Source organism: Vibrio tapetis subsp. quintayensis, assembly GCF_030409945.1.
In the GTDB taxonomy this organism is placed as follows: Bacteria; Pseudomonadota; Gammaproteobacteria; order Enterobacterales; family Vibrionaceae; genus Vibrio; species Vibrio quintayensis.
This window is the reverse complement of sequence record NZ_JAUFQV010000039.1, coordinates 1-115,343: the sequence shown is the minus strand read 5'-3', so window position 1 is coordinate 115,343 and position 115,343 is coordinate 1. Positions and strand designations below refer to the sequence as shown.

General features: G+C 44.7%; 114 protein-coding genes and 1 tRNA gene (1 of these 115 running past the window's edge). 88 read left to right on the top strand and 27 right to left on the bottom strand.

The genetic code is table 11. The annotated features are described in order from the left end of the window. From QWZ04_RS20605 to QWZ04_RS20525, 17 genes are all read left to right on the top strand, one after another. Positions 1-263, top strand: partial view of a phosphatidate cytidylyltransferase gene (locus QWZ04_RS20605; protein WP_290330132.1) — the 3' portion only. Its footprint begins 580 nt before the window's first position; only the last 263 of its 843 coding nucleotides appear in the window; its start codon lies off the left edge, out of view; the stop codon is at positions 261-263. Positions 264-320: 57 nt separating this feature from the next. Further along, complete coding sequence (ispC, locus tag QWZ04_RS20600; RefSeq protein ID WP_290330131.1) at positions 321-1,526, top strand: 1-deoxy-D-xylulose-5-phosphate reductoisomerase; 1,206 nt, start codon at positions 321-323, stop codon at positions 1,524-1,526. Beyond that, the gene (gene rseP, locus QWZ04_RS20595; protein ID WP_290330129.1) at positions 1,523-2,881 is read left to right on the top strand and encodes a sigma E protease regulator RseP; all 1,359 of its coding nucleotides are present in this window, start codon (positions 1,523-1,525) and stop codon (positions 2,879-2,881) included. The genes ispC and rseP overlap by 4 nt, the downstream gene beginning before the upstream one ends. 63 nt (positions 2,882-2,944) lie before the next feature. Further along, positions 2,945-5,371, top strand: coding sequence for an outer membrane protein assembly factor BamA (gene bamA / locus QWZ04_RS20590; protein ID WP_290330128.1), 2,427 nt, complete (start codon positions 2,945-2,947; stop codon positions 5,369-5,371). Between the two features lie 14 nt (positions 5,372-5,385). Further along, positions 5,386-5,895, top strand: coding sequence for an OmpH/Skp family outer membrane protein (locus QWZ04_RS20585; protein ID WP_290330127.1), 510 nt, complete (start codon positions 5,386-5,388; stop codon positions 5,893-5,895). A gap of 4 nt (positions 5,896-5,899) precedes the next feature. After that, complete coding sequence (gene lpxD, locus QWZ04_RS20580; protein ID WP_290330126.1) at positions 5,900-6,916, top strand: UDP-3-O-(3-hydroxymyristoyl)glucosamine N-acyltransferase; 1,017 nt, start codon at positions 5,900-5,902, stop codon at positions 6,914-6,916. Positions 6,917-7,027: 111 nt separating this feature from the next. Further along, entirely contained in the window at positions 7,028-7,459 is a 432-nt protein-coding gene (gene fabZ / locus QWZ04_RS20575) for a 3-hydroxyacyl-ACP dehydratase FabZ (protein ID WP_290330145.1), read from the top strand. A 1-nt stretch (position 7,460) separates the two neighbouring features. Beyond that, positions 7,461-8,249 carry an acyl-ACP--UDP-N-acetylglucosamine O-acyltransferase gene (gene lpxA, locus QWZ04_RS20570; protein ID WP_290330125.1) on the top strand — a complete coding sequence of 263 codons (789 nt, stop codon included), beginning with the start codon at positions 7,461-7,463 and terminating at the stop codon, positions 8,247-8,249. Positions 8,250-8,328: 79 nt separating this feature from the next. Continuing rightward, positions 8,329-9,474: a lipid-A-disaccharide synthase gene (gene lpxB, locus QWZ04_RS20565; RefSeq protein ID WP_290330124.1), complete on the top strand. Its 1,146-nt coding sequence runs from the start codon at positions 8,329-8,331 to the stop codon at positions 9,472-9,474. 1 nt (position 9,475) lies between these two features. Beyond that, entirely contained in the window at positions 9,476-10,114 is a 639-nt protein-coding gene (rnhB, locus tag QWZ04_RS20560; RefSeq protein WP_290330123.1) for a ribonuclease HII, read from the top strand. 164 nt (positions 10,115-10,278) lie between these two features. Continuing rightward, on the top strand, positions 10,279-13,758 hold the full coding sequence (gene dnaE / locus QWZ04_RS20555; RefSeq protein WP_290330122.1) for a DNA polymerase III subunit alpha: 3,480 nt from the start codon (positions 10,279-10,281) through the stop codon (positions 13,756-13,758). Between the two features lie 44 nt (positions 13,759-13,802). Further along, positions 13,803-14,762 carry an acetyl-CoA carboxylase carboxyl transferase subunit alpha gene (accA, locus tag QWZ04_RS20550; protein ID WP_290330121.1) on the top strand — a complete coding sequence of 320 codons (960 nt, stop codon included), beginning with the start codon at positions 13,803-13,805 and terminating at the stop codon, positions 14,760-14,762. A gap of 37 nt (positions 14,763-14,799) precedes the next feature. Then, the gene (gene tilS, locus QWZ04_RS20545; RefSeq protein ID WP_290330120.1) at positions 14,800-16,143 is read left to right on the top strand and encodes a tRNA lysidine(34) synthetase TilS; all 1,344 of its coding nucleotides are present in this window, start codon (positions 14,800-14,802) and stop codon (positions 16,141-16,143) included. 57 nt (positions 16,144-16,200) lie between these two features. Beyond that, complete coding sequence (locus tag QWZ04_RS20540; protein WP_290330119.1) at positions 16,201-16,515, top strand: c-type cytochrome; 315 nt, start codon at positions 16,201-16,203, stop codon at positions 16,513-16,515. A gap of 218 nt (positions 16,516-16,733) precedes the next feature. After that, positions 16,734-17,111, top strand: coding sequence for a hypothetical protein (locus QWZ04_RS20535; RefSeq protein ID WP_290330118.1), 378 nt, complete (start codon positions 16,734-16,736; stop codon positions 17,109-17,111). Between the two features lie 58 nt (positions 17,112-17,169). Further along, positions 17,170-17,508 (top strand): nitrogen regulatory protein P-II, encoded by a 339-nt coding sequence (glnB, locus tag QWZ04_RS20530; protein WP_006711670.1) that lies wholly within the window; start codon positions 17,170-17,172, stop codon positions 17,506-17,508. A gap of 127 nt (positions 17,509-17,635) precedes the next feature. Beyond that, on the top strand, positions 17,636-18,484 hold the full coding sequence (locus QWZ04_RS20525) for an endonuclease/exonuclease/phosphatase family protein (protein ID WP_290330117.1): 849 nt from the start codon (positions 17,636-17,638) through the stop codon (positions 18,482-18,484). On the opposite strand, the gene QWZ04_RS20520 is transcribed toward QWZ04_RS20525, so the two are convergent. The 3 genes from QWZ04_RS20520 to gloB all read right to left on the bottom strand — a co-directional run bounded on the left by QWZ04_RS20520 (position 18,465) and on the right by gloB (position 21,549). Continuing rightward, a complete protein-coding gene (locus QWZ04_RS20520) occupies positions 18,465-19,151 on the bottom strand; it encodes a YIP1 family protein (protein WP_290330116.1) in 687 nt (228 codons plus the stop codon). The two genes, QWZ04_RS20525 and QWZ04_RS20520, sit on opposite strands and share 20 nt — an antisense overlap. Continuing rightward, positions 19,148-20,719: a LysM peptidoglycan-binding domain-containing protein gene (locus QWZ04_RS20515; protein WP_290330115.1), complete on the bottom strand. Its 1,572-nt coding sequence runs from the start codon at positions 20,717-20,719 to the stop codon at positions 19,148-19,150. Before QWZ04_RS20515 ends, QWZ04_RS20520 begins: the two co-directional genes overlap by 4 nt. 71 nt (positions 20,720-20,790) lie before the next feature. Then, positions 20,791-21,549: a hydroxyacylglutathione hydrolase gene (gene gloB / locus QWZ04_RS20510; RefSeq protein ID WP_290330114.1), complete on the bottom strand. Its 759-nt coding sequence runs from the start codon at positions 21,547-21,549 to the stop codon at positions 20,791-20,793. 42 nt (positions 21,550-21,591) lie between these two features. Between gloB and QWZ04_RS20505 the strand changes: the two genes are divergently transcribed. Next, the gene (locus QWZ04_RS20505) at positions 21,592-22,335 is read left to right on the top strand and encodes a class I SAM-dependent methyltransferase (RefSeq protein ID WP_290330113.1); all 744 of its coding nucleotides are present in this window, start codon (positions 21,592-21,594) and stop codon (positions 22,333-22,335) included. A 72-nt stretch (positions 22,336-22,407) separates the two neighbouring features. Here the strand turns inward: QWZ04_RS20505 and rnhA are convergent, their stop codons facing one another. Beyond that, positions 22,408-22,875, bottom strand: coding sequence for a ribonuclease HI (rnhA, locus tag QWZ04_RS20500; RefSeq protein WP_290330144.1), 468 nt, complete (start codon positions 22,873-22,875; stop codon positions 22,408-22,410). 84 nt (positions 22,876-22,959) lie between these two features. Here rnhA and dnaQ point away from each other — a divergent pair, with 84 nt between their 5' ends. Both dnaQ and QWZ04_RS20490 read left to right on the top strand, forming a co-directional pair. After that, positions 22,960-23,691, top strand: coding sequence for a DNA polymerase III subunit epsilon (gene dnaQ, locus QWZ04_RS20495; RefSeq protein WP_290330112.1), 732 nt, complete (start codon positions 22,960-22,962; stop codon positions 23,689-23,691). A 12-nt stretch (positions 23,692-23,703) separates the two neighbouring features. After that, entirely contained in the window at positions 23,704-24,957 is a 1,254-nt protein-coding gene (locus QWZ04_RS20490) for a TIGR03503 family protein (protein ID WP_290330111.1), read from the top strand. Positions 24,958-25,123: 166 nt separating this feature from the next. On the opposite strand, the gene fadE is transcribed toward QWZ04_RS20490, so the two are convergent. Further along, positions 25,124-27,574: an acyl-CoA dehydrogenase FadE gene (fadE, locus tag QWZ04_RS20485; protein WP_290330110.1), complete on the bottom strand. Its 2,451-nt coding sequence runs from the start codon at positions 27,572-27,574 to the stop codon at positions 25,124-25,126. A gap of 301 nt (positions 27,575-27,875) precedes the next feature. Between fadE and lpcA the strand changes: the two genes are divergently transcribed. Then, entirely contained in the window at positions 27,876-28,451 is a 576-nt protein-coding gene (lpcA, locus tag QWZ04_RS20480) for a D-sedoheptulose 7-phosphate isomerase (protein WP_290330109.1), read from the top strand. 15 nt (positions 28,452-28,466) lie between these two features. After that, positions 28,467-29,312: a class II glutamine amidotransferase gene (locus QWZ04_RS20475; protein ID WP_290330108.1), complete on the top strand. Its 846-nt coding sequence runs from the start codon at positions 28,467-28,469 to the stop codon at positions 29,310-29,312. A gap of 64 nt (positions 29,313-29,376) precedes the next feature. Here the strand turns inward: QWZ04_RS20475 and purN are convergent, their stop codons facing one another. Together purN and purM are read right to left on the bottom strand one after the other, a co-directional pair. Further along, on the bottom strand, positions 29,377-30,015 hold the full coding sequence (gene purN, locus QWZ04_RS20470) for a phosphoribosylglycinamide formyltransferase (protein ID WP_290330107.1): 639 nt from the start codon (positions 30,013-30,015) through the stop codon (positions 29,377-29,379). Positions 30,016-30,018: 3 nt separating this feature from the next. Then, a complete protein-coding gene (gene purM, locus QWZ04_RS20465) occupies positions 30,019-31,059 on the bottom strand; it encodes a phosphoribosylformylglycinamidine cyclo-ligase (protein ID WP_290330106.1) in 1,041 nt (346 codons plus the stop codon). A gap of 169 nt (positions 31,060-31,228) precedes the next feature. Here purM and upp point away from each other — a divergent pair, with 169 nt between their 5' ends. After that, complete coding sequence (upp, locus tag QWZ04_RS20460) at positions 31,229-31,855, top strand: uracil phosphoribosyltransferase (RefSeq protein WP_290330105.1); 627 nt, start codon at positions 31,229-31,231, stop codon at positions 31,853-31,855. Between the two features lie 175 nt (positions 31,856-32,030). Here the strand turns inward: upp and QWZ04_RS20455 are convergent, their stop codons facing one another. Then, positions 32,031-33,287, bottom strand: coding sequence for a uracil-xanthine permease family protein (locus tag QWZ04_RS20455; protein WP_290330103.1), 1,257 nt, complete (start codon positions 33,285-33,287; stop codon positions 32,031-32,033). Positions 33,288-33,503: 216 nt separating this feature from the next. Between QWZ04_RS20455 and QWZ04_RS20450 the strand changes: the two genes are divergently transcribed. Next, a complete protein-coding gene (locus QWZ04_RS20450) occupies positions 33,504-34,763 on the top strand; it encodes a DUF2066 domain-containing protein (RefSeq protein WP_290330102.1) in 1,260 nt (419 codons plus the stop codon). A 124-nt stretch (positions 34,764-34,887) separates the two neighbouring features. Here QWZ04_RS20450 and QWZ04_RS20445 read toward each other — a convergent pair whose 3' ends face one another. The 3 genes from QWZ04_RS20445 to bepA form a co-directional block, all read right to left on the bottom strand. Beyond that, complete coding sequence (locus QWZ04_RS20445) at positions 34,888-35,316, bottom strand: DUF2069 domain-containing protein (RefSeq protein WP_290330101.1); 429 nt, start codon at positions 35,314-35,316, stop codon at positions 34,888-34,890. A gap of 74 nt (positions 35,317-35,390) precedes the next feature. After that, positions 35,391-35,741 (bottom strand): arsenate reductase (glutaredoxin), encoded by a 351-nt coding sequence (gene arsC, locus QWZ04_RS20440; RefSeq protein WP_290330100.1) that lies wholly within the window; start codon positions 35,739-35,741, stop codon positions 35,391-35,393. Positions 35,742-35,750: 9 nt separating this feature from the next. Then, on the bottom strand, positions 35,751-37,208 hold the full coding sequence (bepA, locus tag QWZ04_RS20435; RefSeq protein WP_290330099.1) for a beta-barrel assembly-enhancing protease: 1,458 nt from the start codon (positions 37,206-37,208) through the stop codon (positions 35,751-35,753). A 272-nt stretch (positions 37,209-37,480) separates the two neighbouring features. Here bepA and QWZ04_RS20430 point away from each other — a divergent pair, with 272 nt between their 5' ends. Together QWZ04_RS20430 and QWZ04_RS20425 are read left to right on the top strand one after the other, a co-directional pair. After that, a complete protein-coding gene (locus tag QWZ04_RS20430; RefSeq protein ID WP_290330098.1) occupies positions 37,481-37,720 on the top strand; it encodes a sulfurtransferase TusA family protein in 240 nt (79 codons plus the stop codon). Further along, positions 37,713-38,795, top strand: coding sequence for an AI-2E family transporter (locus QWZ04_RS20425; protein WP_290330097.1), 1,083 nt, complete (start codon positions 37,713-37,715; stop codon positions 38,793-38,795). Before QWZ04_RS20430 ends, QWZ04_RS20425 begins: the two co-directional genes overlap by 8 nt. Before the next feature lie 82 nt (positions 38,796-38,877). Here QWZ04_RS20425 and bcp read toward each other — a convergent pair whose 3' ends face one another. Together bcp and QWZ04_RS20415 are read right to left on the bottom strand one after the other, a co-directional pair. Next, the gene (bcp, locus tag QWZ04_RS20420; protein WP_290330096.1) at positions 38,878-39,345 is read right to left on the bottom strand and encodes a thioredoxin-dependent thiol peroxidase; all 468 of its coding nucleotides are present in this window, start codon (positions 39,343-39,345) and stop codon (positions 38,878-38,880) included. 24 nt (positions 39,346-39,369) lie between these two features. Then, entirely contained in the window at positions 39,370-39,912 is a 543-nt protein-coding gene (locus tag QWZ04_RS20415) for a glycine cleavage system transcriptional repressor (protein WP_290330095.1), read from the bottom strand. 234 nt (positions 39,913-40,146) lie between these two features. Between QWZ04_RS20415 and dapA the strand changes: the two genes are divergently transcribed. Beyond that, a complete protein-coding gene (gene dapA / locus QWZ04_RS20410; protein ID WP_290330143.1) occupies positions 40,147-41,025 on the top strand; it encodes a 4-hydroxy-tetrahydrodipicolinate synthase in 879 nt (292 codons plus the stop codon). A gap of 49 nt (positions 41,026-41,074) precedes the next feature. Further along, on the top strand, positions 41,075-42,109 hold the full coding sequence (bamC, locus tag QWZ04_RS20405; RefSeq protein WP_290330094.1) for an outer membrane protein assembly factor BamC: 1,035 nt from the start codon (positions 41,075-41,077) through the stop codon (positions 42,107-42,109). Positions 42,110-42,158: 49 nt separating this feature from the next. On the opposite strand, the gene QWZ04_RS20400 is transcribed toward bamC, so the two are convergent. The 4 genes from QWZ04_RS20400 to QWZ04_RS20385 are packed head-to-tail and all read right to left on the bottom strand — an operon-like array spanning position 42,159 to position 44,558. Beyond that, complete coding sequence (locus QWZ04_RS20400) at positions 42,159-42,350, bottom strand: DUF2897 family protein (RefSeq protein WP_290330093.1); 192 nt, start codon at positions 42,348-42,350, stop codon at positions 42,159-42,161. Beyond that, on the bottom strand, positions 42,338-43,027 hold the full coding sequence (locus tag QWZ04_RS20395; RefSeq protein ID WP_290330092.1) for a M15 family metallopeptidase: 690 nt from the start codon (positions 43,025-43,027) through the stop codon (positions 42,338-42,340). The genes QWZ04_RS20400 and QWZ04_RS20395 overlap by 13 nt, the downstream gene beginning before the upstream one ends. 31 nt (positions 43,028-43,058) lie before the next feature. Then, on the bottom strand, positions 43,059-44,195 hold the full coding sequence (gene dapE / locus QWZ04_RS20390; RefSeq protein WP_290330091.1) for a succinyl-diaminopimelate desuccinylase: 1,137 nt from the start codon (positions 44,193-44,195) through the stop codon (positions 43,059-43,061). Positions 44,196-44,210: 15 nt separating this feature from the next. Then, entirely contained in the window at positions 44,211-44,558 is a 348-nt protein-coding gene (locus QWZ04_RS20385) for an ArsC family reductase (RefSeq protein WP_290330090.1), read from the bottom strand. 334 nt (positions 44,559-44,892) lie between these two features. On the opposite strand from QWZ04_RS20385, the gene QWZ04_RS20380 reads away from it, so the two are divergent. After that, on the top strand, positions 44,893-45,174 hold the full coding sequence (locus QWZ04_RS20380; RefSeq protein WP_102522772.1) for a winged helix-turn-helix domain-containing protein: 282 nt from the start codon (positions 44,893-44,895) through the stop codon (positions 45,172-45,174). A gap of 99 nt (positions 45,175-45,273) precedes the next feature. Here the strand turns inward: QWZ04_RS20380 and QWZ04_RS20375 are convergent, their stop codons facing one another. Beyond that, positions 45,274-45,603 carry a DUF4156 domain-containing protein gene (locus tag QWZ04_RS20375; RefSeq protein WP_290330089.1) on the bottom strand — a complete coding sequence of 110 codons (330 nt, stop codon included), beginning with the start codon at positions 45,601-45,603 and terminating at the stop codon, positions 45,274-45,276. Beyond that, positions 45,603-45,953: a DUF2956 domain-containing protein gene (locus tag QWZ04_RS20370; protein ID WP_290330088.1), complete on the bottom strand. Its 351-nt coding sequence runs from the start codon at positions 45,951-45,953 to the stop codon at positions 45,603-45,605. The genes QWZ04_RS20375 and QWZ04_RS20370 overlap by 1 nt, the downstream gene beginning before the upstream one ends. A gap of 63 nt (positions 45,954-46,016) precedes the next feature. Here QWZ04_RS20370 and QWZ04_RS20365 point away from each other — a divergent pair, with 63 nt between their 5' ends. The 54 genes from QWZ04_RS20365 to QWZ04_RS20100 all read left to right on the top strand — a co-directional run bounded on the left by QWZ04_RS20365 (position 46,017) and on the right by QWZ04_RS20100 (position 101,816). Next, positions 46,017-46,475 (top strand): DUF2919 domain-containing protein, encoded by a 459-nt coding sequence (locus tag QWZ04_RS20365; RefSeq protein WP_290330087.1) that lies wholly within the window; start codon positions 46,017-46,019, stop codon positions 46,473-46,475. An 82-nt stretch (positions 46,476-46,557) separates the two neighbouring features. Continuing rightward, positions 46,558-47,457 (top strand): Dyp-type peroxidase, encoded by a 900-nt coding sequence (locus tag QWZ04_RS20360; RefSeq protein WP_290330086.1) that lies wholly within the window; start codon positions 46,558-46,560, stop codon positions 47,455-47,457. 140 nt (positions 47,458-47,597) lie between these two features. After that, positions 47,598-48,731, top strand: a complete 1,134-nt coding sequence (locus tag QWZ04_RS20355) for a flagellin (protein WP_290330085.1) — start codon at positions 47,598-47,600, stop codon at positions 48,729-48,731. Between the two features lie 391 nt (positions 48,732-49,122). Further along, positions 49,123-50,256, top strand: a complete 1,134-nt coding sequence (locus tag QWZ04_RS20350) for a flagellin (protein WP_290330084.1) — start codon at positions 49,123-49,125, stop codon at positions 50,254-50,256. A gap of 307 nt (positions 50,257-50,563) precedes the next feature. Further along, positions 50,564-51,697 carry a flagellin gene (locus QWZ04_RS20345; RefSeq protein ID WP_290330083.1) on the top strand — a complete coding sequence of 378 codons (1,134 nt, stop codon included), beginning with the start codon at positions 50,564-50,566 and terminating at the stop codon, positions 51,695-51,697. Between the two features lie 239 nt (positions 51,698-51,936). Continuing rightward, entirely contained in the window at positions 51,937-53,070 is a 1,134-nt protein-coding gene (locus tag QWZ04_RS20340; protein WP_102522747.1) for a flagellin, read from the top strand. A gap of 302 nt (positions 53,071-53,372) precedes the next feature. After that, on the top strand, positions 53,373-54,503 hold the full coding sequence (locus QWZ04_RS20335; protein WP_290330082.1) for a flagellin: 1,131 nt from the start codon (positions 53,373-53,375) through the stop codon (positions 54,501-54,503). Between the two features lie 935 nt (positions 54,504-55,438). Continuing rightward, complete coding sequence (locus QWZ04_RS20330) at positions 55,439-56,572, top strand: flagellin (RefSeq protein WP_290330081.1); 1,134 nt, start codon at positions 55,439-55,441, stop codon at positions 56,570-56,572. A 194-nt stretch (positions 56,573-56,766) separates the two neighbouring features. Continuing rightward, on the top strand, positions 56,767-57,897 hold the full coding sequence (locus QWZ04_RS20325; RefSeq protein ID WP_290330080.1) for a flagellin: 1,131 nt from the start codon (positions 56,767-56,769) through the stop codon (positions 57,895-57,897). Between the two features lie 407 nt (positions 57,898-58,304). Further along, complete coding sequence (locus QWZ04_RS20320; protein WP_290330079.1) at positions 58,305-59,438, top strand: flagellin; 1,134 nt, start codon at positions 58,305-58,307, stop codon at positions 59,436-59,438. Positions 59,439-59,513: 75 nt separating this feature from the next. Next, positions 59,514-59,918, top strand: coding sequence for a flagellar protein FlaG (locus tag QWZ04_RS20315; RefSeq protein WP_290330078.1), 405 nt, complete (start codon positions 59,514-59,516; stop codon positions 59,916-59,918). Between the two features lie 19 nt (positions 59,919-59,937). Continuing rightward, positions 59,938-61,818 carry a flagellar filament capping protein FliD gene (gene fliD / locus QWZ04_RS20310; RefSeq protein WP_290330077.1) on the top strand — a complete coding sequence of 627 codons (1,881 nt, stop codon included), beginning with the start codon at positions 59,938-59,940 and terminating at the stop codon, positions 61,816-61,818. A gap of 3 nt (positions 61,819-61,821) precedes the next feature. Beyond that, positions 61,822-62,127 carry a flagellar protein FliT gene (locus QWZ04_RS20305; RefSeq protein ID WP_290330076.1) on the top strand — a complete coding sequence of 102 codons (306 nt, stop codon included), beginning with the start codon at positions 61,822-61,824 and terminating at the stop codon, positions 62,125-62,127. A 13-nt stretch (positions 62,128-62,140) separates the two neighbouring features. Further along, positions 62,141-62,551 (top strand): flagellar export chaperone FliS, encoded by a 411-nt coding sequence (fliS, locus tag QWZ04_RS20300; RefSeq protein ID WP_290330075.1) that lies wholly within the window; start codon positions 62,141-62,143, stop codon positions 62,549-62,551. 243 nt (positions 62,552-62,794) lie between these two features. Further along, the gene (locus QWZ04_RS20295) at positions 62,795-64,267 is read left to right on the top strand and encodes a sigma-54 dependent transcriptional regulator (protein ID WP_290330074.1); all 1,473 of its coding nucleotides are present in this window, start codon (positions 62,795-62,797) and stop codon (positions 64,265-64,267) included. 125 nt (positions 64,268-64,392) lie between these two features. After that, positions 64,393-65,433 carry a sensor histidine kinase gene (locus QWZ04_RS20290; RefSeq protein ID WP_290330073.1) on the top strand — a complete coding sequence of 347 codons (1,041 nt, stop codon included), beginning with the start codon at positions 64,393-64,395 and terminating at the stop codon, positions 65,431-65,433. Then, complete coding sequence (locus tag QWZ04_RS20285; RefSeq protein WP_290330072.1) at positions 65,433-66,845, top strand: sigma-54-dependent transcriptional regulator; 1,413 nt, start codon at positions 65,433-65,435, stop codon at positions 66,843-66,845. The genes QWZ04_RS20290 and QWZ04_RS20285 overlap by 1 nt, the downstream gene beginning before the upstream one ends. Positions 66,846-66,945: 100 nt before the next feature. After that, positions 66,946-67,257 (top strand): flagellar hook-basal body complex protein FliE, encoded by a 312-nt coding sequence (gene fliE / locus QWZ04_RS20280; RefSeq protein WP_290330071.1) that lies wholly within the window; start codon positions 66,946-66,948, stop codon positions 67,255-67,257. 15 nt (positions 67,258-67,272) lie between these two features. Beyond that, entirely contained in the window at positions 67,273-69,015 is a 1,743-nt protein-coding gene (gene fliF, locus QWZ04_RS20275) for a flagellar basal-body MS-ring/collar protein FliF (protein ID WP_290330070.1), read from the top strand. Beyond that, positions 69,008-70,054: a flagellar motor switch protein FliG gene (gene fliG / locus QWZ04_RS20270; protein WP_290330069.1), complete on the top strand. Its 1,047-nt coding sequence runs from the start codon at positions 69,008-69,010 to the stop codon at positions 70,052-70,054. The genes fliF and fliG overlap by 8 nt, the downstream gene beginning before the upstream one ends. A gap of 71 nt (positions 70,055-70,125) precedes the next feature. Then, positions 70,126-70,926, top strand: coding sequence for a flagellar assembly protein FliH (gene fliH, locus QWZ04_RS20265; RefSeq protein ID WP_290330068.1), 801 nt, complete (start codon positions 70,126-70,128; stop codon positions 70,924-70,926). Beyond that, complete coding sequence (gene fliI / locus QWZ04_RS20260; RefSeq protein WP_290330067.1) at positions 70,926-72,248, top strand: flagellar protein export ATPase FliI; 1,323 nt, start codon at positions 70,926-70,928, stop codon at positions 72,246-72,248. Before fliH ends, fliI begins: the two co-directional genes overlap by 1 nt. A gap of 12 nt (positions 72,249-72,260) precedes the next feature. Then, positions 72,261-72,704 (top strand): flagellar export protein FliJ, encoded by a 444-nt coding sequence (gene fliJ / locus QWZ04_RS20255; protein WP_290330066.1) that lies wholly within the window; start codon positions 72,261-72,263, stop codon positions 72,702-72,704. A 134-nt stretch (positions 72,705-72,838) separates the two neighbouring features. Continuing rightward, positions 72,839-74,992, top strand: a complete 2,154-nt coding sequence (locus QWZ04_RS20250; RefSeq protein WP_290330065.1) for a flagellar hook-length control protein FliK — start codon at positions 72,839-72,841, stop codon at positions 74,990-74,992. Between the two features lie 34 nt (positions 74,993-75,026). Next, positions 75,027-75,515: a flagellar basal body-associated protein FliL gene (gene fliL, locus QWZ04_RS20245; RefSeq protein ID WP_290330064.1), complete on the top strand. Its 489-nt coding sequence runs from the start codon at positions 75,027-75,029 to the stop codon at positions 75,513-75,515. 7 nt (positions 75,516-75,522) lie between these two features. After that, complete coding sequence (gene fliM, locus QWZ04_RS20240) at positions 75,523-76,587, top strand: flagellar motor switch protein FliM (protein WP_290330063.1); 1,065 nt, start codon at positions 75,523-75,525, stop codon at positions 76,585-76,587. 11 nt (positions 76,588-76,598) lie between these two features. Then, positions 76,599-77,003, top strand: coding sequence for a flagellar motor switch protein FliN (gene fliN, locus QWZ04_RS20235; protein WP_290330062.1), 405 nt, complete (start codon positions 76,599-76,601; stop codon positions 77,001-77,003). A gap of 3 nt (positions 77,004-77,006) precedes the next feature. Further along, positions 77,007-77,453: a flagellar biosynthetic protein FliO gene (gene fliO, locus QWZ04_RS20230; RefSeq protein WP_290330061.1), complete on the top strand. Its 447-nt coding sequence runs from the start codon at positions 77,007-77,009 to the stop codon at positions 77,451-77,453. Further along, positions 77,440-78,309, top strand: coding sequence for a flagellar type III secretion system pore protein FliP (gene fliP / locus QWZ04_RS20225; RefSeq protein WP_290330060.1), 870 nt, complete (start codon positions 77,440-77,442; stop codon positions 78,307-78,309). The genes fliO and fliP overlap by 14 nt, the downstream gene beginning before the upstream one ends. 11 nt (positions 78,310-78,320) lie before the next feature. Then, on the top strand, positions 78,321-78,590 hold the full coding sequence (gene fliQ / locus QWZ04_RS20220; protein WP_102522723.1) for a flagellar biosynthesis protein FliQ: 270 nt from the start codon (positions 78,321-78,323) through the stop codon (positions 78,588-78,590). A gap of 8 nt (positions 78,591-78,598) precedes the next feature. Then, positions 78,599-79,381 (top strand): flagellar biosynthetic protein FliR, encoded by a 783-nt coding sequence (gene fliR, locus QWZ04_RS20215; RefSeq protein WP_290330058.1) that lies wholly within the window; start codon positions 78,599-78,601, stop codon positions 79,379-79,381. A 9-nt stretch (positions 79,382-79,390) separates the two neighbouring features. Continuing rightward, positions 79,391-80,521, top strand: a complete 1,131-nt coding sequence (gene flhB / locus QWZ04_RS20210; RefSeq protein ID WP_290330057.1) for a flagellar biosynthesis protein FlhB — start codon at positions 79,391-79,393, stop codon at positions 80,519-80,521. Between the two features lie 178 nt (positions 80,522-80,699). Continuing rightward, positions 80,700-82,793: a flagellar biosynthesis protein FlhA gene (flhA, locus tag QWZ04_RS20205; RefSeq protein WP_290330056.1), complete on the top strand. Its 2,094-nt coding sequence runs from the start codon at positions 80,700-80,702 to the stop codon at positions 82,791-82,793. A gap of 36 nt (positions 82,794-82,829) precedes the next feature. Further along, on the top strand, positions 82,830-84,332 hold the full coding sequence (gene flhF / locus QWZ04_RS20200; RefSeq protein ID WP_290330055.1) for a flagellar biosynthesis GTPase FlhF: 1,503 nt from the start codon (positions 82,830-82,832) through the stop codon (positions 84,330-84,332). Between the two features lie 13 nt (positions 84,333-84,345). Further along, complete coding sequence (locus tag QWZ04_RS20195) at positions 84,346-85,233, top strand: MinD/ParA family protein (protein ID WP_290330054.1); 888 nt, start codon at positions 84,346-84,348, stop codon at positions 85,231-85,233. After that, positions 85,226-85,960 carry an RNA polymerase sigma factor FliA gene (locus QWZ04_RS20190; RefSeq protein ID WP_290330053.1) on the top strand — a complete coding sequence of 245 codons (735 nt, stop codon included), beginning with the start codon at positions 85,226-85,228 and terminating at the stop codon, positions 85,958-85,960. The genes QWZ04_RS20195 and QWZ04_RS20190 overlap by 8 nt, the downstream gene beginning before the upstream one ends. A gap of 44 nt (positions 85,961-86,004) precedes the next feature. Next, positions 86,005-86,373: a chemotaxis response regulator CheY gene (cheY, locus tag QWZ04_RS20185; protein ID WP_000697871.1), complete on the top strand. Its 369-nt coding sequence runs from the start codon at positions 86,005-86,007 to the stop codon at positions 86,371-86,373. Positions 86,374-86,430: 57 nt separating this feature from the next. Continuing rightward, complete coding sequence (locus QWZ04_RS20180) at positions 86,431-87,156, top strand: protein phosphatase CheZ (protein WP_290330052.1); 726 nt, start codon at positions 86,431-86,433, stop codon at positions 87,154-87,156. A gap of 9 nt (positions 87,157-87,165) precedes the next feature. Further along, positions 87,166-89,352: a chemotaxis protein CheA gene (locus QWZ04_RS20175; protein ID WP_290330051.1), complete on the top strand. Its 2,187-nt coding sequence runs from the start codon at positions 87,166-87,168 to the stop codon at positions 89,350-89,352. A gap of 13 nt (positions 89,353-89,365) precedes the next feature. Then, complete coding sequence (locus QWZ04_RS20170) at positions 89,366-90,517, top strand: protein-glutamate methylesterase/protein-glutamine glutaminase (RefSeq protein ID WP_290330050.1); 1,152 nt, start codon at positions 89,366-89,368, stop codon at positions 90,515-90,517. Between the two features lie 9 nt (positions 90,518-90,526). After that, positions 90,527-91,303, top strand: a complete 777-nt coding sequence (locus QWZ04_RS20165; protein WP_290330049.1) for a ParA family protein — start codon at positions 90,527-90,529, stop codon at positions 91,301-91,303. Further along, entirely contained in the window at positions 91,296-92,567 is a 1,272-nt protein-coding gene (locus tag QWZ04_RS20160) for a chemotaxis protein CheW (protein WP_290330048.1), read from the top strand. Before QWZ04_RS20165 ends, QWZ04_RS20160 begins: the two co-directional genes overlap by 8 nt. 39 nt (positions 92,568-92,606) lie before the next feature. Next, positions 92,607-93,101, top strand: coding sequence for a chemotaxis protein CheW (locus tag QWZ04_RS20155; protein ID WP_102522711.1), 495 nt, complete (start codon positions 92,607-92,609; stop codon positions 93,099-93,101). Positions 93,102-93,121: 20 nt separating this feature from the next. Then, entirely contained in the window at positions 93,122-93,610 is a 489-nt protein-coding gene (locus tag QWZ04_RS20150) for a DUF2802 domain-containing protein (RefSeq protein WP_435433641.1), read from the top strand. Between the two features lie 271 nt (positions 93,611-93,881). Next, positions 93,882-94,499 (top strand): cytochrome c biogenesis heme-transporting ATPase CcmA, encoded by a 618-nt coding sequence (ccmA, locus tag QWZ04_RS20145; RefSeq protein WP_290330046.1) that lies wholly within the window; start codon positions 93,882-93,884, stop codon positions 94,497-94,499. Positions 94,500-94,503: 4 nt separating this feature from the next. Next, entirely contained in the window at positions 94,504-95,172 is a 669-nt protein-coding gene (gene ccmB / locus QWZ04_RS20140) for a heme exporter protein CcmB (RefSeq protein ID WP_102522709.1), read from the top strand. 113 nt (positions 95,173-95,285) lie between these two features. Next, positions 95,286-96,053 carry a heme ABC transporter permease gene (locus QWZ04_RS20135; RefSeq protein ID WP_290330044.1) on the top strand — a complete coding sequence of 256 codons (768 nt, stop codon included), beginning with the start codon at positions 95,286-95,288 and terminating at the stop codon, positions 96,051-96,053. A 6-nt stretch (positions 96,054-96,059) separates the two neighbouring features. Then, complete coding sequence (gene ccmD / locus QWZ04_RS20130; protein WP_290330043.1) at positions 96,060-96,266, top strand: heme exporter protein CcmD; 207 nt, start codon at positions 96,060-96,062, stop codon at positions 96,264-96,266. Next, positions 96,263-96,748 carry a cytochrome c maturation protein CcmE gene (ccmE, locus tag QWZ04_RS20125; protein WP_290330042.1) on the top strand — a complete coding sequence of 162 codons (486 nt, stop codon included), beginning with the start codon at positions 96,263-96,265 and terminating at the stop codon, positions 96,746-96,748. Before ccmD ends, ccmE begins: the two co-directional genes overlap by 4 nt. Next, positions 96,745-98,709: a heme lyase CcmF/NrfE family subunit gene (locus QWZ04_RS20120; RefSeq protein ID WP_290330041.1), complete on the top strand. Its 1,965-nt coding sequence runs from the start codon at positions 96,745-96,747 to the stop codon at positions 98,707-98,709. The genes ccmE and QWZ04_RS20120 overlap by 4 nt, the downstream gene beginning before the upstream one ends. Before the next feature lies 1 nt (position 98,710). Next, positions 98,711-99,262, top strand: a complete 552-nt coding sequence (locus tag QWZ04_RS20115) for a DsbE family thiol:disulfide interchange protein (RefSeq protein WP_290330039.1) — start codon at positions 98,711-98,713, stop codon at positions 99,260-99,262. After that, a complete protein-coding gene (locus QWZ04_RS20110; RefSeq protein ID WP_290330037.1) occupies positions 99,259-99,744 on the top strand; it encodes a cytochrome c-type biogenesis protein in 486 nt (161 codons plus the stop codon). Before QWZ04_RS20115 ends, QWZ04_RS20110 begins: the two co-directional genes overlap by 4 nt. Then, positions 99,741-100,958, top strand: a complete 1,218-nt coding sequence (gene ccmI, locus QWZ04_RS20105) for a c-type cytochrome biogenesis protein CcmI (protein WP_290330036.1) — start codon at positions 99,741-99,743, stop codon at positions 100,956-100,958. Before QWZ04_RS20110 ends, ccmI begins: the two co-directional genes overlap by 4 nt. 105 nt (positions 100,959-101,063) lie before the next feature. Continuing rightward, the gene (locus QWZ04_RS20100) at positions 101,064-101,816 is read left to right on the top strand and encodes an MlaA family lipoprotein (protein WP_290330035.1); all 753 of its coding nucleotides are present in this window, start codon (positions 101,064-101,066) and stop codon (positions 101,814-101,816) included. A gap of 258 nt (positions 101,817-102,074) precedes the next feature. Here the strand turns inward: QWZ04_RS20100 and QWZ04_RS20095 are convergent. Continuing rightward, a tRNA-Pro gene (locus QWZ04_RS20095) sits at positions 102,075-102,151 on the bottom strand. 253 nt (positions 102,152-102,404) lie between these two features. Between QWZ04_RS20095 and QWZ04_RS20090 the strand changes: the two genes are divergently transcribed. The 3 genes from QWZ04_RS20090 (at position 102,405) to rluF (ending at position 104,411) form a co-directional block, all read left to right on the top strand. After that, positions 102,405-102,545 carry a DUF3149 domain-containing protein gene (locus QWZ04_RS20090; protein WP_102522052.1) on the top strand — a complete coding sequence of 47 codons (141 nt, stop codon included), beginning with the start codon at positions 102,405-102,407 and terminating at the stop codon, positions 102,543-102,545. Between the two features lie 162 nt (positions 102,546-102,707). Continuing rightward, entirely contained in the window at positions 102,708-103,292 is a 585-nt protein-coding gene (smrA, locus tag QWZ04_RS20085) for a DNA endonuclease SmrA (RefSeq protein WP_290330034.1), read from the top strand. A 69-nt stretch (positions 103,293-103,361) separates the two neighbouring features. Continuing rightward, positions 103,362-104,411, top strand: a complete 1,050-nt coding sequence (gene rluF, locus QWZ04_RS20080) for a 23S rRNA pseudouridine(2604) synthase RluF (protein ID WP_290330033.1) — start codon at positions 103,362-103,364, stop codon at positions 104,409-104,411. 117 nt (positions 104,412-104,528) lie between these two features. Here the strand turns inward: rluF and QWZ04_RS20075 are convergent, their stop codons facing one another. Next, positions 104,529-105,398: a TraB/GumN family protein gene (locus QWZ04_RS20075; protein WP_290330032.1), complete on the bottom strand. Its 870-nt coding sequence runs from the start codon at positions 105,396-105,398 to the stop codon at positions 104,529-104,531. A 554-nt stretch (positions 105,399-105,952) separates the two neighbouring features. Here QWZ04_RS20075 and QWZ04_RS20070 point away from each other — a divergent pair. After that, positions 105,953-106,624, top strand: coding sequence for an oligogalacturonate-specific porin KdgM family protein (locus QWZ04_RS20070; RefSeq protein WP_290330030.1), 672 nt, complete (start codon positions 105,953-105,955; stop codon positions 106,622-106,624). Positions 106,625-106,740: 116 nt separating this feature from the next. On the opposite strand, the gene QWZ04_RS20065 is transcribed toward QWZ04_RS20070, so the two are convergent. Both QWZ04_RS20065 and QWZ04_RS20060 read right to left on the bottom strand, forming a co-directional pair. Next, a complete protein-coding gene (locus QWZ04_RS20065) occupies positions 106,741-107,181 on the bottom strand; it encodes a DUF411 domain-containing protein (protein ID WP_290330029.1) in 441 nt (146 codons plus the stop codon). After that, positions 107,181-109,940, bottom strand: coding sequence for a cation transporter (locus QWZ04_RS20060; RefSeq protein ID WP_290330028.1), 2,760 nt, complete (start codon positions 109,938-109,940; stop codon positions 107,181-107,183). The genes QWZ04_RS20065 and QWZ04_RS20060 overlap by 1 nt, the downstream gene beginning before the upstream one ends. A gap of 228 nt (positions 109,941-110,168) precedes the next feature. Here QWZ04_RS20060 and gltX point away from each other — a divergent pair, with 228 nt between their 5' ends. Then, positions 110,169-111,599, top strand: a complete 1,431-nt coding sequence (gene gltX / locus QWZ04_RS20055) for a glutamate--tRNA ligase (protein ID WP_290330027.1) — start codon at positions 110,169-110,171, stop codon at positions 111,597-111,599. A gap of 81 nt (positions 111,600-111,680) precedes the next feature. Here gltX and QWZ04_RS20050 read toward each other — a convergent pair whose 3' ends face one another. The 4 genes from QWZ04_RS20050 to QWZ04_RS20035 form a co-directional block, all read right to left on the bottom strand. Further along, positions 111,681-112,145 (bottom strand): transcriptional regulator, encoded by a 465-nt coding sequence (locus QWZ04_RS20050; protein WP_290330026.1) that lies wholly within the window; start codon positions 112,143-112,145, stop codon positions 111,681-111,683. Then, entirely contained in the window at positions 112,142-113,074 is a 933-nt protein-coding gene (locus QWZ04_RS20045) for an ABC transporter ATP-binding protein (RefSeq protein WP_290330025.1), read from the bottom strand. Before QWZ04_RS20045 ends, QWZ04_RS20050 begins: the two co-directional genes overlap by 4 nt. Then, complete coding sequence (locus QWZ04_RS20040) at positions 113,071-113,922, bottom strand: ABC transporter ATP-binding protein (protein WP_290330024.1); 852 nt, start codon at positions 113,920-113,922, stop codon at positions 113,071-113,073. The genes QWZ04_RS20045 and QWZ04_RS20040 overlap by 4 nt, the downstream gene beginning before the upstream one ends. A 580-nt stretch (positions 113,923-114,502) precedes the next feature. After that, positions 114,503-115,234 carry a restriction endonuclease gene (locus QWZ04_RS20035; protein WP_290330023.1) on the bottom strand — a complete coding sequence of 244 codons (732 nt, stop codon included), beginning with the start codon at positions 115,232-115,234 and terminating at the stop codon, positions 114,503-114,505. Positions 115,235-115,343: the final 109 nt, after the last annotated feature.

The window sequence follows — 115,343 nt, the reverse complement described above, 5'->3', positions numbered from 1 at the left end:
GTATCGTGGCTGCCTTGATCGTTGGCTGGGGCGCAGCCGAATGGTTTGAACTACAATTTGAAAGCTGGGTAACAATGGCATGGATTGCACTGGTTACTGTCATCATTTCAGTACTTGGTGATTTGGTTGAAAGTATGTTCAAACGAGTCTCTGGTATTAAAGACAGCAGTAATATCATTCCTGGACACGGCGGAGTGCTAGACCGGATCGACAGTTTAACCGCCGCATTTCCCGTCTTTACCTTGCTTTATTTCATTTTCTAATACAGTTAAAAAGACAAGGAAACTTGTCTTTTTACATACTGAAACGGTCATAATTGAATGAAAAATTTAACCATTCTAGGTGCAACAGGCTCTATAGGCACAAGCACCTTAAAGGTCGTAGAACAAAACCGCGATCAATTTACTGTGTTTGCTTTAGCGGCAGGTACTAATGTTGATAGCATGGCTTTGTTATGCGCAAAATGGCAACCTAGCTTTGCTGTTATGGCCAATGCTGAAGCGGCCGTTCAATTACGAAATACCATTTCGGTCCTTAGCCCTAATACTCAGGTTCTTTCTGGAGAAGACGGCATGTGCGCTGTCGCCTCTATGGATGAAGTTGATATGGTGATGGCTGCAATTGTCGGTGCAGCTGGTTTAATACCGACCATGGCGGCGGTACAGGCGGGCAAACGAGTGCTGCTAGCGAACAAAGAAGCGTTAGTGATGTCCGGTCAGCTGTTTATCGATGCGGTTGAAAAATACGGTGCGGAACTCTTACCGGTAGACAGCGAGCACAATGCTATTTTTCAGTGCTTGCCGCAGAGTATTCAAACCAAGATGGGGCACTGTGATTTAGAACAGCACGGTGTATCTTCAATTTTACTGACCGGTTCTGGTGGTCCTTTCCGCTACTCCGACGTATCAACCTTGTCGTCAGTGACTCCTGAACAAGCAATCGCACATCCTAATTGGTCTATGGGCCCCAAAATATCAGTAGACTCAGCCACAATGATGAATAAAGGGTTGGAGTTCATTGAAGCTAAATGGTTATTTAATGCTTCTCAAGAGCAGCTGAAAGTCATCATTCACCCTCAATCTGTGATCCACTCTATGGTGCAATACAAAGATGGTTCAGTACTTGCGCAGATGGGCCAACCAGATATGGCAACGCCAATCGCTCTGACTATGTCTTACCCAGAACGAGTTAATGCCGGTGTTGCACCACTAGATTTTACCAAAGTGGGTGAACTTACCTTTCTTGAACCTGATTATTCCCGTTATCCATGCTTAAAGCTGGCGATCGATGCGTGTTACGAAGGGCAACATGCTACAACGGGGCTGAACGCAGCCAATGAAATTGCCGTTGACGCATTTTTGCGAAAGCAGATTAGATTTACCGACATTGCCAGCATCAACGAGCAAGTCTTGAATAAACTGTGTGGACAACAGCCGTTAGCGTTGGATAACTTGGAAAGCTTACTAGAGCAAGATAAAATGGCACGTAGCTACGCAAACGAATACATTACAGAGCGAACACTATGACAGACATACTGTGGAATTTAGCGTCATTCATCGTTGCACTGGGTGTACTGGTAGCCGTGCATGAATTTGGTCACTTTTGGGTGGCACGAAAGTGCGGCGTGCAAGTGCTTAAGTTTTCTATCGGCTTTGGTAAATCTCTTTGGTCTAAAACTGGTAAAGATGGCACGGAATACAGCATTGCGATTATCCCATTAGGGGGTTACGTTAAAATGCTCGACGGCCGTGTTGATGACATAACAGAGCAAGAAAAATCGCAGGCGTTTAACCATAAAAAATTATGGCAACGAGCCGCTATTATTAGTGCGGGTCCTGTGTTCAACTTTGTGTTTGCACTGTTTGCTTATTGGGTCGTATTTCTTATTGGTGTGCCTGCGGTTAAGCCAGTAATTGGCCAAGTAACGCCTCATTCTATTGTCGCACAAGCCGGAATTGAAACTGGAATGGAACTAAAAGCCGTTTCAGGAATCAAAACCGCAGATTGGGAATCAGTTAACATGCAGCTGATTTCCCATATTGGTGACGATCTGATGACCTTAACGGTGACATCTGACGACGCAATAGGTGTAGAGCAAGTTAAGAAAGTAGACATTCGTGATTGGAGCTTTGACCCAGAAAAAGAATCGCCGATGTCGACACTGGGTTTTGTACCATTTAGACCGGAAGTATCGACTACTTTAGCCCACATTGGTGAAGGTGGTGCAGCGGAGAAAGCGGGTTTGCAAGTGGGTGATGTTATCCTGGCTGCAAATGGCAACAAAATTACTGATTGGCAGCAAATGGTTGAAGTCATTCGAAGCAATGCGAATACGCCAGTTTCGGTAACCGTTGATAGAGTGGGTCAAACAGTGAAACTTGAGCTTATCCCTGATTCGAAACAAGTATCAGATGGAAAGTCGATCGGTTTTGCTGGTATTGCTCCGGAAGTCGCAGAATGGCCTGAAAATTATCGCTTTGAATTGAAATATGGTGTATTTGAATCCATTGGTAAAGCGGTAGATAAAACTGGACAAATTATTTCACTAACATTCAGTATGCTAAAAAAGCTGGTTGTTGGTGATGTAGGTATAGAAAACCTAAGTGGCCCAATTTCGATTGCGAAAGGAGCGGGTGCTACGGCAGATTACGGCTTGGTTTATTTTTTAAGCTTTATGGCCTTAATCAGCGTTAACTTAGGCATTATTAATTTATTACCATTACCGGTTCTAGATGGCGGGCACCTGTTGTTCTTAGCCATTGAAGCGGTAATACGACGACCTGTACCAGAAGCGGTTCAGGAAGTGGGCTACCGTATTGGTGGGGCCATCATAATGTCCCTTATGGTAGTTGCGTTATTTAACGATTTTACGCGCCTGTGATATCAGCTGATTGATATAGCAAACTGGCATTAAAAGAAGTAGCAAGGAATAATCAGAATAGATATGGCGATCAAGCATTTACTACTTACCTCTCTACTGCTTAGCAGCACAATGGTAAATGGTGCAGAGAAATTTGTTGTTCAAGACATCAAAATCGAAGGTCTTCAGCGTGTCGCATTAGGTGCTGCATTGTTAAAAATGCCTATCCGTATTGGTGACACAGTCGAACAGCAAGATGTATCCAAAATTATTAAAGCCTTATACGAATCCGGTAACTTTGAAGATATTCAAGTACTGCGAGACGGGGATGTGCTTGTTATAGAAGTAAAGGAGCGCCCAACCATTGCGAGCGTTTCTTTTTCGGGTAACAAGGCAATAAAAGAAGAACAATTGCAAACAAGCTTAGATGCGTCAGGCATCCGTGTTGGTGAAGCGCTGGATCGCACATCGCTTAGCAACATAGAAAAAGGCTTAGAAGATTTTTACTACAGTGTGGGTAAATACAACGCTGAAGTAAAAGCTGTTGTGACGCCTTTACCTCGTAATCGTTCTGATCTTAAATTTGTATTTACGGAAGGGGTATCGGCTAAAATTCAGCAGATCAACTTCCTAGGTAATACGGTTTTTGCTGATGATGAGTTACGCTCACGCTTTAATCTCAACGTCGATGTGCCGTGGTGGAATTTCCTAGCTGATGAGAAGTATCAAAAGCAAGTTTTGGCTGGCGATATTGAAACTCTGCGCTCATTCTACTTGAACCAAGGTTACTTGAAATTCCAAGTAACGAATACTCAAGTGTCTATTTCTCCGGATAAAAAAGGCGTGTACATTGCGCTAACGATCGATGAAGGGAAACCTTATTCAATCGATACAGTTGATTTTCGTGGTGAGTTGATTGGCAAAGAAGATGAATTTAAGCAGATGCTTACCTTTAAACAAGGTGATATCTATGATGGTTCAGCCGTAACCAGCTTAGAAGAGAGCGTTAAGCGCGTTCTTGGCGAGGCAGGCTACGCATATCCACAAGTTCGTACTATCCCTGAGTTTGATGATGAAAATCAAACGGTGTCATTGGTTATCAATGTTGAAGCTGGAAAACGAATTTACGTTCGTGATATCCGATTCGTCGGTAACAATTCAACTAAAGATGAAGTTTTGCGCCGTGAAATGCGTCAAATGGAAGGCAGTTGGTTGAACTCTAAATCGATCGATACCGGTAAAAGCCGTCTTAATCGCTTAGGTTTCTTTGAGAAAGTAGACGTACAAACTGTACGTGTTGCAGGCTCTGACGATCAGGTTGATCTTGTTTATAACGTAAAAGAGGCCAACTCTGGCAGCGTAAACTTTGGTGTTGGCTACGGTACTGAGTCTGGTATTAGTTTCCAAGTGGGCTTGCAGCAAGATAACTTTGCAGGTACGGGTAACCGTGTAGGCGTTAGTGCCTCTACCAATAAATACCGTAAAAACGTCAGTCTAGAATACCGAGACCCATACTGGAACCTTGATGGTGTGAGTTTAGGTGGTAAGGTTTTCTACAACCAATTTGAAGCATCAGAAGCTGGCATTGTCGACTATACCAATGAAAGCTATGGTACAAGACTGACATGGGGTTTCCCGTTTAATGAATTGAACTTTTTCGAATTCGGTGTGGGTTATACTCACAACAAAATCTCTAATCTTGACCCATACGCTCAAATTGAGAAGTTCTTACAAGTACAAAGAGAGGCCGGCAACGTAACCGATAATAGCTTACTAGTTAACGACTTCGATTTTTCGTTGAACTGGACTCGTAACAACTTGAACAAAGGTTTCTTCCCGACAGCCGGTAATCATCAATCTGCATTCTACAAAATGACCGTACCTGGCTCTGACGTTCAGTACTTCAAAATGCAGTACGATGTTAAGCAGTATTTCCCGTTAACGGAAAAACACGAGTTTGCTTTGTTATTGCGTGGTCGCTTAGGTTACGGTAATGGTTATGGTAAATCAGGTGACAACGATAACTTGTTCCCGTTTTATGAAAACTACTACGCGGGTGGCTTTACCACTCTACGTGGTTTCCGTTCTAACTCAGCGGGCCCGAAAGCGGTGTACGATGAAAACCCGTCAGGTGGTAACAACTCGCAATATACCGCGACAGATAAGTCGGTTGGTGGTAATGCAGTAGCTTTGGCGAGTATGGAAGTGATTTTCCCTACGCCATTTGCATCGGATGAAGTGCGTAGCCAAATTCGTACCAGTTTGTTTGTGGATGTGGCCAGTGTTTGGGATACTGAGTTTAAATACCTCGATCCAGATACCGGTGTGTCTTCGGGTCAGCAATATTATTACGATTATTCCGATCCACGAAATTACCGAGCCTCTATAGGTACCGCAATTCAGTGGATGTCACCAATGGGTCCTTTGGTTTTCTCATTGGCAACCCCAATTAAACAATTCGAGGGTGATAACACAGAAGTGTTCACATTCACCATCGGTCAAACGTTCTAAGTTAGGAGAGAATTTTGAAAAACATCGTTAAAGCAGCAGGCCTAAGCCTAGTAGTATTAAGCAGCTCATTCTTTGCACAAGCAGCAGAAGCCGCTCAGAAAGTTGGTTACGTGAATACTGCACAAATATTCCAAGCTCTCCCACAGCGTGAAGCGGTACAAAAGAAGCTTCAAGCTGAATTTAAAGACAAAGGTGCTGAACTAAAAGCATTAGAAGCTAAAATCAAAACCAAAGTAGAGCAAGCGCGTCGTGACGGCGAATTACTTGGTGACGAAGGTATGCGTAATCTGCAAATCCAAATCGCTGGTTTGGAAGCAGAGTACAAAATCAAAGGTCAATCGCTTGAGAAACTAGGCGCTAGACGTGAAAATGAAGAGAAACAAAAGCTGTTTAAACTGATCCAAAAAGCGATCGGTCAAGTAGCAGAAAAAGAAGGTTACGACATCATTGTTGATGCAAGCGCACTTCAGTACGCAAAGCCTGACTTGGATCTTTCTGAAAAAGTGATTAAAGAACTAAAATAAGTTTATGACGACATTATCCCTTGCTCAAGTAGCTAACATTGCGGGTGGTCAGCTTCATGGAGATAGCGATATAGCTGTCTCCGGTTTTGCTGCATTGGAAAAAGCTGGCTCAGGTCAGTTGGCTTTTTTATCGAACCCTAAGTTCCGTAAAACGCTTCCAGACTGCAAAGCCAGTGCAGTATTGGTTAGAGAGTCTGACCTCGAATTTTGCACCGGCAACGCCATTGTGGTCGCTGACCCGTATGTTGCGTACGCGAAGATCGCTCAAGCGTTAGATTCAACCCCACAACCTGCTCATGATATTGCGCCAAGCGCGGTTGTCTCAAGTGATGCAGTGATTGGCATTGACGTCGCGATTGGTGCAAATGCTGTGATTGAGTCTGGAGCTGTTATCGCAGAAGGTGCCTGCATTGGTGCGGGCTGCTTTATAGGTAAGCAAGCAAAGATTGGTGCTCGCACTAAGTTATGGTCAAACGTTAGCGTCTACCACGACGTTGAAATTGGCGAAGACTGCTTGATACAAGCAAATGCTGTAATTGGTTCTGATGGCTTTGGTAACGCTAACGACAAAGGCGAGTGGATTAAAATCCCTCAAGTTGGTTCTGTTAAGGTGGGTAACCGAGTAGAGATCGGAGCATGTACCACCATTGACCGTGGTACACTTGACGATACCGTCATTGAAGATAATGTTGTATTAGACAACCAGATTCAAATTGCCCATAACGTGCATGTTGGCTACGGCTGCGCAATGGCCGGAGCCGTCATTGTTGCTGGCAGTACACACATCGGTAAATATTGCTTCTTTGGTGGTGGTGCTGTTGTTAATGGTCACATCACAATCGTAGACCAAGTCACCGTGACTGGCATGTCGATGGTGATGCGCGATATTACCGAAAAAGGCGTGTACTCCTCTGGTGTTCCAGTTCAGCCGAATAAAGAATGGCGTAAAATGGTGCCTAGAGTTCATAAAATTGCAGAAATTGATCGCCGCTTAAAAGCGTGTGAAAAGCGCGACAGCTAATCTGCCCCAACTCTTAATGGCCTGCAGTTTGCGGGCCTTAGTTTGTCTAGAAAGGCACACTATCTAGAATACATAAATAGGAATATGACTTTGACTACTGAAACGAAAACGATGAATATCACGGAGATCCAAGAACTTCTTCCACATCGCTATCCTTTCCTAATGATCGATCGCGTAACGGACTTCGAAGAAGGCAAATACTTGGTTGGTCTAAAGAACGTATCTGTTAACGAACCTCAGTTTACGGGTCACTTTCCAAAGCTTCCTGTTTTTCCTGGTGTACTTATTCTTGAAGCAATGGCACAAGCGACGGGCTTGCTTGCTTTCCGTACCTTTGGTGCGCCTGCTGAGAACGAACTGTACTACTTCGCAAGTATTGATAAAGCGAAATTCCGTAAGCCAGTTATGCCTGGTGATCAATTGGTTATCGAAGTGGAGTTCATTAAAGAACGTCGTGGCATTGCACTGTTCAATGGTGTTGCAAAAGTCGACGGTGAAGTAGTGTGTTCTGCAGAACTAAAATGTGCACGTCGAGAGTTTTAATATGATCCATGAAACGGCTCAAATTCATCCTTCTGCGGTTATTGAGGGCAATGTAAAGATTGGTGCTAACACAACCGTTGGTCCTTTTACTTACATTTCTGGCGATGTTGAGATTGGTGAAAACAACGAGATCATGTCTCACGTTGTGATCAAAGGTCCAAGTAAAATCGGCAACGAAAACCGCATCTTCTCTTTTGCTATTATTGGTGAAGAGTGCCAAGACAAGAAATTCAGCGGTGAAGATACATCGTTGATTGTTGGCGACCGTAATATTATTCGTGAAAGCGTGCAGATGCACCGCGGTACAGTTCAAGACAAGGGCACCACTATTGTCGGCAGCGATAACCTATTTTGTGTTAACGCCCATATTGCTCACGACTGTGTGGTAGGTGATAACGTTATTCTTGGTAACAACGCAACCTTAGCCGGTCACGTAACTATCGAAGACTTTGTGATTTTGACTGCGCTTTCTCCGGTTCATCAGTTTTGTACCTTAGGTGCTCATTGCTTTGTCGGTGGTGGCTCTATTGTTGTTCAAGACGTTCCACCATTTGTGATGGCACAAGGTAACCACTGTAAGCCATTCGGTATTAATATCGAGGGTATGAAGCGCCGTGGCTTTACCAAAGATGAAATCAAAGCGGTACGTCGTGCATACAAAAAACTATACCGTGAAAGCTTAACGCTTGAAGAAGCGAAAATCGAAATTGCAACTGAGCCTGAAGAGTACGCCGTTGTGAAGCAGTTCCTAGAGTTCTTGGGTAAAACGCAGCGTGGCATTATTCGCTAACCTTTTTGCTCGTTCGGAATGATGTAAAGATCGCCACTCACATGGCGATCTTTTTGTGTTTTTAGGTAAGGTGTATACGATGACGACAAAGCGACCATTAAGAATCGGCATTATTGCAGGGGAACTCTCTGGCGATACGCTGGGTGAGGGATTTATCCGAGCCATCAAAAAACGCTACCCTGACACTGAGTTCGTGGGGATTGGTGGGCCGAAGATGATCGCTGAAGGCTGTCAGTCACTCTTCGAAATGGAAGAATTGGCCGTTATGGGCTTGGTTGAAGTCTTAGGGCGCTTACCAAGGCTATTGAAAGTGAAAGCGGCGCTTGTTAAAGAGTTTACTCAAAATCCACCGGACGTGTTTATCGGTATAGATGCCCCGGATTTTAATTTGCGTGTTGAGTTAGACTTGAAAAAAGCGGGCATAAAAACTGTGCATTATGTCAGCCCGTCCGTGTGGGCATGGCGGCCAAAACGTATTTTCAAAATAGACAAGGCAACCGACTTAGTTTTGGCTTTCCTTCCGTTTGAAAAAGCATTTTATGACAAATACCAAGTCGCATGCGAGTTCGTGGGTCATACACTTGCCGACGCCATTCCGATGGAATCGGATCAATTGGCAGCACGAAAACTCCTGAACCTAGAACAAAGTAAAAAGTGGTTAGCGGTACTGCCAGGCAGTCGTGGCGGAGAAGTGGGGCTTATTTCACAACCCTTTATCGAAACGTGCCAAAAACTCAACCAGCAACACCCAGACATTGGCTTTGTCGTTGCTGCGGTAAATGAAAAGCGCAAACAACAGTTTGAACAAATTTGGCAGCAATATGCGCCAGAATTGGACTTTACCATTGTGCAAGATACCGCTCGTAACGTCATTACGGCATCCGATGCGGTTCTACTGGCATCGGGCACAGTAACGTTGGAATGCATGTTGCTCAAAAGGCCTATGGTGGTGGGTTACAAAGTGAATAAACTCACGGGATGGATTGTACAAAAGTTGGCGATTACTAGGCACGTTGCCTTGCCTAACATTATGGCGGGTAGGGAGTTAGTAAGAGAGTTTATCTTAGACGATTGCAACGCCGACAACCTATACCCACCGCTAGAGCACGCCTTGTTTGGTGACAATAGTGCATTAATTGAAGAGTTCAATGAAATGCATCAATGGATAAGAAAAGATGCCGACACACAAGCGGCCGCTGCAGTACTCAATTTGATTGGAAAATAACATGACTAACATCGCTCCAAAAACTAAGAAGCCAGTGAAGGAACTACCCCCATTTGAATACCCGCAAGGCTATCAGTTGATTGCTGGTGTCGATGAGGTTGGGCGTGGGCCATTAGTGGGTGATGTCGTCACCGCAGCCGTTATCTTAGATCCTAATAATCCGATTGAAGGCTTGAACGATTCTAAAAAACTGTCTGAAAAAAAACGACTAGCTCTTTTTCCTGAGATCAAAGAAAAAGCATTGGCTTGGTCTGTGGGTAGATGTTCGCCAGAAGAAATCGATCAATTTAATATTCTACAAGCGACAATGGTTGCGATGCAACGTGCCATTGCTGGTTTAGAAACTCAGCCAGACTTAGCGCTTATTGATGGGAATCGCGTCCCAGATATTCCAATGGCTGGGCTGGCGGTTGTCAAAGGCGATTTGCGAGTTGCCGAAATCAGTGCAGCGTCGATCACCGCCAAAGTAGTGCGTGATGCCGAAATGGATGAACTTGATAAAGAGTATCCGCAGTTTGGATTTGCGAAGCATAAAGGCTACCCAACCAAAGCTCATTTTGAAGCGATTGAACAACATGGTGTGATTGCTGAGCACCGTAAAAGTTTTAAACCAGTAAAACGAGCGTTAGGGCTTGAGTAAGTACTGAAGTACTAGAGGCGAGGTACTAAAAGCGAAGTAAAAGAGCGAAAGTGCAAAGCTAAAATCAGCACATCGCTTTCAATCTAGCTTTTATTCTATATCCTTTAGCACTTAGCACTTAGCACTTAGCACTTAGCACTTATCCTTTAACTTAGGACCGTTACATGTCTGACCCTAAATTTATTCATCTACGAATCCACAGCGACTTCTCAATGGTGGATGGCCTTTCTAAAGTGCCACCTATTGTGAAGAAAGTAGCAGAATATGGAATGCCAGCAATGGCGCTGACAGACTTTACCAACCTCTGTGGTTTGGTGAAGTTCTACAATACGGCGACGAATTGCGGTATCAAGCCGATCATTGGTGCAGACTTTACCATGCAATCTGCCGAATTTGGCGATGAGTTGACCAAACTAACGGTGCTAGCTACTGATAACAAAGGTTACAACAATCTAACCTTGTTGATTTCTGAGGCTTACCAGCGTGGGCATGTTTTACACCAACCTGTCATTGATAAAGAGTGGTTGGTAAACCATAACGAAGGTTTGATTATTTTATCGGGTGGACGTGTTGGTGAGATTGGGCGAGCGTTATTAAAAGGCAATCACAGCTTAGTTGAAGAATGTGTTGCGTTTTATCAGCAGTACTTCCCTGATCGTTTTTACTTAGAATTAACCAGAACGGGTCGTGCCGACGAAGAGAGCTACTTACACTTTGCGTTAGATTTGGCCGAAAAGACAGATTTGCCTGTTGTCGCCACAAACGAAGTGGTATTCCTAAATGAAGAACAATTTGATGCCCATGAGATTCGTGTAGCGATCCATGATGGCTTCACCATGGTCGATCCTCGCAGACCAAAAAACTACAGCGCTCAGCAGTACTTGCGTACTGAAGAGGAAATGTGTGAGCTTTTTGCAGATATTCCAGAAGCGCTACAAAACAGCGTCGAGATAGCTAAGCGTTGTAACGTTACCGTCCGTTTAAACGAGTACTTTTTGCCTAACTTTCCAACGGAAGGTATGGCGATTGAAGATTTCTTGGTGAAAAAATCAGAAGAGGGATTAGAGCGCCGTTTAGCATTCTTGTTCCCTGACGAAGAAGTGCGTTTACAGCGTCGCCCTGAATACGACGAACGCCTTAAAATAGAGCTCGATGTTGTCAACAAAATGGGCTTTCCGGGTTACTTCCTTATCGTAATGGAGTTCATCCAGTGGTCTAAAGATAACGATGTGCCAGTAGGGCCTGGCCGTGGTTCTGGTGCCGGTTCCTTAGTGGCATACGCCCTGGACATCACAGACTTAGATCCTCTGGAATATGACTTACTGTTCGAACGTTTCTTGAACCCAGAACGTGTCTCCATGCCCGATTTCGATATCGATTTCTGTATGGACAAGCGAGATCAGGTTATTGACCACGTCGCAGAAATGTATGGCAGAGATGCGGTATCTCAGATCATTACCTTTGGTACCATGGCGGCGAAAGCGGTTATTCGTGATGTTGGCCGTGTGCTGGGGCACCCGTACGGATTTGTCGATCGTATTTCCAAGTTGGTTCCGCCTGAGCCGGGCATGACCCTTGAAAAAGCCTTTAAAGCAGAACCTCAGCTGCCTGAAATTTACGAAGCCGATGAAGAAGTTCGTGCGCTTATCGATATGTGCCGCATCTTGGAGGGCTGTACTCGTAACGCAGGTAAGCATGCTGGTGGCGTCGTAATTTCGCCAACCACTATTACAGACTTTGCTCCGATATATTGCGATGCCGACGGTAACTTCCCGGTTACCCAGTTTGATAAAAACGATGTTGAAACCGCAGGCTTGGTTAAATTCGATTTCTTGGGTCTACGTACCTTAACCATCATCGACTGGGCTTTAGGTTTAGTTAACCCGAGATTGAAGCGCGAGGGTAAAGAAGCGGTTCGAATTGACTCCATTCCGCTCGACGACCAAGCATCCTTTAACTTACTACAGAATTCAGAAACAACGGCGGTATTCCAGCTCGAATCCCGCGGTATGAAAGATTTGATCAAGCGCCTTCAACCCGATAGCTTCGAAGATATTATCGCATTGGTTGCCTTGTTCCGTCCGGGGCCTTTGCAATCGGGCATGGTAGATAACTTCATCGACCGAAAACACGGACGAGAAGCGGTTTCTTACCCGGATGAAAAGTGGCAACACGAAACGCTTAAAGAAACGTTAGAGCCGACATACGGCATTATCTTGTATCAAGAGCAAGTAATGCAAATCGCCCAAATATTGGCTGGTTATACGCTTGGTGGGGCGGACATGCTTCGTCGTGCAATGGGTAAGAAAAAACCAGAAGAAATGGCGAAACAGCGTACTATCTTCGAAGAAGGCGCCATAGCAAATGGTGTTGATGGCGAACTCGCCATGAAGATCTTCGATTTAGTAGAAAAATTCGCAGGGTATGGTTTTAATAAATCGCACTCCGCCGCTTACGCACTGGTTTCTTACCAGACTCTGTGGTTAAAAACGCATTATCCTGCAGAGTTCATGGCGGCAGTAATGACGGCCGATATGGATAACACAGAAAAAGTCATCGGCTTGGTTGATGAATGCATCAGAATGAAGCTCAAAGTGCTGCCGCCTGATATCAATGCCGGTTTATATCGCTTCAACGTTGATGAAACCGGTGCCGTTGTTTATGGTATTGGTGCAATCAAAGGGGTGGGTGAAGGGCCAATTGAAAACATCATTGCCGCACGCGACAAAGGTGGTTATTTTAAAGACCTATTTGATTTTTGTGCTCGTGTTGATATTAAGAAAGTGAACAAACGCGTTATCGAAAAACTGATTTACGCAGGAGCACTTGATAGACTCGGTCCTCACCGCGCCGCAATGATGGCGTCGCTGAATGATGCGGTAAAAGCCGCTAGCCAACACCATCAGGCAGAAGCGTTTGGCCAGTCGGATATGTTTGGTGTATTAACCGATGCGCCGGAAGAAGTCGAACAAAAATACACACAAGTGCCGCCGTGGCCGGAAAAGGTTTGGTTAGAAGGCGAAAGGGATACATTAGGCCTGTATCTTACTGGTCATCCCATTAATGCGCATTTAAAGGAACTTGCTAAGTATACCAGTTGTCGACTTAATGATGCTCAGCCAACGCGAAGAGATCAATCGCTCACCATTGCAGGTTTGGTGATAGCCGCCAGAGTAATGACAACTAAGCGAGGAACTCGCATAGGATTGATGACATTAGACGATCGTTCAGGTCGAATGGAAGTCATGCTATTCTCTGATGCGTTAGAAAAGTATGCTGAACTTCTTGAAAAAGATAAAATTTTGGTCATTTCCGGACAGGTCAGCTTTGATGACTTTAACGGTGGCCTTAAAATGTCGGCGCGAGATGTCATGGATCTTGGAAATGCCCGTGAAAAATACGCACGAGCGTTGTCCGTATCTATTTTAGAAGAACAAATAGATAACCAATTTTTTGAGCGTTTTAGTCAAATACTAGAGCCTCATCGAGCGGGTACCGTACCAGTCAATGTCTACTACCAACGCCAAGATGCCCGTGCGCGGCTTGCTCTTGGTGTAGAGTGGCGAGTAACGCCAAACGATACATTGATCGACGAATTAAAGCAGCTGCTTGGCCAAGGTCAGGTAGAACTGGAATTTAACTAAAGACCTGTCGCTAATAATGCGAGGGTAGATAAAAGGATTCATAGATGAGCCCGAATTTTCTTGAGTTTGAGAAGCCAATTGCAGAACTAGAAGCAAAGATCGAAGCCCTACGTGATGTATCACGTCACGGTGGTGATGCTGCTGTCGATCTCGATAAAGAGATCAAGCAACTTGAAGATAAAAGCTTAGAGCTTAAAAAGAAAATCTTCAGCGATCTTGGTGCTTGGCAAGTTGCTCAACTCGCACGTCACCCTCAGCGCCCGTATACTTTGGATTACGTTGAAAACGTTTTTACTGAGTTTGATGAGCTAAAGGGCGATCGCGCTTTTGCTGATGATAAAGCGATTGTTGGCGGTATGGCTCGTTTAGAAGGCCGTCCAGTGATGATCATCGGTCACCAAAAAGGCCGTGAAACAAAAGAAAAAGTATTACGTAACTTTGGCATGCCAAAACCTGAGGGTTACCGTAAAGCGCTACGTCTAATGAAAATGGCTGAGCGTTTTAAGATGCCAATCATTACCTTTATCGATACTGCCGGTGCATACCCTGGTGTTGGTGCAGAAGAGCGTGGTCAATCTGAAGCGATTGCAACCAACCTAAAAGAGATGTCTAGTCTAACCGTTCCAGTTATTTGTAACGTTGTTGGTGAAGGTGGCTCTGGTGGTGCATTGGCCATTGGCGTGGGCGATTACGTTAACATGCTTCAGTACTCTACATATTCAGTAATCTCCCCTGAGGGTTGTGCTTCTATCTTATGGCGTGATTCAGACAAAGCGCCACAAGCGGCAGAAGCGATGGGCTTGATTGCTCCTCGCCTTAAAGAGCTTGAGTTGATTGATGAAATCATTGAAGAGCCACTCGGTGGTGCTCACCGTGACAAGATTGCCGTTGCAGCAAATATGAAAGCAACGCTACTAAAACAACTGGAAGATTTAGAGCAACTTGATGAAGAAACATTGCTTGAACGTCGTTTCCAACGTTTGATGAGCTACGGTTACTGTTAACCGAACGGTACGAATAGGATATGATTAAGCGAGCATTATGCTCGCTTTTTTTATCTCTGAGGTTTTTGTGCTTTATTCTGCTTTTTCGCAAGCTCTACATAACCATCGGCAAAGTAATAGCCGAGTGATCTTAGCCTTAAGTGGTGGAGTCGATTCTCGTGTTCTGCTTGATTTGCTCATTCGGTATCGCGTAGAGAACCCGCAAGTAGAATGCTGTGCTGTTCATATCCATCATGGCTTAAGCCCGAATGCAGATTTGTGGCTAGAACGTTGCAAGCAGTGGTGCAGTCGGTCAGGCATGCCTTTTTTTAGTCACCGAGTGGACTTGGAGCAGCGAGGCAGTGAGAGTATCGAAGAGGTCGCGCGTGAGGCGAGGTATCATGCTTTGCGTTCCCATGTGACTGATGGAGACTTGTTGATTACTGGGCAGCACAGTGGTGACCAACTTGAAACTTTCCTATTGGCGCTTAAACGGGGCAGCGGGCCTAAAGGTTTATCGAGTATGGCGCAGGTCATGCCCTTTTTTGATGGTTTCTTGCTTCGGCCGCTATTAACGCAGTCGCGCCAAAACATTGAAAGTTACGCTCATAGCAATCAGTTAAGCTGGAATGAAGACGAGAGTAACCAAGACCAACGCTACGATAGAAATTTTCTCCGTCATGCTGTCTTACCCCAATTAACTCAACGCTGGCCGACTATTGAAGCGTCGGTTCAACGCAGTGCCGAGTTATGTGCCGAGCAGCAACTATTGCTCCACGAACTGCTGAGCGAGAAGCTAGAAGCTTGCCTCCATAGTGATGGCAGCCTGCAGGTCACTGCGCTGTCTACCCAGTCTGATATTGCGCGTAATCAGCTTATCAGAATGTGGTTAGAGCGGCAGGATGCTCGAATGCCAAGTCGAAAGCAGTTGGAACTTATTTGGCATGAAGTGGCACTAAGCCAGCCAGACGCTAACCCCAAATTAATGATGAAAACTGGGGAAATACGCCGTTTTCAGTCGCGTTTATATTGGGTTGATGCTTATCAAGACCTTTCATTGTGGAAGCAGCCTTTAACACTGAATCAAGCCTGTATGCTTCCTGATAGCTTAGGGCAACTTGTGTTGCGTAAAGCTGGGGCAGAAGCGAAGTTCATGTTGAGAGCACCGCTCGTGGGCGAAAATATTTGGGTGCACTTCGAACCGGAGGGAATGTCGGCGCAGCCGATGGGCAGGGATCGTAGCCGAAAAATGAAAAAACTGTTTCAGGAGTACGGCGTTCCAAGTTGGCTGCGTAAAAGACAGCCTATTTTAATGTATGGTGAGACCATCGCTGCAGTAGGGAACCTTTTTGTTACACGTCACTGTTCTGGACAAGAATGTGAGCTAATTTGGTATAAGTAGTCACATTGTGTGTCACAATCACCTAATAATTCTACCGATAATGGAATAGGTGAAGTGATGAAGAAAGTAGTAATGGGTCTGGTCATTGGTTTGGCTTTTATGAGCGGTTCAACATTAGCAGCCGGTGATGTGGCTGCGGGTAAAGCCAAAGCCGCGGTTTGTGCAGCTTGCCATGGTGCTGACGGCATTGCCATCATTCCTGGTTATCCCAACCTTAAAGGCCAGAACGAAAAGTACTTAGTCGACTCCATGAAAGCATACAAAGCGAAGCAGCGTAATGGCGGTTTGGCTGTAGTGATGCAAATGCAGGCTGCGATGTTAAGTGATGCGGACATGGAAAACTTAGCCGCGTACTTCGCTAGCCTTAAGTAGAAAAGAATGAATTGGGTCTATCACAAGCGAACATCGCTTGTGATAGACCGTATTCTTTGGTTACATTTTCTAACGATGAGAGTTTTGATAATTAAGTGATACTCTTCTACAGTGAGTAAAAGAGCAGAGAAATTGAACAACTCTTGGATGGGGTTGTCCTACCATAATTAGGCTGTGAGCCTATCTAGATTCATTCAGATCCAACAAGGAGTGTTGCTATGAATGTCGATTATTCTTTTTCCCAGCGATTATCATTTGATCGAGTGATGGCGATTATCGTTGCTGGATATCTTATCTCGCATTTTCACTTTTTTGTGCAAGCACTTGCACTGACGAGCTTACGCTTGATCCCGGCTGTTATTATGTTGATCACTTTGATCAGCGGTGTTGTTGCATTAGTCGGATTATATAAAAAGGAAACATGGGGTTATATACCGGTTTTATTTTTCATTCCAGCTCTGACGCTGTTCTCTGGGGTACTTAACCTAGGAACAGGAGGTGAAGAGTTGATCAAAAATACAGCCATATTACTGATAAACATCAGTGCATTTTTGTTTTGTGCGTGGTGTTTAATGCAAAAAATGGACGCCACTTGATTGGCTATTGCGTTGATATCAGTAATAATAAGGAAAACTGATAGGTTAAGGGATTACAATGAAAAAAATTGAAGCCATCATTAAGCCATTTAAGCTTGATGATGTACGAGAAGCGCTTGCGGAAGTTGGCATTACAGGCATGACGGTATCTGAAGTTAAAGGTTTTGGTCGTCAAAAGGGCCACACAGAGCTTTATCGTGGTGCAGAGTACATGGTCGACTTTTTGCCAAAAGTGAAGCTAGAGATAGTCGTTACCGATGAAGTGGCTGATCAATGCGTTGATACCATCATTGAAACCGCTCAAACGGGTAAAATTGGCGACGGTAAGATTTTCATCACCAGCGTTGAGCGCGTTGTGCGTATCCGTACTGGTGAAGAAGACGAAGACGCTATCTAGTCTTTGGTTTTTGAATCATAAATATTCGAATACCAATACACAGCAATATGACTATTGTGGGTTAAGCTGTGTTTAGAGTTGAATCTATATGAAGGAGCGAAAGCTCCTTTTTTATGTGGGCAAAGAAATGAAAAAACGACTTCTTGTTGCTTTAGGCTTGGCAGTAGCAGCGGTGCCACTTGCGTATTATTTGATATTTTCTGTGCCATCAAACCCCCAATTGATCTCCTTTGAAGCGAACCAAAGCCAAGAAGAGCAGGTCTGTTATCAAGGGGAATCCAATAAAATCATTGATGAAAAAGGCAAGCTTTCGGTCCTCGTTTGGAATATTTACAAACAGAATCGAGACAATTGGCAACAAGAACTAGAGGTGTTTTCAGATAACTCTCAACTTATCTTATTGCAAGAAGCCAGTTTAGATGCGGGCTTTATCGGTTGGCTAAAAACGCAACATTGGGCCAGTAATCATGTCAGTGCTTTCCGAGCGTTTGAAACCAGCGCTGGTGTGTTGAACCTAGCGACCGAGATGCCAAGTAAAGCGTGCGCATTCATTCAGAAAGAACCTTGGCTTCGTTTGCCCAAATCTGGGCTCTACGCGACGTACGAGCTTTCAAATGGCCAAAGCATAGCAGTGATCAATATTCATGCGATTAACTTTACAGTGGGTACGGTAGAGTTCAAAGAGCAACTGGTGGCGCTGAGAAATGCGGTCGACAAACATCAGGGGCCAATGATCATCGCAGGAGACTTTAATACTTGGAGTGAAGAGAGAACAGAAACGCTGGAGAACCTAATGGATTCACTATCAATGGAAGAAGTGACGTTTTCACCAGATCATCGCACGCAGTTCATCACTGGCTTAGTTCTAGACCATATTTACTATCGAGGTTTAGTGCTAGAAACAGCAGAGGCACCTATTACCGATGCCTCCGATCATAATCCTTTGCTCGCGACGTTTAGCTTACAAGAAGAATGATAGCCCAGCAAAGGAAGTAACCAACCCATGGTAGGGCTGAGATAACCAATGCTTGGCCTTTTTCAATGGTGCTTAGCGCCCCAAGAGCGGCGTAGCCTAATACGATGTACCATGGCATCAATAGCGGGAATGATCTTGCAAACGTAGACCACTCACTTGTCAGCGGTAACTTAAGCAGTCCGTTCAGGCTATTAAGATCGGCGGCATACGACATGACTTGGCCGTGTTTAAGCAGTACGCTAACGTAACTGGCAAAGTCCCCAATAATTGCTGGAAATAAGATAACGCTAGAGACAGCAAACCATTTCCAATAGCTTATTTGAACTTGGCTGCCTTGAGTTGCTAACTTGAACCAAAATGCCAGCAGTAAGATCGTAAACGAGCGTCCTGCAATATTCCGAATGACTTCCGTCGCTAGCATCGTATTCGCATCAATCAGTTTTATTTGATCTGGTGCCACTTCCGACATTTGAATGACTAGCTCGGCTTTTAACCAAGCAAAGTTAACCAAATCGAAATAGCTTCCCCAAAATGCAAATGGGCTGAGGATCAAGATTAAGTAAGGCCACCAGCCCCACATACCTCGTTGATATAAAGCGGCAAAACAAGCTGTTGGTGCTCGAAATATATCGAGCAGCATAGCGAAAGGGTTACTTGAAGGGGTCATACACTTACCTTGGTGACATCGACGTACAGCTTGATTTTTTGTCCGGGCTGTAAGTACTTAGATTTTGTTAGTGAGTTCCATTTCACGATGTCATTGCTTCTAACTTTAAACTTGGAAGCAATACCGCTGATGGTGTCGCCAGAACGAACTGAGTAGAATACGGTACGAATAATGGCACCCTCATTGGAGTTTTTCCAAATAACCAAATCTTGGCCAATTCGTAATGTATCTTTGGGTCCCATGCCGTTCCATTTAGCCAGCGATTGATGGGAAACTTTGTTGTTCTTAGCGATCGACCAGAGGCTATCACCACTTTTCACTGTATGGGTAAATTTGTACTTACCTCGTGAGCGAGATTGGGTTTTTGCTAATCGGTTGTCGGCACTTAGCGCATAAGTTGCGTCATTTTTCGTCGATGTTGGGATCATCAGGTGTTGCCCAACACGGATGTTGTTATTGCTAAGTCCGTTTGCCGCTTGGATCACTTTGGTGGTGGTGTTGTACTTATTGGCAAGCACACTCAAGCTATCACCAGACTGAACTTTGTAGCGCACTAATTTAAGGCCTTTGCCCTTGTTATGGCTAACTTCAGTGTTAAATTTCTCGATGGTTTCAATCGGCAGCAATAAGTGTTGCGGTCCATCTGGGGAGGTAGCCCACTGATTGTATGCCGGGTTGTAGCCTTGAAGTTCTTTAACCGAAATACCAGCATATTGCGCGGCGATAGCGAGATCCAATTGTTCTTTTGGATCAACCGTTGCTAGTACGGGCTTATTAGCAATCGGCGGTATGCTCACACCGTATTTTTCTTGGTTAGCGAGAATGTCGGCCAGAGCAAGTAATTTAGGCACGTAGCCGCTGGTTTCTTTTGGCAAAGATAGTGAGAAGAAGTCGATAGGCTTATTGGCTTTTTTGTTGGCACGGATGGCACTATTTACACGACCGCCGCCACTGTTGTACGCGGCAATTGCGTGATCCCAATTACCATCAAATCGTTTATTCAATGATTCCAAAAAGGTCAGGGCGGCGTCGGTCGCCGCAGCCACATCACGACGGCCGTCGTACCAGTAGTTTTGATCTAACCCGTAAGCTTTGCCGGTTGCTGGAACAAATTGCCACAGACCTGCGGCACTGCCATGAGAGTAGGCAAACGGGTCAAACGAGCTTTCTACGATAGGTAACAACGCCAATTCTAACGGTAAACCACGTTGCTCAATTTTTTCGGTGATCAAGTATAAAAATGGTTCAGCTCTTTGCGATACCGTTTTTAAATGGTTTGGGTGCTTGATGTACCAAGTACGGTAGTAGTCCACGGTTTTATGATCAGGAATAGGCATCTCTAGCTGCATTGCGATACGTTGCCATACATCTTCTTGCGTTTGTGGAGTCACAACAGGAACAGGCTTTGATTGTGCAGTAGACGCGCTAGGTTTACTTACCTTAGCGATAGACGAGGATTCCGTTGAAGGTGTATTCGTCTCGGAGTTTTGAGTCGTGGAGGGATCTTGTTGGGTGAGTTGGCAGCCTGTTAGCGCAAGTGCTAACACCCAACTGTACTGTACTCTCATTGTTCCAGCCTTTTTAATTAACGGCTGAAGATAATACTTGCCATTCATTACGAGTGACAAGTAAGAAATCGTTAAAATTCGTTCTTCCACTCACGAAGAGCAGTAAACACTGCAACAGGTGACGTATCTAAAGTGCGATTAGCGACAGATTTGATCACACTTTCTTGATTGCATCTTAGAAAAGGGTTGATCCAACGTTCTTGTTTGAGTGTGGTTGGAATGGTGGGTTTTTCTTGGCCACGCAACCGGATGACATCATCGCGGTATTGTTGCAACAAGTCGTTGTTAGGCTCGACCGCCAAAGCAAACGAAACATTGCTTGATGTGTATTCATGGGCACAAAATATTTCCGTCTCTTGAGCCAGAGCATTAATTTTGTTAATGGAGTCAAACATCTGTTCAGGTGTGCCCTCAAAGATTCGGCCACAGCCAGCAGAAAACAGCACATCGCCACAAAAGAGTTTGCCGTCTCCGGTATAGCCAATATGCCCTTTAGTATGGCCAGGAAGACCGAGTACCAAAAAGGTTTCGCCAAATAAATCCAGTTGATCGCCGTCTTCGACCGGAGTGGTTAACGTTGGAATTGGCTCAGAAGCAGGGCCGACAACCTTGGCATCAGGAAAGGCCATGATGAGATCAGAAACGCCGCCAATGTGATCATTATGATGATGGGTAATTAAAATGGCCTCTAAATCCAATTGGTGGTGACGTAAGTATTCTAAGACAGGTTTTGCATCCCCAGGGTCGACAATGGCGCAACGTTGATCGCTATTTTTAATCAGCCAGATGTAATTGTCGTTAAATGCAGGTATGCTTTTGATGGTTAACATATTTGGATCTCCGTTCACCAGGTATTGAGGCGGAAAAAATCAATGAAGCCAGCGCGCACCTCTCGAAAACTTAAACAACCCTATTCTTGGCAACAAATGAGAAATGGTCAATGGGTATCTGAATCTATTCAGATGCGCTTGGATGAATGGTGCCCAAAATTTTTTGGTTACCATATGCTCAAACTGGGTGGGCTCAGTTGTGAGATTACCACTTGCAACTGCAATATACAGCATCAAGTACAAGTGGATATGACTAACCCACTGCATAATGTCATTGCAGACGCTTACGATTTACCGTTTTCAGAGAAGAGCTTTGATACCATTTTACTGGCGCATCAGTTGGACTACTGCAATGACCCGCATCGGTTATTAAGAGAAGTTGACCGGGTTATGGTTGATGATGGCTACTTAATTCTGACTGGGTTTAATCCGATCAGTTGGACCGGTGCCTCCAGTATTTTACCATGGCGAAAAAATGATTTGCCGTGGAGTGGTCGGATGTATACGCCTAGCCGAGTGAAAGATTGGCTTGGCCTACTTAATTATGAAGTGGTGCACTCCGATTGCTACGCTCTGTTTCCGTTTAAACGCTATCGACCAATGTGGACTTGGATTGAAAACGGCGTAGGCCAATGCTTAACGTCATTTGGGACTCAGTATTTTATCGTTGCACGTAAACGTACTTACCCACTTAAACCAATCAAACCACATTGGCGATTAAAACGCAGCTTGTCGCCACTTAGTGCTAACTATCGAATTAAAACCAACGGCACACATATGGACTAATTGGCTGAGCGATAAACATACTTTTACGCGTTCATATCATACTTAGCCTTTAGCCTTTAGCCTTTAGCCTTTTTAGTTACTCGTCTCGTAGCCCACGTCTTCTTCAGTGGGAGCTTCTGCAGCGGCTCTGGCTATATCATCGCAAATTTCATTTTCTCGATGACCTGCGTGGCCTTTTACCCATCGCCAATCAACATTGTGCCGTTCGGCTTCTTTGTCGAGCGCTTGCCATAGGTCGGAATTTTTAACGGGCTTTTTTGCTGACGTTTGCCAGTCGCGTTTTTTCCAATTATGGATCCATTGCGTAATGCCTTGGCGAACATATTGGCTATCGGTGGTTAATATGACGTCGCAAGGTTCTTTGAGGGTTCTCAGTGCTATCACCGCTGCCATCATTTCCATGCGGTTATTGGTGGTGAGAGTGAAGCCTTTCGCGAGTTGTTTTTCGGTTTGTTTATAACGGAGCACGATTCCATAGCCACCAGGACCTGGATTACCTAGGCACGATCCGTCTGTGAAAATTTCTACTTGTTTGGTCATCATTTGATACTATTAACGAATTCGGTCAACTGTACATTCAGCAACACTGTACATTCATTAACTTAGTCTGACACATAAATCATTATGAATACCAGTAGCAATCCCCAGCAACATCGCATCATTGTACTCGATACCGAAACCACCGGTATGAATACCGAGTCTGGCCCTCATTACATGGGGCATCGCATCATTGAAATTGGTGCGGTAGAGATCATTAACCGTAAGCTTACGGGACGTCACTTCCATGTGTACGTTAAAGCGGATCGACCTATCCAGTCTGAAGCGGTACTGGTTCACGGTATTACCGATGAATTCTTGGTGGATAAGCCTGAGTATCGAGACGTACATAAAGAGTTTTTAGAGTTCATTGATGGCGCTGAATTAGTTGCTCACAATGCGCCCTTTGATGTTGGATTTATGGACCACGAATTCAGTATGCTCGACCCAAAAATAGGGAAGACCGAGCAATACTGTAAAGTGACTGATACCTTGGACATGGCGAAGAAAATCTTCCCAGGCAAGCGTAATAACCTCGATATTTTGTGTGACCGTTACGGTATTGATAACTCACACCGTACTTTGCACGGAGCGTTGCTCGATGCCGAGATTCTAGCGGACGTCTACTTGTTGATGACAGGTGGTCAAACCGACCTGAAATTCAACAGCGGTGAAAATAGCGATGGCAGTGAAGAAATTATCCGTGTAGCCAGTGGCAGAAAGGCACTTAAAGTTTTACGCGCATCGGCCGATGAAATAACTGCGCACAATGAGCGTTTAGACTTGGTTGAAAAAAGTGGCGCTTGCCTTTGGCGTTAATTGGGAGAATATATGTTACGGATTTTGCTTTGTTTGTGTGTTGTATTATTAAGCTGCGTAAGCCGAGCAGAAACGGAAACGACTCAATCATTATTGGATAATCGCTTTAGAATTGATTCAACCATATCCCAAGCTTCATTTGTTATTTACCGAAAAAAACGTTCACAGTCGGTGGTACTGGTTCGCCCTGATGGCACTAAGTACTACGCATGGCAACACCCTGAAAATGTGCGTTGGTACGAAGAGCCGGGTATGGATATCATTTCCATTGACGATCCAATGCGGGGTCCTTGGCAGGCCATTGGCAAGGTACACCCGAAAAACAACATCAAAATCATTTCCAATTTAACCTTAAACGTCGACAGCTTTCCTCAGCGTTTATACATGGACGAGAGCCTTAAATTTTCCGCTCGCCTTGAACAAAATGGCGCACCGCTGAATCTAAGAGACTTTTTAGACCGCGTTAATCTCAATGTTACCTTTACCAAGTATTTAGAAAACGAAGCATCGTTATCGGCAGAGGCTAGGCCCATCCCCCAAGTGTTGGGTACCTTTGAAGACGATGGCCGTGGCTTGGACGAAGTCGCAGGAGATGGCAACTTTACCGTTGAGTTGCCGATCGACATTGAGCCGGGTAAATACCGTGCTCGTGTTACCTCTGGTAATGGTGTTTTCCTACGTGCGATAGAGCAAGTGGTGTTGGTTTACCCGCCTCCGTTAACGGCGGCCTTTGCGCAAGCTCGTACGGAAGATAAAGAGCACAACTTCACCGTAACCGGGGAAGAGGGTGTGATAGCCCCAGGTTCCATTGCGGTAACGGTAGAGCAAACTTCTCCTGATGGCCTAGAGATGAACACTCAGGGTCAATCAGAAAAAGAGGGCACGAAAGCTTACTTTTCTCTGCCCAATAACAGCTTACCTGGCAAGCATACTTGGAGCGGGTCAGCCTATGCGACAGAAGCCGCAACAGGGCGAGAGCTTGTTTTTCACTTTAGAGAACAGTCATTCAGTATTGTGGAAAAGGTGGACGTAGAAAAATCTATGGAAGCTTTTAAGAAAGCACAAGAAGAAAAGCGCTTGCTAGAAGAGCAAATACAGCGAGAGATTGAACGAGAAGAAGAACGCTTCAATGGCATGATGATCCTTATTATCGGCAACATCGCGGTGTTTGTTATTGGTCTGATCGTTTGGTTTGTGATGAGGAAAATCAAGATGAAACGACAGCAGATACCTGAAATGCAGTTATCGATGCCGCCTAAAGATTAGAGTGGGCTCGTTGCTCAGTTAGAGCCATGAGTATAAACAATTAGGTTGAGCCCATAAAAATAGCCACATTTTTCAATGTGGCTATTTTGGTTTTAATCGGCTCAAAGCTCAAAGCTCAAAGCTCAAAGAGATAAGCCCCCCATGAAGTCGACATAGGGGAAATCTATTAGGCCACGGCATCCATTGAGGCTGCTGGGTATTTAGATTGAGCCGCGAGTTCATCAAATTCGAACTCATCGACATTGATGGTTTCTAAGCGGAGTTTTTCAGCCAGTATCAATAAATCGGCTTCGTCTTTGGTTAAAATCTCTTCTTTTAACCCAAGTTGAGCGATCTGATCTAACTGGGTAAATGGGCGGCGTTGCTCTAATGCTTTGCACACTTTAAAGAACAGGGGTTCAGCGGCCAAAATAACACTGAGTGCTTGCTCGATTTTACCTGCTGGGTTGTATTGCGTTGGTTCAAGGTATTGATCTTGACCTAAGCGAGAACGCGTTTCGCTTGGGGTCTGCAGTAACAGTGCCACCTTGCTGTCTAGTTGATCAGACGGTAGCTTACGCACACGTCCGTAAGGCATGATCAGCACGCGCAACGCACTGCCTATCCATTTGACTGGGAAGTTAGTTAGGAAATGATCAATCGCTTCTTCTGTTTGATATAAGCTGTCTTGTAAGCCCCAGTTGAGCAAAGGTAAATCTTCTTGTTGAGTTCCCTCTGTTTGGAAGCGTTTTAAGGTTGCGCTGCTCAAATACAGCTGACTTAAAATATCACCGAGCCGTGCTGATAAGCGCTCTTTTCGTTTAAGAGAGCCGCCGAGCACCGTCATTGAAATGTCCGATAGCAACGCCATATTGGCACTGTAGCGGTTCAATTGTTGGTAATAACGACGAGTTTCATCGCTGGTGGGTGCATCAGAGCCACGGCCATCGGTTAAGCCTAACCATACACTGCGAACAAGGTTACTCATGGTGAAACCAACATGACCAAACAAGGCTTTGTCGAAGTTGGCTAGAGCGTCGCTGCTGGTGGAGTGAGCCGCTTCCATTTCACTGAGTACATATGGGTGACAGCGAATCGCACCTTGACCGTAAATGATCATAGAACGAGTCAAAATATTTGCCCCTTCTACGGTTACCGCAATTGGTGCGCCTTGGTAGGCTCTTGCAAGGAAGTTCGATGGGCCTAAGCAAATGCCTTTACCGCCGACGATGTCCATCGCGTCGATGATGCTGCGTTGACCTCGGTGAGTACAATGGTATTTCACAATGGCTGAAATGACCGACGGTTTTTCACCTAAATCGATACCAGCAACGGTGAGTTTAGCAGCGGCATCCAATACATAAGCATTACCACCTAAGCGAGCAAGAGGGGCTTCAATGCCCTCCATGTGGCCAATGGGCTGCTTAAATTGACGTCGGATTCGAGCGTAAGCGCCAGTTGCAAGCGCCGCTGTTTTGATACCGCCTGTTGCGTTGGAAGGTAGAGTAATGCCTCGGCCAACACTCAAGCATTCAACCAACATACGCCAGCCTTGGCCTGCCATCTCTGGGCCACCAATGATGTAATCAAGCGGTACAAACACATCTTTACCGCGTGTTGGGCCATTTTGGAACGGAATATTCAAAGCGAAATGACGATTTCCTACCTCTACTCCCTCCATTTTAGTTGGGATAAGCGCACAGGTAATGCCTAGGTCTTGCGTATCTCCTAGTAAACCATCCGGGTCGCGCAATTTAAATGCTAGCCCTAGTACGGTAGCGACAGGGGCGAGTGTGATGTAGCGTTTGTTCCAAGTCAGTCGCATGCCAAGTACTTCTTCGCCTTGCCACTCTCCCTTACACACAATACCAAAATCAGGAATTGAGCCTGCATCAGAACCGGCTTCCGGACTTGTGAGTGCAAAACATGGGATCTCTAGACCTTGTGCCAATCTTGGCAGGTAATGGTCTTTTTGTTCCGTAGTACCATAATGTTGCAGTAGTTCACCTGGGCCTAACGAGTTAGGAACGCCAACCGTTGAAGAGAGCACGCCAGAAACGCCGGTCAGCTTTTGTAACACGATAGACTGTGCATACGCGGAAAACTCAAGACCGCCGTATTTCTTTTTAATGATCATGGCAAAAAACTTATGATCTTTTAAGTACTGCCAAATCTCAGGAGGTAAGTCTGCCAGTTCATGGGTAACTTGGTAATCGTTGGTCATGGCACAGACTTCGTTGACGGGACCATCAATGAAAGCACGCTCTTCTTCGGATAACTCAGAAGGTTTGATTTCTTCAAGTTTACGCCAGTCAGGCTTGCCTCTAAATAATTCAGCTTCCCACCAAACTGTCCCAGCATCCAGTGCTTCTTTTTCTGTTGTTGACATAGCCGGTAGCACTTTCTTAAACACGGTAAGTGCTTTGGCGCTGATCAGTGATTGGCGTAGAGCGGGCACGGCAACAATGCTAGCGACAATAATAAAGGCAACCCAAGCGATGGGGCCAATCGTGCCAAAGAAACTGCCAACAGCCATTACCGCGGCGATCAACCCTAGCGATTTAAATAAAGAAGACCGGTGATACAAGGGGATTCCTATTGCGAGCAAGATACCGAATGTAGAGAGCAAAATATCCATTTTTGTAGTCCTTATCGTTTTGACGTTTTCTTATAGTAATTATATTTAGTGGTCGTACCAGTGGGTTGATTGTAGTCTAAGTGTTAACCAAATGTAAAACCCCAAAGTGCTCAAAAAGTGATCTGAGTGAGGGGGCGGTTAGCAAAAGTGGTGCTAACTTAATCATTTATTGATGTTTGTTATTAACTAGAGCAAGGAACGACAACCAAATCTCGACACAGATTAAGATTTATAGGTAAACTCAGGTAAGAGCCGAATCGTAATGATTCAGTAGATCAAAAAAAACAGTAAGAGATATCCTATGTACCAAGATCTAATTCGAAGTGAACTCAATGAAGCGGCTGAGGTGTTACAGGCGTTTCTTTCTGATGATAAAAACATCGCCCAAATTGAAGCTGCAGCCAAGATGATCGCTGATTCGTTCAAGCAAGGGGGAAAGGTCCTGTCTTGTGGTAACGGCGGTTCACACTGTGACTCTATGCATTTTGCTGAAGAACTAACGGGCCGTTACCGCGAAAACCGCCCAGGCTACCCAGGTATCGCAATTTCAGACCCAAGCCACCTTTCTTGTGTGAGCAATGACTTTGGCTATGACCATGTATTTTCTCGTTATGTGGAAGCTGTTGGTTCAAAAGGTGATGTCCTATTTGGTCTGTCTACGTCAGGCAATTCAGGCAATATCTTAAAAGCCATTGAAGCGGCAAAAGCCAAAGGCATGAAGTCTATTGCACTGACGGGTAAAGACGGTGGCAAAATGGCTGGGCTGGCGGATATTGAAATTCGCGTACCTCATTTTGGCTATGCTGATCGGATTCAAGAAGTACACATTAAAATCATCCATATCGTGATTCAGTTGATCGAAAAAGAGATGGCGTAAGAGGAATAAAGGACTATGTGTGAGTTGCTCGGAATGAGCGCCAATGTGCCAACGGACATTTGTTTCAGCTTTACCGGTTTGATTCAAAGAGGTGGAAACACTGGCCCTCATCGTGATGGCTGGGGTATCACTTTTTATGAAGGTAAGGGTTTTCGTACATTCAAAGACCCGAATCCAAGCTGTCAGTCTAAGATCGCTCAGTTAGTACAAAACTACCCAATTAAAAGTTGTGCGGTAGTGAGTCATATTAGGCAGGCAAATCGTGGGCAAGTTAATCTTGAAAATACTCACCCGTTCACACGCGAGTTGTGGGGCCGGTATTGGACATTTGCACACAATGGTCAGCTAAGCGATTACGAAGGTAAACTGAACTCAGGGCGTTTTCGTCCTGTAGGTCAAACAGACAGCGAACTCACGTTTTGCTGGTTGTTACATCGCTTAGAAGAGCGCTACCCGGAAACACCAACAGACATGAACGAAGCGTTTGCTTATATTGCACAGTGCTGTGATGAGCTTAGGCAGTTCGGCGTGTTTAACATGCTGCTCAGTGATGGGGAGTATGTCGTTACGTATTGCACCAATCACTTGTATTGGATAACCCGGCGTGCGCCTTTTGGTAAAGCAAGTTTGATTGATGAAGACGTCACCATTGATTTTCAACAGGAAACGACACCAAACGACGTCGTTTCGGTAGTGGCGACTCAACCGTTAACTGATAACGAATCTTGGCATCGAATGAAGCCTGGTGAATACAGCGTGTTTCATTGTGGTGAGCTCACTTTAGGTAATGCAGAACAATTGGTCGATGTGGCATTTGCTGCGCCAAAGCCTGCAAGCCAAGCGCCGACAGAAGCGCTTTAGTGAAAGGCTCTTGTAAAAAAAAGGTCAGTGCATATGCACTGACCTTTTTTATATATCGTATTTTTTAATCTTGAGCGTAACCAGAACGCTCTAGAACTTTTCCATCCAACACAGCTTTACCATCTGTCATAGTTAAACGCTCTTCTGCGAGCCATTTGACCACTAGTGGGTAAATCTGGTGTTCTTGAGTTTGCACTCTGTCTTGCAATAGTTCTGGTGTGTCACCAGAGAAAATTGGCACATTTGCCTGCAAGATGACGGGGCCACCATCGAGTTCTTCAGTAACGAAGTGAACACTGGTGCCATGTTCTGCGTCGCCGGCCTCTATTGCTCTTGCATGGGTATCAAGACCCGGATACTTAGGCAATAAGGAAGGGTGAACGTTGATCATTTTGCCTTGATAGTGCTCGACGAACTCGGCAGACAAAATACGCATATAGCCAGCAAGCACAATAATATCAGGTTGATAATTATCGATGTGTTGCATTAGTGCGTGATCAAATTCAACTCGGTTAGCAAAATCCTTTGGGTTTACAAAGTGGGTATCACTCCCACTTTGTTCCGCACGCTTTAATCCGTAAGCGTCTGCTTTATTAGAAAAAACAGCGCTGACTTTACCCAAGATTTGACCGTCGTTACAAGCATCGATGATGGCTTGTAGGTTACTGCCGCTTCCAGATATTAAGACAACGATATTTTTCATAACTTAGCGGATCTCTACTTGTTCTTCGCCCGCTTTCGCGTCAGCAATCTCACCGATAACCCAAGCGTTCTCGCCTTCTGCTTTCAGTAGTTCAACAGCAGCGTCTGCTTGAGCTTTAGGTAGAGCGACGATTAGGCCAACACCACAGTTAAATGTGCGGTACATTTCGTGAGTTTCCACGTTACCTTTCTCTTGTAACCAAGAGAAGATAGCAGGCCATTCCCAGCTGTTGCCATCAACAACGGCTTTAGTGCCTTCAGGTAATACACGAGGGATGTTTTCCCAGAAACCACCACCTGTGATGTGCGAAATAGCATGGATATCATGCTCTGCAATCATTTTAAGTGCTGATTTGATGTAAATCTTAGTTGGTTGAAGTAATTGGTCGCCAATTGTGCGGCCATTTAATTCTTCGTTCAGGTCAGCGTTAGAAACTTCAAGGATCTTACGAACCAAAGAGTAACCATTTGAGTGTGGGCCACTTGAACCAACAGCAATTAGGGCATCGCCTGCTGCGACTTTTGTGCCATCGATGATGTCTTCTTTTTCAACTACACCAACACAGAAACCAGCCACGTCGTAGTCTTCGCCTTCGTACATACCTGGCATTTCAGCAGTTTCACCACCGATTAATGAACAGCCAGCTTGTACACAACCTTCAGCAATACCAGAAACAACATCTGCTGCTGTATCGATATCAAGCTTACCTGTTGCGTAGTAGTCTAGGAAAAATAGCGGTTCGCCGCCTTGAACGATTAGATCGTTTACACACATAGCCACAAGATCGATACCGATTGTGTCGTGTTTTTTCATATCCAAGGCTAGGCGAAGTTTAGTACCAACACCATCAGTGCCTGAAACAAGCACAGGTTGCTTGTATTTAGTTGGAAGTTCACATAGGGCACCAAAGCCACCAATGCCACCCATTACTTCTGGGCGACGAGTGCGTTTTACAGCACCTTTAATACGGTCTACTAGTGCGTTACCTGCATCGATGTCAACACCAGCGTCTTTGTAGCTTAGGGAAGAATTATTACCGCTCACGGGATAGTCCTCGAACTTAAGTGGATGTGAAAAACGGCGCTATTCTAACAGGGGTTGACCAGAAAAGGAAAACGTTTGCGTCAGTTTTTTTTAGTGACACATATTCTGAAATTCATTCTAGTTATGTGTATAATCGGAAGGTTTATTTAAAATAATGTCGGAGTTGGGAATGAAAGTTGTTGAAGTGAAACACCCTCTAGTTAAGCATAAAATTGGTTTAATGCGTGAAGGTGACATCAGCACAAAGCGTTTTCGTGAGCTTGCTACTGAAGTTGGCAGCCTGCTAACGTACGAAGCAACCGCAGATTTTGAAACAGAGCGCGTTACGATTAATGGTTGGGATGGCCCGGTAGAGGTTGATCAACTTAAGGGTAAAAAAGTAACGGTTGTGCCAATTCTTCGTGCAGGCCTTGGCATGATGGATGGTGTTCTTGAGCATGTACCGAGCGCACGTATCAGTGTTGTTGGTATATACCGTGACGAAGAAACACTAGAGCCAGTGCCATATTTCAATAAGTTGGCTTCTAACATTGATGAGCGTATCGCGTTAGTTGTTGATCCAATGCTTGCAACAGGTGGCTCTATGATCGCCACACTTGATCTTCTGAAAGAGAAAGGTTGTAAGATGTTTAAGGTTTTGGTTCTTGTTGCCGCTCCTGAAGGTATCGCTGCATTAGAAAAAGCGCACCCAGACGTTGAGCTGTACACTGCCGCTATCGATGAGAAGCTGAACGACAAAGGCTACATTGTTCCTGGTCTTGGCGATGCAGGCGATAAGATCTTCGGTACTAAGTAATCGAAGATGTTGGCTAATTAACTTAGTCGAACGCACGATAAAAAGGAAAGCACTTTGGCTTTCCTTTTTTCTAGCACTTCGCTTTTAGCACTTCGCTTTTAGCACTTCGCTTTTAGCACTTCGCTTTTAGCACTTCGCTTTTAGTACTTCGCTTTTAGTACTTCACTTTTAGCACTTAGCTCTTCATTTCATCTTCTTCCATTTGAGCATTATCAACAACGTGATTCTCACCCAACTCATGAGGTAAAATCAGGTTCAGAAGAATAGCTACAATGCCACATAAGCTCACACCCTGTAGGCTAAACTCACCAATACCGAAAGCCATGCCACCAATGCCAAATACAAGAGTAATCGCCACAATCACTAGGTTACGTGATTTGTGTAGGTCGACGTTATTCTTGATCAGTGTATTAAGACCAACGGTTGCAATAGAACCGAATAGCAAGATCATAATGCCGCCCATGACTGGAACAGGTATGGTTTGCAACAAAGCACCCAACTTTCCAACTAACGCCAGGACAATTGCAGTCACTGCAGCCCACGTCATGATGATAGGGTTAAACGCTTTGGTAAGCATCACTGCGCCTGTTACTTCACTGTAGGTCGTGTTAGGTGGCGCACCAAGCATAGAAGCGGCAATGGTTGCGACCCCGTCACCCGCGATGGTGCGATGTAAGCCGGGCTTTTTCAGATAGTCTTTACCGGTTACGTTGGAAATAGCCAACATATCACCCACATGTTCAACAGCAGGAGCAATGGCGACAGGGATCATAAAGAGAATAGCGTTGATGTTGAATTCTGGGAAAGTGAAGTTGGGCATGGATAGCCAACTCGCCTGAGCTACTGGAGTGAAATCAACCACGCCATAAAATAAGCTCAATGTATAACCAACGCAGATACCGCCAAAAATTGGTAGCAGCTTTAAGTAACCTTTTGCAAAAACACTGATGGCGATGGTGGTAAATAACGACGCACACGCAATGATCATTGCGGCATCACCGTCAATCAGTTGTACAGCGCCGTCACCTGTTTTGCCTAATGCCATATTGACTGCAACGGGCGCAAGACCAAGGCCAATCACCATGATCACAGGCCCTACTACTACGGGAGGCAGCAGTTTGTGGATAATGGCAACGCCTTTAACCTTTATCAACGCGCCCATCATGACATATACAACACCGGCTGCCATCAAGCCACCCATCGTCGACGCAATGCCCCACGTTTGTACACCAAACATGATAGGGGCAATAAACGCAAAAGAAGAGGCAAGGAAAATGGGTACGCTGCGCTTGGTAATAATTTGGAACAATAAAGTGCCGACACCTGCGCCAAAAAGAGCGACGCTTGGGTCTAGGCCTGTAAGCAGTGGAACTAAGACTAATGCGCCAAAAGCGACAAATAGCATCTGCGTTCCTTGAAGGATATTCGACATGTGACTGGGTCCTGTAAACAAAATTCGCAAGATACTAACATTTAGCAATCGTTTGCAATTATACATAGATCAAGTAAATGCAATTGAATTTACGAAAATGGCGCGTCAATTCTGTGTTAGTAGATCGACAAACAAGGGGTTGAACGTTGGATGGTGCTTGCCGATGAACCAAGAGTTGCTTATCATTTGTAGTTCATTCATTAGTGTAGAATTTTTATGTATCGAATTGCTTGTTTGTTGCTATGCGCATTGTCGCTGCCAAGCCATGCATTAACCAAGGTTGATGTATTCAAAACCGAAGTTGTTTTACCAAAGCAAGATAAAGCCGAAGCGGCCGCTCAAGCTCTAGGGTTGGAGCAAGTGTTGGTGAAAGCTTCCGGGCAGAAATCTGTCGCTAGCAATGAAGTGATAAGCAAAGCGCTACGCAGTAGTGGCCAGTATCTTTCTCAAATTGGAACGGGTTCAATTGCCGGTGATCCTAGCTTGGTCATGGCGTTTAATCCCCGACAAATCCAGAGCCTATTAACGCAAGCGGCCGTACCATACTGGACGCCCAACCGCTCCAACGTTTTGGTGTGGGTGGTTGAAGAAGACAGATATCAGCGTCAAATAGCCTGGGAACAAAGTGGTTCAAGCGCAATTACTCAAATTACAGAACAAGCGCAAACCCGTGGCTTACCAATTACGGTGCCTGTGGGGGACTTTGATGACGTGACCGGTATTTCTGCCCCTGATCTCTGGGGAGGCTTTGTGGCTCCTATCAGTAACGCGAGTGTTCGCTACCCAGCCGATGCCGTGTTAGTGGTGAGAATTCAGCATTTGTCTAACCGTACATCAGTGCGCTGGACTCTGTATGATCAAAAGCCTGAAGCCATGGTAAGTGAGCAAACGTCGCCAATGACCGGCCAGCTCTCAGGAGCGGTGGGCCCAGTTTTAGAGCAAGTTGTTGACCAAGTGAGTGATTACTTTTCTAGCAAGAGTGCGGTGCAAGTGTCTGACAGCTCAACTCAATATGTACTGACTGAGTTTATGGACGTGAGTAATGCTTCCGATTTCTTTAACTTAGAGTCTTTGCTTAAAGGGTTAAACTCTGTGGCAACGGTTGATGTCATGAAGATTCATGCAACGGGCATTACATTTAGAGTTCATTTGCTAGCAGCGCAAGCTGACTTTGAGCGAGAGCTGAGTAACTTTAAGCAAGTGCAGAAGTTTGAAATGGCACCGGAATTTGAGTTAGTAGAAAGCCAACCGGTAGATGAAACAAACACCGCGAATGCAGAAGCCGTTTTGGTAGATTCCAATGAACCTGACGTGGCGGTTGTCCCTGCCACTAATGAGCCTAGTGCTTCTGGATTCGATTCAAACACAGAATTGAATAATGCTGAAGGGGTTGGCCCAGAGGAAACGTTAGCTGAAGACACAGACGTCGCAGAAGACATTTACAAAGCAACGCTAGTTTATGAGTGGCTAGGATAAGCTTTTTCTATTGAGTGATGATAAAAGCAATAAACAATAAAAATGGCGGCCAAATTGGCCGCCATTTTTGTGTCAACTCTTTCGTCATAACGAGAAGACAGTCACTGAGTCTTTTGTTCGGCAATTAACCGTTTTCACTTTGTTCATACTTTGCTTTTTCTTGTTTTTCTACTTCAGATAAACGAGTGAGCTTTAAGCCTTGTTCGCGGCCTTTCTCACGAGCATATAAAGTATTAGCAACAAACGCGATGCTGGTGATCAATAGCTCGATACACGCAAGCAGGCGCTCACCGCCATCTACGTATATGAGAGTCAAAGCGTGCAAAAAATACAGCATCAAAACAAAGTTTGCCCATGCATGGGTATACGCTTTACCCGCTAAAATACCGCGCAAAGGCAGTAACAAAGGGATGCACCAAGCAATGGTTAAGGTTACGCTATTGATGTCTGGATGAGGAGATATGACCGATTGCCATAATGCCACCCATGCAATGAGAGCAAGGTTCGCCGTTAACGCAAGGTAGCGATACCCAGCTGTTTTCTTTTCTGACATGATTACTCCGTTAATCAGATATTTAGTATTGAGAACATTGCACCCAACACTGATCATTCTAGCCCGAACTTTGCTTAAATAATGGTGAGTACTTGCTCAGGCGGACGGCCTAATTTAGCTTGCCCGTTAGCAATCACTATTGGGCGTTCAATAAGTTTAGGGTGGCTGACCATGGCTTCAAATAATTGCTCATCAGTGACGTTTGCTTCGCCAAGCAGCAGTTCTTTATATATCGCCTCTTTGGTACGCATCATGTCACGCACATTAGGCAGTTGAAGTAATTCAAATACAGACTTTAGCTGTGCGGTACTCAAGCTTTCATCTAAGTACTTAACGATCTGAGGTTCAATACCACGTTCCTCCAGTAAACCCAGAGTTTCTCTGCTTTTTGAACAACGTGGGTTGTGGTAAATGACGACTGACATAACTTTCTCCTAGTTTTGAAGAGCAAAAAATCGATCGCGCTCGACACTTAATTGGTCGATTCTTGCGTCGTATTTTGCTTGTTTAAGACTTCCTAAATCAACCAGTTGGCTGGCTTCGCTATAATTTTGTATTGCTTTGGTCCAGTTTGCTCTTAGGGCAAATATCTCCCCTTTTGCGGCAAGTTCTTCGTCTGGGTTATCCAATTTTTTATGGGCATCGGCTAACAGTGACCAACCGTTAATGTCTTCTGGGTAGTCATGGGTATAGCGCTGTAAAATACGAACCGCTTTATCGACTTGATCGCTTTCATTGAGCAAGTTAGCGTAGTTAATCGTCAGTACCGGATTATTTGGTTTCTTATCCAGCGCCTTGGCTAGAATGTCGATGGCCGTTTGATGCTCTTTTTTATAGAGGTATAAATCTGCAATGGCGTCTAAATAGAAATTGTTATTGGGCTCTGTTTTCAACAACTCCAACAAGATGGGTTCGGCTTTGTCGAGTTTCTTGGTATCTAAGTAAGCCAGGGCTTTACCGTAACGGTAGGTCGGTGCTAAGGCTGTTGAAGCCTTTTTCAGTCGACGATCCATCCAGTCGATAGCGGCTTCGCTATCAATTCCAGCATGACGCGCTACAATTCGAGCTTTAGCTAAGTGGTACTCCAATGAGGGGCCAAGGCGTAAAGGCGGGTAGCTTTGTGCTCGCGCTCGAGAGTCGGTAATACGATCTTCTGGTAATGGGTGCGTTAACAACATGGGTGGCGGCTTACTGGCATAACGAAATTCGTCGGCAAGTCGGCCAAAGAAGCGTGGCATATCATGAGGGTCGAATCCTGCTTTAGACATGGTCACAATGCCAAATCGGTCGGCTTCTTTTTCATTTGAACGGGTGTAGTTTATTTGGCCTTGAATCGCCCCCGCTTGAGTTGCGGTAATGGCCGCGATACCTGCTTGTGGTGAGGCAATTGCCAGCAATAATGACCCAACTAACGCCGCCATGGTTGCGGGGGAGCGGTTTGCTTGCGCTTCCATCGCGCGAGCTAAATGGCGTTGTGTTACGTGCGCGATTTCATGCGCGACAACGGAGGCTAGTTCACTTTCTGACTTGGCATGGAGAAATAACCCAGAGTGCAGAGCAACATAGCCACCAAAAAAAGCAAAGGCGTTGATGTTGCGGTCTTGGATCATGAAAAAGTGGAACGGTGTTTTCACATCATTGGCGTGAGCAACAAGCTGATGCCCCAAATTACTGATGTATTCGTTGAGCACTGGGTCATGAACAATCGGCTGGCTTGAGCGCAACATACGCATGTATGCATCGCCGTAGCGGAGCTCTTGATCAATCGTCAACGTTGACGCTGCCGCAGTCCCTATGTCGGGTAATTCGTAACGGCTACCTTGAGCTTGTACCGGGCTGCTAAGAAGTGCGGCAATACATAAGCATAATGTGGAACGAGAGCGTTTATACATAAGGTTTCGTTGTACCCTGCTTTATTCTAATAGAGAACCATCGTTATTTGGACTACAAGTCACTGATATGGTTTCTTCTTTTTTATGGTATTTTGAGCGTAATGGTTTCTAATGATAAATGATTTAAGAGTTGTCTGCTGCTGTTGCGCAGTCACATTAAGGCGACCGCAACATTATTTATCTAAATAATGGCAAGTTTCGCTAATGAAAGGAAGAACAATCACCCGTTAAGCATTACAATGCTGCGATTATCATAAGCGCCGAGATAAAGAATGGAAGACCGGACACTGAATTTATGTGAAGAGCGTTGCCCTATGTCGCTTTTAAAAGCAAAGCGCTTCTGTGTTCACATGCAAGACGGCGAACGCGCTTCTATCTTAGTTACTGATAAGCAATCTTTGCGTGATATGGTACGATACTTTCAAACGCACTCCTTTTCCGTTCAGCTGGAAGAATGTGACTTAATTTCGACTTTAACCGTTCAAAAAGAGAGACAGTCCCCCCATGTTTGATATGGTAACCAGTTGGTATAAACGCCGGTTTTCTGATCCTCACGCAGTGAGTTTGATCGCCATTCTGTTGTTTGGCTTTGCCACTATTTATTTCTTCGGCGGCTTGATTACCCCTCTATTAGTGGCGATCGTTTTAGCCTACTTACTAGAGTGGCCTGTTAATCAGTTGGCCCGTTTTGGTGTGTCTCGCAGCTTTGCTGTGCCAATTGTGGTGCTGGTTTTCCTTGGCCTCGCTTTATTGGCCGTATTTGGTTTAGTGCCAACCATTTGGACACAGGTCGGGAACTTAGTTAACGACATCCCGAACATGTATAACGGATTGCAGAAATTCATATCAACATTGCCACAGCATTATCCTGAATTGGCCAATATGCACATTGTTGAAACTATCTTTGAAAAAGCAAAAACCAAAGCGCTGGGAATGGGCGAAACGGTTGTTAAGGGTTCACTGGCTTCTTTAGTCAGCATTGCCGCGCTCGCGATTTACCTAATTCTTGTGCCTCTTCTGGTGTTTTTCCTATTGAAAGACAAAGAAGAGATGTTGGACATCCTCAGTGGTTTTTTACCTCAAAATCGCCGCCTTGCGACCAAAGTATGGCGCGAGATGAACACTCAAATCTCGAACTACATTCGCGGCAAAGTGATGGAAATCCTCATTGTGGGTAGTGTCAGCTACGTAACATTCGCGATTCTGGATTTACGTTATTCCGTACTTCTTGCGGTTGCTGTGGGCTTGTCTGTTTTGATTCCATACATCGGTGCTGCAGCGGTTACCGTACCTGTTGCGATTGTCGGTTTGTTCCAGTGGGGGTTAACTCCTCCATTTTATTACTTGCTGATCGCATACGGCATTATTCAAGCCTTAGATGGCAACGTACTAGTGCCCGTACTGTTTTCTGAAGCGGTAAACTTGCACCCAGTAGCCATCATTGTTGCCGTACTGGTATTTGGTGGGTTATGGGGTTTCTGGGGCGTGTTCTTTGCCATCCCATTAGCAACGCTAGTGAAAGCCGTTATTAACGCGCTACCAGATGGCGGCGTAAAACCAGACAAAGAAAACCTGCCGCAAGAGTAGCTTTCTTGTTGGAAGACTGTTGAAACAAAAACACCTCGTCAAGTACGAGGTGTTTTTGGTTTTAAACTTTGGCTATCGAAGCTTAAGCTTGGTTTAAGTAATCCAAAACCACTTCATGGTGGGTTTTGGTTTTAAACTTATTGAAAACATGTTCAATAACGCCTTCTTCATTGATGAGGAAGCTGATGCGATGCAATCCATCGTAAATTTTCCCCATAAATTTTTTCTCGCCCCAAACGCCGAACTGATCTGCTGCTGCATGATCTTCATCAGACAACAGGGTGAAGTTGAGTTGGTCGCGCTCAATGAATTTGCCTAAACGTTTTACCGGATCAATGCTTACGCCAAGCACCACAACATTGTGGGCGTCTAATTCTGCTTTGGTGTCACGAAGCCCTTGAGCTTGCACAGTACAACCTGGTGTCATTGCTTTCGGGTAGAAATAAAAGAGGACTTTTTTACCTGCGAAATCAGCGAGAGAAACGGTATTGCCATCTTGGTCTAAAAGTGAGAATGCCGGAGCTGGGGTGCCTGCGGTTAAGGTATTCATTGAGCTTTCCTTTCTTTATTATGCTTATTGACTGTTTTTTATAAAATTAAGTGAGCCTTGCACTGCTAATTCGCTGCATAAGCTTTGAAATTCTTCTTCAAGCTGCATTAGGTTACAGTCATTATTTACTTCAGCCACAAGAGTAATATGAAACTGATCCTGTTTCTTGTCGAGCTTCAATTTGCTGATTGTTTGCGCACTTAAAGTCGAAATGCCAATGCCACGTTCTGCAAAGAACTCTGTGAAATTTTCAGTGAGCCCTAGTTTATCTTCTGACTCAACAAACACCTCTACGCGATACACATTGTCACTGACGGTATGAGGTGAGGTGCGCTTCATAATCGTGATTAAATCATGCTGTTGGCTGATGAGCGGTAAGCTGGTTTCAACTCGTGCAATGCTATTGTTGTTGCCAGAAAGTAGCATGATCAAGGTGAATTCATTGCCAAACAGCGCAATGCGACTATCGATGATATTACATCCAGCCTCGGTGACGAGATGGGTAACGCAATTGCTAATACCTGGGCGGTCTTCGCCAACGGCAGTAATCACTAAATGTTGTGGCATGATAGGCATTTTTTTTGTGGATGTTATTTTGCATGGTAGCACAGGAAATTGGCATAGGTAGTTAAGAGGCTTGAATAATTGCCGACTTCTTTGTGCCTTTTAAAGCGAGATAGGACAGGAAATGCTATCAACGCCAAATATTGACGTGAGTTTGTCATCTAAGCGGTCATGAACGCTTGTGTTTCTAAAGGATGTTACAGTACCATGCAAGATGAATTTGAAAAGGAGATGGACATGTTTTCAGGAAGCTTGGTTGCACTAGTTACCCCATTTAATGAAGAAGGTGAAGTCGATTACGATAGCCTGAAGAAACTAGTGGAATATCATGTTGCTGCGGGCACAGATGGACTTGTGGCTGTTGGAACAACGGGTGAGTCTGCAACACTAACGATTGAAGAGCATGTCAAAGTCGTCCAAAAGACAGTTGAGTACGCTGATGGCCGTATTCCTGTTATCGCGGGCACGGGTGCAAATGCAACTCATGAGTCAGTGACGTTCAGCCGATTACTGCAAGGTTCGGGCATTGTTGCCGTGCTAAGCGTAACGCCGTACTACAATAAGCCAACCCAAGAAGGCTTATACCTACATTATAAAGCCATTGCTGAAGTCAGCGATGTGCCTATCATTCTTTATAACGTACCAGGGCGTACTGCGGTAGACCTACTTCCTGATACGGTCGCTCGCCTTTCGAAGCTTGATAAAATCGTTGCTCTTAAAGACGCAACGGGAGATCTGTCACGAATTGAAAAACATCGTGAACTTTGTGGCAAAGATTTCATCTTACTAAGTGGTGATGATGCAACGGGTCTTGAGTTTGTGAAACTTGGTGGCCAAGGCGTAATTTCTGTGACCTCAAATGTTGCAGCTGCTGATATGGCGAATATGTTTAGGTTGGCTGCTGAGGGTAACTTTGCCGAAGCTGAAATCATCAATGAACGTATTATGACGTTACACAAAAACTTGTTTGTCGAAGCGAGTCCAATTCCAGTTAAGTGGGTGACGCTGCAGCTTGGTTTGATTGCCCACGGTGGCTTACGTTTACCGTTAGTCGAGCTAACTGAAGAAGCTCAACTTGTGGTTCGTCAAGCAATGACCGACGCTGGTATTATTTAGAAAATATTGAATAGGGGGCTTGCCCCCCTTGAAAGCATTAGGAGTACTGATGAAGCTTTCTGCTCAGCTAGTGACAGGTTCACTGGCTGTTTTTGTTCTAAGTGCATGTTCTAGTGATCCATCGGATCGCCGACAAGCCAAAGACGACTTCTCTTACCTTGAAACACCATCACTTCAACAGATGGTGCTTCCGGAAGAAGCAACACCACAGTTTTACCCAGACTTTGACATCCCATCTGGCGATTTCCATGGTGATCTAGGTAAAAGTGTTGATATCCGTCCACCTCAGCAAGTGCTGTCTTTGATTCCTGGTGCGCGTACTGAGCTAAAAGATGGCTTGATCACGCTTTGGCTGGTGAAAAAGGAAGAGAGTGATAAAGTGTGGCAAACCACTCTGGCTATGATTGAACATCACAACACAGGGATTCGCACTCAAACAGAGTCACTTATCGAAACCGACTGGGTAACTTGGAATTCAAAAGATGAAGATGTTGAACTTGGTTCTCGTTATAAGATCGAGCGCTTTGAAGCAAATCGTCGGTTTGGTTATAAAGTCGAATTAATCGATTGGCGTGAGGGCAACAAAGTCGTGCCAGTATCAACGGCAAACCGTGCAAGATATAACACGCTAATGACTAACTTAGTGATGTCTGCCTACGATCAAAATCTTCGTTTAGAAGCGGAAAAACGTGCCGAAGAGTTAGTGAAGCACATTCCTATTTCGATGGGTAAAGATCGTAGTGGCTTACCTGTCATCATAGCTCGTACACCATACGATGTATTGTGGCGTTTGATGCCAGAAGTTCTACCGACAATGGGCTTTGAGGTTGAAGAGCGTAATCAGTCTCAGGGTGTTATTAAGGTCAAGTATGCTGAGCCAAATGACGAATTCTGGCAAAGTGTCGGTGTGAAACCATTTGACATGGGCGGCAGCAAGTTTGAATTCCTAATGGGGGATTTAGACAACCGAACATCGGTGAACATTACTAACTCATCAGGTAAACCAGTAAGCGAAGAAGTGCTTGCAGAAATGGTGCCTGTGATTGCGACACTGATTGACCGTAACGCTGAAAACAAGCAGTGATTTGACTGCTAGCGTGCTTTAAATAATAAATAGGATACTCAAAGGTATCCTATTTTTTTTGCTCTTCAGCTTCGCGATCGCGGCTTTGCTTATCTAGTTCATTTAAACGGTCGAGATCTTGTGAGGCTCGAGTTGGTTTATCAAATTTCATTTTTGCGGTGTATTTTAGCGCCATAATATTGCCGATGATCACCGCCAACACGATAATTGTGATAACCCAAGGGTTGGTTAAGAATTCCATTGTGTGTCTCCTATATTAGTAACGTAGGTTCGGTATATATCATCTAAGCAGCTTAGCACGCTTTGTTGCCCTAAAATGGGATCAGCGATTAATGCCGTGTGAATGATGTCAGGCGTTAATAACTCGATAGCCGCTACTGAAACAGGTGCATAGCTGATGTGCCAAGGCTCTGCGGCAACACCACCTCTAAATACATCGTATGGCAAGAAAAAATCAAACTCAGGTAATGCGTGTTGCATCCAGTCGTTGAATTCTTGTTGGTGACCGCTATCGTACTCCCATGGTTCAAGCATGAGCCGAGTGTCATTGGGAAGCCTGTCTTTGGCATAAACATCAATATCGCAGCCCCAATGGTGACGGCTAGCGCCTGGCAGGGCAGACCATTTGAGAATGGCCGACATTTTTTCATTATCCGTTAGCTTTTCAGCGTCGAGCGGCTGTCCATTACCACTAAGAATCACCCTCTCGCCACTAAATTTTCCGTTCCAAATTGCGCGTTGACGTGAAAAATCCCGAAAGCCACTGGCAATACATAACTCAAACCCATCTTGCTTGGCCTTATTGTACAACGATAGCCAAGCCTGCTTCATTTGGTGATGAAGCGATAACGTTTGAGTAGCGGTTGATACTTCTATCAAATGCCCCACAGATTTGCCGGTGAGTTGTTCGGGATTCATCTTGTTTCTCGATTAATTCGGATTTATCGCATTATTTTGTGAGCAGCTTTTCGACCGTTTTTTGGTACATGTCAGTTAGCTTCTCTAAGTCTGCAACACTTACGCATTCGTTGACTTTGTGAATCGTGGCATTGACCGGACCAAGCTCTATCACTTGCCCGCCCATTTTCGCGATGAAACGACCATCAGATGTGCCGCCAGTGGTCAGCAGTTCTGGTTGTTGATGATTAACTTCCGCTACTGCTTCTACAACCGCTTCAAGTAATTTACCAGTACCTGTTAGGAAAGGCTGACCACTTAACGTCCATTTTAGATCATACTCAAACCCATATGAGTCAAGAATGGAATGTACGCGGCGTTTGATTTCAGTGTCGGTCAGTTCAGTGCTGAAACGAAAATTAAACTGAACATTGAATTCACCAGGGATCACATTAGATGCGCCTGTGCCTGCGTGTAGGTTAGGAATTTGGAAGCTAGTCGGAGGGAAAAATTCGTTACCGTCATCCCATTTGGTTGAGGCAAGCTCTGCCAGTGCCGATAAAGACAGGTGTACAGGGTTGATTGCTATATGTGGGTAAGCAACGTGACCTTGCACGCCTTTCACTTTCAGATCACCTGTTATGGATCCTCTGCGGCCATTTTTAACCACATCACCAACGTGATGGGTACTTGATGGTTCGCCCACGATACACATATCGATGTTTTCACCACGGGCCATCAGCGTATCGACCACTCGAGTGGTGCCATTGATAAATGGCCCCTCTTCATCAGAAGTAATGAGCATGCCTATGGAACCTTGGTGATCAGGGTGTTCAGCAATGAAACGCTCAAGTGCTACGATGATACAAGCCAACGAGCCTTTCATATCAGCAGCACCACGACCATGTAGGTGATCTTCTATGATGGTGGGCTCAAACGGCTTGGTGTGCCAATGGCTTTCGTCGCCAGACGGTACAACGTCTGTATGGCCTGCAAAGGCAAACAATGGGGCTTCTGTGCCACGGCGAGCCCAAAAGTTGAGTGTATCTTCAAATTCCATGATTTCGATCTTAAAGCCAATGGCCTCTAATCGTTTGATCATTAATTCTTGGCAACCTGCGTCTTCCGGTGTTACTGAGCGGCGGCTAATAAGATCTTTGGCAAGTGCCAATACCGGGCTGTCTGTCATCCTTGATGTTCCTTGTTAGCTAAATATGGCTGAGTATTGATCAGCTTTAAATCCAATATGATAGTTACCATCAACCACTAAAATAGGGCGTTTGATCATGGCTGAGTGTTCAACCAATAATGCAATGGCAGAGTCTTCATTTAGTGAGTCTTTTTGTTCTTGGCTTAACGCTCGGTAAGTGGTGCCGCGTTTGTTGAGTACCAACTCCCAACCTAGCTTGTCACAGAACGTCTCGACCAGTGACTTGTCGATACCTTGCTTACGGTAATCGTGAAATTCAAATGCGATTTCTTCTGCTTGTAGCCATTTTTTGGCTTTTTTTATTGTGTCGCAGTTGGGGATACCATACATGGTGATAGTCATGGGTGTTCCTTTTAAAAACTGAAGAGTAAATCCTAACAGGTTAGGCGTTGGGAGCAAGGAGAAAGGTATTGGTTGAGCGTGACATGAAGTGATGTCTATTTATAGCCGGCAGGCGGAATTATATAGGTGAAGCGTTTTATCATAACTAATTGGGGTATTTGCTCGAAAAATATCGGTCATACTTTGTAACTAAATATCAATATATCCACCTAAATTGACATGTTTAGCCGATTTAATTGGTTAATTATGGTGCAAATAGAACAAAGTTGATCAAACGCAACATCTCATGTGCTAGAACATAAATAATGGAGGCGCACAGCTTTAGGAGGTATCAATGGAATTGAATCCTGTGTTTGCGAGGCGCTTGTATTTAGCCCTTTTGGTTGAAAGTCTTGAAAGACCAAACGTCCCGAAACTTATTGAAAAAACTGGATGGCCGCGTAGAACCATTCAAGATGTGTTGAAGGCATTGCCCGGATTAGGGATTGAACTGATGTTTATCCAAGATGGTAGGCGTCACAACGATGGGTATTATCAGCTTTCAGATTGGGGGCCATTTGATTGCCAGTGGGTGCTGGACCGCCGAGGTGATATAGCAACCACGTTAGGTTTTTAACATACACCTCAAATCACACTCAATTTAGCGCAATTGATGTATCGCAGAGCCAGCCATTGCTGGCTCTTTTCGTCTCTGATTTACCATGTTTGTTGATCACTACTCGCATTGATATGCCGTTCCTAATAACGTGACGGATGTGGCGAATGTTTGTGGTTCTGAGAGGAGTATGGTGTTAGCCCCTAATATATGTGCCTTATTCTTTAAGCTATTAATTGCACCTTGCATTAAGGCATCATTGCCGAATAGAAAAAAACTATACCAATGCCCCTCGCTTCCAATAACCTCCCCCAAGTATTCACATTGATCAATCATATTTTGATTGCTCTTATGTATCTCAACTAAGCGAGCCTCATCATCAAGCAGGTTGCGCGGTGAGGTGCACCCCGCGAGTAAAACTAATAATGTAATCGTTAGGATGGATTTCATTACTGAATACCTAGCGTTGTGTAAGCGACAAAGCCAATCCAGCTAACGATTAATAAACACCAAGGTAACCACTGAGTTGGTTGTGACGGATTACTTTCTGGAGTGCTAGCTGTATCTGAAGTCACTTCGAGAGATTCAGTCTGTTTATATTTCCGCTCTTTCTTTTTTGCTCGGTCGGCTTGGCGTTGCTTCTCTTTTTGCTGTTTCTTATACAGCGCAATGCCTTTTTCAATGCCCTGAGCCACCAGTTTGGTTTGCTCTTTTGTTTGGCCTTGCTTTTGAGTTGCCTTGGCGATTTTCATGGCCTCAACTTGAGTTTGCTCAGACGGTATCACTTTTTTCTGATTCATTGCGTGTCTTGCCTTAGTGTGCTTTGATGACAGCTTATCATTTTTCCAATTGAAGAGGTAAGGGTGCGTTATCCTATTGAGCACTATGATAAACATGGTTTTTTGAAAGTGCCAGTGTGGCTGTGGTTAGGCTGGGTCTTCTTGGCAAAAGCTTGGGTGGTCTTTGTTGTCGCGGGTGTTAGCCGAGAGTCGGGTGGGAAGCTACTAGAGATAATCTATCCAGTAAGGGAAACCTTGTATATCGGTTTAGGCATGGGGTTGCCCTCCATTATTATGATGTGGCTTATAGGGCTACGTGATGCAAAACGGCCTATCATTAATCGTATCATGACCTATGCTCGTGAATTTTCTTTACTGATTACCGTCAGTCAACTTGGATTGGTGATTTATCAGATAATATTAAGTGGTCATCGTTTTAGTTGGGCACACTCAATTTCAGCGGTAATACTGGTGTGGTTCATCTTGTTTCTTTTGCAAAGCAAGCGAGTGAAAACTTGTTTACGAGCAAAGCATCTGGATTGATAATAGTTCATCATTATCAGGAATCTATACATATAATAAATGGCGATGATATCTCAATTGTCGCTAAAAAAGTGAGGGTGTTATGTCGAATTCACTGTCTGCGATTACAGCAGATGCCGGTCCATTTGCATTGTACGTACAGCTAAAAATCACGGCTTCGCATAGCCAGGTGTTAGAGCAATTGAAAACGTTGCCATCATTAGTTGCCGAATTAAACCAACAACAGCCAGACGCAAACCTAAAAGTACACTTAGCATTCAGTCATGGTTTTTGGGCCGAAACGAACCAAGCCATGCCATGCGAGTTGATCGTGTTTCCTGAGTTAGGTGAGGGTGACATTCACGCACCAAGTACAGACGTCGACGTTTTATTGCATTGTCACTCCAATCGTCATGATTTGCACTTTTACTTACTACGTAAACTGCTCACTAACGTTGAGGCTTACGTAAACGTGGTGGATGAAACTTATGGTTACCGTTACTTGGATAGCCGCGATATGACCGATTTTGTTGACGGAACTGAAAACCCAAAAGGTGAACAGCGAGCAGAAGTGGCGTACATCAACGATGGCGCTTTCGCTGGTGGCAGTTACGTAATGGTGCAGCGTTTCATTCATACACTTCCAGCTTGGAACGACATGTCTGTTCAAGCACAAGAGAAAATCATTGGCCGTACAAAGCCAGACTCGATTGAACTAGATGATGTGCCAGCTGCATCCCATGTTGGCCGTGTAGATATTAAAGAAGACGGCAAGGGCTTGAAAATAGTGCGTCACAGCTTGCCTTATGGCACGGTGTCTGGTGAGCATGGCTTGTTGTTTATCGCTTATTGCAACACGGTACACAACTTTACTGCAATGCTGGAAAGCATGTATGGCGTAACCGATGGACAGTCAGATCAGTTACTGCGCTTTACCAAAGCGGTTACAGGAGCGTATTTCTTTTCGCCTTCTCCTGAGATGCTAGAAGCCACCACGATCTAATATCAGCTTCATATTTTAAAAACCTCACTTCATATAAGTGAGGTTTTTTTTGTTTTCCATTTAAGTATTCGAGTACTCAGCCGTTATTAAGCTGATAACCATTTTTTTACTACATCCGTATTTACTAAAAAGCGAGCACGATGGCAGTTACTGTTAATACTAATGTTCCAGCTCTGGTGGCCCAAAGAAATTTAGGCCAAGCGACCAGTGCATTGAACCAATCCTTGGAGCGACTCGCTTCAGGGAGCCGTATTAATGGAGCAAAGGATGACGCCGCAGGCCTGCAAATATCGAATCGGCTCGAAACTCAAATGCGAGGATTGGATGTAGCGGTACGTAACGCCAATGATGGTATATCCATCATGCAGACCGCTGAAGGGGCAATGAAAGAAACCACTAATATCCTGCAACGGATGCGAGATTTGTCATTACAGTCTTCAAACGGCTCAAACAGTAGTGCTGAGCGGACAGCACTTCAAGAAGAAATGTCGGCCTTAAATGACGAGTTAAATCGGATAGCAGAAACGACTTCTTTTGGCGGCCAAAAGTTACTTAACGGTTCATATGGTGATGCATCATTCCAGATTGGTGCCAGCGCCGGTGAATCAGTCATGGTCGGTATTAAGAGCATGCGCTCTGATACTTTAGCGATGGGCGGGGTTAGCTATATAGCTCAAAGCATGGCGGACAAGTCATGGACGGTCAGTGATGGTAACAATCAGTTTAATATTGGTTTTACAGACTCTAATGGCCAGGCCGTATCTCTAAATATCAGTGCTAAAGTTGGTGATGATATAGAAGAGTTAGCCACGTACATTAATGGTCAAACAGATGAAATCTCTGCTTCGGTTAATGAAAAAGGGCAACTACAAGTTTTTGCGAGCAGCAACGAAGTCGCCAGCGGCTTGAGTTTCTCGGGAGAACTGGCCGCAGAGCTGAGTATGTCAGGGCCTAAGCTAGAAACCGTCAATGATATTCAAATAACCGATGTGGGTGGGGCGCAACGTGCCGTATCTATCATCGATAGCGCACTCGGTTTTGTTGATAGCCATCGAGCAGAGTTAGGGGCGTTTCAAAACCGTTTTGATCATGCCATTAATAACCTAGATAACATCAACGAAAACCTAGCGGCTTCTAACAGCCGAATAAAAGACACCGATTTTGCCAAAGAGTCGGTTAATATGATCAAGCAGCAAATCCTACAACAAGTCAGCACCAGTATTCTTGCTCAAGCGAAGCAAACGCCAAATATGGCCCTTACGTTACTCGGTTAACTCCTTCCTCTCTATTTTCATAGACAAAAGACCTAAAATAACGATTTATATATATCTTGTTGCTTATTATGTGCAAATAATAACCCGCTCAATTATTGATTTTTCATTTCATATTTCTTGTTTCTATTGGTTAAAATCCCTTTATTTAAAAGGCTTTACTAGATAAAAAAGAAATCTGTATCGGCGGTGAGTTAAAACACTTTAGCGGAAAATGTCGAAAAATAACCACTTGGTGAAAAAATGGCCACTTAAGCCACTAAAGTGAATTTATTTAGGATAATGGCTAAAGGAATTGGAATTGGTGTCGTTACTAAGAATAACTTAAATAAATCAACTTGGTTTTTCGCGACGGCGAAAGCCGCAGTACGAAAAATCAATTGGAGAATTCATCATGGGCATGACAGTAAACACCAACGTATCAGCGATGACCGCGCAGCGTCACCTTAACAACGCATCGAATGATTTAACGACATCAATGGAAAGACTGTCATCTGGCTCAAAAATCAACAGTGCAAAAGATGATGCAGCTGGCCTGCAAATCTCTAACCGCTTAAATGTTCAAAGCCGTGGCCTTGATGTTGCTGTACGTAACGCCAACGATGGTATTTCAATTGCACAAACTGCTGAAGGTGCAATGAATGAAACGACGAACATTCTACAGCGTATGCGTGATCTTTCATTGCAATCATCAAACGGCTCGAACTCTAAATCAGAGCGTGTGGCGATTCAAGAAGAAGTCACTGCACTTAATGATGAATTAAACCGAATTGCAGAAACCACCTCGTTCGGTGGCAATAAACTTCTTAACGGCACATACGGCACCGCGTCATTCCAAATTGGTGCAGATAACGGTGAAGCAGTCATGCTAACGTTAAAAGACATGCGCAGTGATAACGATCAAATGGGTGGCTCTAGCTACCAGGCAGCAAATGCAAAAGACAAAGACTGGACAGTCGAAGCTGGCAAGAACCAATTGGATGTTAAGCTGACAGACAACGCGGGTGTCGAGCAGACGTTTTCTATCACTGCTAAAGAAGGCGATGATGTAGAAGAATTAGCAACGTACATCAATGGTCAAACTGACATGGTAAAAGCGTCAGTAAATGAAGAGGGCAAGCTACAAGTATTTGCTGGTAACAACAAAGTTGCGGGCGATGTAGAGTTCAGTGGTTCACTGACGTCAGATCTAGGCCTGGCAAAAAGTGGTGATGTAACGGTTGATAGCATTGATGTAACTTCTGTTGGTGGAGCACAAGAGTCCGTAGCTATCGTTGATGCCGCACTTAAGTATGTCGATAGCCACCGTGCTGAATTAGGCGCGTTCCAAAACCGTTTCGAACATGCTATCAGCAACTTAGATAACATTAATGAGAATGTGAATGCCTCTAAGAGCCGCATTAAAGATACTGACTTTGCTAAAGAAACGACGTCTATGACTAAGTCTCAGATTTTACAACAAGCGTCTACTTCTATTTTGGCTCAAGCGAAGCAAGCACCGAATGCTGCCATGAGCTTGTTAGGCTAGATATAACGCCTTATAAAGATAAAGTGTTGAATAGAGAAAGAGCCTTATTTGGGCTCTTTTTTTTGAACGAAGAAAAGGTATCGGCGCTTTATTACGGAACTTTAGCGTAAAAATACAAACTTTTACGAATAGGGTGACGAGGATCATTTAACCGTTTGAATATGTATTTTTTATTAAAAAAGTGGCCCGTTTAGTTAAAGGTTTATTAGGGGGCGCCGTTACATTAAGTAACAGAGAGAGCAACAACAATTTGGTTTTCCGCGACGGCGGAAACCGCAACATCGGAAAATCAATTGGAGATATCATCATGGGTATGACAGTAAACACAAACGTATCAGCAATGACAGCACAGCGTCATTTAAATAACGCATCGAGTGACTTAACGACTTCTATGGAACGTTTGTCTTCGGGTTCTAAAATCAACAGTGCTAAAGACGACGCAGCGGGTTTGCAAATTTCTAACCGCTTGAACGTACAAAGCCGTGGTTTAGGTGTAGCAGTACGTAACGCCAACGATGGTATCTCTATGGCACAAACCGCTGAAGGCGCAATGAACGAGACCACCAACATACTACAGCGTATGCGTGACTTGTCTTTGCAATCAGCGAATGGTTCTAACTCTAAATCTGAGCGTACCGCGATTCAAGAAGAAGTAACGGCATTAAACGATGAATTGAATCGTATTGCAGAAACAACCTCTTTTGGTGGTAACCGCTTACTTAACGGTACATTCGGTACTTCATCTTTCCAAATCGGTGCAGATAACGGTGAAGCCGTTATGTTAAGCATTAAAGACATGCGCTCTGATAATGAAATGATGGGTGGTAAAAGTTACCAGGCTGCGAATGCGAAAGACAAAGATTGGACGGTAGACCCTGCAGCATCAGATTTAACTATTGCACTTACAGACGCTTCAGGCGCGGCTCAGAACTTAACCATCAACGCCAAAGGCGGAGATGATATAGAGGAACTTGCCACTTACATTAACGGTCAGACCGATCTTGTGAAAGCGTCTGTTGGCGATGATGGTGCACTACAAGTCTTTGCTGGCAATAACAAAGTCACGGGTGACGTGACCTTTGGTGGCGCTTTGGCTGGAGACCTGAGTATCGGAGCTGCGAAAAGCGTTACCGTCGATACTATTGATGTAACAAGTGTTGCAGGTGCTCAAGAGTCGGTTGCGATTGTTGATGCGGCACTTAAGTATGTAGATAGTCACCGAGCAGAATTGGGTGCATTCCAAAACAGGTTCGACCATGCGATAAGCAACTTAGATAACATTAACGAGAATGTGAATGCCTCTAAGAGCCGAATCAAAGATACCGACTTTGCTTCTGAGACAACCTCAATGACGAAATCACAAATTCTACAACAAGCATCAACGTCAATTTTGGCGCAAGCGAAACAAGCACCAAATGCAGCAATGAGTCTATTAGGATAAAACCTACTGAGCTAATTGTTAAAGTTTCAAAAAGGGATGCTTATGCGTCCCTTTTTTACGTATAGGGCCTAATAAACTAGCATAAATTGATGCTCTAATTAAAAAGTTAACTTTTTTGCATAAAAGTACTAAAGATCTAGAAAGTGGTGCCGTTAAATTAAGTAACTGAGAGAGACACAACTACTTGGTTTTCCGTGACGGCGGAAAGCGCAACACAGAAAATCAATTGGAGCAATACAATGGGCATGACAGTAAACACAAACGTATCGGCAATGACGGCACAGCGCCACCTTAACAACGCATCAAGTGACCTAACGACTTCAATGGAGCGTTTGTCATCTGGGTCGAAAATCAATAGCGCAAAAGATGATGCGGCCGGTCTGCAAATTTCCAATCGTTTGAATGTTCAAAGTCGTGGCCTTGATGTTGCTGTTCGAAATGCCAACGATGGTATTTCCATTGCACAGACGGCTGAAGGTGCAATGAATGAAACAACGAATATCTTACAACGTATGCGTGACTTGTCTTTGCAATCATCAAATGGTTCAAACTCCAAATCAGAGCGTACGGCAATACAAGAAGAAGTAACGGCACTGAACGATGAATTAAATCGAATTGCTGAAACGACATCTTTTGGTGGTAACAAGCTACTTAACGGCACGTTTGGCACTGCTTCGTTCCAAATCGGCGCAGATAATGGTGAGGCAGTTATGCTTAGCTTGAAAGATATGCGCAGTGATAACTCTAAAATGGGCGGCACAAGCTATCAAGCCGCTAATGCAAAAGACAAAGATTGGACCGTTGAAACAGGTAAAAACCAACTGGACGTTAAGCTGACAGACAACACAGGTGTCGAGCAAACTTTCTCTATTACGGCCAAAGAAGGCGATGACGTAGAAGAGCTAGCAACTTACATTAACGGTCAAACTGACATGGTAAAAGCGTCAGTAAATGAAGAAGGTAAACTGCAAGTTTTTGCGGGCAATAACAAAGTGGCCGGCGACGTAGAGTTTACCGGTTCGCTATCTTCAGACTTAGGCCTGGCAAAGAGCGGTAACGTTACTGTCGACACCATTGATGTTACGTCTGTTGGTGGAGCACAAGAGTCGGTCGCCATCGTTGATGCGGCACTAAAATACGTAGACAGCCACCGTGCAGAACTGGGTGCTTTCCAAAACCGTTTCGATCACGCAATCAGTAACTTAGATAACATTAATGAAAACGTGAATGCATCTAAGAGTCGTATCAAAGATACCGATTTTGCATCAGAAACCACATCGATGACGAAATCTCAAATTCTACAACAAGCGTCGACGTCTATTTTGGCGCAAGCGAAGCAAGCCCCTAATGCAGCAATGAGCCTGCTAGGTTAACGATAAATCAGTCTGACTCACCATTATGGGTGAGTTTTTCTGATCGTATGACGAAATAGTTAAAGACAAAACTCATCGGCAATGTGTCAGTAATCTTGAGTTATTGTTGTAATTAACTTGTTTAAATAAGCCTTGGCTAACACTTTTGTTGTTAGGGCGTTATTTTGCCTAAAAAAGTAGTATTTTCATTAAAGAAAAACCGTTGTGAGCCGTTAAATTAATTAACGAAGACAAACACAGCAACTTGGTTTTCCGCAATGAGCGGGAGCCGCTACAACGGAAAATCAATTGGAGAATTCATTATGGGCATGACAGTAAATACAAACGTTTCAGCAATGACAGCACAACGTCACTTGAATAACGCATCGAGCGATTTAACCACTTCAATGGAACGTCTTTCATCAGGTTCTAAGATCAACAGTGCAAAAGATGACGCTGCGGGTTTGCAAATTTCGAATCGCTTGAATGTACAAAGTCGTGGCCTTGATGTCGCCGTACGAAATGCCAATGATGGTGTTTCTATCGCTCAAACCGCTGAAGGTGCGATGAATGAAACCACCAATATCCTACAACGTATGCGTGATTTGTCGCTGCAGTCATCGAATGGTTCGAACTCAAAATCAGAGCGTACCGCAATTCAAGAAGAAGTAACGGCTCTAAATGATGAGTTGAATCGAATTGCAGAAACGACTTCGTTTGGTGGTAACCGCCTACTTAACGGCACGTTTGGTACAGCATCCTTTCAGATCGGCGCAGATAACGGTGAAGCGGTAATGCTGAGCCTAAAAGACATGCGCAGTGACAACACCATGATGGGTGGTAAAAGTTACCAGGCAGCGAATGCAAAAGACAAAGACTGGACAGTCCCAGCCGCTTCTGACTTGACCATCACATTAAAAGACAGTGCAGGTGTGGATCAGACGCTTAATATCACCGCCAAGCAAGGTGATGACATAGAAGAGCTAGCAACCTACATCAACGGCCAAACAGACCTGGTGAAAGCTTCTGTAGGTGATGATGGCAACTTACAAGTGTTTGCTGGTAATAACAAAGTACAAGGTGACGTGACTTTTGCTGGTGGTCTAGCGGGTGAGTTGAATATGAACCCAGGTCAAGATGTAACCGTGGATACCATTGATGTCACCTCCGTCGCGGGCGCACAAGAATCCGTCGCCATCGTTGATGCTGCGCTGAAGTACGTAGATAGCCACCGAGCAGAATTAGGTGCGTTTCAAAATCGTTTCGAACATGCAATCAGTAACTTAGATAACATTAATGAAAACGTGAATGCCTCTAAGAGCCGAATCAAAGATACCGATTTTGCCTCTGAAACAACGTCTATGACTAAGTCTCAGATATTACAGCAAGCATCGACGTCAATTTTGGCTCAAGCAAAACAAGCACCGAACGCGGCAATGAGCTTACTAGGTTAACAGACATAGCTAGGGTGCAGGTCACTGCACCCAAGATTCAAGTCGTCGGTGACACATACTGGGTATTTATGCCGCCGCACTCATTCGAGTCTATTTTATAGAGCGAATGTAATAGAGCGTATGTAGTCGCCTTGAATAGATGCGTAATAGGTACATTGGTTATTGGCACTAGGTATAGCGCTAATAACCAACATACTTAAAACAGAACTTAGGCAGATCGAATGCCATCAGGTTCTGTATTTTGCGACAAGTAGCAATAAACCAGGAGATAACAGTGAACTAAGTAAATTTAAGCGTCCCATACATAACGTTAGGGGTGTGCAATTCAACATTAGAGGTTACCTAAATATAGGTGTCATGATATCGAGCACGAATGGTGCAGGTAGACACATTATATACAGGGCCAGTTGAGGTAAGACGAGTATTTCGGGCTTCTAGGATTTGCTGAACGCATTAATCGTAGAGTGACCAATGCTATCTACGTCATATCTGTGCATCTACTTAAAACTGGATCAAAGATCCATTGTTTGTGAGCTGGCGTAACTAGATCATTGTTTAGCAGCACAAGTGAATTTGTGTTCCTTAACTTATTGCTACTTGGGTAATAAGGCCAGCGTTTTTTAGCTGCCTAAATGCCTAACCCACCCATTACTGTCTTGGCTGACAGGGTTTACTCCTACCCCTAGGTAAATTTTATTAAAGTTTAATTTATATAATTATAACTATATGTTTAGCATCGATTATTTTTATCAAACCTATTAAGTTGATGTTTTTAAATGAAATAAACAGTTAAATTGTTGTTTTGTTAAAATTAATCCAAAAAAAGCTAAAGAATTTAAAGGTTAAGTCGATACAAAATATGACTTTGAGAGAACTAATTGGTTTTCCGAGACGTCGGAAACCGCCCTTATAGGAAAATCAATGGGAGAAACACCATGAGCATGACAGTTAATACAAACGTATCGGCTATGACAGCCCAGCGCCATCTAGGCAATGCAGCAAGTGACGTATCCTCTTCAATGGAACGTCTATCTTCTGGCTATAAAATCAATAGCGCAAAAGACGATGCAGCAGGTCTACAAATTTCTAACCGCTTAAACGTACAAAGCCGCGGTTTAGATGTAGCAGTTCGAAATGCAAACGACGGTATTTCGATGGCACAAACTGCTGAAGGGGCAATGAACGAAACAACAAACATCCTGCAACGTATGCGTGATCTTTCGCTTCAATCATCTAACGGTTCAAACAGCAAGTCTGACCGTGTGGCGATTCAAGAAGAAATCACAGCATTGGATGATGAGCTTAACCGTATTGCAGAAACAACATCATTTGGTGGTAACAAACTGCTAAATGGTACGTTCGGTGACGCTGCATTCCAGATCGGCGCAGATAGTGGTGAAGCTGTAAAGCTTGGCATCAAGAGCATGCGTTCTGATACTGCTGAAATGGGTGGCCAATCTTATGTTTCAGGCAGCGCAAAAGACGCAAACTGGACAGTAGATGCAGGTACTGCCGATCTATCTATCGGGTTCACTGATAAAAGTGGTGCAGCGCAAACTCTTAACATCACAGCAAAAACTGGCGATGACATCGAAGAGCTAGCGACTTACATCAACGGCCAGACAGACATGGTAAAAGCGTCTGTAGGTGATGATGGTGCATTACAAGTGTTCGCTGACAACAACAAAATCGAAGGTGCTGTTACTTTCGGTGGCGGTTTAGGTGGCGACCTTGCAATGGGTGCAGCTCAAGCAACAACGGTTAAAGACATCGATGTTACATCAGTAGCTGGTGCTCAACAGTCTGTTGCTGTCGTGGATGCAGCGTTGAAATACGTGGATAGCCACCGTGCAGAGCTAGGTGCTTTCCAGAACCGTTTTGACCATGCCATCAGCAACTTAGATAACATCAACGAAAACGTTAATGCATCTAAGAGTCGTATCAAAGACACGGACTTCGCGAAAGAAACAACGGCTATGACTAAGTCGCAAATTCTTCAACAAGCGTCGACTTCGGTACTTGCTCAAGCAAAGCAATCTCCAAATTCAGCGTTAATGCTACTAGGCTAGCACTGGATTAGGAAAAGGGCGGATTAAAGGTGGTCATTGGCATGGTCACCTCCACTCCACTGGGTATCGACGGTTAACCTGGTAAGTCAATCGTCTATCCCCATCGCCCGCGCTAATCAGTAATGATTTAGTGCATCGATGTGGAGCACTCTCTCACTCATCTTTAAACCTGAGACGTATTAAAGGAGTTTACTGTGGCGCTAACGGTTAACACCAATGTAAATGCTATGTCTATCCGCCATCAACTTAATGGTGTGGTAAGCGATGCAAATACAGCCATGGAACGCTTAGCCTCAGGCAGTAAAATTAATACTGCGAAAGATGATGCAGCTGGTCTGCAAATAGCCAATAGATTACATGTACAAACTCGCGGAATAGATGTTGCGGTAAGAAACGCCAATGAAGGTATGTCGATAGTTGCGACAGCTGAAGGCGCTCTTGATGAGTCTACAGACATAATGACTCGTATGCGTGACCTCGCCATTCAATCAGCGAACGGCAATAATAATCGTGACGACAGAGTCGCTTTGCAATCGGAAGTTAGAGCGCTAAGTGATGAATTGAATCGAATTGCTGAAACCACCACATTTGCTGGTGATCAACTGATTAATGGGACTTATGGAACAAAGTCTTTTCACATTGGGCCAAACACCGACGCCATTATGGTATCGATGACGGACATGCGCTCAGATGAAAAGCAAATGGGTGGAGTAAGCTATTTAGGAAATAACATAAAAGACAAGGATTGGGTCGTACCTGATACAGGTAATATGCTCAATATCCAGTTTGAAGATCTCTCAGGAAAGCCCGTGAACTTGCAAATTAAAGCAAAAGCGGGTGACAACGTTGAAGAGTTGGCCACTTACATTAATGGCCAAACGAGAGAATTGAGTGCCTCTGCTAATGAGCATGGGCAGCTCCAATTGTTTGCAGCTCACAATGACGTCACATCAGAACTTAATTTTAGCGGCCCTTTAGCCGCTGAGTTAGGCCTGAATAAAGAGAAAGAGTTCACCGTTAATAATATTGATGTCACAACAGTTGGGGGTTCGCAGCAAGCGATTACTTTACTGGATACGGCTATTAAATATGTAGACAGTGAACGAGGTCAATTAGGAGCAATGCACAATCGATTTGAACGTGCTGTTTCTAATCTAGGCAATATGAGTATCAATTTAAATGACTCCAAAGGTCAATTACGTGATACCGATTATGCCAAAGTCACAACATCACTGACTAAAGCGCAAATATTACAACAATCGTCTTCAGCGGTACTGGCTCAAGCCAATCAGTTACCGTCAGCAGCAACCAGCTTGCTGCACTAAATTGAAAGCGAGAGCTTTGGAACGGTTATGTGGTGAAGTCACCGTGAAGTAATGGTGACGATAGCAAAGATCAAAATAGCAAATGGAAATGAGTTTTTAGCTCTAAGTGTTCTTTCTCAAGAGAACTTAGAGCAGAGAATTTTTGCACCACCTTAGCGATGTCCCAGTCTTAAAACGCTGGGTTTAGCTTGAAGTTCCTAGAGGCGACAACGTCCGTTGTATTCGCCGAATTTCTACGTTTAAGCAAAAACTTACCGTCAAGTTATTTCTTCATTTATTTTCAAAAAACTCCCTTTTTTTACTAAAGATCTCCTGTTTAAGGCCGTTATAAGGTATGCGAGAAATGAGATGGTCTAGTGAGGTGAGAGTCGCGAAGCCATCATCCTTAATGTCAAAGGAGATCAACTATGACAATTACAGTGAACACAAATGTGTCTGCTATGACGGCTCAGCGTAATTTAAACAACGCTTCGACGGACATGGGTAGATCAATGGAGCGTTTATCTTCGGGTTACCGGATAAACAGTGCGAAAGATGATGCTGCGGGCCTTCAAGTATCCAATCGCTTGAATTCGCAAAGTCGCGGTTTAGACGTGGCAGTGCGTAATGCAAATGATGGTATTTCGATAGCGCAAACAGCTGAAGGGGCGATGAACGAGACCACCAATCTTCTTCAACGCATGAGAGACCTTTCACTTCAATCGTCTAATGGTTCGAATAGCCGCTCCGAGCGCGTTGCGATTCAAGAAGAAGTTTCCGCTCTAAACGATGAGTTAAATCGTATTGCTGAAACCACTTCATTTGGTGGCAACAAGCTCCTGAATGGTACTTATGGGGCACAATCGTTCCAAATAGGTGCTTCTTCAGGTGAAGCTGTAACGCTACAAATGGGTAATGTACGCTCAGACCATGCCGACATGGGTGGGAAAAACTACAGCGCGAATAACGGCAAAGCCGCAGATTGGCGCGTAGCGAGCGGTTCTAATGACTTGACCTTTACGTTTGACGACAAAGAGGGTAACGAGCAAGTACTTACCGTTAATGCCATTGCTGGTGATGACGTTGAGGAAGTTGCAACTTACATTAATGGTCAGCAGGATTACCTAAAAGCTTACGTCGGCGAAGAAGGCAAATTGGGCGTTTTCGCTCATAGCCAAAAAGTAGAAGGCAGTGTTGATTTCAGCGGCGCGTTAGCCGGAGAATTTGACCTGGACAACGAGCAAGATGTAACGGTAAACAATGTTGACGTTACAACTGTGGCTGGTTCCCAGCAAGCCGTATCCGTCATTGACGGTGCATTAAAAAATGTTGACAGTAAGCGCGCAGAGCTTGGTGCATTCCAAAGCAGATTTGACCACGCTATTAATAACCTTGATAGCATCAACGAAAACGTAAATGCTTCGATGAGTCGCATACGCGACACTGATTTTGCTAAAGAGACGACGGAAATGACCAAGTCTCAGATCTTAGGGCAGGCGAGTACGTCTATCCTGGCTCAGGCGAAACAGACACCATCCGCGGCACTGAGTTTGTTGGGTTAATCTGGTATACTTCACATAAAGAAGCATGTGGACGGGTAACCGGAAACACACTAAACAAGGTGGAGGTGTGATTGTATGGACATAACATCCTACACATCGATTTCCCAGCCTTATGGTAGTGGCATAAATATTGCTTCTGAAACTGAACGTGCATCCAGTGTTAATGCGCAAAATAGAGCAGAAGAACAGATAGACACACGAGAAGTCGTGCGAAACGAATCAGCAGAGGTATTCGCTGAAGAGCGGACTAAACTTACTGCAGATGAGTTGGACAAACGAATAGACGAAGTAAATGATTTTGTTTCTTCTATTAATAAAGGTTTATCTTTCAGATTCGACGAAGGATCTGGGCGAGATGTAGTAACGATATTTGATGCAAATACTGGCGACATTATCAAACAGATACCTAGCGAAGAAATGCTTGAAATTTTACGGCGCCTAGCCGCCAATTCCTCCGGTTTAATCGTGGAAAAGGTGTAATGGCATGAAGGTGATTTAAATGAGTTTAAACCCTATGGGTGGATCTGGCATGGACATCAACTCCATGGTTAGCAAAATTGTCGATTCGGAGCGCATACCAAAGCAGCAACGTCTCGATAATGAGCGCGCCAAAGTTGAGACCAGCATCAGCGCTTACGGGCGGCTCAGAGAATCACTGGATACTATGAAGGCACTGATGGCTCAGTTTCGTCAGGAGAAGGCTTTTGCTGTTCGATCAGTAGAGTCTTCCGATGAAGACGTAGTTTCTGCTACAGCCACAACGGACGCAATCGCAGGCAGGTATGCTGTCGATGTGTTGCAGCTTGCTCAGAATCACAAGTTAGGGTCTAACGTGATTGCTGAGGACACTAAATTTGGTTCTGGTGAGCTGCAAATCCGTTTAGGAAAAAGTGACTTTACCGTTGATATTAAACAGGACGCAAAACTGATTGATGTGATTAAAAGCATCAACGGAGCTGCGGATAATCCCGGTGTTCGCGCTGCTGTCATTAACGATGTTAATGGCCAGCGCATTGTTTTGGCATCCGAGAAGTCAGGGGTTGAAAACCAGATCTATGTATCTGCCACTTCTTCCTCTCCTAACAACAAGCTTATGGAGCTTGAATACAAAACTCTTGAAGAACGTGTAGCCGATCTTGAAAACGCGCAAGCGGATTTCGCAAAGCTGCAAGCTTCTCCTATTTTGACTGAAGATGGGCAAAGTGTTGCCGATCTTGAAAGTAAATACTCTCCGCAAGAAATAGACGAAGCGTTAGAGCGCTTCCCTAAAGCACCCGATGGCGTCACCCCGGTATATGTAGTTAACCTACCAGGGCAAGAAAATGACATCGGCCTCAAAGACGATGCAGGCGAACCTATTCCTCAACCTGAAGATGAAATTCCAGGTTTCTCTGAAGCGGCAGCCGGTACGTTATTCGATTCTTATGAAAAACCCGGTGAAAAAGACAAGCTAAGCGAAGATGAAGAGCTTAAAGCCTCAGAAATCCCAGGCTACTCTCCTAAAGCATCCGGTACGCTTGATGACTCTTATGTGACTGAGCGAGAGCGCGATGCGATTTTAATTGCTAACGCAAAAGCGCAACGTGAACAAGAGCTTGCTAACGCCAAAGCCGGTGTCGACTCAGCGCAGCGATCATTCAATGGCTACAGCGGCATGAATGAACTGCAAAAAGGCCAAGACTCTCTAGCCATGTTGGATGGTATCGCTCAAGTCAGTAGCGATAACAACGTGATCGAAAACGCAATTGATGGGATCGATCTAACACTGAAAGGGGTTTCTGATCCGAAAAAGAACACCGAGATTGGCATTGATTATGATCGTCAGCGAGTAAGAGGTGATATAGAGCAATTTGTTGCGGCCTATAATCAGTTCTATCAGACAACTAAAGAGCTATCAGGCTCAGACCCGTCCCGAGGTACATCAGGGCCACTTGCTGGTGACAGTATTGTTCGCTCCGCAGAGTCTCGTTTAAAGAATGTATTTACCTCTAAAATTGACCAAGCACCAGAAGATCTCAAGACCTTAACCGAATTTGGTATCACCACTACAAGGCAAGGTTCGCTTGAAATCAACTACGACATGCTTGACCGCCAGTTAAATGGCAACTTCAATAAACTCGAAGAGTTTTTTGGTGGAAACAATGGTTTCGCTAAAAAAGTAGAAGATGCGATACACTCCATGACGGGGGTGACCGGCTCAATTAGAACGCGTGAAAAAAGCTTGTTCGAACAGAATTACCGTTTGAACGATCAACAGACTCAGCTAGATCGTCGTATGGACGGGTTGCAGCAACGAACGCATGACAAATTTTCAGCAATGCAAGAAGCGACCGGCAAGATGCAATCGCAGCTTTCTGGCATGATGAATGCATTAGGTTAATATATGTTCAATGAATTGACGCAACTCCGTGAGCTCGATCTACTATTAGTGTCTTTTTTAGAAAAAGATGAAATAAACGCTGAAGAAATTGTTGAACAGGTCGATAAAAGAGAACAGTTGCTGAAGAGCATTTTACAACAGATCGGTAAAGCGCCAGAAACAGTCGATAAAGACGAATGGCAAACGGCCGTTGAGCGCACTAAAAAAATCGTTCTGTTGATGCAAGCAAATACCGATAAGATAGCTGGATATTTAAAAAAATATCGACACGGTAACAAATCCGTTCAGTTATATAAGCAGTTTTTATAAAGAGAGGATTACCATGCGAGGTTCTTTACAGGCTTACAAGAAGGTTTCAGTAGACAGTCAACTGTCTGCAGCCTCTCCGCACAAGATCATTCAGATGCTCATGGCGGGTGCAATTGAGCGATTGATCCAAGGTAAAGCTGCCATGCAACAGGGCAATATTGCCGTTAAAGGCGAACGCCTAGGTAAAGGGCTCGATATCATAATCAGCCTACGCACTTGCCTATCTATGGACGACGGTGGTGACATTGCCAAGAACCTAGATCAGCTATACGAATTCATGATTACTCAAATTACCATCGCTAACCAGAAAAATGATCCTCAACCCATCGATGACGTAATCGACATCATTCGTGAGATAAAGTCTGCTTGGGATCAAATTCCAGCCGAGTTTCACAACCTAACGGCAGCTGAGATCGGCCAATAAATCATTAAGTTAGTTTTAGAATAAATCTCACATAGATAACCTGCTTGGTTGCCTTATTTTTTTATTATCTTAGAATAGAGCCATTAAAGAGCCTATTTCTTTAGTGGCTTTTTGTTTTTTGTCCTCTGAGTCGTTCCGATAGATTGTTTTTTGTGCAAAATTATAAACAAAAGCAAAAAAACACGGTGGCAATACTCGGTATGTACGATAATGATTAAATTATGAAGGCAATACTTTATTTCTATGCAAGGCTTAGCACAAATGCTGGTCATTGAAGATGACCAACAGGTTAGACACGATTTAAGCATTATCCTCGACTTTATAGGCGAGCAAGGGAACGTTTTTGGCTCGCATCAAATGGATCAAATTGATTGGTCTGGCGAGTGGGCTAGCTGCATTCTTGGTTCATTGAATTCTTCCGCTGATATCACTTCTATCACTAAGAAGCTTCAGCAGGCGAACCACATTCCCTTATTGGCTTTAGGTAGTAATGCGATCAAAGTTGAAGAGTTTCCTCATTTCGTAGGAGAACTTCAGCTGCCTTTAAATTACCCGCAACTTAGTGATGCGCTTCGTCATTGCCAAGATTTCTTAGGTAAAAAAGGCCGTCCTCTTCCTGCTTTATCCCGTAAAAACACATTATTTCGTAGCCTGGTAGGTCAAAGCCAAAGCATTCAAGAAGTTCGCCACCTCATTGAGCAAGTCGCCAGTACTGAAGCCAATGTTCTTATTTTGGGCGAGTCGGGCACAGGCAAAGAAGTGGTCGCGCGTAACATCCATTACCATTCACCAAGACGTAAAGGCCCTTTCGTACCGATTAACTGTGGTGCGATCCCCCCTGATTTATTAGAAAGTGAATTGTTCGGTCATGAAAAAGGCGCGTTTACCGGGGCAATCACCTCACGTAAAGGCCGCTTTGAACTTGCAGAAGGTGGCACGCTGTTTTTGGATGAAATTGGCGATATGCCAATGCCAATGCAAGTGAAACTATTGCGAGTACTGCAAGAGCGTAGCTTTGAGCGTGTTGGCGGCAACGTCACCGTAAAAGCAGATGTTCGTGTAGTTGCAGCAACGCATCGCAACTTAGAGCGCATGATCGATGAAGAAAGCTTCCGAGAAGATCTTTTTTATCGTCTAAATGTCTTCCCAATTGATATGCCGGCGTTAAAAGATCGAAACGAAGACATTCCGTTGTTACTCAAAGAACTGATGACGCGTATGGAAGCAGAAGGCGGCCAGCCATTTTGTTTTACTCCACGTGCGATCAACTCTTTAATGGAACATGATTGGCCGGGTAATGTTCGTGAATTAGCGAACTTAATCGAGCGAATGGTGATCCTGTTCCCAAATAGCTTGGTTGATGTGAATCATTTGCCGACTAAATATCGATATAGTGATATTCCTGAATTCCATCCTGAAAATCAAACTCAAAATAAGAGTATTGAAGAGCAAGAACGCGATATTCTGGCCGACATCTTTTCTGAAGATTTCAGCCTAGATGATATCCCGATGGACATTGAAGAAGGGGTTGATCACCCACAGGAGCTTCCTGCAGAGGGCGTGAACCTAAAAGAATTGCTAGCAGATGTTGAAATCAACATGATCAACCAAGCGTTAGAAGCGCAAAATGGTGTAGTGGCACGAGCGGCCGATATGCTCGGGATGCGCAGAACAACCTTGGTTGAAAAAATGCGGAAGTATAATTTGAATCGTTAGATGGTCAAACATTTGACTGACCGTTGTTACGTCACTATTGGTGTAACTCTTTGTAAATTAATTATAAATAGCCTGGCATGTTACGTGCATGCCAGGCTATTGTTGTTTTTAGTCGGAAATCGGTCATGTCATCAGCAGAACAATCAGATTCAAACCCACTGTTAGGTAGCTTGGAACAGCAAGTCACCCGTTATAAGCAAGTTTTGGACGTCATGCCGGCAGGGGTGATCTTGCTTGATACGCAAGGAGTGATATGTGAAGCCAACCCAGAAGCCGAGCGTTTGCTCGATGTTCAGTTGCTTGGTCAGAAATGGTTTGAGGTTATTCAAGCGGCTTTTGCCCCGCAAGAAGATGATGGCCATGAGATATCACTGCGTAATGGCCGTAAAGTTCGCTTGGCTATTTCTGCTTCGAATACTGGGCAGTTGATATTGGTTACCGACTTAACTGAAACCCGTTTATTGCAATCTCGTGTAGGTGATTTACAACGTTTATCCTCATTAGGCCGTATGGTCGCCTCTTTGGCGCACCAAGTGAGAACGCCGTTGTCGAGCGCAATGCTTTATGCGGCAAATTTAGGTGCACCAAACTTACCGGCGACAACTAGATCACGATTTCAGAATAAATTGCTCGATCGATTACGCGATTTGGAAAAGCAAGTTAATGACATGCTACTGTTTGCTAAAGGGGGAGATAACAAAGTTATTCAACCTTTTACAACCAATGACCTGATCAACGAGTTTCAGCCAATGGTTGAGGCGGCCATTAAAAACAACCAAATTGATTTTTGTTTGGAAGTAGAAGACCACGACGCGTGCTTGATGGGCAATACGAATGCTATTGCTTCAGCTATCAGTAATTTGGTGATCAATGCGATTCAAATCGCGGGCAAAAATTCACAGATTGATGTGTTTGCTCGAGTTGTGGCCGGTGAACTGAAAATTTCGATACAAGACAGCGGCCCAGGCGTGCCTGCGGAACTGCAACAAAAAATAATGGAGCCATTTTTTACCACGCGCTCTCAAGGCACAGGGCTTGGCCTGGCGGTAGTACAAATGGTGACACGCGCTCATAAAGGGCGTTTAGAACTGATTTCAGAGCCGGGAGACGGTGCTTGTTTTACCGTCTGTCTGCCCCTTGCAAACCAAAACTCTGGAGAAGAATAATGGCGCAAAGCAAAGTGTTAATCGTAGAAGATGACGAAGGCCTACGCGAAGCTTTAGTCGATACCCTTGCCTTAGCAGGTTACGAATGGGTTGAGGCTGATTGCGCTGAACAAGCTTTGCTCATTCTAAAGTCTCAAGAAGTCGACATCGTTATTTCTGATGTTCAAATGGCGGGTATGGGCGGCCTTGCACTGCTGCGAAACATCAAGCTTCATTGGCCAAAACTGCCGGTTTTGCTTATGACGGCATACGCGAATATTGAAGATGCCGTTGCCGCAATGAAAGAGGGTGCCATTGACTATATGGCGAAGCCTTTTGCACCTGAAGTGTTGCTCAACATGGTGAGCCGCTACGCACCTGTAAAAAGTGATGACGGTGGTGATGCCATTGTGGCCGACGAGAAAAGCCTGAAGTTATTGGCTCTAGCAGACAAGGTTGCGAAAACAGACGCAAACGTGATGGTACTTGGCCCAAGCGGAAGTGGTAAAGAAGTGATGTCTCGTTACATCCATAATGCGTCTTTACGTAAAGATGGTCCATTTGTTGCAATTAACTGCGCCGCGATTCCAGACAACATGCTAGAAGCCACCCTGTTTGGTTATGAAAAAGGGGCGTTTACGGGCGCAGTACAGGCTTGCCCAGGCAAATTTGAACAAGCCCAAGGAGGCACTATTTTACTGGATGAAATCAGTGAAATGGACCTTAACCTACAGGCTAAGCTGCTGCGTGTGCTGCAAGAGCGTGAAGTTGAGCGTTTAGGCGGCCGAAAAAGCATTAAGCTGGATGTTCGAGTATTGGCAACCAGTAACCGAGATCTAAAAAAATACGTATCCGAGGGGAATTTCCGTGAGGATTTGTATTACCGACTGAATGTTTTCCCAATCTCTTGGCCACCATTATGCCAACGACAGGGGGATATTAGCCCATTGGCGGTTCACCTTGTTGAACGTAATTGTCAAAAATTGGGCTTACCCGTTCCTAGTATCTCCGAGGAAGCGTTAAATAAACTGCTGCATTATCCGTGGCCGGGCAACGTTCGAGAGCTGGATAACGTGGTTCAGCGTGCGTTAATTTTGAGTGAGCACAACAACATCGGAACCGAGCATATTCTGCTGGAAGGTGTCGATTGGGACGACGCGAGTAGTTTACAGTCCGTGGTTGAAAGTGGAGAGCTTGCGACGCCAAGTGTTAAGCCGATTGCAGAGCCTAATAATCCGTTAGCGAAAGCCGTATCGGGTAATGACGGGTTAGGATCTGAGCTACGCGAGCAAGAATACGCTATTATTCTAGAAACGATGATCGAATGTAACGGTCGTCGTAAGGAGATGGCGGAGAAATTAGGCATTAGCCCACGTACATTACGCTATAAGTTAGCAAAAATGCGCGATGCAGGTATTGATATTCCTAACTGATCCCAGTAATAATTAACGTCTCAATGTGATGGCATGTTACTTGCTTATACTAGTAATAAGGTTTAGTTGGCGGGTCAATTTATTGACTGTTGGAGAAAGAATGAAAATTGACGGTTTAAATCAAGAAATGCAAGCCATGATGCTACAGGCTACCAACAGCAGCCAACCAGCAACGGGCCAGCAAGTCTCCGCTGACTTTGGTGCTATATTGAATAATGCAGTGAACAACGTAAATGCACTGCAAAAGCAATCGGGTGAAATGGCGACACGCTTCGACCAAGGTGATCCGAATGTATCTTTGTCTGATGTCATGATTGCACGTAACAAATCTAGTGTGGCATTCGATGCGACAATTCAAGTCCGAAACAAACTTGTCGAAGCTTATAAAGAGCTGATGAACATGCCGGTTTAATGTGAGTAACTGATTGTGGCTGAAGAAAAACATACGACAGACCTGGCAGTGGCCGACGGTGGTAGCAACATGCCGATGGACTCAGGTTTGGACTCTGAAGGGCAAAATCTTGATTTGGATGAAAAGAGTTCTTCCAAATTTGATATGGCTATGGGCGATCTCGATCTGCTTCGTCAGGTTGTATTAGTTGTCGCTATATCCATTTGTGTCGCTTTGATTGTTATGGTGTTCTTTTGGGTACGTGAACCTGAATTACGCCCACTGGGCTCTTATGAAACCGCTGAACTCATCCCCGTTCTCGATTACTTAGATCAACAAAAAATTGAATACAAACTTGAAGGGAATACTGTTCAAGTTCCCGTCAGTGAATACAGCAACATCAAACTGAACATGACGCGTGCAGGAATGAACCAACCGGATCAAGCCGGTGATGACATTTTGTTAAACGACATGGGCTTTGGTGTGTCTCAGCGTTTGGAGCAAGAGCGACTTAAACTTAGTCGTGAGCGTCAAATTGCCAAAGCGATAGAGCAAATTCGTTTGGTGCGGAAAGCTCAAGTATTACTGGCGTTGCCAAAACAAAGTGTTTTCGTACGTCATAACCAAGAAGCGTCGGCGACTGTTTTTTTGACACTCGCAACCGGGAAGAATCTAGATCAAGAAGAGGTCGATTCAATTGTGGATATGGTGGCGAGTGCCGTTCCGGGCATGAAACCAACTCGAATTACTGTAACAGACCAACATGGCCGTCTACTTAGTTCTGGTTCACAAGACCCACTGGCGACAGCAAGACGTAAAGAACATGAGTTGGAGCGCCGCCAAGAACAAGCCCTAAGAGAAAAAATCGACTCCGTTTTAATTCCTATTCTTGGCCTTGGTAACTATACCTCTCAAGTTGATATTGAATTGGACTTCAGCGCTGTTGAACAGACGCGTAAACGATACGACCCTAATACACCGGCTACCCGTAGTGAGTACACTCTAGAAGATTATAACAACGGTAATGTCGTCGCTGGCGTCCCGGGTGCATTGAGTAACCAACCTCCAGCAGATGCCTCGATTCCGCAAGATGTAAAGCAGATGAAAGATGGCAGCACCATGGGGCAAGGGTCCGTTCATAAAGAAGCGACACGTAACTTTGAACTTGATACCACCATCAGTCACGAGCGAAAACAAACGGGCGTGGTTAATCGACAAACCGTTTCCGTCGCGATTAGGCATAAACCTAGTGTCAATGCAGATACCGGTGAAGTGACTTATCAACCATTAGCACAATCTGAAATCGAAGCGATACGCACAGTATTGATTGGTTCTGTTGGGTTTAATCAAGCTCGTGGCGATTTACTGAATGTACTCAGCGTGAAGTTTGCAGAACCTGAAATGGAAGTTATGGCTGATGTGCCAATTTGGGATCATCCAAACTTCAACGAGTGGGTGAGATGGCTTGCCAGTGCGCTGGTTATTATCGCGATTATTTTGATCCTTGTTCGTCCTGCTATGAAGAAATTGCTTAATCCACATAGCGATGAAGACGAAGATGGAGAATTTGGCCGAGATGGATTACCACTTAGCGCCGACGGAGATACGAGCTTAATCGGCAGCGACATCGATGGCACCGATAGCTTTGAATTTGGTTCAGGTATCGACTTACCGAACTTACATAAAGATGAAGACGTGCTGAAAGCGGTTCGAGCACTTGTTGCAAATGAACCAGAACTGGCAGCGCAAGTTGTGAAAAATTGGGTGACCGATGGCTAATGAAATTGCGACCACTGAAGGTGGTGAACAACCGGCGATTGACGTATCGAGCATTCCCGGTGAAGAGCGAGCAGCAATACTGCTACTGAGTTTAAGCGAAGCCGATGCAGCGGGCATCATTCGGCATCTAGAGCCTAAGCAGGTTCAGCGTGTTGGTAGTGCAATGGCAAAAGCTGCGGATTTAAACTCGGACAAAGTAAGCGTAGTACATCGCGCCTTCTTAGAAGACATCCAAAAGTACACCAACATCGGTATGGGCAGCGAAGACTTCATGCGGAATGCACTTGTTGCAGCCCTTGGTGAAGACAAAGCCAACAACCTGGTTGATCAGATCTTATTGGGCACGGGCTCTAAAGGCCTGGATTCTCTTAAATGGATGGATCCTCGCCAAGTTGCTAGCATCATTATTAATGAGCACCCCCAAATTCAGACAATCGTACTGTCTTATTTGGAGTCGGATCAATCGGCAGAAATCTTGTCTCAGTTCCCTGAACGAGTACGTCTCGACTTAATGATGCGTATTGCTAACCTTGAAGAAGTTCAACCGTCAGCTTTGGCTGAATTGAATGAAATCATGGAGAAACAGTTTGCAGGTCAAGCGGGTGCGCAAGCTGCCAAAATTGGTGGTACTAAAGCTGCGGCTGAAATCATGAACTTCATGGATAACAGCGTAGAAGGCATCTTGATGGATCAAATCCGTGAACAAGATGAAGACATGGCGACTCAGATCCAGGACTTGATGTTCGTATTCGAAAACTTGGCAGAAGTGGACGACCAAGGTATCCAAAAGTTGCTGCGTGATGTGCCACAAGATGTACTTCAAAAAGCACTTAAAGGTGCAGACGACGGATTACAAGAGAAGATATTCAAGAACATGTCCAAGCGTGCTGCTGACATGATGCGTGATGATATCGAAGCCATGCCTCCGGTGCGTGTTGCTGATGTTGAAACCGCACAAAAAGAGATCTTATCTATCGCTCGTCGTTTGGCGGATAACGGTGAATTGATGTTATCTGGCGGTGCAGACGAGTTCTTATAAACAACGAATATTCTTAATTTAATAGCGGCTTTGTTCAGTAACAGGCCGCTTATTACCAACTGGGTAGAATTATGTCTCAAGAGAGAAAACGCGGTTTTTTACGTCCTGAAGATGACTCAGTTGAGCACTCCACCCAAAAGTGGGGCCTGCCAGATTACACCTCTCAAACCCAATCCAATGCAAAAGAAACCGCTCTAAATTACGACCCAACATGGGTGCCTGACTTTAGCGAACCTGAGCCTGAAGAGCCGGTAAGTTTGACCGAAGAAGAAATTGAACAGATCAAGCAAGCTGCTCATCAAGAAGGGTTAACCCAAGGTCAAGAAGTTGGCTTTAAGCAAGGTTTCGAAAAAGGCAAAGAAGAAGGTCTAGCCGCAGGCCATGAAGAAGGCTTGGATCTAGGTAAAGCCGAGGGCATCGCTGCAGGGCAAGAGTTTATCCAGCAACAAGTCGAACACTTTATGGCGCTTGCCAGTCAATTTGCTCAACCTCTTGAATTGATGAATGCTCAAGTTGAAAAGCAGTTAATTGAAATGGTACTGACGTTGACCAAAGAAGTGGTACATGTCGAAGTGCAGACTAACCCTCAAGTCATTCTTGATACCGTTAGAGAAAGTGTTGAAGCGTTGCCTATTGCGGGCCATGCCATCATCATAAAACTGCATCCAGAAGACATCGAAATTGTGCGTTCCGCTCATGGCCAAGAAGACATAGAGAGCCGCAGTTGGACACTAACTGGCGAACCCTCATTAAACCGAGGAGACGTGCACATTGAAGCCGGCGAGTCGAGCGTAAGCTATAAAATGGAAGATCGAATTCGAACGGTATTGCAATCGTTTTGCGGCGTTAATCGTCATCAAGGGCAAGACTGATGTTAGCGCTAGAAGAACGTCTATCAAATTATCAAACTCAAGGGTTAACCACGCGGGCGATTGCCTCTGGCAAGTTAGTGCGAGTTGTCGGGCTGACATTAGAAGCGACAGGCTGTAAAGCGCCAATAGGCAGTTTGTGCAAGGTAGAAACCTTACAAGGCGAAATGGATGCTGAAGTCGTCGGTTTTTCTGGCGGCAACTTGTACTTAATGCCGAGTGAACAAGTGACAGGGGTGATGCCCGGCGCGAAAATAACGCCGATCACCACAGAAAACGGCCTGTCTGTCGGTATGGAATTGCTTGGACGAGTGATTGACGGGACCGGAAACCCAATTGATGGGCTTGGCGAAATTTACACAGAGAAACGGGCTAAGTTAAACGCCGATCCGATCAACCCTTTATCACGTAAGCCAATCTCAGAGCCACTCGATGTGGGGCTAAAAGCTGTGAATGGCCTGCTGACGGTAGGTAAAGGGCAGCGAATAGGACTATTCGCAGGTTCAGGTGTGGGTAAGTCGGTCACCTTAGGTATGATGACTCGAGGCACAACCGCTCAGGTAGTGGTTGTTGGTTTGATTGGTGAACGTGGACGAGAAGTAAAAGAATTCATCGAAGAGATACTCGGAACCGAGGGGCGTAAACGTTCTGTCGTGGTTGCAGCTCCCGCTGATTCATCTCCTTTAATGCGTTTAAAAGGTTGTCAAACGGCCTTAACCATTGCTGAATATTTTCGAGACCAAGGGCTTGATGTGCTGCTGTTGATGGACTCATTAACCCGTTTTGCTCAAGCGCAACGTGAAATAGCGTTGTCGGTTGGTGAGCCACCGGCAACCAAGGGCTATCCGCCTTCGGTGTTTGCTAAGCTACCAGCACTTGTTGAAAGGGCGGGTAATGGCAGTGAAGATCAAGGCTCCATCACTGCTTTTTTCACCGTATTAACGGAAGGTGATGATTTGCAAGATCCCATCGCGGATGCTTCCCGAGCAATCTTAGATGGTCACATTGTCTTATCACGAGAAATGGCCGATGCTGGTCACTACCCTGCGATTGATGTTGAAAAATCGGTTAGTCGTGTTATGCCTCAGATCACTACCGATGAACATATGCTGATGTCAAAAGCCGTTCGTCAGGTTTTGTCTTTATGCCGGAAAAACCAAGATTTGGTCTCTATTGGTGCATATAAACCGGGTACAGATCCTGCGATTGATGCGGCATTCACCTTGAAGCCGAAGTTAGACATGTTTACCCAACAAGGCATGAAAGATGCCGTGCCGTACGATATGTGTATCAATATGCTTAAAGGCATATTACAGCCATCTTAGGGGTAATAAACGATGGAAAATGCACTAGATTTTTTACTCGATCAGGCAAAAGATAACGAATCGCAAGCGGTGCTGGCACTAAATAAAGCCCGCAGCGAACTTGATGGTTATTACCTACAGATCCAGCAAATCGAACAATATCGACTTGATTACTGTAACCAACTGGTTGAACGGGGTAAACAAGGTTTAACCGCCAGTCAATATGGGCACTTAAACCGATTCTTGACTCAATTGGATGAAACCTTAACCAAACAAAAATCAGCGGAAGATCACTTTAAATCTCAGGTAGAAAACTGCCAAGAACACTGGATGAGCACCCGTAAGCAAAGGCGTTCATACGAATGGATGCTTGAGAAGAAAGCGGCAGAGAAACAGCGAAAACTCGACAAGCAAGAGCAGCAACAAATGGACGAGTTTTCCACGTTGCAGTTCGCACGTAAGAAATCCATTTTCTAATTTGCTATTGAGCTCAACAATGGCTTAATTTTTGCATTAATCTTAGCAGTATAATTTGATTTGTAGCGCGATCAGCGTTTGTCCTGCGATGCCTCCCCTTAAAGGCATCTTCACTTTACTGCGAGAGTGATTTTATGAGCCATGGTTCTCTGTCTGTATCTGAGGTTAGTAAGTCCTCATCTTTGCTTGGAAAAGCAAACACCTCATCACCACAAGATTCTGAATCTGAAGGATTTATTGATATTCTAAAGTCGGCATTTAGCTCTGATTCGCCGAGTGGTGAAGAGGGCGGTGTGGATGAGAAAACCATTTCTAATGCTGATGGCAAGACATCTAAATCCGCAGGAGAAGAAGCCGAAGCATCAAAATCCGTTGAGGGAAAAGCATCATCGGACAAGGTTTCCGATGGTGAACTTTCAGACGGCAAAGCAGTGGATGGCAAAGGCATTAATGCTGAAACTACCGAGGCAAAGCAAGGGGATGCTGCGTCAAAAAATAACGGAAAAGCAGCCAGTGAAGAATCCGAACAAACGCTATTAAAACAAGATACTAATCAAGTCGCGGGCAATACATCGAATTCAGAAAACGTTGACGAAACGATGAGCGAGGGTAATAAACTTCTAGAGCGTTTAGATGAGTCGAATAAGGCGTTAGCTGCCACCCCTCAATCTAGCGCTGATGGCAAGGGGTTGCCACCGGAAACTGCTATCGCTGCAGGGGTAGCGGCGGCAAGCCAAGCAACTCCGTCCGCTGAGCTTGCCGTGGCTGGGAGTCATGCATCTGTTGGCCAAGGCGGGCCTACTGTAAACAAGGCCGCTGAGGGTGCGCTGGTGGGTACAGACCAAAGCAAAGTTCCCGCAGTTGGCAAAAAATCAGACAATGATGCCGCAACTCAGCTTGCCGCTATCGGAGCGGGCGGTGTGATGATGAGTCAGGCCGGCGGTGAATCTGTAGCTGCAGACCCTACAGATACAACAAAAACGGCAGCTACAGATACCGATGCTGACGTTTCGGTAGACGGAAAAGCAGCGGCGATGTTAGCCGGTGGCGTTATTGGCGCTGGAGCAGCGACAAATGAAACCGATAAAGTAGCAGCGTCAGCGAGCAGTGAGCAGATTAAATGGGGAGCGCCAGATAGCGGGACGCAAGCAACCTCTGATGCTCAATTGGCTGCGACTGTGCAAAGCACTGATGGTGTTGATATCACCCAGGCCAGTATTGCCGCAGGCATGACTGCTGGTGCCGCGAGTATGGTAGAGGGTGAATCTAAAGTGAAAGGGGTCGCGACTACCCAAAGCGTACAAACTCCGGGATTTGAAGGGCAGCCTTTAGTTGCCTCAGAGGCTGAGGAAGCAAGCGTTACTTATGGTGAGCCCATGTGGGCATCGGGTAACGGTGAACTTGCTGCTGTAGAGGGAAGTAAGAAAGGCATAGAGGCATCTACTGCCGCGAAAGCCGCCACATCAGCGGCATTGGCTGCTCAATTACATAATCCTACTTCAGCACAGCTTCCTACAGATAAAGCCGCGGCTTCGTTAGCAAGTAGCGGTGCGCTTAGCCAAGACATAGCGATGCAGAGCGCACAAGCTCAAAGCTTGGCGGCGGCCAATGCCGTGAGCTCACCGTTAGGAGCGACGGAGCAGGCGAAAGTCATCAGTGCAGCCGCCGCGTCGGCACTTGTACTGGGTGACGGTAAAGGACAAGGGCAAGGGACCAAACCAGGCTCAGGTGTGGACGACAAAGGGGACCTCGCTCATCAACTCGCAGGTGTTGCCGGACAACAAGGGTTAACGGCGGCACAGGCTCGTGGGTTAGAAGCGCAAACCGTGAGTGCAGCTCAGCAGCCTCCGTTACACCTAACGAGAGACGCAGCAGGCGAACAACTCGCAGAGCGCGTGCAGATGATGCTGTCCAAAAACTTGAAGAATATCGATATCAGGTTAGACCCGCCAGAATTAGGGCGAATGCAAATTCGTATGACAATGAATAATGATGTTGCCTCCGTTCAATTTACTGTCGCAAATCAACAAACTCGCGACATTGTTGAGCAAGCGATGCCAAGATTAAGAGAAATGTTAGCTCAACAAGGTTTACAGCTTGCAGATACGTCCGTTCAGCAGCAAAATGCTGGTCAACAACAGCAAAGTCAATATGTTGCAGGACAAAACGGCCAGCAAGGCCGGAAAAACGGCGATAATGACGCTGATGGTGAGCTAGGATTAGATAATCCGTTAGAAGTTAATGTGGATGTGACATCTAACCGTGATGGAATCAGTTTTTACGCTTAAGATTATAGATAAAATAAATTAGAGACGTTGGTATATGGCTGAAGAACAAGTAGAAGCTCCTCCTAAAAGTAAAAAAATGCTTATTATCATTATTGCTGTCGTAGTATTACTGGCTGTCGGTGGTGGTGCCGCATTCTTTATGATGGGCTCTAGTGATGACGAAGAATCCAAAGAAGAATCTCAAACAGCTGTGATGGTTGCTGAGCCAGCTTCCTATGTCAACATTGCCCAGCCGTTCGTTTTTAATGCTGGTGACAAAAAGCGTGGCCGACTGGTCCAGATAAAAGTACAACTTATGGTGCGTGGTTCTGCCAATGAAGAATTAGCAAAGCATCACTCACCATTGATCGAGAGCACACTGCTTGCTTCACTTGGTGTAGCGACAGTGGAACAACTGCGAACCCCGTTAGGGCGCACAGAGCTTAGAGACCAGTCAACAGAGGACGTGAAAGCGGCCCTTAGCGAGTTGGTTGGCCAACCGGTAATAGAGAAAGTCCTGTTTACAGACTTTGTGATGCAATAGGAATACCGTGACAGATCTATTAAGCCAAGACGAGATCGATGCACTCTTACACGGGGTGGATGATGTTGAAGAGGATGATATTGATGAGGTAGATGCCGCCCCCGAGGATGCCGTCAGCTTCGATTTCTCATCTCAAGACAGAATCGTCCGTGGTCGAATGCCGACCTTGGAACTCATTAACGAGCGTTTTGCTCGTCACCTGCGTATTAGTTTGTTTAACATGCTAAGAAAAACCGCAGAGGTTTCTATTAACGGTGTGCAGATGATGAAATTTGGTGAATACCAAAACACATTATATGTACCAACAAGTTTGAATATGGTGAGGTTCCGACCACTCAAAGGCACCGCTTTGGTGACGATGGAAGCTCGCTTGGTGTTTATCTTGGTTGAAAACTTTTTTGGTGGTGATGGACGTTTCCACGCCAAAATCGAAGGTCGAGAATTTACACCAACAGAAAGACGGATCATTCAATTGCTATTGAAAATCGTCTTTGAAGATTACAAAGAAGCCTGGTCTCCGGTAATGGGTGTCGAGTTTGAATACCTCGACTCAGAAGTGAACCCAAGCATGGCTAACATCGTGAGCCCGACGGAAGTTATCGTGGTGAGCAGCTTCCACATCGAAGTGGATGGTGGTGGTGGTGATTTCCATGTGGTAATGCCATATTCAATGGTTGAGCCGATTCGAGAATTACTCGATGCTGGTGTTCAATCAGATAAAATGGAAACCGATGTTCGATGGAGCTCGGCACTGAAAGAAGAAATCATGGATGTGCCTGTTAATTTCCGAGTGAACTTGTTAGAGCAAGACATATCACTTCGAGATTTAATGGAGTTGCGCCCAGGGGATATTATCCCAATGGTGATGCCAGAAAACGCCACTATGTTTGTTGAAGAGTTGCCAACGTACCGAGTTAAAATGGGCCGTTCAGGAGACAAGTTAGCGGTTCAAGTTTCCGAGAAAATTAAGCGCCCAGATGTCGTGAAAACGGATCTGGCATTTTTAGGTAACGACATGATTTCAGAACTTGATAATGATGATGGCCAGCCCATCAATCAATCAGACGAATAGGTAAATAGAGCATGGATCCAAGTGAAGACCAAAAACTGGCCGATGAATGGGCCGCAGCGTTAGGCGAAGACCCTCTAGCGGCACAAACTGTTGAAGCTGAAACCGCGCCGTTAGAAGAGCTGCGCGATGAAGGCCAACCAATAACAGACGATGAAAGGCGTAAGCTGGATACCATTATGGATATTCCAGTGACCATTTCTATGGAAGTGGGCCGTTCAAAAATCAGCATACGTAACCTGCTTCAATTAAACCAAGGTTCAGTTGTTGAATTGGACCGAGTAGCTGGCGAATCATTGGATGTTTTGGTTAATGGCACTTTGATCGCACATGGTGAAGTGGTTGTCGTCAATGACAAGTTCGGTATTCGTTTGACCGATGTGATCAGTCAAACAGAACGAATCAAAAAGCTTAGGTAAACAATGAACAAATCCTTGAGCTTACTGTTGTTATTTTCTCCCGTCGTTGCTGCTGAAAGTTCGAGCTCTGCAAGTTCGTCGCTCGGCCATTCTTCCGCGTTGGGAGAGGTTGGAGCAAGCAGCGCAAGTCAGTTGGATCTCGCTGCAACATTTGGTTCCTTGGTATTTGTCATTGTATTTATTCTCTTTTTAGCTTGGTTGTTAAAACGGATGCGGCTACCAAGTATGACGGGCCGAGATGGTCTAAAAATTGTGCGCCAGTTACCCGTTGGTACCAAAGAAAGGCTCATGATTGTTCAAGCAGGTGAAGAGCAGTTTCTCGTCGGGATAACCGCGCAGTCGATCAATATGTTATCGCGGTTAGAAAAACCACTAGAAGACGAAGAAAGCGATCCGATTCCCTTTGCATCCCAACTCAGTCAATTGTTGAAAAAAGATGAAACGAAATAATATTCTCGCTGCCTGTTTGGCAGCGTTTCTGTTTTGTGTGTGGACGCCAATTGCCTTTGCACAACAAGAATTGGAAACACCAATTGCGGCTTCTATCGCAGGAGCTGAGCAGTTGACTGTGTCTGCGATGGCAAAAGAAGATGGCTCGTCAAGCTCTCTACTGAGCACGACACGCCCTGGAAGTGGTATCCCTGCTCTGACGGTAACGACCAATGCGAGTGGTGGTGAAGACTACTCCATCAATCTTCAGATCCTGGCATTAATGACCTTGTTAGGTTTTCTGCCCGCCATGGTTATTCTAATGACGTCGTTTACTCGAATCGTCGTGGTAATGTCGATACTGCGTCAAGCTATGGGTTTGCAACAGACACCGTCTAACCAAGTTATCATTGGCATCGCCATTTTTCTGACCTTTTTTATCATGTCGCCAGTGATAGAGAAAGTGAATCAAACCGCGATTCAGCCCTACGTAAACGAAGAAATTACTGCAAGAGAGGCGTTTTCTTTGGCACAAGATCCGATGAAAGCCTTTATGTTGCAGCAAACACGAGTTAAAGATCTTGAAACCTTTGTCAATATGGCTGATATCCAAGTCACCAGTCCAGAAGAAGTGCCGCTTAATGTTCTGATCCCTGCGTTCATTACATCGGAGCTTAAAACGGCATTCCAAATTGGTTTTATGCTGTTTCTTCCCTTTTTAATCATTGACTTAGTGGTAGCTTCTGTTTTGATGGCCATGGGTATGATGATGCTATCGCCAATGATCGTATCATTGCCATTTAAGTTGATGTTGTTCGTGTTAGTGGATGGGTGGAACTTAATCCTCTCGACGCTCGCCGGCAGCTTTGCCATATAGCGAGGAACGACATGACTCCTGAGCTATTTGTCGACCTATTTAGAGAAGCACTATGGATGGTGCTTATCATGGTATGTGCCATCATTATTCCAAGCTTACTAATAGGTTTAGTGGTCGCTATTTTCCAAGCGGCAACGTCGATTAACGAACAAACACTAAGTTTTTTGCCTCGTTTGGTTGTGACACTACTGGCATTGATGCTATTTGGACATTGGATGACTCGCATGTTGATGGATTTCTTTTTTGAACTCATCGCACGTATGCCGTCCATGCTCTATTAGGGGCATTTATGGAATTTCCCGCCACTCTTGCTCTTGAATGGTTAGCCAACTACTTTTGGCCCTATGCTCGAATTTCAGCCATGCTGATGGTCATGATGGTAACCGGGGCAAGGTTCGTCTCCACTCGTATACGTCTCTATTTTGGTTTAGCGGTTACTTTTGCAGTGATGCCCTCTATTCCAGCTGTTCCTCCGGGTATAGAACTGCTTTCTTTTCAAGGTTTTTTGGTTACGTTCGAGCAGTTAGTGATTGGTGTGGCGATGGGCACCGTGACCCAATTTGTTTTGCAATCGTTCGTGGTATTAGGCCAAATCCTGGGTATGCAGTCGAGCTTAGGTTTCGCTTCCATGGTTGACCCGGCGAATGGACAAAGCACGCCGCTACTTGGTCAGCTGTTTATGTTTCTTGCTACCATGTTCTTTTTAGCGACAGACGGTCATTTACAGATGCTACAGCTCGTTGTGATCAGTTTTAAAACGCTGCCCATAGGATCGGGAGCGCTGCAAAGTGCCGACTATCGAGAAATGGCCTCTTGGTTTGGTATCATTTTTAAAACCGCGCTGAGTATGTCTTTGTCGGGCATTATCGCTCTGTTAACCATTAACCTGTCATTTGGTGTAATGACGAGGGCTGCGCCTCAACTTAACATCTTTGCACTTGGTTTCTCTTTTGCTCTGTTGGTGGGCTTACTTATATGTTGGTACATCATCTCAGGGCTCTATACTCACTATGACATGCATTGGAATACCGGATTCCTGCAAATATGTCGACTCATTGATTTAGAGTGTTAGGAGGCTGAATTGGCAGATTCAGACGGTCAAGAACGCACAGAAGACGCAACGCCCAGGCGCTTAAAACAGGCAAGAGACAAAGGTCAAGTCGCTCGTTCAAAAGAGCTGGCTTCCGTATCTGTTTTAATTGTAGGTGCGCTCGCTCTAATGATGTTTGGGGATGGGTTAGCCAGTGGTTTGTTTAAAATCATGGGGCGATTTTTTACCTTAAGTCGTGAAGAGATATACGATCAAGGCAAGTTGATGGAAATCGTTGTTGGCGCATTGGTACACCTTATCCTGCCACTACTGATGATCCTACTGACCTTATTTGTCGCAGCCGTAGCAGGAGCCGCTGGTTTAGGCGGAATTAGCTTTTCCGTTGAAGCCGCGATGCCGAAAGCGTCAAAAATGAACCCATTGAGCGGCTTAAAGCGTATGGTCGGTATGCAAAGCTGGGTTGAATTATTAAAGTCGATTTTAAAAGTGTCACTTGTTGCTGGAGTGGCTTTTTTCTTGATTCAATCGGCGAGAGAAGATTTGTTCCAACTGAGTTTGGATTTGTATCCGGCAAATATATTTCATGCATTAGACATCTTACTTAACTTTATTTTACTGATCAGCTGCTCGTTGTTGGTCGTCGTGGCGATAGACATACCGTTCCAGATATGGCAACACGCCGATCAGCTAAAAATGACCAAACAAGAAGTCAAAGACGAATTTAAAGAAACCGAGGGTAAACCTGAAGTAAAAGGGCGAATCCGAATGCTACAAAGAGAGGCCGCGCAACGCCGTATGATGGCCGATGTGCCACAAGCCGATGTGGTTGTGACTAACCCAGAGCACTTCTCCGTCGCATTGCGCTATGATCAAGGCAAAGATAAAGCTCCTGTCGTCGTGGCGAAAGGGGTTGATCACATGGCGCTTAAAATTAGAGAAGTCGCTCGGGCTCATGATGTGTATGTGATCCCAGCTCCGCCACTCGCCCGTGCCTTGTATCATTCCACAGAATTGGAACAGCAAATCCCCGACGGATTATTCACCGCCGTTGCACAGATACTGGCGTATGTGTTTCAGTTGAAGCAGTACCGTAGACGGGGTGGTGAAAGGCCTATTCTGAGAAAGGATGCGATTGATATTCCGAGGGATTTACGTAAATAACCATAACTAAATAGTGTTGGTATAGGTGAGTAAATGGCGTCAACATTGTTTCGACGAGTTTTTGACGAATGAACAAGGTCTGAAAATTGCTTATACGTTAAAAACGAATAGAATACATTTTGCCTATTTCTACTTATAAATCAGAATAGAACCCAGATCGGTATGATAACGAAAACCTATGAAAATTAACCTCCCATTTGCAGACAAACTGCCAAAACTGACGAGCCGATCCATGCCCGCTATCGGCGCGCCCGTCGTGGTTCTATCGACGCTTGCGATGGTAGTGCTGCCAATTCCTGCACTGGTGCTCGATTTGGCCTTTACTTTTAATATTGCCTTGGCGATGGTTGTATTGTTAGTCACCATTTACACACGCAGACCGCTAGATTTTGCGGCTTTTCCTACCGTATTGCTTATTGCAACGTTGATGCGATTGGCGTTGAACGTGGCTTCTACCCGTGTGGTATTGCTTTATGGACATGAGGGCTCAGGGGCTGCCGGTAATGTTATCGAAGCGTTTGGTAACGTGGTTATCGGTGGTAATTATGCTGTCGGTCTGATTGTCTTCCTTATATTGATGATCATTAACTTTATGGTTGTTACTAAAGGTGCTGGCCGTATTTCAGAGGTAAGTGCTCGCTTTACCCTAGATGCCTTACCTGGTAAGCAAATGGCAATCGATGCCGACTTGAACGCAGGGTTGATCGATCAAGAACAAGCCAGAACACGCCGCTTTGAAGTCACAAAAGAAGCCGACTTCTATGGTTCGATGGACGGTGCATCCAAATTTGTAAAGGGTGATGCCATTGCCGGTATTTTGATTCTGTTCATTAACATCATTGGTGGCTTTGCCATTGGTATGGTTCAGTACGACTTATCATTTAGAGATGCGATTGAAATCTACACCTTGCTAACTATCGGTGATGGTTTGGTTGCTCAGATTCCGTCGTTACTGCTATCGATTGGCGCCGCGATGATGGTTACGCGTCAAAATACCGATGAAGACATGGGGCAACAGCTGGTTTTCCAACTGTTTGACAACCCGAAAGCACTGATGATCACCGCCGGTATATTGGGCGTTATGGGTATCGTTCCCGGTATGCCGCATTTTGCGTTCTTGTTGTTGGCTGCCATTGCTGGTGGCGGTGCGTATTACATGGCGAAGAAGAAAAAAGAAGAGGCGAGTAACCCCAAGCTTCCCGTTACTCAAGATTCCGAACCAATTTCCCAGAAAGAGCTGTCTTGGGATGATGTTCAACCAGTAGACGTGATTGGGTTAGAGGTAGGCTACCGCTTGATCCCACTTGTGGATAGAGATCAAGGGGGCGAACTGCTAGAACGCGTGAAAGGTGTGCGCAAAAAATTGTCTCAAGACTTTGGTTTCTTGATTCCAGCCGTCCATATCCGAGATAACTTAGAACTGCCGCCAAACAGCTATCGAATTACCTTAATGGGGGTTGCGGTAGGCGAGGCAGAAATCAGAGCAGATCAAGAGCTGGCGATTAACCCAGGTCAAGTCTATGGCATGGTCGAAGGAGAGGCGACCATTGATCCTGCGTTTGGATTAGAAGCAGTATGGGTTAAAGATGAACAACGAGAAACGGCGCAAGCATTAGGTTATACCGTGGTGGACTCCTCAACAGTACTTGCGACGCACCTTAGCCAGTTGCTTACCAATAATGCATCTCAGCTGATTGGTCATGAAGAAGTACAGAACCTACTAGAAATGCTCTCTCGCTCAGTACCAAAGCTTGTAGAGGGCTTTGTACCAGAGCAACTTCAACTAGGCGTCGTGGTAAAAGTGCTGCAAAACTTATTGAATGAAGCGATCCCCATTCGAGATGTACGAACCATCGTCCAAACATTGTCGGAGTACTCATCAAAGAGTCAAGAACCTGACATTCTAACCGCGGCTGTTCGTATTTCTTTGAAGCGGTTAATTGTACAAGAAATCAATGGTATAGAGCCTGAACTCCCTGTTATTACGTTGATTCCAGAGCTGGAACAAATCTTGCATCAAACTATGCAAGCGTCTGGTGGTGAATCCGCAGGTATTGAACCTGGCTTGGCAGAAAGGCTGCAGTCTTCCTTGAGCCAAGCGACTCATGATCAAGAATTAAAAGGTGAACCAGCGGTATTGCTCACGTCAGGCGTATTGAGAACCACACTGGCTAAATTTGTGAAGAACACCATCCCAAATTTACGAGTGTTGTCTTATCAGGAAATTCCGGATGAAAAACAAATTCGGATCGTTCAAGCGGTTGGTAACTAATGCAGCCAGAACATCCCGTAACTGTGGAATGCGATTTTGAAAATTAAACGATTTTTTGCCAAAGATATGCGAAGCGCGTTGATGCAAGTGAAAGAAGAGCTTGGATCGGAAGCGGTGATCATGTCGAATAAAAAAGTCACTGGCGGTGTAGAGATCGTAGCGGCAGTTGATGGGGATACCGCAGCGCCTGCGGGAAAACGCCCAAACGAGGCAAGCCGATATTCCAGCTCTAACCCCACCGAACAAAGTAAGTTGTCTGGTGGCCGTCGTGATCTGCAAGATGACAAAGTCAGCCTTGGTGGGCAAGCGTCAGGATCTATGACAAAACGTTTTGCCAATATGTTGAAGCAATATAGCCAAGGTGCCGACGACGATAATGACAACGGCAGAGGATCGGAAGCGGACTCTTTGCAAGCTTTGTTGAAGCGTCAGTCTCCGGATCAACGTGACTCACAAGGTTACGGGCAAAACCGAAGTAAAACAGGCAAGCCGTCGTTGGCTGAAGAATCTGGATTGGCTCGGCTATTGGGGCAAAGTGATTCAAGTCAACAACGTGGAGCACCACGTCTTGACCCCACTCGTTATGACAAAAATGCACCAGCAGCAAGTAACCGCTCTGACGAAGAACTAGAAACGATGCGTGAAGAAATGACATCGATTAGACGTCTGCTGGAGCATCAGGTTTCCGGATTGATGTGGCAAGAAGTGGAACGTCGTGAACCGTTAAGAGCGATGCTGATCAAACGCTTAGAGCGAATGGGGGTATCTCAAGGCTTAGCGGATCAAATGGCTTGCTACATTCCAGAAGAAACACCACCGATTCATGCATGGAAAGCCCTTTTGAGCTTAATTGCAGACCAAATTAACACCCCAAAAGACGATATTTTACGCCGCGGTGGCGTGGTGGCTTTACTTGGGCCGACAGGTGTTGGTAAAACCACAACCATCGCAAAACTTGCTGCAAGAGCGGCCATGGAATATGGAGCAGACAACGTCGCTTTGGTTACAACCGACACATATCGTATCGGTGCACACGAACAATTGTCGATTTACGGCAGAATTATGGGATGCCCTGTAAGAGTTGCTAAAGATTCTTCTCAACTGGCCGAAGTAATATATCAGCTTAGAAATCGAAGACTTATCTTAATTGATACCGCCGGAATGGGGCAACGTGATGTCAGACTTTCAGAGCAATTAGATACACTGATGCAAGAAAGTGGTGAAGTGATCAGTAGCTATTTGGTACTGCCAACAACTGCACAGCGAAAAGTGTTACAAGAAACCATCGATCATTTTAAACGGATTCCGTTATCTGGTTGTATTTTAACTAAATTAGATGAATCTCTTAGCTTAGGTGAGGTAATCAGTGTCGTGATCGAAAATGCGATGCCGATTGCGTACATTGCTAACGGGCAGCGCGTGCCTGAAGACATTGTAATAGCTCAGCCTAAGTACATGCTTGCTAAGGCAAATGAGTTGCTTGAGAAGTCAGCAGAAGATGAACCTCACTACTGGAACAGCGACTCGGAAGAACTCTAGGCGGCGGATGATTATGAATAAAGATATGATACATGACCAAGCAAGCGGCCTCCGTCGCTTAACCAAGCCAACTCAAACTAAGGTGATTTCGGTTACTGGTGGTAAAGGTGGCGTCGGTAAAACCAATGTAACGCTCGGGCTGGCTATTTCGATGGCGAGAGCGGGTAAAAAAGTCGTGGTACTGGATGCCGATCTCGGGTTAGCTAATGTCGACGTTATGCTTGGCATTCGACCAAAGAGAAATTTAAGCCATGTATTGGCTGGTGAATGCGACCTACAAGATGCCATGGTTGAAGGGCCTCATGGGGTGAAAATCATCCCTGCAACATCCGGCTCTAAAGGCATGACAGAGTTAAGCCCGGCTCAACATGCAGGGTTAATTCGTGCATTTGGCAGTATTGAAGAAGAGATTGATATCCTTTTGGTCGATACAGCGGCAGGCATTTCTGATATGGTTATCAGCTTTTCGCGTGCAGCTCAGGACGTTTTAGTTGTAGTTTGTGACGAACCCACGTCAATTACTGACGCATATGCTTTAATTAAGTTATTAAGTCGCGAACATCAGGTACAACGCTTTAAAATTGTTGCCAATATGGTGAGAAGCTACCGAGAAGGCCGAGAATTATTCGCAAAGTTGACCTTGGTCACAGAGCGATTTCTCAATGTGAGCCTCGAGCTCGTAGCGTGTATCCCACTAGATGATAAAGTTAGACAAGCAGTTAAGAAGCAAAAAATAGTGGTGGATGCTTTCCCTCGCTCGCCAGCTGCACTAGCATTAAGTTCATTAGCCAATAAAGCGTTAACGTGGCCAATCCCTAAGACTCCAAGCGGACACTTAGAGTTTTTTGTAGAGCGGCTAATAAATAACGTAGAAGTTTCAGGAGAACCGTTTGGTGAATAAGGCGCTAACATATGATCAATTTGGGAACCCAGGAAACCAATCCGCGTTTCTTGAGCGCTATTCAAGTTTAGTGAAAAGAATTGCGCACCACCTAATTGGTCGGTTGCCACCGAACGTACTTGTCGATGATCTGATTCAATCAGGTATGATCGGCCTAATCGAAGCACAAAATAACTATGATGGAACCAAAGGTGCCAGCTTTGAAACTTATGCTGGTATTCGAATTCGTGGTGCCATGTTAGATGAAATGCGTCGAGGCGATTGGGTGCCACGATCGGTGCATAAAAGTAATAGAACCATCAGTCAGGCGATAAATGAGCTAGAATCAAAATTGACGCGTGACCCGACTGATGCAGAAGTAGCCAAACACTTAAATATGTCGTTAGAACAGTATCATAATGCGTTAACTGATATAAACTGTTCAAGACTAGTAGGAATTGAGGACCTAGGTGTATCTGAAGATGCCATTTCACCACATGAGGCATCAGAAGATAACTTACCATTCAAGGGGGTAGCCGACGAAGCGTTTCGCCAAGCATTGGTCGATTCGATTAAGACGCTCCCGGAAAGAGAAGCTCTAGTTCTTTCACTTTATTATGATGAAGAGCTAAATTTAAAAGAAATTGGGGAAGTATTAGACGTAAGTGAATCTCGCGTAAGTCAAATACATAGCCAATCAATGCAACGTTTGCGTGCCAAACTTAGTGCGTGGACAATCAATGAGTAATAACACTGACTTTGACCTCAGTGGAGGCAATTTTGAATAAAAACATGAAGATCCTCATTGTTGATGATTTCTCAACAATGCGCCGTATTGTAAAAAACCTACTTCGTGATTTGGGTTTTAATAACACTCAAGAAGCTGACGATGGTTTAACTGCGTTACCTATGCTTAAGAAAGGTGAGTTTGATTTCGTAGTAACAGACTGGAATATGCCTGGCATGCAAGGGATTGACCTTCTAAAAAATATTCGTGCTGATGATGAACTCAAACACTTGCCTGTTTTAATGATCACAGCTGAAGCAAAACGTGAGCAAATCATCGAAGCTGCACAAGCTGGTGTGAATGGTTATATCGTTAAGCCATTTACGGCCGCTACGCTAAAAGAAAAATTAGATAAGATCTTTGAGCGTTTATAAGCCACGCACGCTGAGATAATTACTAAACACACAGAGGCGTCAAAGGGCATTAATAGAATGATTTCTTTAGAGCAAGCGAAAGAGCTGGTTCAGTTGCTAGAAAACGGTCAGCAAGCAGAAGCCGATGACCTTGTATGCAGCTTAACAAAGCCTGCAAACAATCCTGTTTTTCAAGAGATTGGTTCATTAACACGTGATTTGCATGATTCACTTCATCAGTTTCACATGGATCAACGTATGAGCGAAATCGCGACCGATGAAATCCCAGATGCAAGGGATAGGCTCGAATACGTGATTGCGAAAACAGAAACAGCAGCTAACCGCACAATGGATGCCGTTGAGCGTTCTTTGCCTATGGCAGATAACCTACACGAACATTTAATGCTAGTTCGCCCTGAATGGAATCGCTTAATGAAAGGGCGCATTGAACTCAGTGAGTTTAAAGCCCTCTGCCATCGAATCGACGAGTTAATGGTTCAAGTGGAAGGAGACAGTTCTGAGCTTCGCAGTCAATTGACTGAAATATTAATGGCTCAAGACTTTCAAGATCTAACTGGTCAAATTATAAAACGCGTAATCACTTTGGTTCGTGAAGTAGAAGATAGACTTGTCGAGATATTGACGGCCTTTGGTGTTGAACAGCAAAAAGAAGAGCAGCAAGAAACTAAGCCGACAGCAGACGCAATCGCACCTGAGGGGCCGATTCTCAATCCGCATGAGCGGGAAGATACGGTGGCGTCACAGGATGATGTTGATGATTTGTTATCAAGTCTTGGTTTTTAGGGGTAATATATGAGCTACGAATTAGACGAAGACATTCTACAGGATTTTTTAGTTGAAGCTGGAGAGATCCTAGAACTGCTATCTGAGCAGTTGATTGAACTAGAAAATAATCCTGAAGATAGGGATTTGTTGAATGCAATTTTCCGAGGTTTCCATACTGTAAAAGGCGGTGCTGGATTCTTATCACTTGGTGAACTCGTTGACGTTTGTCATGGTGCGGAAAACCTATTTGATCTATTGAGAAATGGCCAACTTAGCTTAAGTGCAGAGTTCATGGACACCATTTTAAAAGCTCTAGATGAAATAAACGTTATGTTTGTAGCAGTGCAAGATCGAGAGCCTCTCGTTCCCGCCGCTCCTGAGCTAATCGAAGAATTACACCGTTTGTGTAATCCGGGTGCTCCTGAACCAGAAGCTCCGGCGGCTCCAGTTGTAGAAGCCCCAGTGGCCGCTCCTGAGCCAGCAGCTGCACAGACTTCGATAGACAGCTCTTCAATTGACGATATCTCTCAAGACGAATTCGAAAAACTGCTTGATGAACTGCATGGTAAAGGCACAGCGCCTTCGGCTGTCAGTGCTCCAGCAGCGCCAGCACCAAGTGCAGCTCCATCCATGGCAGCGGCTGGTGACGACATTACCGATGATGAGTTTGAAAAATTATTAGATGAGCTTCACGGCTCAGGGCAAAGCCCATCAGCAGGTGCATCTGCACCAGCTCCTGCGGCACCAGATCCGAAACCGTCTATCAGTAGTGATAGTGATATCATGTCTGATGATGAGTTTGAAAAACTGCTCGATGAACTACATGGTTCAGGTAAAGGTCCATCTCCAGAAGAGCTTGAAGCGGCTACTCAGCCTGTTGCTCCAGCACCAGAGCCCGTTGCCGCTAAACCAGTAGCGCCAGCTCCTGTTGCTAAACCAGCGGCTCCGGCGCCAGCAAAAGCAGCACCAGCGGCGAAAGCCCCGGCTCCTGCAGCCGCAGCGAAGCCGCCAGCAACAAAAGAGAAAAAACCTCAAGCTGAAGCGACCGTTCGTGTTGATACGTCAACACTGGATGACATCATGAATATGGTTGGCGAACTCGTATTAGTGCGTAACCGTTTAGTGAGCTTGGGCTTGAACAGTAACGATGAAGAAATGGCCAAAGCCGTCTCTAACTTAGATGTCGTGACAGCCGATTTGCAAGGCGCGGTAATGAAAACGCGCATGCAGCCAATTAAGAAAGTATTTGGCCGTTTCCCTCGAGTTGTTCGTGATTTGGCACGTAGCCTAGAAAAAGACATCGTGCTTGAAATGCGCGGAGAAGACACTGACTTAGATAAAAACCTCGTTGAGGCGCTGGCGGATCCACTAATTCACTTGGTTCGTAACTCTGTGGATCACGGCGTTGAAATGCCGGACGCTCGTGTTGCGAGTGGTAAGCCTAGAACGGGTAAAGTTATATTAGCCGCTTCGCAAGAAGGCGATCATATCCAACTTAGCATTGTAGATGATGGTGGGGGTATGGATGCCGATAAATTACGTGGTATCGCTGTAGATCGCGGTATTATGGATCAAGATGCGGCCGCACGATTAACACCAAAAGAGTGTTACAACCTAATCTTTGCTCCTGGTTTCTCAACCAAAACGGAAATTTCAGATATTTCTGGCCGTGGTGTAGGCATGGATGTGGTGAAAACTGCCATCAATACCCTTAATGGTTCGATAGACATTGATTCAGAGATGGGCAAGGGCACCAAGATCACCATTAAAGTGCCACTGACATTGGCTATTCTACCAACCTTGATGGTGGGGGTTTCTGGTCAGCCGTTTGCACTTCCGTTGGCAAGCGTAAATGAAATCTTCCATTTAGATTTGAGCAAAACCAATACAGTAGATGGTCAACTTACGATTATTGTTCGTGAGAAATCAATACCACTGTTCTACTTACAGCAATGGTTAGTGCCGAATAAAGCGTACGATACGAGTAAGAGCAATCTTGGTCATGTTGTTATCGTTCAACTTGGCGGTCAGCGTGTCGGCTTTGTGGTCGATACATTGATTGGCCAAGAAGAAGTGGTGATTAAACCGTTAGATGAGCTATTGCAAGGTACGCCAGGCATGGCTGGTGCAACGATTACCAGTGATGGTCACATTGCATTGATTCTTGATGTACCAAACTTATTGAAAAAATATGCGATGCGTTCGCACATTTAATTAAAGGAATAGTATGGCGGTTAGAGTACTCGTTGTTGATGATTCAAGTTTTTTTAGACGTCGCGTCAGTGAAATCATCAACTCAGACCCGCGCCTTGAAGTAGTGGACATGGCGGTTAACGGTAAAGAAGCCGTTGAAAAAGCACTCCGAATTAAACCGGATGTGATCACTATGGACATCGAAATGCCGGTAATGGACGGCATTACCGCTGTTCGTGAAATCATGAAAGTGCAGCCGACCCCTATTTTGATGTTCTCATCGTTAACTCACGATGGCGCAAAAGCAACGTTAGACGCTCTGGATGCAGGTGCATTAGATTTCTTACCAAAGAAATTTGAAGACATTGCAAGAAATAGAGACGAAGCCGTTAGTTTGCTGCAACAAAGAGTGAGTGAAATTGCGCGTAAGCGTGTGTTTATGCGTAGAAGCATGACAACGGCACCAGCAGCACCGACTCGTACTGCGCCGTCGACTCCGGCTACACGCAATACGGCTTCTCAGTTAAGAACCACACCGTCAGCACCTGTAGCTCCGACAGGAACTTCACCAACAAGAAGTTTTTCAGGAAAATACAAAGCGAGTGGTAAAAAATATCAACTGACCGCTATTGGTACCTCTACGGGAGGGCCTGTAGCACTGCAAAAAGTTCTGACAAAACTACCTGCGCATTATCCGCATCCAATTGTGCTGATACAGCACATGCCAGCGACCTTTACTGCGGCGTTCGCATCGAGACTGAATTCTTTGTGTAAGATTCAAGTAAAAGAAGCGGAAGACGGTGATGTATTGAAACCTGGTCATGCTTATTTGGCTCCAGGTGGTAAACAGATGATGATCGATGGTCGTCCTGGTTCTGCAAAGCTTCGCATTATTGATGGTGGCGAGCGCATGAATTACAAACCGTGTGTGGACGTAACCTTTGGCTCGGCAGCAAAAATATACCAAGATAAAGTACTATCTATGGTGTTGACCGGCATGGGAGCTGATGGACGCGAAGGGGCAAGAATGCTGAAAACAGCCGGTGCGACTATTTGGGCGCAAGATGAAGAAAGCTGTGTGGTATACGGTATGCCACAAGCAGTAGCGAAAGCAGGGATCTCTAGCGAGGATTTACCGCTAGAGCGTATCGCTGAACGTATGCTAGTTGAAGTTGGCATATCTTAAGGAGTCAATGTGATAGTTTGGAGTGTCGCTAACCAAAAGGGTGGTGTAGGCAAAACAACAACGACAGTTACGCTGGCGGGGTTGTTAAGTCAGCGTGGTAAACGAGTGTTATTGGTAGATACCGACCCTCATGCGTCTCTGACTACTTATCTCGGATATGACTCTGACGAAGTGCCATGTAGCTTATTTGATATGTTTCAATTGAGGCAAATCGATGAAAGCAGCGTCAGCTCCTTGATTTTAGGTACAGATATAGAAAATATCGACATTATTCCTGCTCATATGTCGCTCGCAACACTTGATCGAGTGATGGGGAATCGTAGTGGTATGGGGCTTATCTTGAATAAGGCCCTTGCTGCAATTTCTGAGAAATATGACTATGTACTGATTGATTGCCCGCCAATTTTAGGGGTAATGATGGTTAACGCATTGGCAGCCAGTGATCGAATTCTCATTCCTGTTCAAACGGAATTCTTAGCCATGAAAGGCTTAGAGAGAATGGTCAGAACATTGGCGATCATGCAGAAGTCTCGAACCTCCGCGTTTAAGACGACCATAGTACCGACCATGTATGACAAGCGCACTAATGCTTCGCTTCAGACGTTAACACAACTGAAGAAAGGGTATCCTAATCAAGTGTGGCCGTCTGCAGTACCTATAGACACCAAATTCCGCGACGCCAGTTTAAAGCATTTACCTGCGTCGTATTTTGCACCTGGTAGTCGTGGCGTATTTGCTTACAAACAGCTCCTTATCTATCTCGAGAGGTTATCTTTCGATGATTAAAGAACCGGATCCTGTACTATCAAGCGAACAGGCGCTAGATGACTACTTTACGGCATTGCTCGGCGAAGACTTATTCTTCTCGAATGAGAAAGACGAGCTTGATGCCAGTGAACCTGACTATTCTGCCGAAGAAGTGATCGTTGTTAATAAGGTCGTGCAATCGGACGTCACTGACGAATTGGCAGAATCTAAGGAAGCACAAGTACAGGCCCAAGAAGTTCATAGTTCAGAACTTCAATCACCTGAAGCTCCAGTTACTGAATCTGATTCTGACGATGAAACAAGAGGTTCGGATGAACAAGTTGAATCAGATGCGGATCCGAAAAATGGCACAGATCAATACGCATCCGATGAATTTGAATTTGAACCGCAAGCTAAGTTACAAAGTGAACCGAGTTCGTCCTATACTGAAGTAGTCTATAGCGAATTTGAAGTTCCTGATTTAGAAGATGTTCAACGTTTATTAAGTCAGTTAGAGTCGACCAATGTTGCAGATGAGCCAGAAATTGACGAGCTCATTAATCAAAATAACGTCGATATTGCCGTTGTAGCAGAGGTTGCTCAAGAAGAGCCATCTTTGCTCAGCGCAGAAATTCAAGAGTGGGAAAGCAGCTACGCCGAACCTCAGATTGAAGAGCAAGAAGTAGAACTTGAAGCGATAGCCGAACCTGAGCCTGTAATTGCTGAGACTGTAGAGCCTATAGCCATTCCAGAAGTTCATGAAGAAGAAGTCATTGAGCAACACGCAGAGGCCCAACCTCAAACAGAATCGGGTGCAGGGTTTGCTAAAGAGTGGACTACTGTTGCAAGGAACGATGCGTTTCAAGTACTTTATTTTGAAGTAAATAGCGTCGTTTTTGCTGTACCTTTAGATGAGCTTGGCGGGATACATCAAAAGGCTGAAGAACTTAATCACTTGATTGGTCGTCCTGATTGGTATTTAGGCTTACAGACCAACAAGAACGACCAGTTAGATGTTGTCGACACCGCAAGGTGGGCAATGTCCGAAAAATTGACCGATGATACACATCGCGATAACTATCAATATATTGTGATGTTAGATGAAAGTCATTGGGGGTTAGCATCGAACCAGTTAATGGGTACCGAGTGGCTTAGCCCTGAGAAAATCCGCTGGCGCAAAAGTGCCGGGAAACGTCCTTGGTTAGCCGGGATGGTTAAAGAAAAAATGTGCGCTCTGATCCATGTCGATGCGATGATCACAATGCTGGATGCAGGGCTCGATGTCAAAGCGTTGGACAGTTAGAAGTAGAATTGTCGTTAGCGGCAAAAATGAGGATAAAACATGTCTCAAACGAACGAAGTAGAAGTAAGAAAAGACCAAGCAAACGATGAAGTTCTTCAGTGGGTAACATTCCAGCTTGAAGACGAAACATACGGCATCAATGTAATGCAAGTACGTGAGGTATTGCGTTATACAGAGATTGCGCCAGTACCGGGAGCGCCTGATTACGTTCTGGGTATCATCAACCTTCGTGGTAACGTTGTAACAGTTATTGATACACGTTCTCGCTTCGGCTTAATGCAAGGCGAAATTACAGATAATACGCGTATTATTGTGATTGAATCTGAGCATCAAGTGATTGGTATTTTGGTAGATAGCGTTGCTGAAGTGGTTTACTTACGTTCTTCTGAAATTGATACCACGCCAAGTGTTGGTACCGATGAAAGTGCTAAGTTCATCCAAGGTGTAAGCAACAGAGAAGGTAAACTTCTGATTCTTGTTGATCTAAACAAGCTGCTTACTGATGAAGAGTGGGATGACATGGCTCATCTATAATGATGAATGAGTTATCAACAATGTTACCTCTTTTAATAGGGGTAGCTGTGTTTGTTGCGCTTTGTATTATCTTGGTGTTTGTACGCGTGAAACGCACGGGTGCTAAGCGTTTGGAAACACAAAGGCAGCAGGTACGTGGTTTAGAAAAAGAATTGCAAAAAACCAATAAGCAAGTACTGGAAGTACGTTCTGTTATGGTTGGTTTAGGGCAAAAAGTAGCTGAGCAACAAGACATCATTCAGCATCTAGTAGAACGTGTGACAGAATTGGAACATACCGATTCAGATGGCCGCATGTACTCTCGCGCTAACAAAATGGTGCAACTGGGTGCCGGAATTAACGAGCTGATTGAAGAATGTGAATTGCCAAAAGCAGAAGCAGAATTGATGATGTCGTTACAAAGCAAAATTGCGGGTAAAGAGAAAGTGCCTCCTTTGAATGACCACCCTGAAAGAAAGGGAATGAGGTCGCCAGCTCAGCAACGAAGACCACAGCATAAAATGAAATAGTGAATTTAGGTGGCTGTATTATTGCCAGTTACCCACATTGAGTAAAAATTCATCGTAGTTTGTTAAGAGAAGGCCGAAAGGTCTTCTCTTTTTTGTATCATTTACTTTCAATTTATAGACCGAATAATCTACGTTATGTGTCCTTTTTCAAAAATGTGGCAATTAGTTAACAGATTTCTGGTGCGATTCGCGTTTCCTTAACTTCTAGTTCTATTTTGTGGTCAATTCTGTGTGTTAAGATAACGACTCAATTACTTTAATAATTAAGACCATGCTTGAAGTATCAAACCTGACTGCTATTCGAGATGAACGCGTACTGTTTGAGTCCCTATCATTTTCCGTGCAACCGGGTGAATTGATACAAGTTGAAGGACGAAATGGCACAGGAAAAACCACGTTATTGAGGATCATTGCAGGTCTAGGAGATAGCGAAGAAGGAAGCATTTCTTGGAATAATGAAAGCATTTTTGATAACCGTGATGCCTACCATCAAGATCTGCTGTTCTTGGGGCATCAACCTGGTATAAAACGCGAACTTAACGCGTATGAAAATCTCGCCTTTTATCTTCAACTTCATCAGCAGAAAAACGATCAACAAGCGATATGGAATGCACTGACTTTGGTCGGGCTTGCTGGCCGAGAAGAAGTGCCTGTTGGCCAGTTATCCGCTGGGCAACAGCGACGTGTAGCGTTGGCTAGATTGTGGTTGAGTAATCATCCTCTTTGGATATTAGACGAACCATTAACGGCGATCGATAAGCAAGGCGTTAAAGTGTTGGAAACCTTATTTCTAAAACACGCTAATTCTGGGGGAATGGTTTTGCTGACGACACACCAAGACATGTTTGCCGACAATCCATTACTTCGAAAGATTCGATTAGGAGACTAACTAAATGGTTTCTTCTATGCTAACGATTGTGCGCCGAGAGCTGCTCATCGCATTCAGACGACAAGCCGACATCTTAAATCCGCTGTGGTTTTTTATTATTGTCGTAACCCTGTTTCCGCTCAGTATTGGGCCAGAGCCAAATTTATTAGCACGCATCGCGGCTGGAATCGTTTGGGTTGCAGCGTTGCTTTCAGCTTTATTGTCATTAGAACGTCTATTTCGTGACGATTACCAAGATGGAGCGTTGGAACAAATGATGCTGATGCCTATCCCATTGCCGTTGGCCGTTATGAGTAAAGTCATCGCGCATTGGCTACTCACTGGCTTACCACTCATACTTATCAGCCCGTTGCTCGCTATATTATTGTCGTTAGACTTTAATACTTGGTTAGCGGTTGTGCTGACATTGCTGGTGGGGACACCAACGTTAAGCTTTATCGGCGCGATAGGTGTTGCTTTGACCGTCGGACTGCAAAAAGGCGGCGTATTGTTGAGTTTGTTAATTTTACCGCTTTATATCCCAATTTTGATTTTTGCTACCTCGGCAATTGATGCAGCCAGTCTAGGGATGGCGTATAACGGTCAACTTGCCGTGTTAGGTGCCATGTTAGCAGGAGCGGCAACATTAACGCCGTTTGCAATCAGTGCGTCATTAAGAGTCAGCGTAAACTAGCACCACTTTATTACAATAAACGCGATGCATAGATGTCGTGTATTCAAATAAATATTAGGGCTTCCACGGCAAATGCTGAAAGGAAGACACCAGAAGCAAGAGTGAGACAGACGATGTGGAAATGGCTTCATCCGTACGCAAAGCCTGAAAAAGCGTATCAGCTTAGTGGCACCTTATTACCTTGGTTTTCAATTTTAGCCCTAGGTTGCTTACTCACGGGTTCAATTTGGGGCTTGGCGTTTGCTCCTTCTGATTATCAGCAAGGAGACAGTTTCAGGATCATCTATATTCACGTGCCTTCTGCTATTTGGTCCATGGGCGCTTATATGTCTATGGCCATCGCTGCCTTTATTGGTATCGTTTGGCAAGTACGCCTTTCCGATATGGCTGCCGCTGCCATGGCTCCTATTGGCGCGGTGTTTACCTTTATCGCTTTAGTTACTGGTGCGATATGGGGAAAACCAATGTGGGGTACATGGTGGGTATGGGACGCTCGCTTAACATCAGAACTCATTCTACTTTTCTTATATCTGGGTGTTATCGCGCTTTATCACGCGTTCGACGACCAGAAAACCGCAGCGAAAGCCGCCGGTATTCTAGCTATGGTGGGTGTGATTAACTTACCTATTATTCACTTCTCGGTTGAATGGTGGAATACGCTGCACCAAGGCGCAACCATTACTAAGTTCGAAAAGCCGTCGATCTCCGGTGACATGCTATGGCCACTACTGCTGAACATCTTTGGTTTTGCTTTCTTCTTTGCCAGCTTAACGTTGGTGAGATTTAGAAACGAAATAATCGCTAAAGAAAGCCACAGACCATGGGTGCAAGCTATTGCGGCATCACGTGCGGCTACTTCATCTCACACGAATAAGAGGTAACTAAATATGCATTTTGACTCTTTTTCAGATTTACTCGCAATGGGCGGTTACGCAGGATATGTATGGGGCGCATTTGGAATTACATTTGGTTCCATGCTGCTTCTGTTAGTATTGAGTATTAAACGGAATCGTGAACTTTTTAAAGGCGTTCAGGCCAAAATAGACAGACAAGCGCGAATCGACGCGGCGAAAGATATGGAGAACACACTATGAACCCAAGACGTAAGAAGAGGCTCGGTCTCGTTCTCGCTTTAGTTGTCGGTATCGCGACTACTGTTGGCCTGATGCTGTATGCATTAAATCAAAACATGGATTTATTCTATACTCCAACTGAATTGGTTATGGGTAAGCCCGACGGTTCAAAGCCTTATGTTGGTCAGCGATTACGCATTGGCGGCATGGTTGTTGAAGGCTCGGTTTCGCGCAATCAGGAGTCACTCAGAGTGTCTTTTGACCTTGCCGATGTTGGCCCTAAAGTAACGGTTGTGTATGACGGCATTCTGCCGGATCTATTCCGTGAAGGACAAGGTATCGTTGCTCAGGGTGTACTCATCGATGCAACAACCATTGAGGCTTTTGAAGTGTTAGCGAAGCATGATGAAGAATACATGCCACCGGAAATTGCGGAAGCGATGAAGAAAACTCACGAACCGCTACAATATTCCGATGAGCAAAAACAAGGAAGCTCTAAATGATCGCTGAAATAGGCCACTTTGCCCTGATAATTTCATTAGGGTTTGCCGTGCTATTGAGTGTATTGCCCTTATATGGAGCAAGCCAAAATAACACGACCTTGATGAATTTTGCTCGCCCGCTTTCTTGGGGAATGTTCTTACTGCTCGGTCTGTCGTTCTGTATTTTGCTTTGGGCATTTTACACTAACGACTTTACCATCACGTACGTTGCCACGAACTCTAATACCTTATTACCTTGGTATTATCGACTCACCGCCGTATGGGGCGCTCATGAAGGCTCTTTATTGCTTTGGGTGCTAATACAAGCTGGTTGGACGGTCGCTGTTGCTACCTTTAGCCGTGGAATGCCACAAGAATCCGTTGCACGAGTTTTGGCTGTGATGGGCTTGATTACGGTTGGGTTCTTGTTGTTCATTATTATGACATCAAATCCGTTCTTACGTACTCTGCCATTTTTCCCGATTGACGGTCGAGACCTTAACCCACTACTGCAAGACCCAGGGTTGATCATTCACCCTCCTATGCTTTACATGGGTTATGTTGGTTTCTCTGTTGCGTTCTCTTTCGCTATTGCATCATTGATGACAGGCCGTTTGGATACCGCTTGGGCTCGTTGGTCTCGTCCTTGGACAACCGCTGCATGGTTATTCCTAACACTAGGTATCGCACTAGGTTCTTGGTGGGCGTACTACGAACTTGGCTGGGGTGGCTGGTGGTTCTGGGATCCAGTAGAAAACGCATCATTCATGCCTTGGCTAGCGGGTACCGCGCTGATGCACTCATTAGCTGTAACTGAAAAACGCGGTACATTTAAAGCGTGGACAGTATTGCTGGCTATCTCTGCGTTCTCGTTGAGTTTGCTTGGTACGTTCCTCGTTCGTTCAGGCATTTTGGTTTCTGTGCATGCGTTTGCTTCTGACCCTGCGCGTGGCATGTTCATTCTAGCGTTCTTAGTCTTTGTTATTGGCGGTTCGCTACTGCTGTTCGCACTAAAAGGTTCATCAGTTCGTGTTCGTGGTAATTATGATCTGTTTTCTCGTGAGAATGCGTTATTAGGTAACAACATTATTTTGGTTGCTGCGTTAGTCGTAGTGCTAGTTGGTACTTTGTTACCTCTTGTTCATAAGCAGTTAGGTTTGGGCTCGGTTTCTATCGGTGCGCCATTCTTTAATATGCTGTTTACATGGTTGATGGTTCCATTTGCATTCTTGTTGGGCGTAGGCCCGCTTATTCGCTGGAAAAAAGATGATCTATCTAGTCTAGCTAAGCCAATGATGGTGTCTGGTATTGCCGCGTTTTCATTTGCTGCACTCGCCGTCTTCACATTAGCAGACCGCTTTACAGGCCTTGCATATTTAGGCTGGGTGATGGCGCTATGGATTGTATTCATGCACGCCTTCGAACTGCACCAACGAGCGACGCATCGTCACACATTCCTCGTCGGTGTAAAGAAGCTGCAACGCAGTCACTGGGCTATGATGTTTGCTCACTTCGGCATGGCGGTTACGGTTATCGGTATTGCCATGGTACAAAACTACTCTATTGAGCGTGATGTACGTTTAGCTCCGGGTGAAACGTTCGAAATTCAAGGGTACGATTTTTACTTCAAAGGTCTACGTGACACAGATGGCCCTAACTATGACGGCTATACTGCTGACTTTGAAATTACTCTGGATGGTAAATACGTTAATACTTTGCACGCTGAAAAACGTTTCTACAGCACTGCAAAATCTATGATGACAGAAGCGGCTATTGACCGTGGCGTGACTCGTGATTTGTATATTGCACTGGGCGAACGTTTGGATGAAGGTGACGCGTGGGCTGTACGCATTTATTACAAACCATTTGTACGCTGGATCTGGCTAGGCAGTATTTTTATGTCTTTAGGTGGTGCGATTGCAATCAGTGATAAGCGTTACCGTTTTAGAAAGAACAATAATACTGTGGTAAAGGAGCACTAAGATGAATCGAAATGTAATGTTTGCTCCTTTGGCGTTTTTCCTAATATTGGTCGTGGTATTTGGTACGCAACTCACACGCAACGCAGATGGTGACGATCCAACTAAGTTGGAATCTGTATTAGTGGGTAAAACGGTGCCAGAGTTTCGTTTAGAGGACTTGGCTGAACTCGGAAAACTGTACGATCAAACCATTTTTGTAGGTGAGCCTCTGTTAATCAATGTATGGGCAACATGGTGCCCAACATGTTATGCAGAGCACCAATACCTTAATGAACTTTCAAAAGAGGGCGTTAAGATCATTGGTTTGAACTATAAAGATGACCGAAATAAAGCGGTGCAGTGGCTTACCGAGTTGGGTAACCCATACCTGATTAGCTTGTTTGATGGTGACGGTATGTTAGGGCTCGATCTGGGTGTATACGGAGCGCCAGAAACTTACTTGGTTGACGCCAATGGTGTGATTCGCTATCGCCATGTTGGTGATGTGAATACCAAAAACTGGCATGAAACACTGCAGCCGATGTATCAGCAATTCTTGGAGGAAGCGAAATGATTCGATCGATTCGCACCTTTCTATTGATCCTTTGTGCATTTTCAATGCCTGCGATGGCATCGATTGATTTACATGAGTTTGATAGTGTAGAGCAAGAACAAAAGTTCAAAGAGTTGAGCGCGACACTGCGTTGCCCTAAATGTCAGAACAATTCCATTGGTGATTCAAATGCGATTCTGGCTCAAGATTTACGCCAGAAAGTGTATGAAATGCTTAAAGATGGAAAGTCCGAGCAAGAAATCATTGATTATATGATTGCTCGTTACGGTAATTTCGTCACTTATAACCCGCCTGTTACACCGGTTACCTCGGTACTCTGGTTGGGGCCACTTTCTGTGATTGTGTTCGGTTTTGGTTTTATTATCTTAAGAAGCCGTAAGCGCAAATCTGCCGAAAAATCTGCGGAAGATTGGGATGCAGATAAAGAAGCGAAGCTAAAAGCGTTACTGGAAGAAAGTGACCAAGGAGACAAAAAACAATGATGATGTTTTGGATAGCTACGCTGGCTTTGGTGGTACTTTCGAGTGTTTTCATTCTGTGGCCGTTGTTAGTAAAAAAGGAAGTCGACGACGAAGCTCGCCGCGACGAGCTTAATAAAGCGTTTTATAAAGATCGCTTAGCTGAACTTGAAGAAGAGACCGATGAAGGCTTGGTAGATAACCAGCAAGAATTAGTGTCGGATTTAAAACAAACCCTGCTTGATGACATCCCAAATCAACAAAAAAGTGCAGAGACACAAGTGTCGATGCCATTAGTTGTTGGTGCATCTATCGTGTTTATGGCGATATTATCGTATGGAACCTACTTCAAGTATGGTGCCTCTGATGACGTTGTAAGCTGGCAGCAAGTGTCTAATAACTTACCCGAGTTAACGAAAAAGCTGATGTCGCCAGGTAATGAACCATTGGCTGACGATGAGATGGATGATCTCACTCTTGCTCTTCGAACTAGGTTGCATCATCAACCTGAAGATTCCACAGGCTGGTTGCTACTAGGAAGAATCGCTTTAGCAAATCGTGATATCACGACTGCTATTGGTTCAATGAAAAAAGCGTACCGTCTTGAGCCTCAAGATACCGATATTCAATTAGGCTACGCACAGGCATTGATGCTCTCTTCGGATGAGTCAGACTTGAATAACGCTCGTGCTATTTTGTCCGGGCTTATTAAGGAAGATTACGTAGACTTACGCGTATTCTCTCTATTAGCTTTTGATGCGTTTGAGCAACAAGATTACCCAGCCGCAGTGCAGTATTGGAGCATGATGCAAAAAATGATTGGTCCTGAAGACAGTCGTTACACTATGCTTCAACGCAGTATTGAAAATGCACGATTGAAAATGGGTGATGCCCAGCAAGCGTCTGGTAAGTCTGTAGCGATTACCATTAGCTTATCGCCAGAAGTGCAAGCCAACAGTAACGCCGCATTAATTGTTTCGGCTCATCGTGCTGATGGAAGCCCAATGCCAGTTGCAGCGGCTAGATACCCACTGGGTAGCTTTCCTCGTACTGTTGTCATCGACGACCGAAATAGCATGATAGAAGGGCAGAACTTATCTGATTTACCTGACTTCATGATCCGTGCTCGAATAGACAGTGACGGCAACGTTTCGACCCGAGAGGGTGATTGGTACGGTGAAAGCTCTGTTATCAAACTGGGTGAACAGGTTGCGTTAACGATTGATAAGCGTTATTAATAGCTAAAGCTTGTTATTACCTCACAATCAATCAATCAGTGAATGTGAGGTAATTGGATTAAAAAACCGGCTTCGGCTGGTTTTTTTGTTGTTAGGAAAGGATGCATGACGTTTAAGCAGTTGAAAATCGTCTCAGTTATAATACTGACCAGTGTATTGTTGGGTTGCAGCAGTGCGCCTAAAGAACCAGAAAACGAGCAGCACCCTAATGACCCTTTTGAAGGGGTCAACCGGGTGATGTTCGACATAAACTACGACTATATTGACCCTTACTTAGTCCGTCCGGTGTCTATCGCCTATGTTGAAACTGTGCCGGTTCCTGTACGTGGTGGTATTGGTAACTTCTTGGCCAACTTAGATGAACCTGCCAGTATTGTGAATAACCTATTGATGGGAAAGGGTGAAAGGGCCGCGGATCATTTTAATCGTTTTTGGATTAACTCAACGCTTGGCTTACTCGGCTTTATCGATGTTGCTTCGGCAGCGGGCATCAGTAAACACGATGAACGTCAATTTGGTGATATGTTGGGTTATCACGGTGTTGGCCACGGTCCGTATTTTATGGTGCCTGGCTATGGGCCGATCACTGCGCGTAAAACCACCAGCTTTATAGATGGAAAATATGTGCCTTTGTCTTTACTAAACTTTTGGGCAAGTGCCGGAAAGTGGGCGTTGGAAGGCATGGAGAAACGGTACGTTTTAATCCCACAGGAAGGGACGCTAGAAGCTTCGCCTGATCCATATGCACTCAGTCGTGAAGTTTACTTACAGCGCCGTGATTACACGGCAGGACTGGAAGTGGAGATAGACGAAGAGGAAGAAGACTATTTGGATGATTATCTGGATGAAGAATTTTAAAAGCGAGTTCTAAGCTGAAGGAAAAAGTGAGGATTCGCTGCGCTCACTACAATACAGAACGGTCTCGGGCTTTTTTGAGACGCTAGAGACGAGAAATTATAAGAGCAACAGTTATGCGTTTGTGTAGCTGTTGCTTTTTATTTACCCGCAGATCTACTTTAATTCGTCGTCTTGGAGTCGAGCACTCGGTTGGAAGATCTCTAATGACATTATTAAAACGAAAAAAGCCTCATCAATGATGAGGCTTTTTTCTAAATATGGTCGGTGAAGAGGGATTCGAACCCCCGACCCTCTGGTCCCAAACCAGATGCGCTACCAAGCTGCGCTATTCACCGAGTTGTTGTCGGTTTGCCCTGACAACGAAGCGTATATTACGGGTTCTGAGTTTAGACGCAAGTGTTTTTATTGTAATTTTTCAGAATATTAGTTTGTTTGATTAACTCTTGTACTACTCGAATGAAATGTGACCGCAACCGCAACTGTGATAGGTCATAATTGGCTTAACTATTTGAATTGATCTGGATCATTACCGTTTTGTTACGCAAGTATTAATGTGAGGTTGTCTTTCAATACACATAGAGAGGATTTATGGATTTTTGGCTTGATCTCCTATTTGGTAATGCCGTTGGTTTGACTTCAATGATCGTCATCTTCATTACTGTAGGTTTAATGCTATTTTTCGGTAGCTTCTTCATCTATAAAGTAATGAGTGACAAATCTCCTCACTAGATCGATTGGCAATGAATCAATTGCACCGGGGGAAGTGAACTACTTCTTCCGGATTTCTTTGCCTGTTACAAAAACTCTTCTATAAATCCCTTTGCCTTATCCAATTTCTTCTCGTTTGAGTATATAATTACCTGTATCTAGAAAACCGTTTTTGATGATGTTATGACTCAAGAAGATGAACTTGACCTGTTTGCGCAGATGATGACGGACGTAAGGCCAATCTCTCAAGATAAAGCCGTACTTCAAAAGCAGCATAACTTAACCGATGCTCATATAGCCAAGCAAGAAGCGGCTGTTCATCTTAGTGAAAGCGATCCTGAATACCTTTCTATCGATAGCGCCCCAATGCTAAAACCAGATGGCTTCCTTGAATTTAAGCGCTCAGGGGTGCAGGACGGTGTTTATCGTAAATTGCGGCTGGGTAAATACCCGTTACAAGCCCGCTTGGATTTACATCGTAAAAGCTTGAAAGAAGCACGAGATGAAGTGCTAAAGTTTCTGCGTCAATGCCAGAGGCTTGATGTTAGAACCGTGATAATTGTGCACGGTAAAGGAGAGCGCTCGACTCCTCCGGCCTTAATGAAAAGTTATGTGGCTGCGTGGTTAGAACAAATCCAAGAAGTGATGTGTTTTCATAGTGCGCAGCGCTATCATGGCGGCACAGGTGCTGTTTATGTCATGCTAAGAAAAAGTGCAGAGAAAAAATTGGAAAACAGAGAGCGTCATCAAAAACGATTAAGCGAATAATTTAACAATAAGATCAAATGATTTTATTGCCCCACACTCCGTTGTGAAACGTTACATAAAGAGAGTCACATGTCCCAAGAAATGAAAGCAACTCGACTGAACAAATTTATTAGCGACACGGGCTTTTGCTCTCGTCGTGAAGCCGACAAATTGATCGAGCAAGGCCGAGTGACCATTAATGGTTTGATCCCTGAAATGGGAGTTAAAGCAACCGAAGCCGATGAAGTACTTGTTGATGGTAAATCACTGCGCAATAAAGAGAAGCCGATTTACATCGCGTTGAACAAACCAACGGGCATCACCTGTACAACAGAGCGCCACATTGAAGGCAACATTGTTGATTTCATTGGCCACCGCAAACGCATCTTCCCAATTGGTCGTTTAGATAAGCCGTCAGACGGCCTAATTTTTCTGACTAACGATGGAGACATCGTTAATAAAATTCTTCGCGCGGGTAACTCTCATGAAAAGGAATACGTTGTTCGTGTAGATAAGCCGATTACTGAAGAGTTTTTGCAGAAAATGGCATCGGGTGTTGAAATCTTAGATACGGTAACACTGCCTTGTACTGTGACTAAAGAAACCAAGTTTTCATTTCGTATCGTATTGACCCAAGGTCTTAACCGCCAGATTCGCCGTATGTGTGAAGCGTTAGGTTTTGAAGTGTTTAAGCTGCGTCGCGTGCGTATTATGAATATTTCATTGGATGGTATTCCTAATGGTAAGTGGCGTTACTTGACTGATGATGAAATGACAGAAATTCATAGTATGTGCGAAACGTCGAGTGGTACTGAAGAAGCATCGAAAACCGATGCTGAGGGTAAGGCGATAGTGAAAGCGACGGATGCTAAACTCTATGATAGCCGCCAACAAACTCAAGAGCGTGAGCCGCGTAAGCACAAAACGTTTTCAGGAAACGAGGACTCTTTCCAACGTCGCCCTAATCGTTCTAACCGAGGTGATTCAGCCCCGTTTAAGCATGAGTCTAACACTAGGTCTGAATCGCGAGGCAACAGAAGGCCTACGGCAGGTGGAAAACCAGCAACGAACAACAAACCAGACTCAAATAAAAGCAGGCCGTTTAAAGTTCGTAAGCCTACAGGTAAAACATTGGGCTAAGCCAGAACTGGCTAGCTAGGTGACATTAAGCAGTATTGAATGAGGAAGGCTTGCATAGCCTTCCTTTTTTTCGCCATGAGTTTGAGAGTGTCACTCTATTTGAGGATGGCTTAAAGGCTAGATGCAAGACGTAGTCTTGGAGTGTGATAGCTGTTCTACTTGCCAACCTTGCTGCTTCATTAGCGTTATTAGGTTGTCTTCGCCGATTAAATGCAACGCCCCTACCACCACGAAAAATTGCCCTGATTTAGGTAGTAAACCTGAATCTAACTGTTTTGCCCATGCTCTATTTCGGTCGCCAAGCAGCATGTTGATCATTGTTTCATCATACTCTTCACTATCTAGCAGGGTGAGTAAGCTGTCTTTGTCGCCATTCTTCCAGCTATCGATCTGACATACAAAAATATCATCGGCTTTATCCCACTGCTCTATTAATTCCGTCAGCAATGGTGCGCCATTTTCAGGCAATGAATTCAACATATTCAATTGGAAATCAATGGTCTCAAGCGGATACATGGGAATATTGAGCTTTACGGCTTGATCGGTTAGTACTTTGTCTACGCCAAATTCGCCATGGTAACCAAGAGAATTGATTTGCTTCATCTGCAAGCTCATAGCGGTGAGCCAAGGTGGTGATGACAGCATCGCTTCAGTCGGGAGTTTGTGTTGCTTAAGCAAAGTGATGAGTTTGTTGGCTTGTAACGAATTAAGTGCTTGTTGAGTGCTGAGTTTTGAATGCGGTAAAACGGGCGTGCTTTGATTGGTTAAATCAATCTCACTGACAAAACCATCACTATTTTCTAGAAAATTCATGACAGGCGAGGGCAGCGGGTACATAGATGAATCGCCCACATGAATTGAGCCAAATAGTAATAGCTGTACTTGTTGTTTTTGAGCTACCCAATAAATGGGTTCGGCATGGGTGCTTAGCGTCATTAGGCTTAGCAATAATGCGCCAATAATAGAAAGTTTCTTTAAATTAAGCATTAATTGATGGTTCCCTAAGTCAACATAACAGCCGTTGTAAGATTACGATTAAAGTCGCTTTAAAGCGATAACAAATAATGATAATTCATATTTGGGCTCTAATTTGGTCGAAAAGTACCCACCTTCATTCGGGTCGATAACTAAGTCGATGTTAATGATAGCTGGTGTAAATGTGATAACCCTCACGAAGTGGGGGTAAAAAAGAATAAATATCACATTTTGTACGGGGTTTCATATGTGAAGTGAGTCGGAAAATTATGGTGTGGTTGAGCAAGTTAGGTGATCTATATCACTAACTGGTTGTGATTTAACTCGCAATATTTTTTATGTTTATTGGTTAACTTGTTGTTATTTATGGTTTTTTATATTTTTATATCGTTTCATTTTGAACTGGATCACCAAAGTGCTTTTGTTATTTTGAACCTCGAAAAATATCTGTAATGATTCGTCTCAAGCAAGGAATGCACATAAACACCTTTAGCTGTGGTGTTCCTCCAAATGGCAAGGTTAGCCAAAAACACGACAGTTCAGTTTAAAATAGATAGGTAATTAAAATGAAAAAAGTATTCGCACTTACAGCACTAGCAGCGGTTTTCTCTACCAGCGCATTTGCAGGTTCTTCTTACGTAACAGGTAACGTTCAGTTCCACAGTGAGAACAAAAACCCTAACGCAACGTCTACACTAGAAGCCGGTCATACTTTTGACACTGGCACTACCATTCTTACCGAGTTCGATGGTATCTCTCTAGGTAGCTACGAAGGTGCGTTTGAAGAAGGTAAAGGTGCGACGCCATACATTACTCTAGGTGTAGAGCAAAGCTATTCTTTCAATGATAACCTATGGGTTGCTGTGGGTTACCACCACCTACTAAACAACGGCGAAACGGTTCAAAACCGTCCGCTAGCTAAAATTGGTTACAACTTCGATAACGGCATTGCAATTAGTAACCGTACTCGTTACCACAACATCAAAGAAGGCGACAACAATCAATGGCGTTTTGATAACCGCATTGGTTACGCAGTTAACGCTGATGTTGCAGTAGCGTACAACAACGTTTATGTTTCAAACACTGAGAGTGGTGTTAAGAACACAATGGATCACGAAATGCGCGCAACCTGGACACGTGAAGGCGTTCAACCATACTTTGAGCTTCGTAGCCAAGGTCACGGTGGCGAAGGTAACGTGAACAATGCATTCGTATTTGGTGCTTCTTACGGTTTCTAAGTCCAACCGTATATAAGTTCTAAGTCCGCAAAAAAAGCCAATGGTTCTCCATTGGCTTTTTCCGTTGTGTGGTTTCTGAAAATTGGCTGTTTTTAAAACATTAACTTAAAGCATCACTACTTTTGATTGTGTCGTTCATATTCAAACGTATGGCCTTGCTCATTAAACGCATATACAACAAACTCATCTTTCTTATCGCCATACTCCATACCTGGGGATCCCATTGGCATACCAGGAACGGCTAGCCCTTTTGCTTTATTGGGCGGATTGGCTAAAAAGCGCTTAATGTCGCTGGCAGGTATGTGGCCTTCAAAAACATATCCGTCTATTTCTGCGGTATGACAAGAAGCGAGCTCTGGCGTCACCCCCAATTTTTGTTTGATTGGGTTCATGTTCTGATGGTCGTTAACATCGACATCAAATCCTGCTTTCTCCATGTGTTTTACCCATTCGCTGCAGCAGCCACAATAGGGTGATTTATGGGTAATGACATTAGCGGCAAATGCCGACGTTGCGCTAAAAATACTCGCAATAACGATCAGTTTGGAAAGTTTCATTATTTACCTCTATGTTTTTGGCTGAGCTTTTGATGATGTGGTGGTGTAAAAAGTCGAAGTCGATTGGCATTACTCACAACGGTAATAGATGACAACGCCATTGCCGCGCCCGCAAATACTGGGCTGAGTAAGAAGCCGAAAAATGGGTATAGCACGCCTGCTGCAATTGGAATACCAAGCGAATTGTAGACAAAAGCGCCGAGTAAATTTTGGTGCATATTTTTTACCGTCGCTTTGGACAGCTCTATTGCATTGGTAATAGCAAGTGGAGAGCTATTGAGCAGGGTCATCTGCGCACTTTCAATGGCGACATCCGAACCGCTGCCCATGGCAATGCCTATATCTGCATTAGCTAGAGCGGGGGCGTCATTAATGCCATCGCCAACCATTGCCACAATTGAACCGTTGTCTTGTAATTGTTGTATGTGCGAGGCTTTTTGTTCAGGCAGTACTTCGGCAATCACATGGTCAATACCGAGCTGAGAACCAATATTATCGGCGACCATTTGGCTATCACCTGATAGCATCACTACATCAATGCCTTGTTGTTTAAGCAATGAAACCGCCTGATGTGCGTCGGGCTTAATGGTATCGGCAATACCAAATACCGCGGCAATGTGATCATCTATGGCGACCAAAATAGCCGTATGAGCTTGTTGTTGATAATGTTGTACTTGCCCTGCGAGAGGGTGATTGTGTTGGGAGTCTTTGAGCATGAAGTTAGGGCTGCCAATTTTAACACTGACACCGTTTATCACCGCTGAAATGCCTTTTCCTCGTTGGTTGTTAAAGGTGTTTTCACTATTTGGTAAAATAGCCGAAGCACTGTGATCTTGCTGAGTATATTGGCACAACGCGAGTGCAAGTGGGTGCTCAGACTGAACTTCAGCGGCGTACACTAACGGGTATACCTTTTGTTCCGACCAACCATCAGAGAAGGCAACCGATTGAACTTGAGGTTTTCCTTCTGTCAGCGTTCCTGTCTTATCAAACACGACGGTACTGATTTTACTTGCCGTTTGCAGTACGTCAGCATCGCGGATCAATATACCCAATTCAGCGGCTTTACCTATCCCTACAGTAACGGACAGTGGCGTCGCTAAGCCAAGCGCACAAGGGCAGGCAATGATGAGGACGGTAGTGGCGACGACAAGCATATAGCTGGCTTTGGGATCGGGGCCGACGAAATACCAGATGGCAGCCGAAACAATCGCGATAGCAACCACGACAGGCACAAAAACGGCTGAAATAGAGTCTGCCAGTTTTGCTAGTTCTGGCTTACTGCTTTGCGCTTTTCGTACCATATTGATGATGCGAGCAAGCTTGGTGTTGCTGCCGACAGAACGCGTTTCAATGACCAGGCTGCCATCGATATTAATGGTACCAGCAGAAACATTGTCCCCAACAGTTTTTGTACTCGGTAGTGCTTCACCCGTTAGCATAGATTCGTCGAGATCACTTTCACCTTCGATAATCACGCCATCAACTGGGATCTTTTCTCCGGGTTTAATGCGTAAATGCATGCCTGCTTGAACCTGCTCAAGAGAGACAGAACGTTCGTTGCCGTTTTCAATGAGCCAAGCATGCTGAGGTTGTAAGTTAACCAAGGCTTGTAAAGAAAGGGTTGTTCTCGCTTTTGCTTTGGCTTCAATATAGTGGCCTAACGAGATAAGCCCGATGATCATCGCGCTTGCTTCAAAGTAGACATGGCGAGCCGAGCTTGGGAACCATTGTGGAAACATAACGATGAGCATTGAAAACAACCAAGCAGATCCAGTGCCTAATGCCACTAAGGTGTCCATCGTAGCTCGGCGGTGCAAGATAGATTGCCACGCATTCACAAAGAAATCTTTGCCTGCCGTAGCCAGTAACCAGAAGCAAACAAGGCCTATTATTCCCCATGCCCATTGATCTTGGCTGTTTCGAATCATCATGTTGCCACCAAAGACACCCCACGCCATTAATGGGGCACCGATAGCAAGTGCGATGAAAGCGCTACGTTTGTGGTGACTGAGTGTTTGCTGAAGCTTGGCATTTTGACGCTCACGTTGAGTGGCTTCATCGAGAATGCGTTCTGCATGATATCCCGCAGCTTTAACGGCAAGCATCAGTGCTTGTTCTCGTTCTGGTGTGTCATGAGTTATCACCAGCAGGGCCGATTGTTCGGCCAAATTAATTTGAACGTGCTGAACCCCTTCAACCTGATTAAGCGCCTTTTCGACCGATGAAACACAACTAGCACAGGTCATTCCCCCTATCATTAGCTGAATCTCTATACTGCTGTCGACATTTTGATGATTGGCTTCTGAATCAGCATTTTTTAATGGATGCAGTGAGTCATCAATGCTTTTGGTAATGGAGGGTTCTTTATTTATTTGTTCGGTTGTCGCTTGGAAACCCAGCTGAGAAATTTCATTGATGAGTTGGTCTTGAGTGCTAAAAATTAAAGCGGTTAGATGTGTCTTAGTCACCTCCGAGCGAACAACCCAATCGAGCGTGTTGAGATGGGAGGTAACTTTTGCAACACACTTACCACAACTAAGCCCTTGTAAAGATAATTCAACTTTCGCGCCAGCCTGATAACCAAGAGATTCGACAGATTGTGCGATCACTTCAGCCGGTTGTAAGGTAGAAATCGTCAATTGCGTGGGAGTGATGTGGTCAATGCTCGTATCTGACAAGGCGAGCAATGCCGTCTTCACTTTATTAGCGCATCCCATGCAATTTAATCCTGTTAGGGGAACTTGATAATGGTTCATTGCTCGAATCTCATAATAGGTAACTATGAATAAGAATAAACCTTCCATCAAGGGGAAGGTCAATAGGTCATTCTGCAAATTGTTGGTGGTGGTTCATTGATAACGGTAAGGAACTAATATCAGCATTGTACAATTACGATACGGTGGTAAAATGACGCCAATTTTTCTGCTTATCTTGATGGCATGGCAACAATGTCGTGTCATACCGACACATCCAAAGGAATTATAATGACGGTTAAAACTCGTTTTGCTCCTAGCCCAACAGGCTACCTTCACGTTGGTGGTGCTCGTACTGCACTTTATTCATGGCTTTACGCTAAAAGCCAAGGCGGCGAGTTTGTTCTACGTATCGAAGATACCGATTTAGAACGTAACTCTGCAGAAGCAGTAGAAGCGATTCTTGAAGGCATGAAATGGATGGGTATGGAATGGGATGAAGGTCCTTACTACCAATCTAAGCGTTTTGACCGTTACAACGAGATGGTTGATGTGTTACTTGCACAAGACAAAGCCTATAAGTGCTATGCGTCGAAAGAACTGCTTGATGAAATTCGTGCAGAGCAAGAAGAAAACAAAGAAATGGCGCGCTACGATGCTAACCACCCGAAAATTGTTGCAGCGAACGAAGCCGCAAACGAAGACGATGCGTGTGTTATTCGTTTCCGTAATCCAAAAGAAGGTTCGGTTGTATTTGAAGACCAAATCCGTGGCCGTATCGAGATTTCAAATAGCCAGTTAGATGATTTAATCATTCGTCGTACCGATGGCGCGCCAACGTACAACTTTGTTGTTGTGGTTGATGACTGGGATATGGGCATTACGCACGTGGTTCGTGGTGAAGATCACATCAACAACACGCCTCGTCAAATCAACATCTATGAAGCACTAGGAGCGCCAGTACCAACTTTCGCTCATTGTGCAATGATCTTGGGTGACGACGGCGCGAAACTGTCTAAACGTCATGGCGCTGTCTCTGTTATGCAGTACCGCGACGAAGGTTTCCTTCCTAATGCGCTGAACAACTACTTAGTTCGTTTAGGTTGGTCTCACGGTGATCAAGAAATCTTCTCTGAAGAAGAGATGATCAACTTGTTCAGCCTGAACGCTATCAGCAAATCGGCTTCTGCGTTTAACACTGATAAGTTGCTTTGGTTGAACAACCATTACATCAAGACATCTGAACCAGAATACGTCGCTAAGTACCTTCAATGGCACCTTGACGCTCAGAAGATTGATACGTCAAATGGCCCAGCGATCACGGAAGTGATTAAGCTTGTTGGTGAGCGTTGTAATACACTGATTGAATTGGCTGAGCAATCTCGTTACTTCTACGAAGATTTTTCTGAGTTTGAAGCGGGCGCGGCGAAAAAACATCTACGCGGTGTTGCAAAAGGCCCACTTGAATTGGCTCTTGCTAAAGCTGAAGCACTAGAAGAGTTCACAACAGTAAACATCAAAGAAGGTGTCATTGCTGCTGTATGTGAAGAGCTAGAGATTGGCATGGGTAAAATCGGCATGCCGTTACGTGTTGCGGTAACTGGTGGCGGTCAATCGCCTTCTGTTGATGCTGTGATGGAGTTGGTTGGTAAAGAGCGCGTTGTTGCTCGTATCAAGCTCGCACTCGCTTTCATCGCTGATCGCGAAGCTAACGCTCAGTAATTGAGTTTATTGGTTAGTCGCAACCTTAGTGCACTAACGGCAGATAAACTACAAAGTTAATACTCAAAAAGCCGCTATCAATTAGCGGCTTTTTTTCGTTTGTACTTCGTGCTCTATAGTCAGTTCATTATGTTTGGCCATAAACTGCACGTGGCTTTCTATTTGCTGGTGGAGTTCCTGCTGCCAATCCTGTTGGCTACATTGTTCCAAAATCAAAACGATTAGGTGTTCTAACCTTTTTAATGACCAACTCTTTAAGTCAATTTCTGAAAGAGGGTGACAGCTAACAGACTGCAATTTTGCATAGGCAAAGTTTAAATAACTGTATGCCTTTTGCGTTTCATTGGCTTGAACGTAATGCCGATGGATTCGCAAGCATCCATCCAACCAGCAAGCAATCGCTTTACTTTGTGCGTCGGTAATCGATGGCCCCCACACAGCTTCTGGAGGGCTATGGACTAATGGTATGAGGCTATCAATCTCGTGAAGCTTTCCAGACTCATACCATTGAGATACATGCAGTTGCCATGTTTCTAGTGTCATCATGCAGCGTTGACCCATTTCCTAACAAAATGATTTTGACCCACTTGATCATAGTGTGGCTCAGTTATGCCACTCATTGCTCTGATGGTGTCTGCGTTTTGGGTGTAATTTGGTTCACTTTCTACTAACTGTCTAAAGGGTAGATCAGGATCAGGGACTGCGGAGATTAATAACTTAGTGTATGGGTGTTGCGGATTGCTCAAAATCGACTGAGTATCACCCCATTCGACGATTTGTCCTTGATACATTACGGCCGTTTCTTCGGCAATGTAGTGAGCTGTTGCAAGGTCGTGAGTAATGTAAAGAAAGCCGATACCCAGTTCTTTTTTCATTTGCTGCATCAGGTTCAACACGCCTAAACGAATAGAAACGTCTAACATTGAAGTTGGCTCGTCGGCTAAAATCATTTCAGACCCAACAGCGAGAGCACGAGCCAAATTCACCCTTTGTCGCTGGCCTCCGCTCAGTTCATGCGGGTACTTTTTCAAGGTGTCTGGCGCAAGCTCAACTAAGTCTATTAGCTCTGCAAGTCGTGCTGGAATTTGGGCCTGATCAGCAACTTGTTTATGAATTTTAATGGGCCGTGTTAAATGATGCTCAATGGTATGTGTTGGATTTAATGATCCAAATGGGTCTTGAAATACCATTTGAACTTTACTTCGATATTCTAATACTTCTTTTCGTTTTGTTATGTCGTCAATGTTTCGGCCTCGATAGAGAATTTCGCCTTCTGTCACGGGGAACACCTTGGTCATTAAGCGAGCACAGGTGCTTTTACCACAGCCAGATTCCCCAACCAGTGCGAGTGTACGCCCTGCATACAGATTGAAGCTTATCCCTTGCAGCGCAGTGAAAGTGTCGGCTTTCGCAAGGCCGCCATTAACGATGAATCTCTTGGTGACGTTTTTCACTTCAATAATTGGCTGGCTCATGCTGGTTCTCCCTGCTGATTTTCTTTTTTCGCTTCATGGATATTGGGGAATGACGCCCATAGCTTCTGGGTATAAGGGTGCTGTGGGTTGTTGCGGATTTCTTTAGATGAGTTAACTTCTACTAACTCACCGTACCTCATTACAGCAATTCGGTCGCATAATTGGCTCATTAATGCCAAGTCGTGAGTTATGAATAATACAGAGAAGCCAAACTCTTCTCGCAGTTCAAAGATCTGCTGAAGAATTTCTCGTTGCACCACAACATCTAACGCCGTAGTCGGCTCATCCATTACGATAAGATCAGGGTTTAGCGATAGCGCAATGGCGATAACCAGACGTTGGCGCATGCCTCCGCTAAATTGGTGTGGGTACTCCGTTAGCCTTTCACGAGGAATATTAACCAGATCGAGCAATTTTTCGGCTCGGTCTTTCGCTTCAATATCGCTATATCCTTTATGATGCCTAAGTACATCAGAGAACTGTTCTTGAATTGTGAGCACCGGGTTTAACGAGTTCATGGCACTTTGAAAGACCATGGCTATTTCGCTCCAGCGAAGAGTTTGTAGTTGCTCATCGGAAAGGCGAAGAATATCGCGCTCTTTAAACCAGATTTCGCCGCCAGAGATAAAAGCGGGTGCTTTATGCAGTCGATTAATAGCAAAAGCGATGGTGCTTTTCCCGCAGCCAGATTCCCCTGCCAAACCAAAAATTTCACCTCTGCCAATATCCAGATCAACGGATTTTACGGCATTGAAATCTCCGGTTTCGGTGATGTAGTCAACACACAAATTTCTGATCTTTAGAATGGGGTCAGGATGAAAAGCATGTACGTGTTTTTCAGATGTCATGAGCGATCCGTCAAGTGGTAATGATATCGCTTATCATTACCACTTGTTTCGCGTTAGAAAACAAGCTGGCTTTTATAAGGTGATGTGTGCCGAAAAAACCGGCAAGGTAAGCTGAATTTTTGCGAACTCGATCACTTATGAGAGGAGGTCAGAATTAATGGAGAACGAGTTAAGTAGAGATCGCAGAGCGCGATCTCTGTACTCCTAAAGTAAGTTCTTTTCATGCATCTTTCTTTCAATACAATGATGGAAATTATTTTTACCAGCGCAGTATTTAACGATACTTACAGGAACATCCATTCCTTTTATTCGTTTTGTTTCTTCATTTTTCATTTCAGCTTGAACAGATGTGAAAACAAGAAACTGTAGTGGATTAGCTAATTTGGCCACAGAGTTAGAGCTCTAGGCATGAGGACAAAGTAAGCCAAAATACAGATGCATCAAATCATGGTCAATTTCGCTCGGGCTTGCTTTGGGGCATAAACATTTTAGGCAACAAGTACGGATTTCTTACGATTTTTCAGTACACTATGGTGTAGAAACAATTTATCAAATGCCCGAAAACTAGGATCTGGTTAACCTAAATATTCTCTATATGCCTGCACTTCGGAAATGATGAGCAGCCATAAAACTTAGAACCCGCGTAGGCGCTTTTCGTTGCTGTTCGTATGACTAACTCAGAATTGCATTTTGGGCATATTTTTTTCGTTACGTTGCTGGTTTGTGCAGAACAGTGTTCTTTAGGCTGACTTAGGGCATGTTTGCCGCTTTCTACCATGTTAACCAGCTCATCTCCACTTACTAACCAAAACCGCTTTCCTTTAGCAAATTGCCGCGCTTCATTAGTGAAGTTTCCAGTAGTGACAATGATCATGCGTGCTGCTTGGTTATCTAGCATGACACCGTACATTTCTCTTAGCACTTGAACGCCAACACTTCTGGTTTTCCACTGCTTACACTGGACAAGAGATTGCTCTCCCTCTTTTTTAAGCCAGATATCGACACCACCGTCAGGGGCAGATGAAAGCTGCTGTTTTACCTCATAACCATTACATTTAAAAAACTCACCAACGTAACTTTCAAACTCGATCCAATTCATTGCTTTAAGAGGTTCAGTGCTCTTTTGACGTTTGATTTTTGTTGTGGCGCGTAAGAAGTGTTGTTTTCGATTCCATTGCTTGAAGAAGGCGATTGGAGCTGGAATTAGAAACAGAAAAGTAAAGTAAGGCGCAATCGTTGGCAACTGTGTGGCAATGGAGGTTAGAACTATATTGCTCTCATCTAGCATTAAAGCGGGCGCAATATAAGTCATACCAAAGTAGGAGGTGGTCGCTAGAATGACACTTAACTGCCAAGGGGCATCGTAAGCGTCTAATTAAGCAGTGAGGCCTTATTCGGCCTCATCGATTTCCATGTTCCAA

Excerpts from the sequence above, each read along its gene's own strand:
- dapA (WP_290330143.1), top strand. The coding sequence starts at position 40,147 with ATGTTTTCAGGAAGCTTGGTTGCACTAGTTACCCCATTTAATGAAGAA.
- QWZ04_RS20150 (WP_435433641.1), top strand. The coding sequence starts at position 93,122 with ATGTTACCTCTTTTAATAGGGGTAGCTGTGTTTGTTGCGCTTTGTATT.
- QWZ04_RS20415 (WP_290330095.1), bottom strand. The coding sequence starts at position 39,912 with ATGCCACAACATTTAGTGATTACTGCCGTTGGCGAAGACCGCCCAGGT.
- lpxD (WP_290330126.1), top strand. The coding sequence starts at position 5,900 with ATGACGACATTATCCCTTGCTCAAGTAGCTAACATTGCGGGTGGTCAG.
- ccmA (WP_290330046.1), top strand. The coding sequence starts at position 93,882 with ATGCTTGAAGTATCAAACCTGACTGCTATTCGAGATGAACGCGTACTG.
- QWZ04_RS20065 (WP_290330029.1), bottom strand. The coding sequence starts at position 107,181 with ATGAAACTTTCCAAACTGATCGTTATTGCGAGTATTTTTAGCGCAACG.
- fliH (WP_290330068.1), top strand. The coding sequence starts at position 70,126 with ATGTCTCAAGAGAGAAAACGCGGTTTTTTACGTCCTGAAGATGACTCA.
- fliR (WP_290330058.1), top strand. The coding sequence starts at position 78,599 with ATGGAATTTCCCGCCACTCTTGCTCTTGAATGGTTAGCCAACTACTTT.
- QWZ04_RS20195 (WP_290330054.1), top strand. The coding sequence starts at position 84,346 with ATGAATAAAGATATGATACATGACCAAGCAAGCGGCCTCCGTCGCTTA.
- QWZ04_RS20350 (WP_290330084.1), top strand. The coding sequence starts at position 49,123 with ATGGGCATGACAGTAAACACCAACGTATCAGCGATGACCGCGCAGCGT.
- fliJ (WP_290330066.1), top strand. The coding sequence starts at position 72,261 with ATGGAAAATGCACTAGATTTTTTACTCGATCAGGCAAAAGATAACGAA.
- tilS (WP_290330120.1), top strand. The coding sequence starts at position 14,800 with ATGCTCGCTTTTTTTATCTCTGAGGTTTTTGTGCTTTATTCTGCTTTT.
- fabZ (WP_290330145.1), top strand. The coding sequence starts at position 7,028 with ATGAATATCACGGAGATCCAAGAACTTCTTCCACATCGCTATCCTTTC.
- QWZ04_RS20120 (WP_290330041.1), top strand. The coding sequence starts at position 96,745 with ATGATCGCTGAAATAGGCCACTTTGCCCTGATAATTTCATTAGGGTTT.
- QWZ04_RS20060 (WP_290330028.1), bottom strand. The coding sequence starts at position 109,940 with ATGAACCATTATCAAGTTCCCCTAACAGGATTAAATTGCATGGGATGC.
- QWZ04_RS20305 (WP_290330076.1), top strand. The coding sequence starts at position 61,822 with ATGTTCAATGAATTGACGCAACTCCGTGAGCTCGATCTACTATTAGTG.
- lpxA (WP_290330125.1), top strand. The coding sequence starts at position 7,461 with ATGATCCATGAAACGGCTCAAATTCATCCTTCTGCGGTTATTGAGGGC.
- fliQ (WP_102522723.1), top strand. The coding sequence starts at position 78,321 with ATGACTCCTGAGCTATTTGTCGACCTATTTAGAGAAGCACTATGGATG.
- QWZ04_RS20475 (WP_290330108.1), top strand. The coding sequence starts at position 28,467 with ATGTGTGAGTTGCTCGGAATGAGCGCCAATGTGCCAACGGACATTTGT.
- fliI (WP_290330067.1), top strand. The coding sequence starts at position 70,926 with ATGTTAGCGCTAGAAGAACGTCTATCAAATTATCAAACTCAAGGGTTA.
- QWZ04_RS20290 (WP_290330073.1), top strand. The coding sequence starts at position 64,393 with ATGTCATCAGCAGAACAATCAGATTCAAACCCACTGTTAGGTAGCTTG.
- arsC (WP_290330100.1), bottom strand. The coding sequence starts at position 35,741 with ATGTCAGTCGTCATTTACCACAACCCACGTTGTTCAAAAAGCAGAGAA.
- lpcA (WP_290330109.1), top strand. The coding sequence starts at position 27,876 with ATGTACCAAGATCTAATTCGAAGTGAACTCAATGAAGCGGCTGAGGTG.
- QWZ04_RS20040 (WP_290330024.1), bottom strand. The coding sequence starts at position 113,922 with ATGACATCTGAAAAACACGTACATGCTTTTCATCCTGACCCCATTCTA.
- fliD (WP_290330077.1), top strand. The coding sequence starts at position 59,938 with ATGAGTTTAAACCCTATGGGTGGATCTGGCATGGACATCAACTCCATG.
- dapE (WP_290330091.1), bottom strand. The coding sequence starts at position 44,195 with ATGACAGACAGCCCGGTATTGGCACTTGCCAAAGATCTTATTAGCCGC.
- QWZ04_RS20520 (WP_290330116.1), bottom strand. The coding sequence starts at position 19,151 with ATGACCCCTTCAAGTAACCCTTTCGCTATGCTGCTCGATATATTTCGA.
- QWZ04_RS20515 (WP_290330115.1), bottom strand. The coding sequence starts at position 20,719 with ATGAGAGTACAGTACAGTTGGGTGTTAGCACTTGCGCTAACAGGCTGC.
- purN (WP_290330107.1), bottom strand. The coding sequence starts at position 30,015 with ATGAAAAATATCGTTGTCTTAATATCTGGAAGCGGCAGTAACCTACAA.
- QWZ04_RS20170 (WP_290330050.1), top strand. The coding sequence starts at position 89,366 with ATGGCGGTTAGAGTACTCGTTGTTGATGATTCAAGTTTTTTTAGACGT.
- QWZ04_RS20490 (WP_290330111.1), top strand. The coding sequence starts at position 23,704 with ATGTTACGGATTTTGCTTTGTTTGTGTGTTGTATTATTAAGCTGCGTA.
- QWZ04_RS20180 (WP_290330052.1), top strand. The coding sequence starts at position 86,431 with ATGATTTCTTTAGAGCAAGCGAAAGAGCTGGTTCAGTTGCTAGAAAAC.
- fliS (WP_290330075.1), top strand. The coding sequence starts at position 62,141 with ATGCGAGGTTCTTTACAGGCTTACAAGAAGGTTTCAGTAGACAGTCAA.
- bamC (WP_290330094.1), top strand. The coding sequence starts at position 41,075 with ATGAAGCTTTCTGCTCAGCTAGTGACAGGTTCACTGGCTGTTTTTGTT.
- QWZ04_RS20250 (WP_290330065.1), top strand. The coding sequence starts at position 72,839 with ATGAGCCATGGTTCTCTGTCTGTATCTGAGGTTAGTAAGTCCTCATCT.
- ispC (WP_290330131.1), top strand. The coding sequence starts at position 321 with ATGAAAAATTTAACCATTCTAGGTGCAACAGGCTCTATAGGCACAAGC.
- gltX (WP_290330027.1), top strand. The coding sequence starts at position 110,169 with ATGACGGTTAAAACTCGTTTTGCTCCTAGCCCAACAGGCTACCTTCAC.
- QWZ04_RS20505 (WP_290330113.1), top strand. The coding sequence starts at position 21,592 with ATGAAGCCAGCGCGCACCTCTCGAAAACTTAAACAACCCTATTCTTGG.
- QWZ04_RS20400 (WP_290330093.1), bottom strand. The coding sequence starts at position 42,350 with ATGGAATTCTTAACCAACCCTTGGGTTATCACAATTATCGTGTTGGCG.
- upp (WP_290330105.1), top strand. The coding sequence starts at position 31,229 with ATGAAAGTTGTTGAAGTGAAACACCCTCTAGTTAAGCATAAAATTGGT.
- rnhB (WP_290330123.1), top strand. The coding sequence starts at position 9,476 with ATGACTAACATCGCTCCAAAAACTAAGAAGCCAGTGAAGGAACTACCC.
- dnaQ (WP_290330112.1), top strand. The coding sequence starts at position 22,960 with ATGAATACCAGTAGCAATCCCCAGCAACATCGCATCATTGTACTCGAT.
- rnhA (WP_290330144.1), bottom strand. The coding sequence starts at position 22,875 with ATGACCAAACAAGTAGAAATTTTCACAGACGGATCGTGCCTAGGTAAT.
- fliP (WP_290330060.1), top strand. The coding sequence starts at position 77,440 with ATGAAACGAAATAATATTCTCGCTGCCTGTTTGGCAGCGTTTCTGTTT.
- fliE (WP_290330071.1), top strand. The coding sequence starts at position 66,946 with ATGAAAATTGACGGTTTAAATCAAGAAATGCAAGCCATGATGCTACAG.
- QWZ04_RS20540 (WP_290330119.1), top strand. The coding sequence starts at position 16,201 with ATGAAGAAAGTAGTAATGGGTCTGGTCATTGGTTTGGCTTTTATGAGC.
- lpxB (WP_290330124.1), top strand. The coding sequence starts at position 8,329 with ATGACGACAAAGCGACCATTAAGAATCGGCATTATTGCAGGGGAACTC.
- QWZ04_RS20050 (WP_290330026.1), bottom strand. The coding sequence starts at position 112,145 with ATGATGACACTAGAAACATGGCAACTGCATGTATCTCAATGGTATGAG.
- QWZ04_RS20525 (WP_290330117.1), top strand. The coding sequence starts at position 17,636 with ATGAAAAAACGACTTCTTGTTGCTTTAGGCTTGGCAGTAGCAGCGGTG.
- QWZ04_RS20330 (WP_290330081.1), top strand. The coding sequence starts at position 55,439 with ATGAGCATGACAGTTAATACAAACGTATCGGCTATGACAGCCCAGCGC.
- QWZ04_RS20175 (WP_290330051.1), top strand. The coding sequence starts at position 87,166 with ATGAGCTACGAATTAGACGAAGACATTCTACAGGATTTTTTAGTTGAA.
- QWZ04_RS20425 (WP_290330097.1), top strand. The coding sequence starts at position 37,713 with ATGTTTGATATGGTAACCAGTTGGTATAAACGCCGGTTTTCTGATCCT.
- QWZ04_RS20450 (WP_290330102.1), top strand. The coding sequence starts at position 33,504 with ATGTATCGAATTGCTTGTTTGTTGCTATGCGCATTGTCGCTGCCAAGC.
- fliL (WP_290330064.1), top strand. The coding sequence starts at position 75,027 with ATGGCTGAAGAACAAGTAGAAGCTCCTCCTAAAAGTAAAAAAATGCTT.
- glnB (WP_006711670.1), top strand. The coding sequence starts at position 17,170 with ATGAAAAAAATTGAAGCCATCATTAAGCCATTTAAGCTTGATGATGTA.
- QWZ04_RS20370 (WP_290330088.1), bottom strand. The coding sequence starts at position 45,953 with ATGAATCAGAAAAAAGTGATACCGTCTGAGCAAACTCAAGTTGAGGCC.
- QWZ04_RS20360 (WP_290330086.1), top strand. The coding sequence starts at position 46,558 with ATGTCGAATTCACTGTCTGCGATTACAGCAGATGCCGGTCCATTTGCA.
- QWZ04_RS20375 (WP_290330089.1), bottom strand. The coding sequence starts at position 45,603 with ATGAAATCCATCCTAACGATTACATTATTAGTTTTACTCGCGGGGTGC.
- QWZ04_RS20345 (WP_290330083.1), top strand. The coding sequence starts at position 50,564 with ATGGGTATGACAGTAAACACAAACGTATCAGCAATGACAGCACAGCGT.
- bepA (WP_290330099.1), bottom strand. The coding sequence starts at position 37,208 with ATGTATAAACGCTCTCGTTCCACATTATGCTTATGTATTGCCGCACTT.
- QWZ04_RS20090 (WP_102522052.1), top strand. The coding sequence starts at position 102,405 with ATGGATTTTTGGCTTGATCTCCTATTTGGTAATGCCGTTGGTTTGACT.
- fliO (WP_290330061.1), top strand. The coding sequence starts at position 77,007 with ATGAACAAATCCTTGAGCTTACTGTTGTTATTTTCTCCCGTCGTTGCT.
- ccmB (WP_102522709.1), top strand. The coding sequence starts at position 94,504 with ATGGTTTCTTCTATGCTAACGATTGTGCGCCGAGAGCTGCTCATCGCA.
- fliN (WP_290330062.1), top strand. The coding sequence starts at position 76,599 with ATGGATCCAAGTGAAGACCAAAAACTGGCCGATGAATGGGCCGCAGCG.
- QWZ04_RS20340 (WP_102522747.1), top strand. The coding sequence starts at position 51,937 with ATGGGCATGACAGTAAACACAAACGTATCGGCAATGACGGCACAGCGC.
- ccmE (WP_290330042.1), top strand. The coding sequence starts at position 96,263 with ATGAACCCAAGACGTAAGAAGAGGCTCGGTCTCGTTCTCGCTTTAGTT.
- accA (WP_290330121.1), top strand. The coding sequence starts at position 13,803 with ATGAGCCCGAATTTTCTTGAGTTTGAGAAGCCAATTGCAGAACTAGAA.
- QWZ04_RS20035 (WP_290330023.1), bottom strand. The coding sequence starts at position 115,234 with ATGACTTATATTGCGCCCGCTTTAATGCTAGATGAGAGCAATATAGTT.
- QWZ04_RS20045 (WP_290330025.1), bottom strand. The coding sequence starts at position 113,074 with ATGAGCCAGCCAATTATTGAAGTGAAAAACGTCACCAAGAGATTCATC.
- dnaE (WP_290330122.1), top strand. The coding sequence starts at position 10,279 with ATGTCTGACCCTAAATTTATTCATCTACGAATCCACAGCGACTTCTCA.
- bamA (WP_290330128.1), top strand. The coding sequence starts at position 2,945 with ATGGCGATCAAGCATTTACTACTTACCTCTCTACTGCTTAGCAGCACA.
- cheY (WP_000697871.1), top strand. The coding sequence starts at position 86,005 with ATGAAGATCCTCATTGTTGATGATTTCTCAACAATGCGCCGTATTGTA.
- smrA (WP_290330034.1), top strand. The coding sequence starts at position 102,708 with ATGACTCAAGAAGATGAACTTGACCTGTTTGCGCAGATGATGACGGAC.
- QWZ04_RS20155 (WP_102522711.1), top strand. The coding sequence starts at position 92,607 with ATGTCTCAAACGAACGAAGTAGAAGTAAGAAAAGACCAAGCAAACGAT.
- QWZ04_RS20320 (WP_290330079.1), top strand. The coding sequence starts at position 58,305 with ATGACAATTACAGTGAACACAAATGTGTCTGCTATGACGGCTCAGCGT.
- fliG (WP_290330069.1), top strand. The coding sequence starts at position 69,008 with ATGGCTAATGAAATTGCGACCACTGAAGGTGGTGAACAACCGGCGATT.
- rluF (WP_290330033.1), top strand. The coding sequence starts at position 103,362 with ATGTCCCAAGAAATGAAAGCAACTCGACTGAACAAATTTATTAGCGAC.
- QWZ04_RS20115 (WP_290330039.1), top strand. The coding sequence starts at position 98,711 with ATGAATCGAAATGTAATGTTTGCTCCTTTGGCGTTTTTCCTAATATTG.
- QWZ04_RS20430 (WP_290330098.1), top strand. The coding sequence starts at position 37,481 with ATGGAAGACCGGACACTGAATTTATGTGAAGAGCGTTGCCCTATGTCG.
- QWZ04_RS20100 (WP_290330035.1), top strand. The coding sequence starts at position 101,064 with ATGACGTTTAAGCAGTTGAAAATCGTCTCAGTTATAATACTGACCAGT.
- QWZ04_RS20110 (WP_290330037.1), top strand. The coding sequence starts at position 99,259 with ATGATTCGATCGATTCGCACCTTTCTATTGATCCTTTGTGCATTTTCA.
- QWZ04_RS20380 (WP_102522772.1), top strand. The coding sequence starts at position 44,893 with ATGGAATTGAATCCTGTGTTTGCGAGGCGCTTGTATTTAGCCCTTTTG.
- ccmI (WP_290330036.1), top strand. The coding sequence starts at position 99,741 with ATGATGATGTTTTGGATAGCTACGCTGGCTTTGGTGGTACTTTCGAGT.
- QWZ04_RS20135 (WP_290330044.1), top strand. The coding sequence starts at position 95,286 with ATGTGGAAATGGCTTCATCCGTACGCAAAGCCTGAAAAAGCGTATCAG.
- QWZ04_RS20070 (WP_290330030.1), top strand. The coding sequence starts at position 105,953 with ATGAAAAAAGTATTCGCACTTACAGCACTAGCAGCGGTTTTCTCTACC.
- flhA (WP_290330056.1), top strand. The coding sequence starts at position 80,700 with ATGAAAATTAACCTCCCATTTGCAGACAAACTGCCAAAACTGACGAGC.
- bcp (WP_290330096.1), bottom strand. The coding sequence starts at position 39,345 with ATGAATACCTTAACCGCAGGCACCCCAGCTCCGGCATTCTCACTTTTA.
- QWZ04_RS20445 (WP_290330101.1), bottom strand. The coding sequence starts at position 35,316 with ATGTCAGAAAAGAAAACAGCTGGGTATCGCTACCTTGCGTTAACGGCG.
- QWZ04_RS20335 (WP_290330082.1), top strand. The coding sequence starts at position 53,373 with ATGGGCATGACAGTAAATACAAACGTTTCAGCAATGACAGCACAACGT.
- ccmD (WP_290330043.1), top strand. The coding sequence starts at position 96,060 with ATGCATTTTGACTCTTTTTCAGATTTACTCGCAATGGGCGGTTACGCA.
- fadE (WP_290330110.1), bottom strand. The coding sequence starts at position 27,574 with ATGGATATTTTGCTCTCTACATTCGGTATCTTGCTCGCAATAGGAATC.
- QWZ04_RS20075 (WP_290330032.1), bottom strand. The coding sequence starts at position 105,398 with ATGCTTAATTTAAAGAAACTTTCTATTATTGGCGCATTATTGCTAAGC.
- QWZ04_RS20455 (WP_290330103.1), bottom strand. The coding sequence starts at position 33,287 with ATGTCGAATATCCTTCAAGGAACGCAGATGCTATTTGTCGCTTTTGGC.
- QWZ04_RS20395 (WP_290330092.1), bottom strand. The coding sequence starts at position 43,027 with ATGAATCCCGAACAACTCACCGGCAAATCTGTGGGGCATTTGATAGAA.
- QWZ04_RS20355 (WP_290330085.1), top strand. The coding sequence starts at position 47,598 with ATGGCAGTTACTGTTAATACTAATGTTCCAGCTCTGGTGGCCCAAAGA.
- QWZ04_RS20385 (WP_290330090.1), bottom strand. The coding sequence starts at position 44,558 with ATGACTATCACCATGTATGGTATCCCCAACTGCGACACAATAAAAAAA.
- QWZ04_RS20315 (WP_290330078.1), top strand. The coding sequence starts at position 59,514 with ATGGACATAACATCCTACACATCGATTTCCCAGCCTTATGGTAGTGGC.
- QWZ04_RS20285 (WP_290330072.1), top strand. The coding sequence starts at position 65,433 with ATGGCGCAAAGCAAAGTGTTAATCGTAGAAGATGACGAAGGCCTACGC.
- gloB (WP_290330114.1), bottom strand. The coding sequence starts at position 21,549 with ATGTTAACCATCAAAAGCATACCTGCATTTAACGACAATTACATCTGG.
- QWZ04_RS20295 (WP_290330074.1), top strand. The coding sequence starts at position 62,795 with ATGCAAGGCTTAGCACAAATGCTGGTCATTGAAGATGACCAACAGGTT.
- QWZ04_RS20160 (WP_290330048.1), top strand. The coding sequence starts at position 91,296 with ATGATTAAAGAACCGGATCCTGTACTATCAAGCGAACAGGCGCTAGAT.
- rseP (WP_290330129.1), top strand. The coding sequence starts at position 1,523 with ATGACAGACATACTGTGGAATTTAGCGTCATTCATCGTTGCACTGGGT.
- QWZ04_RS20535 (WP_290330118.1), top strand. The coding sequence starts at position 16,734 with ATGAATGTCGATTATTCTTTTTCCCAGCGATTATCATTTGATCGAGTG.